Below are 115,343 nucleotides of genomic sequence, written 5' to 3'. Positions count from 1 at the left end.
AGGCCGGCAGCGATCGCATCGCTGCGCGCGTAAAGCTCGGCATAGCTCAAGGTCACATCGTAGGCGGCAAACCCGTTGGCGGCGCGGCGGCCCGGGCAACGGATGGCGATCTGCTCGGGGCGCTCGCGCGCGAGTTCCGGCAGGGTGGCGGCGATATTGCAGAGAGTCGTCGTAGTCATTGCCGCATTATCACCCATGCGCCGACGGTGCCGGCCGCTTGACCGCGCTCAGGTCAGCTGCGCTGGTGCGTGCTCCCAACGCAGCGATGGCTGACGCGGCGATTGCGCGTCGTCGGGCCATAACAACACCGCGCAGTGCTCGCGCGCGAGGTGCCTGCCCGCGCAAGGCGCAGCGCCTTGCACACACGCGCTGCGTCGAGCGACGCAGATGAACCGCTAACCGGCGCGCAGCCGTGCCACTTGTATCGCAGCGTGGTTCGGTCAGAATGCCGCGCTCACCACGTTGTTTCGCCGCGCAAGGCCCGGCATTCCATGGCACATCCCTGCCTCACCTGCGGCGCTTGCTGCGCCTACTTCCGCGTCAGTTTCCACTGGAGCGAAGCCGATCCCGCATTGGGCGGCAGGGTACCGATCGAGCTGACCGATGCGCTGCGCACGCACGAGCGCGTCATGCGCGGCACCTCGCAATCGCAGCCGCGCTGCATCGCGCTGGACGCAGACATCGGCCGCTACAGCCGCTGCAGCATCCACGATCGCCGGCCCTCCGCTTGCGCCGCCGTGCCGGCCTCGCTGGAATTCGGCCAGCGCAGCGCGCAATGCGACAAATCTCGGCTGGCGCACGGCCTGCACGCACTGACCGAGGCCGACTGGCTGGGCGTGGACGAGGCGCAACGCAATCCGCTGCCACCGTTGTAACGGCCATCGCTGCGAGTGACTACGCCATCCGCTCGCAACGGCCAACAGACCGACGGCATGGCCGGTCCCATCCACTAGTACATCCGCGTTCTGCATACCGCAGGCCCTCACCTAGCGAGCGCCTGCGCGGCGATGCCAGCAGCGCTTACAGCGGATTGCGCTCCAGAAACGCACGGATCGCCGGCACCAGCACTTCATGCTTGTCTTCCAGCACGTAGTGATTGGCATCGTCGAACGCGGTGACCTCGGCATTGGGCAATGCCTTGCGGAAGCCGGCCAGGAAGTGTTTGTCGAAGCAGATATCGCGCAGGCCCCAGGTGATGAACGCCGGGCGATCGGCGAACGACGGCAATGCCTGCGCCGAGCGCTCCAGCAGTGACCAGGCCTGGTCGGCGGGCGACAGCGGAATATCCTGCATGAAGCGGATGGTGGAGATGCGGTTGCGCCAATTGTTGTAGGGCGCCACATAGGCGCGACGCACCTCCGCCGGCATCCGCCGCGACACGCCGAACCAGGACGCGCCGGAGGAAAACGCATTGAACGTGCGGATAAACCACTCGCCCGGCCCCCAATGCCGGCCCATCGCGATCTGCCACGGCATCGGTTTTTCCGGCGGCAACGGGAACGCAGCGGTGTTGGTGATCACCAGCCGCTTGACCTGCGCATGATGTGACAACGCCCAGCCGAACCCGATCATGCCGCCCCAGTCGTGCACCGCCAGCGTGACCGGGCCGGTAATGCCCAAATGCCGCAACAGCGTGTCCAGATCATCCACGCGCGACTGCAGCGTGTAGTCGTAACGCGGCCGCGCGTCGGGCGCATCGTCCGGCTTGTCGGACAGCCCCATGCCGATATGGTCCGGTACGATGCAGCGGTAACGATCCGACAGGCCACTGACCAGGTGCCGCCACAGATAGCTCCATGAAGGATTGCCGTGCAGCATCACGACCACCTCGCCATCGCGCGGACCTTCGTCCAGATACGACATCGCAATGCCGGGACGCACCTCAAGGCGCTGGGGAGTGAAGGGATAGCCGGGGTAGTTCATGCCAAACGCATCCGATTCGATTCGAGAGAGCGCACATGGCGCAAGCGTTGGCCTGCCGTGCGTAGAGATTGGACATCATAGTGGTCGCCACGCTGCGACATGCTCAACCCACTGCGCGCAAGACGGCTACCTGGATCAATTACAGGCTTCATCGCGCTTCCGTCGAAGGCATTGGATAAGGCGGTAGTTGATGACCATCGCCGGACAGAAGTTTCAGGAATGCAGGGTGCAGGAACAGTTTTTCCTTGCCCAGCCGCTGCTCTTGCAGCACACCGATGGTCACCAGTTCCTTTAGATGGCGTGCAGCGGTCTGCCGAGTCACGCCCATCACGTCCACGACATTCTGGATGCGGCAATAGGGCTGATTGAAGACCACTTCGACAAGTTCGCGGCTGTAGGCCTTGGGGGCGTGTTCGCGCACATGATCACGCGCCTGCGTCTCCAATCCTCGGATCGCCTGGATCTTCGCCGTCGTCCACGCAGCTGTCTCTGCAACGGCGGCAAGCATGTACTGAATCCACTCGGCCCAGCGACCGTACCGGGTGACATCCAGCAGCAGTCGATAGTAGTCGCTGCGATGGCGAATGATGTAGCGCGACAAGTACAGGACGGGGATATCGAGCAGGCCTTGCTCGATCAGCATCAGCAGATTCAATACACGTCCGGTACGCCCGTTGCCATCGGTGAACGGGTGGATCGCTTCGAATTGATAGTGCGCGACCGCCATCCGGATCAATGGATCGATATCGGTGCATTCATGAATAAAACGCTCCCAATTGGCCAGCTTGTCGCGCAGCAATGTCTCGCCGACGGGCGGGGTATAGATGATCTGCTGGATCTGATCGTTGGCCAGCGCAGTCCCGGGCACGCGACGGATCTGCATTTGCACAGCTTTAATGCGGCTGCACACCACCACGGCGGTGTCTGTACATAGCGGTCGCTGCTGCAGCGACTGGAACCCTTCGTAGAGCGCGCTACGGTAACGCAGGGCTTCCTTGGTTGCCGGATTCTGGGCGCGCTCCTGATCGTCTGCATAACGGAACAAGTCATCCGTGGTGGTGACGATGTTTTCGATCTCCGAACTCGCCTGTGCTTCCAGGATCGGGATCGTATTGATCAGCACTGCCGGATTTGGCAGCAATGCGGTGGCCTGCTTCAGCTCGGCCAACGCAGTGCGCGCCACGATGCAGGCCTTGAGCAAGGCGCGCGTTTCGATATCTCCCGCCGGAGGAAGCGGCGGGAGCGCGTTGTAGGGCTGCTCGGGATTGAACACCAGCGCGTCGTCCATGCCTACACCGGTCATGTTGCAAGAGCGAACATGATGCAATGACGTGTACTAAAAATCCATTTTTCTTAACACGTCACATGTTGCAACTTACCAGACCACTTCCGCCATCGAGCAGTTCAGCCCCGAGCCGATCCCCATCAACGCGATGCGGTCGCCCTTCTTCAAACGGCCGAGTTCCTTGAGCTTGCTCAGCACGATCGGTACCGAAGCCGGGCCGATGTTGCCGTGTTCGCCGAAGATGGTCATGACCTTGGCCGGGTCGATGCCGAACGACTTCACGAACGAAGCGGTATGCGGGCGGCTGACCTGGTGGATGACGAACTGGTCCAGCTCGTCCACCGCCCAGCCCATCGCCTGCTTGGCGGCCAGGAAGGTCTTCTGCGCCAGCTTGATGCCTTCGATCAGCAGCAGGCGGGTGTCGGTAACCATGCGGTCCAGGTTGCCGCGGCACAGCTTGTTCCACTCGGTGGCCGAGCGGGTCACGCCACCCTTGTAGCGCGGGGCGTCGGGCACCAGCTCGGTGCGCGCCATCACCATCGCTGCTGCACCGCAGCCCAGGGTCAGCGCAGCGAGTTCATTGCGGAACTCTTCTTCGGTGACGTCGGGCGAGGTCATGCGCTCGAGGGTCTTTTCGTACACCAGGTTGGCGGTTTCGCCATCGACGACCAACGCATAGTCGATCTCGCCGCGCTCAAGCATGCGGGCGGCGATGTCCATGCCGTTGATGAAGGCAAGGCAGGCGTTGGCGACGTCGAAGGTGACGCAGTGGTCGCCGACCCCGAGGTTGCCGGACACGATGGAGGCCGTGGACGGCTCCAGGTAGTCGCGGCTCACCGAGGTGTTGACCAGCAGGCCGATCTTCTCGATGCCGATGCCGGCGTCGAGCAGTGCCTTGCGCGCAGCCTGGGTGGCAGCGTCCGAAGCCTGGACATCCTGGTCCCACAAGCGCCGTGCATGGATACCGGCAACGTCGCCCAACACGTCGGTCCTGATGCCGAGGCGGTCGTAGGTCGGTTGCAGGCGCTCGTTGATTTCCTTGGAAGTCAGCGTGTGCGGCGCATCAATATGCGCCAGTCCCGCGATGGAGACATTCTGGAAGAGCATCGAAGTAGCGCCATGGCGTCAGGCGAGGGGGCGCTAGTCTAGCCGCTGGCTCGTTTTACCGCATCTTTACAATTGCAGCGGCCGCGCCCCAGCCCAACGGTTCAGCGCGGCGGGCAGCGGAAGGCGTTGAAACGCTGGCTGCCATCGGCCGGCTGACCCTGCGCCTGGACCGTATTGGCGTTGGCGCCCGGCGCCTCGTTGCGTGCCAGCGTTTCCAGCTCTTCCTGCACCCGCAAAGGGTTGCGGTTGTAGAAGCCGACCTTGCTCTTGACCGACACCACCACCTCGCCCTGCTGCTGACAGCCAGCTGGCACAGGGCCTGCGGGCAGCACCTGCACGCCTTTGCCACTTTGCTCGATCGGCACCCAGGTGCAGGCCGCGGTGGTGGCGGCAACCAGAACAGACAGCATCAGCACGCGCATAAGTCTTAGACACCTGAGGACGAAGCCGGATTGTGCCGCAGTTGCCGGCCGGCGATCGGCGTGCGCTGCATGCCCGCACGCCGCGCATTCAGCGCGCTGAACATCGCGCCGCTCGTCGCGTTATTCCGACCCCAGCGGTGTCCGGCGCCCGCATCCGCGTCCGGGTGTCCGGACGCGGACACCGCTGCATCGTATAAATCCCTTTAAAAACAACCGTCTGCGACTGGCACGCCGTTTACTGCATGGCATGGGCAAGCGGTGGGCAGCGACCTCGATCGATGAAAATGACTTCCAGCTGAATAAAGAAGACCGCGCCGCGAAAGTTATTGCACTTAGCGAAACGGTGTACTACCTTACTACCGCACCACTGATCACCCACACCAAGAGACCTCGCCATGAAGACCCAGACCCTGCGCATCGCCCTCTCCGCCGCCCTCTCCGCCGCCCTGTTTGCCGGTACCTCCCTGGCCGGTTTCGCCCAGGCCGCCAGCCTGACCACGCTGGACACCGTGCAGGTCCGCCCGTCGGCCGACCAGATCGCCCAGCAGGCGCTGGAGCGCAGCAGCGACGTCCCTACCCTGGCCGCCGTGCAGGTGCGTCCGTCGGCCGAGCAGTTGGCCGCCCTCGCCGCCGAGCAGGCCGGCCCGCGCATCCTCACCCTCGCTGCGGTGCAGGTGCGTCCGTCCGCCGACCAGCGCGCCGACCTGGTGACCCGCAACGCCGCTGCCAGCGCGCAGAGCACCTCCGGCCAGGCTGCTGCCGCGATCGGCGCGCTGATGGGCCAGGTCATCGTCAACCTGCCGGTGCCGCAGCTGCAGCCGTCGCCGGTCGAACTGGAAGCGCTGGTCAACGCCGCCATCAGCCTTTGAGCACGCGCGCAGCTACACTGCGCGCATGTCAGCCCCCGTCCTCGATGTCATCCTGTTTCAGCCGGAAATTCCGCCCAATACGGGCAATGTGATTCGCCTGTGCGCCAACACCGGCGCGCGCCTGCACCTGATCGAGCCGCTCGGCTTCGACCTCAGCGACAAGCAGCTCAAACGCGCCGGCCTGGACTATCACGAATACGCAAGCCTGCAGGTGCATGCCGACCTGCCCACCGCCCTGGCCGCGATCGCGCCCAAGCGCGTGTTTGCACTGAGTACGCGCAGCACCGTGCGTTACGACACACCGCAATTTGCCGATGGCGATGCCTTTCTGTTTGGTCCGGAAACACGCGGCTTGCCCGCCGAGGTGCTGGAGTCGATCCCGCCAAAGCACCGGCTGCGCCTGCCGATGCGCCCGGACAACCGCAGCCTCAATCTGTCCAACACCGTTGCGGTGATGGTGTTCGAAGCCTGGCGTCAGTGGGACTTCAGCGGCGGCCGATAACCGTGGCGATGCAGACGGCTGCCTGACTGCGGCATCGTCCGCCCCGATCCCGGCCCGCTGCACGGTTCCCGTACCGGTCTGTCACTCAAAGCGTGCTGCGCGCGTATGCCAGTCGCGGGCGCTGCCGTTTACGTGCTGCGCCGCGCCGCTACCATGACCTCATTGCATCGCCTGGGCATCGGTCGCTGCCTGCAACATGCCGCGGCAGCCAGCCCATAGCGCCACCGCCAGCACGGCGATGCCGCCCAGCGCCAGAAACGCGATGCGATAGCCGAAGGCGTGCGCCAGCCAGCCACCCAAGGCTGGGCTCAGCGCAGCGCCCACACCTTGCACCGTCATCACCGCGCCCTGGCCGACATTGACGCGCCCGGTGCCCTGCAGCAATCGCGCCACCAGTGCCGGCACCACCACGGCCTGCAGGCCGGCGCCGAGTCCGTCGAGGATCTGCACCGGAAACACGCCCCAGCCATGGATCAGCGACGCTGCCACCAATGCACGCAGCGGCAAGGCCATGAAGGCCACCAGCAGCACCCACCAATGCCCGTGCACGCGAATCCAGCGCATCGCCAACAATGCCACCACCACCATCGTGGCCTGCGCGACCACGATGGTGGTCGCCGTCAGCGCACTCGCATCGCCCGCATGCGCGGCCACGATGGCCATGCCGTAGAGCGGCAGCATCGCCGCATTGCCCAGGTGGAACAGCCCCAGGGTGATGGCCAGCAAAGCTAGTGGCCGGCAGGTCAGCAACACCCGCCAGCCGCTGAGGGTGTCCGCGCCGTCGGCGTGGCCCAGGCCGCGCGCGGCACGATGGTCGATGGCCGCAGACGGAATCAGCAGCACCGCCGCGATCGCCAGCACACCGAACGCGGCGGTCAGCACGAACACCGCCGCAAACCCGTAGCGCCAGCCCAGCCAGCCGGCCAGCACCGCGGCCAGCATGTTGCCGGCGTGGTTGGAGACCTGATTGCGCGCCAGTTGATGATCGAATCCGCGCGCGTGCACCAGCCCCAGGGTGATGCCGGTGAGTGCCGGGCCGATGCCGGCTGCCGCCAACGCCGAGACGATCTGCGCGGTGACCACACCGGAGGAAGTCGGATGCAGCCAGATCAGCGCCGTGGCCAGCAGGATCGCCAGGCAGCCCGCCGCCACCACGGCGCGCTTGCGCCGGGTGCTATCGACCAGTGCACCGGCCGGGGTGGTGGCGAGCATGCCGGCGATGCCGCCGACGCTCATCACCGTGCCGATCGCCGCCACCGACCAGCCCCTGGATTGCAGGAACACGCTGAGAAATGGCCCCAGCCCGTCCTGCACATCGGCCACGCTGAAATGCAGCGCCTCCAGTGCGCGGCTGCCACGGGGACGCGGTGTGCTCATGCGCATCGGCGCTCTCCACGAAACGATGAAAGGCGACTGCGCGCGCCGGCCTGCATGTGCGACCCGATTGCGATCGCACGGCGCCGACACGGCAGTCGCATTGCAGGCTGCTAGTGCTTCGGCTTCGGCTTCGGCTTATGCGCACCCGGGCCATGCGGATGCTCGATCTGCTTCAGCGACGCGGCCTTGGCGCCCAAGGCATGCGCGTGGACCAGCACCCCGTGCGGGGTCGTCCTGGTATCGCCTTCGGCAACCAGCGTCTTACCGACCACCAACTGCTTGGCGAAGTCCGCTCCGGCATGCGGTGGGAACCGCACCGTGACCTCGTCGTCCAGCAACACGCCATGCACCTGCCCGTGCGGGCCGTGCAGCAGGCGCGCAATGGTGCCGCTGTGCTGGGTGAGCTGCGGCTTGGGCGGCTTGCCGGCGGGCGGCTTGGGCTTGGGCTTGGCGTGCGGCCCGTGCGGGCCTTCATCGACGATGCGCTTGCCACCCTCCGGATCAATCGCCAGGGCCACCAGCATGTCCACATCGCGCGGCTTGAGGCCACGCACACTCAAGGTGCTGCCGGGCTTGAGTGCCTTGAGCAAGGCGGCGGACAGGTGCGGCGGCGTGTGCACCTCGGTGCCGTCGGTCAGCAGCAGGCCGTCGATATCGGCCTTGGGATTGAGCAGAAAGCGCGCCAGCGTGCCGCGGGTTTCGGGAAGGAAATCAGGGTCGACCCAGTGCATGAAAAACTCCAGATGAAGTGAAAACCGGCCAATGCCGGCAAGCCGCACCCGTCGCCACGCATGCGGCGTGGTGAACAGGTGCGTAGAGGGGAACGAAACGATGTGAGCGCCGCCGCGTGGGCGGCGGCACCCTGGATCAACGCGGCGCCGGAGCCGGAGCTGGCGGTGCGGCCGGCGGGACAGGCGGGGCCGGTGGTGCGGGCGGCACCGGGCCGTCGGGTCGCGGTGGGCTGAACAACGCGCGCTGCGAGGCGCGATCGCGGCCCAGTTGCGTGGCTTCGATGGCGCGGCCGTTGGCGGTGGCCACCCCGAACCCGCTCACGCTCAATGGCGCGCCGGCCCGCAGCAGATCGCCGAACTGCAGCGCCAGATGCGGCGGCATCCGCACCAGCGTGCCATCGCTCAGCAACGCGCCATTGGTCTCGCCACCCGGGCCGTAGACCAAGCGCTCGATGCGTCCTTCCGCCTGCAACGGCGTCAACGCGGCAGGTGCTGGCGGCGCCGGCGGCATGGCGCCCGCCGGCGGCTGGTCGACCACTTCACGCCCACCACGATTGGAGCGGATGCTGCTGGCGCGCAGCACCGCCAGGCTGCCCAGGCGGTAGCCCTGCACGCTCACCGTATCGCCACGCCGCACCGCAGCCTGCAACTGTGCGGACAGATGCGGTGCAAATGCCACCTGGGTGCCATCGCGCAACCATAGGCCGTCGACCTCGCCATTGGGATTGAGCATGAAGCGCTCGACCGTGCCGGTGATGCGCACCGGGGTGGCGGCCAACGGCGCAGGCGGTGCGGGCGGCACCGGCGGAGCAGGCGGTGGCGTGCCGACCGGCGCACGCGGCGCCACCGGTGCTGCCGGCGGCGTGGGAGCCTGCGCTGCAGCGGTTGCCACGCTGCAGGCCAATGCGAAAGCAAGTGCGGTCTGACGAATCATGCGATGTCTCCAACGCGGCAGGAGCGCCGCTCGCCCTGGAGATAAAGCAGCAATCGTGCCAACAGCTAATCCGTTGTTTTACAAGGGTTTTGTGTCTGCACGCGCGCGGACAATCGTCTGCGTTTCATACGCCACTGTCCGCTTTGCAGACACTTTGCAGCTCGGGTTGTGTGTCGACCCTGCAAGGCAAGAACGTGCCGGGCACGCTCGACGGTGGCGTGCGCGTGCCGATGTCCGGGCTGGATTTCGAACGCGTGGTGCTGCGCTTTCCGGCTGCACCGCTTGCTGGCGGAAGGCCATAGCCAATGCTGCGAGTGGCAGCGGCGACATGCAACCAAAAGGTGCGTATGACAACAGGTGCACGTGCTGCTGTGCGCGTGCTGCGTCTTGACCGAAGCGGCAGCCTGCAGACATCGCGTCCGGTGATCGCTGCGCCTACTGCAGGCCGTACTCATCGAGCTTGCGGTACAGCAGCTGGCGATGGATGCCGAGCCGGCGCGCGGCTTCGGCGCGGTTGCCGCCGCTGTGCGCCAGCGCGTCCTGGATCATCTGCTTTTCCAGCCGCGCCACTGCTTTGGGCAAGGTGCCTTCCAGCGGCGCTGTGGTCGTGGGTCGCTCGGCACTGTGGTCGAGCGCTTCATCCAGATCCGCGGCGACGATGCTGTGGCCGCGCACCAGCAGCTGGCTGCGTTGCATGACGTTACGCAGCTCGCGCACGTTACCGGGCCACGGGTAGGCCAGCAGCCGCGCTTGCGCGTCCGCCGACAGCGCACGCGCCGCGCCTTCGCCGCTGCGCAGAAAATACTGCGCAAGCAGCACGATGTCCTGCCCGCGTTCGCGCAGCGGCGGCAGTTCGATCGGCACCACATTCAGGCGATAGCGCAGATCGCTGCGGAACTGCCCTGCCGCCACCCACGCCGCCAGATCGCGATGTGTGGCCGCCAGCACGCGCACATCCACCTTTTGCGCGCCGCGCCCGCCCAGCGGCGTCACCTCGCCTTCCTGCAGGAAGCGCAACAACTTGGCCTGCATCGGCAGCGGCATGTCGCCGATCTCGTCCAGGAACAGCGTGCCGCCATCGGCTTCGCGAATCAGGCCTATGCGGTCGCTGGTCGCCCCGGAAAAGGCGCCCTTGCGATGGCCGAACAATTCGCTTTCCATCAACTCCAACGGGATCGCCGCGCAATTGACCGCAACAAATGCCGCCGCCGCGCGCGCGCTGGCGCGATGCAGGGCGCGCGCGACCAGTTCCTTGCCGGTACCGGTTTCGCCGGTGATCAACACCGGCAGATCGGAGGCCGCCGCCAGCCCGATGCGTTTATGCACGTTACGCATCGCCGGGCTGTGGCCGACCAGGCCATCGTCGTCGGTTGATTCGGTCGTTACGGTATCGGCATCGAGATCGGCGCGACTTGCCAATGCACGCTCCACCACCTCGACGATATCGGCACGCCCCACCGGCTTGACCAGGTGATCGAACGCACCCAGCGTCATCGCCTCGATGGTGTTGCCGCTGGACGCGTACGCGGTGAGCATCACCAGCGGCACCTGGCGCGCGCGGGGATCGTCCGCACGCGCACGCAGCACCTGGATCCCGTCCATCCCAGGCATGCGGAAGTCCACGAACGCCAGCGCGATGCCGCCCTCGTTCAGGCGCATCAATCCATCGGCGCCGTTATCGACCGCGATCACCGTGTGGCCGAGCGAGCGCAGCGTTGCCTGCAAGGTGGCCAGGAACGCCGCGTCGTCGTCGATGATCAGGATGCGCGCCATGGCAGCTCCAGGATGAAATGGGTCATGCCGTCGGCGTGTGCGTAACGCACCTGCCCACCATGTGCGCGGGCGATCTCGCGCACCAGCGCAAGCCCCAGGCCATTGCCGTCGCTGCGACCGCTGACGAACGGCTCGAACAATTGCGAAGCGATGGTCTCGGCGATGGCCGCGCCACGATTGCTCACCTGGAGCTGCAGCAACCCATCGCTGGCGCTGGCCTCCAGTGTCACCGTGCTGCCGGCATCAGCGTGCTGCAGCGCGTTGCGCAGCAGATTGTGCACGGCGCGCCCGAGCTGCTGCGGGTCGAGCGTCCACTGCAGCGGCGTGTCCGGGGCGCGCAACCGAGGCGCAGGCGCGCCTGGTGGGAGCAAAGCCGGATCGAGCAAGGTCGCCAGCCAATCCTGCACCGCCACCGTTTCCAGCTGCAGGCGGATCGGCTGCACCATGCCGAGCAGGCTTTCGACCACCCCATCCAGGCGACGGATCTGCCCCAGCATCAGCTCGCCGTGTGCGGCATCGTCGGGTGTGCCCTGGCGCATGGCGATGTCGTTCTCCACCGCCAGGCGCATTGTGGCAATGGGGTTGCGAATCTCATGCGCCACCGTGGCGGTCAGGCGCCCGAGTGCGGCCAGCCGCTCATGCCGTGCCAGCTCGTCGGCCAGCCGCCGCGTCTGCGCCAAGGCCTGCGCATTGCGCTGTGCGTAATCGCTCACCGCAGCGCCCAGCCGGTCCAGTTCGGGGGCACCGGTGACCGGAATCTGCGGGAGTTCGGTATCGGCGGCCAGCGCCTGCTGGATGCGCTGCAGGCGCTGACTCCAGCGCCGCACTACCACGCCCAGCGCGATCGCCGACACCGCCACCATGGCGAAGATCAGCAACATGCCGATCGCTAGTGGCCGCCAGGCATCGGAGGTGCTCGCCGGCACCCGCGACATGGTCCATGCGGCGGTACCGGCGGCCAGTGGGCAGGCGCTGATCAACACCACTTCGCGGCTGCCGTCGCGACGAAACTCCACGGCCTTGTGGCCCACCGCACTCTGCCGTGCGGTACTGACGATCGTGGTCCACTCGGCGGCAGGAATATCGGTCTTGTGATCGCTGCCGTCATAGGTGGGATAGGCGTAGGCAACGAATCCCTTGTCGAGATTCCACACCCCGCCCTCCACACCGGGCGCATCGGCCAGCACCAGCTGCACCACCACCGCGGCCAGCCCGGCGCCGTTGTCGCCGCTACGCGCTGCTTCGCTTGCGCCAGCGTAGCGCTGCACGATGCGTGCGCATTGCGCGGTCAATTGCTGGCGCGCATCGTCCAGTCGCACGCCTTCGGTCTGTCGGTACAGGCCATACAACATCGTGGCCACGCCCACGCAGGCAGCCAGGATCACCACCCAGATCAGCAACAACTGGCGCAACAACGAACGCGGCATGCGAGGGTCCGGTAAAGACGTACAGTTTCAGAACGCGGTCACTGTGTCAGCGCATGTTGGTCTTGACCAGATTGATCACTTCATCGCCGCGCCCGCTCATCACCGCCTTGAGCAGATACAGGCCCATGCCCTTGGCCTGTTCCAGCTTGATTGCCGGCGGCACCGCCAGTTCCTGCGTGGCGATGCGCACATCCACCAGCGCCGGACCGGAATGCGCAAAGGCCTGCCGCAATGCCCGCTCCAGTTGCGAGGACTCATCGACCCGGATGCCCAGAATGCCCATCGCATTGCTCATCGCTGCGAAGTCCGGATTACGCAACTCGGTGCCGGTGTCCAGATAGCCGGCAGCCTTCATCTCCATCGCCACGAAGCCGAGCGAGGCGTTGTTGAACACCACGATCTTCACCGGCAGGCGCAGCTGCGCCAGCGAGATGAAATCGCCCATCAGCATCGCAAAACCGCCATCGCCGGACAGCGCAATCACCTGGCGGCCCGGATACGCCGACTGCGCACCCAGCGCCTGCGGCATCGCATTGGCCATCGAACCGTGGTTGAACGAACCGAGCAAGCGGCGTTGTCCGTTCATGCGCAGGTAGCGCGCGGCCCACACCGTCGGCGTGCCGACATCGCAGGTGAACACCGCATCCTGGTCGGCGATCTGGCTGATCATGCGCGCCACGAATTGCGGATGCAGCGGCTCGCCCGGGTCTGCCGGCACCGCCAGATCGTCCAGCCCCTCGCGCGCCTTGCGATAGTGCGCCAGCGACTTGTCCAGGAAGTCGCGTTTCTCGCGCCGCTGCAGCTGCGGCAGCAAGGCGGCGATGGTTTCGCCCACATCCGCGGCGATGCCCAGCTGCAACGGCGTGCGCCGCCCCAGCGCGCTCGGGTCGCGATCCACCTGCACGATCGTGGCGTCTTTCGGATAGAACTGCCGATACGGGAAATCCGTGCCCAGCATGATCAAGGTGTCGCAGTTGAGCATCGCGTGGTAGCCGGAGCTGAAACCGATCAGGCCGGTCATGCCGACATCGAACGGGTTCTCCCACTCCACATGTTCCTTGCCGCGCAAGGCATGCACGATCGGCGCACCCAGGGTGTCGGCCAGGGCCACCACCGCATCGTGCGCGCCCGCGCAACCACTGCCGCACAGCAGCGTGATCGCTTCGCTCTGCTGCAGCAGCTCGGCCAGCTGCTGCACATCTTCGGCGGCCGGCAGCACGCGCGGCTGGCGCAGTGGCGGCCAGGCCGTGGGGAGGTGCTTGTCCACTTCCAGCAGCGCGATATCGCCGGGGATCACCACCACTGCCACACCTTGCTGCAGGATGGCCGCACGCATCGCGCGGTGCAGCACTTCCGGGAGTTGCGCCGGGTTGGTTACCAACTCCACAAAGTGACTGCACTCGCGGAACAGTTCCTGCGGATGCGTCTCCTGAAAATAGTTCAGCCCGATCTCGGACGAGGGAATATGCGCGGCGATCGCCAGCACCGGCTGGCGGCTGCGATGGCAATCGAACAGCCCATTGATCAGGTGCAGGTTGCCCGGCCCGCAGCTCCCCGCACACACCGCCAGCTTGCCGGTCACCGCCGCCTCGGCGCCGGCAGCGAACGCGGCCACCTCTTCGTGGCGCACATGCATCCATTCGATCGTCTGCATCTCGCGCAAGGCATCGGTCAGGCCGTTGAGGCTGTCGCCGGTCAACCCCCAGATCCGCTCCACCCCCGCGCTCTGCAGCGTCTCGGCCAGAAACCGCGCCAACGTCTTTTTCTTCGCCACAATGCAGCTCCACGCTTGTTCGACAAGCCTGGCATGCTCCCAGCCACGGCGTCAGCACAATGTGCTTGCAGGCCGCAAACGCGGCAAACATCACTGAAAAACAGCTGCTTCTATACACGCGCGTCACATCGACACGACATAACCATTAATGCATCACGCTTTGCGCGTGCGCTACGCGCATTGCATTTTGATGACAAGGAAGCAGAGCTGAACCGGGTGCGATGATTTACGCACCGGTCAGTTCAAAATTCAGGCCGCGTTCCATCGAATAACGGAGAATTTACATCTCGGCAGCGAACGGCATCCGCCTCAGCGCCGGCCCAAACCATAAGTACAGGTATCGATCATGAAGAATTCACTGCTGGCCCTCGGCCTTCTCGCAGCCCTGCCGTTTGCGGCCTCCGCTGCTGAAAACCTCTCCTACAACTTCGTCGAAGGCGACTACGTGCGCACCCCGACCGAAGGCCGCGATGCGGATGGTTGGGGCGTGAAGGCGTCCTACGCCGTCGCTCCGAACTTCCACGTGTTCGGCGATTACAGCAAGCAGAACGCTGACGACAACGACAACGTGTTCGAAAGCTCCAACTCCGACTTCCAGCAGTGGGGCGTCGGCGTGGGTTACAACCAGGAAATCGCCACCAGCACCGACTTCATTGCCCGCGTTGCCTACCGCAAGCTGGACCTGGACACCCCGAACATCAGCTTCGACGGTTACAGCGTTGAAGCCGGCCTGCGTAACGCCTTCGGCGAGCACTTCGAAGTCTACGCCCTGGCTGGCTACGAAGATTTCTCCAAGAAGCGCGGCATCGACATCGGCGACAACTTCTACGGCCGCCTCGGCGCCCAGGTCAAGTTGAACCAGAACTGGGGCATCAACGGCGACATCCGTATGGATGGCGACGGCAACAAGGAATGGTCGGTCGGCCCGCGCTTCAGCTGGTAAGCCGCACGTTTGACTGCAACGCGACTCTCTCTCCCGCGTTGCATTGGAAGCCCGGTCCCCCGACCGGGCTTCTTTCTTTTGGGCGATCGGTTGGCGATACGGTGCGCACATCGCTGCACGGCAGCGGTGTGCGCAGTGCAGGTCCTGCAGACGCGTGGGGCCTCGCACTCAGGCTGTTGCGTCTTCCCGCCGGTCGTTACGATCCGCGCCAACAAAAAGCCCGGCATTGCCGGGCTTTTTGTTGATGTCCGTGCAATGCGCGCCAACGCGCCATGCCGCAATCAGGTGAACAAGGTCTGCGGGTATTCGGGCTTGCGCTCGCGTGCCAGCAATTCCTTCAAGCCTGCTTCCGGGGTGATCTCGCCATGCAATACCGCACGCACGGCATTGGAGATCGGCAGCTCGATGCCGTGATGCTCGGCCTGACGCATGACTTCGTCGGCGGTCTGCACCGATTCCACCACCTGGCCGATCTCGCGGATCGCATCGTTCAGGCTCTGTCCGCGTCCCAGGGCCAGCCCCAGCCGTCGGTTGCGCGACAGATCGCCGGTGCAGGTCAGCACCAGGTCGCCCAGGCCAGCCAGACCCATCAAGGTTTCCGGACGCGCACCGATCGCCGCCGCCAGGCGCAGCATCTCGTTCAAGCCGCGCGTGATCAGGCCGGCACGTGCGTTGAGGCCCAGCTGCATGCCATCGGCCACACCGGTGGCCACCGCCAGCACGTTCTTCATCGCGCCACCGAGCTCGGCGCCCACCATGTCATCGCCGGTGTAAGCGCGGAGGGTGGGGCCATGCATGGCATCGGCCACGACCTGCGCAAACGCCGCATCGTCGCCGTGCACGGTGATGGCGGTCGGCAGGCCGAGCGTGACTTCCTTGGCGAAGGACGGCCCGGTCACCACGGCCAGCGGAACGCTGGGGCCGAGGATGTCGCGCGCCACTTCGTGCAGGAACCGCCCGGACCCAGGTTCGAAGCCCTTGGTCGCCCATGCCACGCCGGCACCGGCCGGACGCAACGGTGCGATCAACCGGATCGTCTCGGTGAACGCATGCGAAGGCACCACGACCAGGATCCAGCCGGCATCGGCAATGGCCAGTTGCAGGTCGGTGGTCGCGCGCAGGCTATCGGGCAATGCGATGCCCGGCAGATAGCGTACGTTTTCGTGGTTGCGGTCGATGGCATCCACCATCGCCGCATCGCGTCCCCAGAGCACGGTCGGGTGACCGTGTCTGGCGAGCAGCGCGGCCAGGGCCGTGCCCCAGGAGCCGGCGCCGAGAACGGCGATCTTCCGTGTCGAATCGCTCATCGGCGCACGCAAGGCTTAGGCGTTGCCAGCCGGCTCGGAATCGGCCAGCGAGGTGCCTTCGCCCTGCGAACGCTGGCGCAGGGTTTCTGCATACAGCGCTTCGAAGTTGATCGGCTGCAGGTAGAACGGCGGGAAACCGCCGGCCTGGATCAGATCGCTGACCAGCGTGCGCACGTACGGGAACAGGATGTTCGGGCACTGGGTACCGAGCAGCACGTCGATCGCCTGCGGCTCCAGGCCGACCAGGCCGAACACGCCGGCCTGCTGCACTTCGGCCACGTAGGCGGTCTTGCCACCGGCGGTGCAGGTCAGGGTCACGGCCAGCACGACTTCGAAGGCGTTGTCGTTGAGGCGCTGCACCTTCTGATTGAGGTTCAGCTGCAGCTCGGGCTGGTTGGCGTCATTGAAGACGGCCGGCGCGTTCGGCGATTCGAAGGAAACGTCCTTGACGTAAATCTTCTCGATGGTGAAAGCGGGGCCAGCAGCGGCGTCGGCCGGCGCAACCGCGCCGTTGATGATTTCGTCGGACATTCCTAACTCCAGAAACGGTTCGGTGGATGCAGCGTTGAATGATGCAAACGTGAAAGTGCGAGTCTCTCACGCCAGCAATGGGGACTTGCCTGGCGCCTCACAAGGTGCGGTCAGGCGCGGCCCTTGACCAGCGGCAGCTCGGCCATCTGCCAGGCGGCCACGCCGCCCTCGAGCCAGTAGACCTGCTCGAAACCGGCTTTCTTCAGCGTCTTGGCCGCGCCCGCGGAGGCATTGCCGTTGCGGCATACCACCACCACGGGCGATGCCTTGGCGTTGGCGAGCAGCTTGCCGGCCGGGTCGAACTTGGCCAGCGCCACGTTGCGGCTACCGGCGATGTGGCCTTTTTCGAAATCGGCAGTCGGCGACAGGTCGATCACCAGCGCGTTCTCGCTGTTGATCAGGCGGGTCAGCTCGGCCGGCTTGAGTGCGCGGTACCCACGGAACAGGCGCGCGACCTCGGTGACGATCAGGGCGATGGTCAGGCCCACCAGGGCCAGCGACAACATGGGGTTGCGGCCGACAAAGGCCTGCAGCTCTTCGAAATTCACGGGGTCAGGGTCAGTCAAGCGGGCGGGAATTGTCGCACAGCTGGCGCGCGCGACGGCCAAGCACACTTGGCAGGGGCTATTGGCCCTGCCACAGATCGGGCAGGCCGCTGGCCAGCCACCAGCGTTTGCGCTCGGCGTCCCAGCGCCACAGCTCGATGCTGCGCACCAGCCGTTCGGCCTGGGTATTGCGGTTGATCACCCGCAGCTCGACCTCGCGGCGCAGGTCGCCGTTGACGTCTTCGCCCACCCGCAGCTCGCGGTAGCCGGAGATCTGCACCTGCTCGTAGCGCGAGCGTTCCAGATCGCTGAGCGGATGCGCCTGGGCATAGGTCGGTTCGACAAAGCCCTGCGCGGCATCGAAATCGCTCCAGCGCACGGCAGCCGTGTAGGCGGCCTGGGTGGTTTCCAGTGCGCGCGCCTGGGCACGGCTGCCGGCAGATACCACCCCGCTGACCATCGTCAGCCCGAGCAACAGCATTGCCCCGATCACTGCACGCATGCGCATTCCCCCAAGTCCAGCGCGCATCCTACCGTTTTGGAAACGCCACGAAGCGCCCGCTCAAGGTGGCCGCCGCCGCGCCGGACCCCAGCGCGATCTGCGCACGCATGCCGATGCGCGCCTTGCCGCGCTGCCGGAAGGTGGCCAGGAACGCCTCCCAGCTGCCGAGTTCGGACGGCTCGGCATTGGCCACCAGGTCTTCGTAGACCGGGGCGACATAGCGCAGCTGGCTGTCGGCCACGTAGACATCGGCGCTGTGCCCGGCCAGTTGCAATTGCAGCGTCAGCCAGCCCCAGCTGGCCAGCGTCATCAACGACGCCAGGCTGCCGCCGAACGCATTGGCCTTGTCGTTGACGTTGGCCTGCAGCGGCGCACGCAAGCGCAACGCGCCGTCATGCAGGCCGTCCACGGCAATGCCCATCGACAGGACCGGCGGCATGGCGATGAACTGTTGCTGCAGCGACTGCAGGGCGGATGCGAGCGTGCACGAAAGAAGTCATCGGCGAAGGCTGAAAGACGGCGAAGGGCGGCATCATGCCGCAATGTTCTGCGAGCGTCTTGTGCACTGAAATACATGCGGTACCGCATGGTAAAACACGTTCAGCGCCGTCTCGTTGCACGCCTTCGCTATCGCGCCGCTCAGGGCGCGAACACGACCTTGCGATAGCCCTGTGCCACCCGCAGCAACGCGGTGGCCTTGGCCTTCCAATGTGCGCTGCGCTGCTTTTGCGCGTGCGTCAACGGCGCATCGATGGTGCTGGTGAACACGATCTGCTCCGGAGCGGCATGGAAGAACTTGTCCTGGATGCACGCGGCCGGCGACAGCTGATAGGTGGACAGTTGCTGCGCGACCGGCGATTCGTTCCAGCCGAACAGAAAAATGTCGGCCATGGTGTGCCAGCGCGTGTCGGCCGCCAGCAGCAGGCGCGCCGCATCGCGGCTGAGGAGCAACGCCCCGGCGCACACCGGCCAGCAGTGTTGATGGGTCGAGGGACGCACCAGGCGCAGCTGCCGCCCACCGACCTCTGCGACCTTGGCGTCGAGCTTGATGCGGTTGTAGGACGGCTCCAGCCGCACGATGCTATTGCCGCCCGGTAGCCACTCGGTGCTGCGCAGCAGCGCCGGCAGCGCGTCGGACAGATGCATGTCGTCTTCGAAGATCGCGGTGTAGGCATCGTCGGATTCCGCTGCAATGCGCCACGCGGCCTGATGGCTCAGGAAGCAACCGATGTTGGAGGCGGTCCACTTGCGCGGGCCGGTGCTGAAGGCATCCCCGGAGCCTTCCAGCGGCCGCTCGCGTGCGAAGTCGGCAATCTGCGCAGGCGTCAGGGTGGCGCCATCGACGGCGGGAATTCGCTCGAAGGGCAGGCCCAGCGCCTGGAACCGCGTCGACATCGCCTGCAGGCGGTCGCCGCTGCGCTGCATGTTGATGAGGTAGGACTTGATCACGGTGCCACTCCAGCTCGATTGTCGTGGCGGAGCGTGGGCGGAAGCGATCAGTGGCACAGACCCGGGCACGAGGTTCTGGCCGCAGAAACGCAGGCATCGCGTCGAGCAGGCACGCAAGGCCAGACAACACGCGAGGATCAATGCGTCGTCAGCGCCACTGCGGCGCGACACCCGCCCCCGATACGTCACGGCTCTCGCATAATCACTGGATGACATCTCCCGCCCCAGCTGCCGACGCCTGGACCCTGATCTCGCTGCGGCCCAGCGGTGAGCACGCGCCGCTGCGGCGCGCCGCCGCGCGGCAGGGCGGGCGGCTGCTGGCGCTGTCGCCGTGGCGGCTGCAGACCAACGACACTCAACAGGCACGGGCCGCATTGCGGCAGGCCTTGCACGCGCCGATCGCGGTGTTCACCAGCCCGGCCGCGGTGCACGCGGCGCATCGCCTGGCGCCGTTGCAGCGGCCGGCGCAGGCGCAATGGGTGAGCGTGGGCGACGGCACCGCACGCGCGCTGCAGGCCTGCGGCATCGACCCGGTGATACGCCCGGCGCGCATGGACAGCGAGGGCCTGCTCGCGTTGCCGCTGTTCCAGCAGCCGTTGCAGGCCGTCGGGCTGATCACCGCCCCCGGGGGGCGCGGCATGCTGGCGCCGGCTCTGGAGCAGCGTGGCGCCCGCATCCTGCGCGCCGATGTCTATCAACGCGTGGCGCTGCGCCTGCGTGCATCGGCAGTCCGGGCCCTGGCGGATGCGCTGCCAGGTTGCGTGTTGGCGCTGAGCAGCGCCGAAGCGCTGACGCTGGTGCTCAAGCAATTGCCCGGATCGCTGATCGACGCCTTGCGGCAACGCCCGGTGGTGGCGTCCAGCGAACGCATGCTGGAATCCGCACAGGCCGCCGGCTTCAACCATGTGCTGCGCGCCGCCGGTCCATTGCCCGAGCAACTGGCTGCGGCCGCCGCCGCGATCGTGACACCATCGCGACCTTGCTGAACTTCGAACTCAAGCACGGCTTGCGGCTGTCTGCCGCTGCACGCCATGCTGTGGCAGATGACTGCGGCACCCGCACCCGTCGTGACCGCGCGAGGATGGACGAATGACCGAAATGCCCGCTTCCACGCGACGCTTTCCCCTGGCATGGCTGCTGCTCGTCGTCGCGCTGGCCGCCGTGGGCGTGGCGCTGTTGTTCGGTTGGCGCGCGTGGCAGGGCTATCAAAGTGCGCAGCTGCAGGCCGCCGAAGCGCAGCAGCAGCGTTGGGATGGCACCCAGCAGATGCTGGAAATGCTGCGCCGCGACCAACGCCTGGCCAACGAGCGCCTGGCGGATGCGGCAGCCACCAACCGCGTTCTGCGCGACGAGATGCTGGGCCTGAGCCAACGAAGCGCCTTGCTCGAAGAAACCGTCCAAAAGCTCGCCGACCCCAACCGCCACGGTGCGCAGGCGCTGCGGCTGGATGAGGTGGAACTGCTGCTGCGGCTGGGCCAGCAGCGGCTGAGCATCGCCGGCGACGCCGACGGTGCGCGCCGGGCCTACGCACTGGCCAATGCCGCGCTCAATGGCATCGACGATCCCGGCTATCTCAACCTGCGCCAGGCGCTGGTGCAGGAACGCGATGCACTGGATCGCCTTGGCGCCGGTCCGCAGGCGCAGGCTGGTCAAAGCCTGGATCAGTTGGCCGGCGAGCTGCAGCGCCTGCCCGAACAGACCGCCGGGGACAGCGAAGCCGCACGACCGTGGTGGCAGAAAGCCCTCGCACCGCTGGTGGACATCCGTCCCAGCCGTGGTGATGCGGTGCTGACCACCGGCGCCGACCGCCACGCCGCACGCGACGCCCTGCAGATCGAAGTCAGCCTGGCCCGCGCTGCGGCCGAGCGCGGCGATGCCGCAGGCTTTGCGCAATCGCTACGGCGCGTGGACACCTGGACCACCCGGCTATGGCCGGATTCACCACAACGTCGCCAGGCCCGTACGCGCCTGCGCGCGCTGCAACAAGCGCCACTGCGTCCGCGCCTGCCGGAACTGGGCACCACCCTGCTGCAACTGCAGGCCATGCGTGAAGGGAGATCCACCCAATGAAAGTGTTGCGTACCGTCTTGATCCTGTTGGTTGCCGTGGCGCTGGGCGTGCTCGGTGCGCAATGGCTGTCGCATCAGACCAGTTACGACCTGGGCAATGTGGTGGTCAGCGTCGGGGGCAACGACTATCGCGCCGCCATGCCGCAGGCGCTGCTGATCCTGGTCATTGCGCTATTGGTGCTGTGGCTGGTGTGGACGCTGGTCAGCCTGCCGTTCCGGGTCTGGGGCAAGTACCGCCGCAGGAAGGGCCGCGCCCGCCTGATCGAGGGCCTGCGCGCAGCCGATCATGGTCAGTGGCAGCGTGCAGAGCGCCTGCTGGTCCACGCCAGCGAGGATGCGGACGTCAGCGGCATCGCCCTGGCCAGTGCGGTGCGGGTTGCCGATGCGCGCGGCGATGAGGCGTCGGCTAACGCGCTGGCCCAGCAATTGGCCGAGCGTGATCCCACCGCGCATGCGCTGCTGCAAGGCGAGCGGCATCTGGCGCGGCAACGCCCGGTCGAGGCGATCAATGCGCTCGATCATGCCAACGCGCAGCCACTGCCGGCGCGCGGCCTGCTGCTGCGCACGCATGCCCTGGCGCAGATCGGTCGTGCCGACGAGGCCTATGGTCAGCTGGGCGCATTGCGTCAGCAGGCGGTGCTGGCACCGGAGGCCTACAGCGCACTGGAAGCCACGCTGGCCGAGCAGACGCTGTTGCAGGCCGGCGATGCCAATGCCCTGGCCGAACGCTGGGAAGCGCTGCCCAAACCGCTGCGTACCTATCCCGCGGTGGTGGGCGCCTACGCACAGCGCGCGGCGGTGATGCACTGGGACGATGCGGCGGTGCATAGCCTGGAGCAGGCGCTGGATACGCAATGGGACGAATCGCTGGTGCGCCTGTATGGCGTGCTGCCATTGGAAAAATACGATTCACGCCGCGCCAGTGCGCAGCGTTGGCTGACCCAGTACCCGGACAGCCCTGGCCTGTTGCTGACCCTGGCACGCCTGGCGCGGCACCAGCAGCAGTGGTCGCAGGCCGAAGAGTTCCTGCATCGCGCGGTGGCCAATGGTGCGGGCAGCGAGGCCTGGGAAGAGCTTGGCCACGGCTTTGCCGCCGCGGGCGATCTGCTGTCCGCGCAGCACTGCTATGCCAATGCCCTGCGCGCCGCACGCGGCGAGCCGGTGCACGAGGGCCTGCCGCAGCAGTCGCTGCGCGGGCCGATCGTATCGGCATACACAACGCCGCCGGCCGACCCGCTCGCACCGGACGATCGCCTGCCTTGATCGCTGGGGTCTGATCGCTGCGGCAACGCTGCGCGGACAAAGCAAAGCCCCGGCCTGTCCGGGGCTTTTGCTTTGTCCGCGTCTACACGCGAGAACCGCCACGCAGGTTTACCGGCTGGCCGGGATATCTGCAGGAGCGCGACGCACAACCGCTCTGAAGGCGTGTGCAGGCGCACCGCCACAAATTACCAATCGCGTGCGCGCCGGGGTGGCGCCGGCAACTCGTGCAAGAACGCATCGCAGGCGCCCAGGAAACGCGACTGCGCGTCGTCGACCGAGTGCGGCGACAAGACACGCGACCCCAGTCTGCCGATCAACAGCATGACCGCCATCACGCCAGCGCCGGCCAGCCAGCCGATCGCGCCATCCAGCACCAGACCACCTGCCAGCAATGGCAAGACCGACGCTCTGGTGATGACGGCATAGCGCACCCGGCGCCGCTCATGCTGCAGGCACAAGGTCACCACATGCGCGCTGCGCTTGCGCAGCACGAGGGCCAGGATCAGATACGGCAGCACCCCCATCAGCAGCGCCAGATAGATCGCCGGGTGATGCCAGTGGAAGATATAGCGGCGCGGCGAAGTGTCGGCCGGCGCATTGCACTTGACGCAACGCGGCGGCAGATCGGCGCCCGGCGTGCACACCAGCACATCGCCCTCGCGCCACACCGCACCGTGCGCCGGAGGCAGGTAGAGCGTGGGGGGTTCGCGTGCATCAACGTTCGACATCCATGCATCCTTGCAGGTTGGGGATTCGGGATTGGGGATTGGGGATTCGTAAAATCAGGAGTCCGCTTCATGCTTTGCGAATCCCCACTCCCAAATGCCAAATCCCACGCTGCCAAGCAGCGTCAGCGCTCGACGATGGCCACCACGCCCATGCCGCCGGCGGTGCAGATCGAAATCAACGCCCGCCCGCCGCCGCGCTCTTCCAGTTGCTTGGCGGCAGTGGCCACCACACGCGCGCCGGTGGCGGCGAAGGGGTGGCCGGTGGCCAGCGACGAGCCCAGCGGGTTGATCTTGTCCGGGTCGATACGCCCAAGCGGCGCTTCCAGCCCCAGGCGATTGCGGCAGTAATCCTCGCTTTCCCAGGCGCGCAGCGTGCACAGCACCTGCGCGGCGAACGCCTCGTGGATTTCGTAGATGTCGAAGTCCTGCAGGGTCAGGCCCTGGCGCGCCAGCATCTGCGGTACCGCAATGGTCGGCGCCATCAACAGGCCTTCGCCATGCACGAAATCCACCGCCGACACCTGCGCGTCGCGCAGATAGGCCATCGGGGTGTGGCCGTGCGCCAGCGCCCAGGCTTCGCTGGACAACAGCACCGCGGCCGCACCGTCAGTGAGCGGGGTGGAGTTGGCCGCGGTCAACGTGCCGCGGCCGGAGGTCTTGTCGAAGGCAGGACGCAGCGTGGCCAGCTTTTCCAGCGAGGTGTCGGCGCGCAGGATGTTGTCGCGCGAGACGCCGCGGAACGGCGCGATCAGCGTGTCGAAGAAGCCGCGCTCATAGGCGGCGGCCAGCTTGTGGTGCGAGGACACCGCCCATTCGTCCTGCGAATCGCGCGAGATGTTCCATTCCTTGGCCATGTCCTCGCAGTGGTCGCCCATGCTCTTGCCGGTGCGCGGCTCAGCCACGCCTGGGAATTCGGGCTTGAGCTCGCCGAACTTGAAGCCACGCAGCAGCGCCTTGAGCTTGTCGCCGGTGGCCTTGGCGCGGTTGGCGGCCATCAGCCGCGCGCGCAGCTTCTTGCCGTAGACGATCGGCACTTCCGAGGTGGTATCCGAGCCGCCGCCGATGCCCGAATCGATCTGGCCCAGCGCGATCTTGTTGGCGATGGTGATCACCGAATCCAGGCTGGTGCCGCAGGCGCGCTGCAGGGTGATGCCCGGCGTCAGCGGCGACAGCCCGGACGACAACGCCGCCTCGCGGGCCAGGTTCCAGTCCGAGGAGTGCTTGATCACCGCCCCCATCGCCACTTCGCCCAGTTGCTGCCCATGCAGCCCGAAGCGCTCGACCAGCGCGCCCAGCGTGCGCACCGACATGCCCAGGTTGCCCACGTCCGCGTAAGCGGTGTTCTGACGACAGAACGGGATACGAACGCCGCCCAGAATGGCGACGGGACGGGCTGCGGGCATCGGTTGACCTGGCATGGAGGACTCGGGGACATGGCCTGCACAGGGCCGGCAGGCATAATGGCCGCAGTGTAGCTTCGACCCCGTGATGGGCCAACCGCGAATCATGAGCAAGACCGAACACGGCGTGACCGCCATGGGTGTGATGGCGCTGGAATTGACGGGCGGCACCGCCCCCGAGCGCGGCGCCCTGGCGCCGGACCAGGCCGGCATGCTGGCCGAACGCATCGGCCGCGACCTGGCGCAATGGATCCCCGAAATCCGCGGGCTCGAGCTCACCGTGGCGATGGCGCATTTCGACCCGGCCGAAGTGCTGCGGCCCGGCTGGCCGCTGCATCGCCGGCTGGACGAGTTGCATGCACGTGCGCCCGGGCGCGACCAGGGCCCGCGCGTGCTGGCGTTCGGCGCCGATGCGCAGGGCGAGATTCCCTTGCCTTTCCAGGCCGACACACAGCTGACCGGCGGCGGCCTGCGCGTGCTGCCGTTCCTGCTGTCCGGCGATCCGCAGATCGTGGCGACGGTAGCCGATGCGATGGAAGAGGTGCTGCTGGCCCAGGGCATGGCGCAGGCCGATACCGCGCTGCTGGCACAGGAAAGCTTCGGCGCACGCATCGAACATGCGCGTTATCTCACCGCACACGATCTGGCGGCGATGATCTCGATGCAGTACGACAACCAGGGCCTGGCCCCGTTGTGGCCGTTGATCGAAGCCGCCCTGCTGGCGCCGCATACCGAAGAGTGGCTGGAACAGCCACCCGAGCCGGTGCTGCGCTATGTCGATGGCGAAGTGCGCATCGCGCTGTTCGACCCGGCTGGCTGGTGCGATTACTACGCGCACGACCGCGAGAATTGCGAGCGCCTGCGCGGCGTGTACGAGCAATATCTCTCGCGTCAGCGGCAGATGGCCGCGGTGCTGGAAGCGCACGGCCTGCCAGTACTGTACGTGCATGTAGAACCGGGCCAGGATCCGCGCCAGGCATTGGCCGCGTGAGCCAGGCGCCGGCTTCCACGGCGCCGGCGTTGCAGGGCGTCCTGGAAACCGGCGTGTATGTGGCGGATTTGCAACGCGCCTGCGCGTTTTATGCCCGCGTACTGGGGTTGGCAGCCATGTATCGCGACGCGCGCATGGCCGCGTACGCAATCGCGCCCGGGCAGGTGTTGCTGTTGTTTCTGCAGGGCAGCACCGCCGCCACGGTCACGCTGCCGGGCGGCACGATTCCGCCGCACGATGGCAGCGGCCGCGCGCATTACGCGCTGGCCATCGCCACCGATGCGCTGGCCGGATGGGAGGTACATCTGCAGGCCTGCGACGTGCCCATCGAGGGCCGCACGCAGTGGCCAGGCGGTGGGCACAGCCTCTATTTCCGCGATCCGGATGCGCATCTGCTGGAGCTGGCGACGCCCGGGCTGTGGCCGAATTATTGAGTCGTTGATGCCGCAGATCTCGTGCCGGCGATCGACGTCGGCCGCCTGCACAGTGCGCCCGGATCGGTCCGTAGCGACACGTCGATGCGCACCGACAGGCCACATGCGACGCTCGATGCGCGGCATGCCGGATGCGCTGCGCGTCCGTACCATGCATGAGCGGATCACTCCCCCACTGCGGCACAAAAACAGCAACGCCGCGGTGATTAATCACCGCGGCGTTTTGCCTAACTGCTGGCCTGTCCTGCTTACTTGGTTGCCGCTGGCGCGTTGTCGGTGGTGATCACACCGCAGGCCAGACGGCCGCCGGCGTTGCCGGTAGGCTGGGTTTTGTAGTCGTCCGCATCGGCATGCACGATCACCGCGTGGCCGGCGATATCGAACTGGTCGGCCTTGCCCAGATTGACGTTGCTCGACACCGGGCCGTCGATGCTGGCATTGCCCTGCGCATCGGCCTTGATGTTGGGCATGTCACCGCCGTGGTGCGGGTCGGCACTGACGGCGCCGTGATTGGATTGGGCCGGGTTGAAGTGGCCACCGGCACTGCTGCCGTCCGGTGCGCTGCAATCGCCCTTCTCGTGGATATGGAAGCCGTGTTCGCTGTCGGGCTTGAGGCCACTGAGCTGGCCGGTGACACGCAGCGCGCCGTCGACGATCTTGAAGCTCACCGTGCCTTTGACCTCACTGCCCTTGGTCGGCTTGAGCTCGGCGGTGGCGGTGGTGGTGGCCGTCGCTTCGGTGACCATGGACGCGGCGTGCTCACCGCCATGCGCCGCTTCGGCCGGTGCGCCGGCCTGCGGTGCGGGTGCAGGATCGGCCGGTGCGGGTTCGTCGCGCTTGCACGCGGTCAGCACCAGCGCGGTGGCCAGGAACAACGTCGTTGGAAGAATGCGCATGAGAAAACTCCTGTAGAAAGGCCGCAGCTGCAGCCAGGGGTGCCCCGACTCAGGGCTGCGAAGGGGGTGTGCGCCACTGGGTGACGCGGATGACGCCGCAGGCCAGACGTGCGCCGGCATTGCCGCTGGGTTGGCTGCGATAGTCGTCGGCGTCGGCATGCACCACCAGCGACTTGCCGACCACGTCGGTGGGCGCGGCATCGCCCAGGGTGATGCCGGCAACGATCATGTCCAGATGCGCGACGCCTTCCGCATCGGCACGCAGGTTATCCATGTCGCCGGCGTGGTGGGGAATGTTGCCGGCACGTCCGTGCGGCGCACCGGCGGGATTAAAGTGCGCACCGGCACTGCTGGCGTCGGCGGCGCTGCAATCGCCGCGTTCGTGCACGTGGAAACCGGCCACGCCGCCGGGGCGCAGGCCACCGACCGTGCCGGTGATGCGAATGCCCTGCAACGCCGGCACCAGCACCACCCGGCCGCTGACCAGGCTGCCTGATGCCGATGCCAATGCCGCTTCGGCCTGCTGGACCGGACGGACCGGCACCACGCGCGCCGCCGGGGGTGGAGGTGGCGGAGGCGGTGGCGTGCTGCTGCAGGCGGCAAGCGCCAGCGCGGTAAGGGCAACGATCGTGGGCGACCGGTAACGCATCGAGCTGTTCTCCTGATCAGGCTGGAAACCTATGCGGGCGCATGTTCACATGTCATGAAATGCACGCGCTGGCAGTACAGGAGTTTACGGGGTTGGTGTGGATGCTCGGGTTGTTGGAGGTGCGGGTCGATGGGATGCGTGTTGTTGGGATGGTGTGCGAGGCGCCGAGTACAAGTGTCGTGAGCTGCTTGGACGATGGCGTCGGCAGATGAAAGGCCGCAGTGGCGTATCGATGGCACGGGACGCAGCGGCGTGTTACTGATCAACGCTTGCCGCGGGTAATGTCGGCAGCCTCAGCTCGATCAAGGCATCGTTGCAATAGATGCGCGTGCAGCAGCGCTTCCATCGCCACAGGGACTCTCACCCCAACCCCTCTCCCGTGGGAGAGGGGCTTAGATTCAGATCAGCGGCGTTTGCGGCCCGGGCCGAGTTTGCGGGTGACGGTGTTGCGGCCCAGACCCAATCGGGCGGCGGCTTCGGCACGGCGGCCCTGGGTGAGTTGCAGGGCGGCTTCGAGCAGGGTCTTGTCCAGGCGTTCGCGGGCTTCGGCATGCAGGCCCTGGGCGCCTTCGCTCAGGCGTTGCGCGGCCCAGCTGGAGAGCATCTCGTCCCATTGCCCGTCGCCGCGGCCGGCACGCTGGCGGCGGCCGCCGCGTGCCAGTGCCGATTCCACGTCGACCACGTCGATGATGTCGGCGGTGGACAACGCGGCCAGGCGCCAGCACACGTTTTCCAGTTCACGCACGTTGCCGGGCCAGTCGTAGTGGCGGAGTTGTTCCAGTGCGGCCGAGGACAGCCGCTTGGGCAGCATGTCGAGCTTGCGCCCGGCCATGGCCAGGAAATTCTCGGCCAGTTGCGCGATATCGCCGCGGCGCTCGCGCAGCGGCGGCAGTTGAAGGCGCACGACGTCCAGGCGATGCAACAGGTCGGCCCGGAAGCGGCCTTGTTCGACCAGCGCCTCCAGGTCCTGGTGGGTGGCGGCAATCACGCGCACATCGACGCGAATCAACTCGCGCCCGCCGACACGGAAGAATTCGTTCTCGGCCAGCACGCGCAGCAGGCGGGTCTGCAGCGGCAGCGGCATGTCGCCGATTTCGTCCAGGAACAGCGTGCCGCCGTCGGCCTGTTCGAAGCGGCCGATGTGGCGTTTGGTGGCGCCGGTGAAGGCGCCGGTTTCGTGGCCGAACAACTCGCTTTCCAGCAGTTCCGCCGGAATGGCGGCGGTGTTGAGCGCGACGAAGGGCTTGCGCGCGCGCGGCGATTCGTTATGCAGCGCGCGCGCCACCAGTTCCTTGCCGGTGCCGGTCTCGCCATTGATCAGCACCGACAGCGGTGCCTGCGCCAGCCGGCCGATCGCGCGGAACAGCGCCTGCATCGCCGGGGTGTCGCCGATCAGCGCCGCCGAGCCTTCCGCCAACGGTGCTCCGATGATCTCCTCGACACCGGCGTCGGCATCCGGCAGCGCGCGTGCGGCCAGTGCCACCGCATCGTCCAGATCGAAGGGCTTGGACAGGAACTCGTGCGCGCCGCCGCGGAAGGCGCCGGCGGTGCTGGCGACATCGGTGTAGGCGGACATCACGATTACCGGCAGTTGCGGGTGCCTGGACTTGAGCTTGTCGAGCAGGCTCAGGCCGTCTTCGCCGGGCATGCGCACGTCGGTGAACAGCAGATCCGGGGTGGGCCGCATGGCCAGTGCCTGCAGTGCGGCGGCGGCACTTTCGAAGCCATCCACGGCGTAGCCGGCATCGCGCAAGGCGGTGGACAGCACGAAGCGGACCGAACGGTCGTCGTCGACCACCCAGATGTGGTGGGATGCGGCGGCGGCCTCAGCCATGCAGATGCTCCTTGTCGTGGTCGCCGGCCAGCTCGGGCAGCAGCAGGGTGAAAACGGTATGCCCCGGCCGCGAGCGGTAGGTCAGCGTGCCGTGGTGCTCGCGCGAGACCTGCTGGGCCAGCGCCAGGCCCAGGCCGCTGCCTTCGGCGCGCCCACTGACCAGTGGCAGGAACAGGTGCTCGGCCAGTTCTTCCGGCACGCCGCCGCCGTCGTCGATGATCTCCAGCCGCAGCGACATCGCATGCACGCGGTCGCGGATGCGCTGGCCGTGCTCGACGCGGGTGCGCAGGGTCACGCGGGTGGCGCCGGCCTGGAACGCATTGCGCACCAGATTCCACACCGCCTGGGTCAGGCGGTCGCCGTCGCCGAGGATGTCGGGAATGCTGGGGTCGTAATCACGCTGCACCTGCACCGACCAGCCGCCTTCGGCTTCGGCCAGGCGCAGCACGCGCTCGAGCACGACGTGGATGTTGAGGCGGTCGTGCGGGCGCGCCGGCGTGGGCGAGAGCAGGCGTTCGAGCAGGGTGTTGAGGCGTTCGATCTCGGTGCCGATCAACTCGATCAGCTCGCGCTCGTCCTCGTCGCGCCCGGCCGAGCGCCGCGCCAGCAACTGCGCCGCGCCCTTGAGCCCGGCCAGCGGATTGCGCAGTTCGTGCGCCAGGCCCTTGAGCGCGGCGCTCAAGGCGTTGGGCAGCGCATGGGTGGGATCCAGCGCGGGGAATTCGTCGACCGGGTGGGTTTCCAGCAGCCAGCCGCCATCGTCCAGCCGCGACAGCCAGCCTTCGGCAAAACGCGGTGCGTCGTTGGGCAGGCCCAATGCCAGCCGGTGCAGGCGCAAGACGTCGCGCTCGTCGTTGAGCAGGAAGCGGGCGAGCGCATCGCCTTGCACCTCCAGCGCGGCCAGCGGTTGATCGACCAGGCGCCGGGCACTGACCCCAAGCCAGCGCGCGAAGGCCGGATTGACGCCCAGCACGCGGCCCTCGCGGTCGGCCCAGGCCACCGGCGTGCCCAGGCTGTCCAGCGACGGGAGTAAGGACGGCATCAGCATTGCACCAATTTAGTGCAAGCACGCTCGGCCTGCGCGTGTGTCGCGCAAAACGAAGCATGCATGGAAGGAATCAGGGCCGGACGGCAGCAGGTCGCACCGATCCAGCGGGCATCCGCGCCGACAGTCACGGGCGTGGGGCTGGTCATGCAGGCACCTCGGCTGTTGGTCCGCGGCCAGCGCGGCAACGGGGAAAAACGGACCCGGCACGGCTCTCCCGGCCGGGTCGTTGCGCCACCCGCGGCAGCGTGGCCGCGGGTGTGCATGCTCAGGACTCGTATGCCGCTTCGCCGTGCGAGGTGATATCCAGGCCCTCGCGCTCGGCTTCTTCGGTGACGCGCAGGCCGAACACCAGCTTGGCGACCAGGAAGCCCACTACCGAGACCACGCCGATCCAGACCAGGGTGATACCCACGCCCAGCGCCTGGATGCCGACCTGATGCAGCATGTCGTAATCGCCGCCCTTCTGGCCGCCCAGTGAAGCGGCCGAGAACACGCCGGTCAGGATCGCGCCGATGATGCCGCCCAGTCCATGCACGCCGAAGACGTCCAGGCTGTCGTCGGCGCCCAGCAGGCGCTTTAGGCCGGTGACGCCCCACACGCACAGCACGCCGGCAGCCAGGCCGATGACGATTGCGCCGAACGGACCCACCGTGCCGCAGGCCGGGGTGATGCCGACCAGACCGGCGACCATGCCCGAGGCCACGCCCAGGGCGGATGACTTGCCCTTGATGATCTTCTCGGTCAGCGACCAGCCCAGGATGGCAGCGGCGGTGGCCAGCAAGGTGTTGAGGAAGGCCAGCGCCGCACCGGCATTGGCTTCCAGGTTGGAGCCGGCGTTGAAGCCGAACCAGCCCACCCACAGCAGCGAGGCACCGACGAAGGTCAGGGTCACGTTGTGCGGCTTGATCGCCTCACGCCCCAGGCCGGCACGCTTGCCGACGAAGTAGGCGCCGACCAGGCCGGCGATACCGGCGTTGATATGCACTACGGTGCCACCGGCAAAATCCAGCGCGCCCAGGCCGAACAGGTAGCCGCCGGTGGCCCAGACCATGTGCGCCAGCGGCAGGTAGCCGAAGGTGAACCAGATCACCGAGAACAGCAGCACCGCGGCGAACTTGGCGCGTTCGGCAAAGGCGCCGACGATCAGCGCGCCGGTGATGCCGGCGAAGGTCGCCTGGAACGCCACGAACACGTATTCCGGCAGGCTGACACCCTTGGTGAAGGTGGCCGCCAGCGTTTCGATGGTCACGCCCTTAAGCAGCGCCTTGTCCAGGTTGCCGATCCATGGGCCTTCGCCGGAGAACGCCAGGCTGTAGCCGTACACCACCCACAGGATGGTCAGCAGCGAGAACACCACGGCGACCTGGATCAGCACCGACAGCACGTTCTTGGCGCGCACCATGCCGCCGTAGAACAACGCCAGGCCCGGCACCACCATCAGCAGCACCAGCAGCGTGGAGGTCAGCATCCAGGCGACATCGCCCTTCTCCACCACCGGCGCGGCCTCGGCGGCGGCCACCGGTGCGGCGGGCGGCTGCGCCGACGGCAGCGGTTCGGTGGTGACCGGCTCGGTCGGCAACGGGGTGACCTGCGGCGTGGACTGCGCGTGCGCGTTGCCCATGCCGCCCACCACCAGCGTGCTGAACAGCATCAGCATGCAGACACTGTAGAACCGGGCCTTCCACCCGGCAAAGAGAGCTGTCTTCATAAGAACTCCGGGGGTGGGGGATTCAGAGCGCATCGGCGCCGATCTCGCCGGTGCGGATGCGCACGACTTGCTCGATCGCGGTCACGAAGATCTTGCCGTCGCCGATCTTGCCGGTGCCGGCGGCGTTCTGGATCGCCTCGACCACTGCGTCCAGCCGGTCGTCGGTCACCACCGTCTCGATCTTGATCTTGGGCAGGAAGTCGACGACGTACTCGGCGCCGCGGTACAGCTCGGTATGGCCCTTCTGGCGTCCGAACCCCTTGACCTCGGTCACGGTGATGCCCGACACGCCTGCTGCGGACAAGGCCTCACGGACCTCGTCGAGCTTGAACGGCCGGATGATGGCGGTGATCAATTTCATGCGCATACCCCGAATGGTGGAAAAGACCGGCCGGCATTGCGCCGCCCGGCGGTGTCATTCACCTGGATGCCAACCCCGGCATCCGCGCGTTCGCGATTACGCAGACCTCGGCCGATGCCGATGCATCCGCCTCGTGGGAGAGGTCAGGCCCGCGCGTCGCGAACTGTGTGCTCTCTCAATCCCCTACGATCCACGGCCGATGCCGTGGACCGATCGAACGTGTGCGGCGATGGCGGAGGTGGGAGGGGGGGCCTCCGCCATCACCGCGGTGGAACTCAGTTGCCGTAGTACAGCTGGTACTCCAACGGGTGGGTCGCAGCACGGAACTTGGTCACTTCCTGCATCTTCAGCGCGATGTAGCCGTCGATGAAGTCGTCGCTCATCACGCCGCCGGCCTTGAGGAACTCGCGGTCCTTGTCCAGCGCTTCCAGTGCCTGGTCCAGGCTGGAGCAGACCTGCGGGATCAGCTTTTCTTCTTCCGGCGGCAGGTCGTACAGGTCCTTGTCGCTCGGCGCGCCCGGGTCGATCTGGTTCTTGATGCCGTCCAGGCCGGCCATCATCAGCGCGGTGAAGGTCAGGTAGCCGGACTGCAACGGATCGGGGAAGCGCATTTCGATACGGCGCGCCTTCGGGTTGGTGACCCACGGAATGCGGCACGAGGCCGAGCGGTTGCGGGCCGAATAGGCCAGCATCACCGGCGCCTCATAACCCGGGACCAGACGCTTGTAGCTGTTGGTGCCGGAGTTGGAGAAGGCGTTGATCGCACGCGCGTGCTTGAAGATGCCGCCGATGTACCACAGCGCCATCTGCGACAGGCCGCCGTAGCCGTCGCCGGAGAACAGGTTGACGCCGCCCTTGGTCAGCGACTGGTGCACGTGCATGCCCGAGCCGTTGTCGCCCACGATGGGCTTGGGCATGAAGGTCGCGGTCTTGCCGTTGCGGTAGGCGACGTTCTTGATGATGTACTTCATCGTCAGCAGTTCGTCGGCCTTCTGTACCAGCGAGCTGAACTTGGTGCCGATCTCGCACTGGCCGGCGGTGGCCACTTCGTGATGGTGCACCTCGGTCTCGATGCCGACCTGCTCCAGCGTCTTGATCATTTCCGCGCGCAGGTCGTGCAGCGTGTCGGTCGGCGGAACCGGAAAGTAGCCGCCCTTCACGCCCGGACGGTAGCCGCTGTTGCCGCCGTCGTACTTGGCGCCGGTGTTCCAGGCAGCCTCTTCCGAGCCGACCTGGAAGAAGGTGTGGCCCATGTCGTTGGCAAAGCGCACCGAATCGAAGATGAAGAATTCCGGCTCCGGGCCGAAGAACGCCTGGTCGGCGGTGCCCGAGGACTTCAGGTAGGCCTCGGCACGCTTGGCGATGCCGCGCGGGTCGCGCTCATAGCTCTGCATGGTGGCCGGATCGAGGATGTCGCAGGTCAGCACGATGGTCGGATCGGCGAAGAACGGATCCAGATACGCAGTGCCGGCGTCCGGGAGCAGGACCATGTCCGACTCGTTGATGCCCTTCCAACCCGCGATCGAGCTGCCGTCGAACATCTTGCCTTCTTCGAACAGCGCCGGCTCGATGATGTTGGCCGGAAAGGTGATGTGCTGCTGTACACCACGCATATCGACGAAGCGCAGGTCGACAAACTCGACCTTGTTGTCCTTGATCAGCTTTTCAACATTTTCCACGGACATCGGAAGAAACCTCTGCAGAGTTAAGTGGCTCGTGGGCGGAGCTACAGCAGGGACCATGCCAAGCGCCGGACCTTCACAAGTCGTTGATTTTGCTTGCTTCGCTTGAGGCCGCTGACGCAGCGATAGCACCCTTAAGGTGCTAACCAATCGCATGTTGCACCGATATGGTGCATGCCGCAATGCACTATCCTGACGCCTCCCCCATCCCCTCTCCAGTCCGATGTCCGATCTGATTTCCGCCCTGCTGTTGGGCATTCTCGAAGGCCTCACCGAATTCCTGCCGATCTCCAGCACCGGCCACCTGCTGATCGCCGAACAATGGCTCGGACGCCGTTCTGACTTCTTCAACATCGTCATCCAGGCCGGCGCGATCCTGGCGATCTGCCTGGCGCTGCGGCAGAAGCTGTGGACCCTGGCCACCGGCCTGGGCCAACGCGACAACCGCGACTACGTGCTCAAGATCGGCGTCGCCTTCATGGTCACTGCGGTGGTTGGCCTGATCGTGCGCAAGGCCGGCTGGCAACTGCCGGAAACCGTGCATCCGGTGGCCTGGGCGCTGCTGATCGGCGGGCTGTGGATGCTGGTGGCCGAGCACTTTGCCGGCAAACTGCCCGAGCGCGATGTGGTGACCTGGAAGGTGGCCATCGCGGTGGGGCTGGCGCAGGTGGTGGCCGGCGTGTTCCCCGGCACCTCGCGCTCGGCCTCGGCGATCTTCCTGGCCATGCTGCTCGGCCTGAGCAAGCGCTCGGCGGCGGCGGATTTCGTGTTCATGGTGGGCATCCCGACCATGTTCGCGGCCAGCGGGTACGCCCTGCTGGAGATGTACAAGGAGGGCGGCTTCGGCAGCGAGAACTGGGCCGATGTGGCGGTGGCCTTCGTGGCGGCGACCGTCACCGGCTTTGTGGTGGTGAAGTGGCTGCTGGGCTACATCAAGAAGCACCGCTTCACGGTATTTGCGGTCTACCGCATCGTGCTGGGCGCCGCCCTGCTGTTGTGGCTGCCGGCGCTGGCCTGAAACGGCCACGCGGTAGCGTGTCGTGCCGGCTGAGCCGGCGCGGCATGCGAGGCACATGGCCGGGCAGTGACTTGCGTCATTGCCCTGGCCGCGCGGTGGCGGTATCACTGACATATCGATCACAGGGAGCCGCCGCATGCGTGCCGTGTTGTTTGCCCCTGCACTGCTGGCAGCGGGCGTGACCGCCTGCGGGTCGGGCGCAGCGCCGGAGCTGCCCGGGTCCGGTGCCGACACTGCTGCCGCCGAGTCGGCAGCGTTGGCCGCAGCGGCGGCCGCCAACGCCCCGCTGCAGGCTGCCCTGCAGGCGCAACACTGGCAGCTGCAGCAGGCCAGCGACGCGCATGGCACCGCCTTGCGCAGCCTGTTCGTCGCCGGCACCGCGCCCTTGCAGCTGGATTTTCGCGATCAACGCATCCAGGTCAGCCAGACCTGCAACGCATTGGGCGCCGATTACAGCCTGGCGCAGGCGCACCTGCAGATCGGCCGGGTGGTGTCGAGCAAACGCCTGTGTGCGCAACCGCGGCGGATGGCCCAGGAACGCGCCGCCAGCGAGCTGCTGTCCGGTCGCTTCGCGGTGGCGCTGAACACCGCGCAGACCACGCCGCAACTGACCCTGACCCGCAGCGACGGCACCCGGCTGGTGTTCGACGGTGTCGCCACCGCCGACACCCGCCATGGCGGCCCCGGCCAGACGCTGCTGATCGAAGTGGCCGCCGACACCGTGCCCTGTCGGTCCGACCCGGCGCGCCACTGCCTGCAACTGCGCGAACAAGGCGCCGATGGACAGCCCGCGACCCGCGCCTGGCAGCCCTTCGACGGCAGCATCGAAGGCTTCGAGCACGAGGCGGGCATCCGTACCCTGCTGCGCGTCACCCGCTACCCGGCCGCCGCGGGCACGGACGGTGCGCCGGTGTATGTACTGGAGCAGATGATCGAGGCGAGTGGGTAGTTTGGGATTTGGGATTTGGGATTTGGGATTTGGGATTTGGGAATTGGGATTTGGGAATTGGGAATTGGGATTTGGGAATTGGGAATTGGGAATTGGGAGCGGGAAGCGGGAAGCGGGAAGCGGGAAGCGGGAAGCGGGAAGCGGCGAAGTGTTGCGTGACCGTTATGCAATTGGCGCTTCGGAAGCGACAGCCTGCTCAGCTTGAGGCGGCCCGAGTGACGCATGCTGATCGCCCTGACAGACACCACAGGTGCGGCGCTTGCAGCTTCCGTATCACCACCACCGCGCGGCCTGGTGGCCGTGCGGTGGTGGTGATCTGCGCTTAGCGCAGCGCCGGATTCAACGTGTAGGTGCCGTGCAGGGCTGCCTCGGCCAGCACGTGGCCCTGGATCGCCGACAGCACATCGGCTGCGGTGAAGGTCTCGGGCAGGCTGAGCTGCGCCACGTCCAGCGCGAACACGCGGAAGAAATAGCGGTGCAGCCGCAGGTCGTTGAACGGCGGGTACGGGCCGTCGTAGCCCAGGTAATTGCCGGCCATGTCGGCATTGCCGGCAAACCACTCGGTATACGAATTGAGGCCCTGGCGCGCCCCGGCCGGGCCGGCCGGCTGCTGCTTGCCCTTGGGCACGAAGCCGTCGCTGCAGCTGCCCGCGGCGATCGCATGCACGTCGGCGGGGATATCGGCCATCGCCCAATGCACAAAATCGGTGCGTGGCTGATCGACCGGAATCTGCACATCGTCGCGGCCCACGGTTTCCGGCACGGTCGGCACATCCGGGTCCAGGCACAGCAGCGCGAACGAGCGCGTGCCGCCCGGCACCTCGCTCCAGGCCAGATGCGGGTTGCGGTTGGGCGCAAAGCCCTCGGGCGTTCCGGCGGCAAATTCCACCGCGATCGGCTTGCCGTTTTCGATGCTGTTGCTGGTCAGGCGCATGCAGGAATCTCCGCGGGATGAGGCCGACCAGGGTGCCTGGGTCCGCGCCGGAGAGGAAGCCATCGCCATGGAACCCTCTGGTGCGCGCGGCCGGGTTTATCGCTGCCGGTGCATCACACCGGCGAGCGTGCGCGTGCGCCAGCAACGCAGATGCTGCGGCGTGCGCGTGCCGCGCCGCGCACCGTCCGCGCGCGCCCTGGACAGGGAGCGCGATATTCGGTCGGTGCCCTGCCCCGTAGGAGCGGACCTGGCCGCGACGGGGCTTTATCGGGACTGCCTCATCGGTGCGGGGGCATCCCCCGTAACGCCCGGTCGCGGCCGGGGCCGCTCGTACGGGTGTTGCGAGCTGTCGCGGGCGCCGCTCAGTCCTGCGGGTAGCCGAAGCGCACCGCGATCAGCGTCAGCAGATCGAATTGCGCGCCCAGTACGTTGCGGTAGTTGCGCCAGCGCCCCGCGGCCAGGCGCACGGGGCCGCGCGGTTCGACCAGCGGAAAGCGCAGGCCGAACGCCTGCTCCAGCGCGGTGGAGATGCCTTGCGGGTCGCTCTCGATACCGTCCAGGCGGATGATCCGGTGCGGATACAGGTCGCGCTCGTGCAGCACGGCGAGCTGTTCCAGCGCAGCCAGTAGCCAGTCGGCGGCCTGCTGCGGTGATTGCACGGCCAGCGGTGCCGGCGCGCCGGCCGACAGCCAGTCCAGCAGCATGTCGCGCGGGTCGCGCAGCGCGATCGCCAGCCGGCCTTCGGGCAGGTGCGGGCGCAACGCGGTCAGCAGGGTGTTGTCCCACCACAGCAGCCAGTCGATGACGTTGCCGTCGTCGATGCCGCGCCGCGGCAGCTGCGCCTTCCAGCCTTCCACCAGCGCCATCGGCGCCAGCTCGCCGGACGCCAGCTGCTCGACCGTGCGGTAGCTCTGCAACGCATCGGACGGCGGCGTGGTGCCATAACGGTCGTCGCGCACCAGCGGGGTAGCCGCGCCCATTACCGCGATCAGGCGTTCGACATGCGAGCCGGGCGTGCCCCAGACGAACAACGGCCGTGCCGTCACGCTCTCGGGAATGGTCCCCAGGTCCGGCCACTGCATCGGCTGTTTGGCGGCCTGCGGCGGCAACGGCAGGCGGTGCTGGGCCTGCTCGCGCTGGAACTGCATCCAGGTGGCCACGGCGGCGTCGGGCTGGCCGGCGCGGTCCTGCACATTGCCCAGCCATGGCCGCAGCACGGTCTGCTGGGGCGCGGGCAGCGAGTCGATCAGCGATTGCACGCAGGCGATCGCCGCCGGCGGGTCCCGCTCCAGCAGGGCTTCGACGATGCGCTGCTCGCCGCTGAGGCGGCCCGGCTCCACCGCCACGATCTGACGCGCCACCATTTCGGCCTGTTCGGCATGGCCCTGCATGTCGTGCACGCGCATCAGCGCTTCCAGCGCCGGCAGATGCTCGGGCATGGCCAGCAGCCAGCGCTCGATCACCGCCTGCGCCTGCGGCCCGCCGACTGGCTCCACCGCCAGCCGCGCCAGCCACAGGTCGTGCGCCGTGGCCGAGGTGGCCAGCGCCGCGTCCAGGGTGTCGCGTGCATCGTCCACCGCGCCCAGCCGCTCCCAGGCGGTCAGCAAGGCGTGCAAGGTGCGCCGGTCGGCCGGCCAATGGGCCAGCGCCAGGCGCAGGTGCGCGGCGGCCTGGTCAGGGCGGCCGGCCTGCAATTCCATCTCGCCGGCGAGCCGGCGCATGGCCGGGAGATCGCCGCCGGGCTGGGCGAACACGCCCTGCATCGCCGCCAGCGCATCGTCCAGGCGGCCCTGGCGCTGGGCCAGCTGGGCAATGAAGGCGCGCAGCGCGGTGCCCGGCGGATTGAGCTCGACCACGCGTTCGAAAGCGCGCTCGGCAAACGCGAAGTGTTCCTTCTGCAGATACGCAAAGCCCAGCGCGAACATCACCCGCGGGTCATCCGGCAGTTGCTCGGCGGCGCGGGTCAGCAGCGACAATGCGCGATCGCCCTGGCCGCGGCGCAGCTCCACCACGCCATCGACGGCCAGCAACTGCGGGTGCTCGGGCGCCAGCCGCGCGGCGGAGCGGCTCAGCCGCTGCGCCTCGTCCAGATCGCCACGCGCCACCGCCAGATGCGCCTGCATCACGTAGGCATTGAACTGGTTGGGGTCGAGCGCGGTGGTACGCGACAGCGCGTCGTCCGCTGCGGACAGCGCGCGCATCGCCAGCAACAACCCGGCGCGCAGCAGATGCAGGTCGGCATCTTCCGGCGTCAGCGTCAGCGCGGTTTCGATGCTGGCCAGCGCCAGCGCCGGTTGACCCTGCTGCTGCAGGGCCAGGCCGAGCCAACGATGCGCGGCGGCGGTCTCGGGCGCGCCGAGGACCCACTCGCGGGCCAGCGCCACCGCATCGTCGGCCGCATTGCGGCGCAGGGCTTGGAGAATGGCGTCTTGCATGGCGGAGGGCGTGTCCAGGACAAACGCCTATTGTAACGATGCGCGGGGTGGCGCCGACTTACGCCTGCGCGGCCAGCCGCTCGGCCACCCAGCGTTCGGCGAATCCATCGCCACGGGCGTTTTCCAGAAAGCCGCAGTGGCCGCCCCAGCGTGCGATTTCCAGCTGTGCGTGCGCCGGCAGTTGCCAGGCGGCGAAATCCTCGAACGGAATGACCGGATCGTCCTCGGCCATCAGGATGTCCACCGGCACCTGCAGGCCGGCCAGGCGCTCGCCGGCGATCGAATAACTGTCGAAATAGGCTTCCAGCGAGCCGTGCCCGGTGTGCTGTTCGGCCAGCCAGGCCATCAGCCCGCGCATGTCCAGCGCCAGGGTGGCGTCGTCATAGCCATGCTGGTCGGGGAACAGCTTGCGCTTGCGCAGCAGCGACTCGCGCCACTTGCGGCGGAAATACCAGTCGTAGAACTGCGGGCCTTTTTCCAGCTGCAGCATCGTCGCTGCCGGGTCCAGCAGCGGGCATACCGCCGCCACGCGCGCCAGCGGCAGGCCGGCCGCCGGTGCACGCAGCGCCAGCCGCAACGCGAAATTGCCGCCCAGCGAATAGCCCGCCGCCAGCAACTGCGGCGCGGGAAACCGCCGCCACAGATCGCCGGCGGCATTGACCACTTCCTCGATGCGATCGGAGTGGAACAGGTCCACGTTGAGGTGGTGCGTGCCGCCGTGGTCGCGGAAATTCAGCCGAAACACCTGATAGCCCAGGCCAAGCAGGCGCGCGGCGGTCAGCCGCATGTAATTGGAATCGGCGCTGCCTTCCCAGCCGTGCAGCAGCAGCACCGTGCCGCGCACCGGCGCGTCGCCGGGCGGGATGCTCATCCAGCCCTGCAGGCGCACGCCGTCGCCGCCGTCGAGAATGTGTTCGCTGGTCACCGCACCGCTGGCGGCCAATAACTGGCGGCTGCGGAACCGGCGCAATGCACTGCTGCCCAGCACCGACTGCACATGCGGATTGCGCAACCAGCGCGGCGGCAGATAGTCGGAGGCGTTCATGCGTTCATGCGCTCATCGGGCCGGACGAGATGGTGCCGGCCGCAGGGAGGATGAGCGCTTGCATCGTCGGCTCAGGACTCCATCGCCGCGATGATGCGTTGCCGCGAGGTATCGGCCAGGCGGCGACGTCCTTCGATATCCAGCGCGCGGATCGGCTCCAGAAAATGCACCTCGGCCAGCCGCGACGGCTCGCCGAGCAGACGCACGATATTGGCGAAGAAACTCTCGCGCTCGCCGAACGCCACCACCGCCTGCGCATTGCCGCGCTGGCCGTAGCGCAGCGCCACCGGCTGCACCGGCACGCCGGCCTCGACCGCTGCCTGGAAGATGCGCGCATGGAACGGGCCGACTTCGGTACCGCCGCGGGTGCGACCTTCGGGAAACACGCCCACCGGCTTGCCGCTTTGCAGACGCAGCAGCATTTCCTGCAGCACGCCGCCTAGCGATTCGGTATTGCCGCGCTGGTGGAAGATGGTCTGGCCCTTGGTCGCCAGCCAGCCCACCAGCGGCCAGCCGGCGATTTCGCGCTTGGCCACGAAGCCCATTACGCGCTGGCTGTGCAGCATCGAGATGTCGACCCAGCTGACGTGATTGGCCACGAACAAGGTGGCGCCCGGCAGCGGGGTGCCGAAGCGCCGCAGACGAAAGCCGAAGATGCGCATCAGGTTGCCCTGCCACCAACGGATCATCCGCTCGTCCAGGGTGTCGTCGCGCCCGGTGCGGATGCGTGCCAGCGGCGGCGCCACCACGCACAGCATGGTGATCGGCAGGCAGATGCCCAGATGCAGCAGCAACAACGGCACCCGATACAGGTACCGGAACCAACGCAGCACGCTGCCAGCGTCGCGCGTGGCGTCCAGGGATGACTCGCTCATTGAAGGAACGGGACCAGTACCAGGGGAAGGAAGCGCAACTATTGTGACAGCAGCGTGGCCTGCGCGCAGTGCCCGCAGCGGGTGGCGCTGTTCCACCCATGCGCTTGCACGGCGTGCTCAGCCATTGCTGCGCGGCACCACGGCCAGGGTCAGCCGCGAGACGCACACGCGCTTGCCGGCCGGATTGTCGATGGTGATGTCCCAGACCTGGGTGCTGCGCCCCACATGCACCGCGCGCGCGGTGCCGGTGACCAGGCCATCGGTGGCGGCGCGCAGGTGATTGGCATTGATCTCCAGCCCGACGCACATCTGGGTGGTCATATCCACGCACAGGTTGCCGGCGCTGCTGCCCAGGGTTTCGGCCAGTACCACCGACGCGCCGCCGTGCAGCAAGCCATACGGCTGCCTGGTGCGCGCATCCACCGGCATGGTGGCGGTCAACCAGTCTTCGCCGGCGGCGGTGAACACGATGCCCAGATGTTCGATCAAGGTGTCACGGCTGGAGGCGTTGAGGGCGGCCAGGTCAACGGGTTCGCGGAAGGTCATAGGCTGGGGATTGGGGATTGGGGATTGGGGATTGGGGATTGGGGATTGGGGGAATCGGGAATCGGGAATCGGGAATCGGGAATCGGGACAGCATCTGCGGCGCCGGGGTCGGATGCAACTGCTTTTGGCTGGCGCTACGAGCCGGGCTGCGACGTTGATTCTCAGGGGTTTGGCAGTGTGCTGCGCCCCATCTACTGCAGCGCACCGCGCCATTGCAGCGGTGCGTCACTCCACGATGCACCGATTGCCCCGCGCCGTCTCGATGCCGACCCCGGGTCGACACGCCGCTTCGATCAGAGAATCGGCACCAATCCGGCACCGAAGGCGGTCAGCATCCGCACCAGCAGCCACTTCGGGCCGACGTTGACCTCGGGGAAATCGCCTACCGCCACATAGCACTGCCGGAACTGCGGGTCCTGGCGCTTGAGCGGGAACGGGCAACCCGGCCCCGGCTGGAACTCGTAGTTGGTGGCGTAGCGCCAGGGCCAGAAATCCAGCACCGGCAAGGCTTCGGACACCTTGCCCACGCTGTAGTTCAATCCGCTCAGCACCGGCGGCTTTTCGCGCGGGGCCACGGTCCAGGCGTTTTCCGGCGCCATGTCGCGCTCGATGCTGGCCGCCAGCGCCTGCGCAAAGCGCGCATCGTCGATCACCACCGCCGCTTCGGTGTTGTAGTTCTCGCTGCGCGGATCGAAGTTGTGCGTGCCGATCACGCCGATGCGGCGGTCCACCACCAACGACTTGGCATGCAGGCCCATGCGCGCACCGGCACGGGTCACCGGCAGCGGCTTGTTGACCGCACGCGTGCCCAGGAACGAAGGCCGTGTCTCGGTACGCAACACGCGCCGATCGACCTCGCTGCCGCCGGGCGCGCGGCCCGCGCCACCCCCGCTGCCGCGGATTGCGCTGCCGGCAGTGCCGGCAGTGCCGCCACCACCACCACCACCGCCACTGCCCCGCATCGCATTGCCGGCCGCACTGCCGCCGATCACCCGATTGACCCGACTATCGTCTTTGGCCGGCTCGGCAGCCTCGGGGTTGAGCGGATCGGGCACCAGGTTGGCGTACTCCACCGGCGCATTCAGCGGAAACGGTTTGAACTCGTACAGGTTGAAGCCCAGCTCGCGCATGTTGCGGCGTTTGAACTTGTACGACAGCGCATACACGATCGGGTTGTCGGTGGCGGCCAGGCTATTGGTCGAAACCACGATCCGCGGCGGCTGCGGGCGCTGACGCAGTGCACGGAAGATCGCCTGGGCCTCGTCGGACAGCACCAGATACGGCGTCTGCAGCAGCACTTCCTGCTGCGCGCCGGCGATCAGGCCGTCCAGCTCGGGCGCGGTGGATACCGCCTTGGCGGCGTGTTCCTTGCGGTGCTTCTGCGGCAGATCGGCCACATACAGCACACGCTGCACCGGCATGGCCGGGGTCACGAACGCATCGCGCACGAATTGCGGATCGCGCGCTTCCTGGTCGACCCGCTCCACCCGCTCGGGGCGGCGGAACGTGGCCGGCGGCATCTTCGGTGCGCCCTGTTCCAGCAGCAGGCGGCCGACATCGTTCAGCCGCTCGGCCGGCACGCTGCGGCGCGCGTGCCAGAAGGCGTCGAAGTTGGCCGCCATCGCACGCACTTCCGGCCCTGCCAGGATCACGTCGCGGTCGCGGAAGTTGTACTCGCTGTCCCAGTCGTAATAGTCGTCCTGGTAATTGCGCCCGCCGACCACGCCGAGCACGTCGTCCACCACCAGCAGCTTGTTGTGCATGCGCTGGTTGAAGCGACGGAAGCAGCACACCACGCTGCCGGCATAGTCGAAGTAATTGAGCTTGACCTTGCCGAAGGTCGGGTTGTAGATGCGCAGCTGCAGGTTTTCGTGGGTACTGGCCAGCGCACCGAGAATCTGCAGATCGGCGATGGCCGAGAGCTGATCGATCAGGATGCGCACCTTGACCCCACGTTGCGCCGCATCGGTCAGCGCATCCAGCACCATCCGCGCGCTGTCGTCCTTGTCGAAGATGTAGGTCTGCAGGTCGATGCTGCGGGTGGCGCTGCGGATCAGGTTGAGCCGCGCCACCAGCGATTCTTCGCCGTGGTCGACAATGGTGGCGTAATGCCGCGGCGCGGCCGGCGTGGAGGCGGTGATCGCCTCGCCACCCAGCGCGCGCAGCGGCGAGAGCTGGGCGCAACGATTGGCCTGCGTGCAGCTGACAACGGTGCTGCGGGCAGCCGCCGCCACCCCGGCGGCACGGTTGCGTTCGATTTGTGACAGGCCGGCGCATCCGGTGCCGAGCAACAGCGTTGCCAGCACAAGCACCCTCAACAAAAAACTCACGGGCGCCGCGCCTCCTGCAGCCGCCCACGCAGAATGAACGTCACCCTGTCGCCCAGGGCCATCTGCCACGCATTCATTCCGTAACGTCCACGCAGGACCGTACCTCGACTGATCACATCGCAATCATAGCCCGGCCGCGCGCATTCAGCCGGCACCACATGCAGGGTCTCGACGTGGGTGATTCCGCGAATGGTCAGGTTGCCGGTGATGTCACCGCCCTTCTTCACCACCTCTTCGGTGTAGGGAAGCGACTCGAACTCCACCACCGGATACTGTGCGACGTCGAAAAAATCCTCGCCGCGCATCCACGCCGTGTAGCGATCCTTGCCGGGAATTTCCACCTGCGTGGCATCCAGACGAAAACGCACCTTCTGGCGTCCGTCGGGCAACTCTGCCAATTCACCGCGAAAGCGCGGAAAAAACCCCTCGATCTTCATGCCGAAGCGCGTCCTGATCTCGAACCCGAAGCGCGATTGCACCGGATCGATGGAATGCAGCTTCTGCTGCGCCACGCAGGGAAGAGCGACCCAGAGCGCGAGCCAGGCAAACCAGCGCAGCGACGATGGCACGGATCAAGGCCACCAGAAGGCGGTCAGGCGGGCGATGCCTGGTTCGATGGCCGCATCCAGCGGCAGTGCCAGCAGGGCGATCGCGGCGGTCGGCATGCCACGGTAGTCGCCGGTCTGGCCGCTGTGCATCAGGGCCGCCAGCCGTTCCAGGCCGGGGTTGTGGCCGACCAGCAGCAGGCGCTCGGCATCGCGGTGTTCGTCCACCAGGCTGGCCAGCGTGCCGGGCGTGGCGTCGTAGATCCGTTCGTCCAGGCGTTGTTCGATATAACCGGTGAGTTCCAGCACCGCCTCCAGCGTCTCGCGCGCACGCCGCGCCGGCGAGCACAGCACACGGTCGGGCACCAGGCGCTGCTCACGCAGCCAGCGACCGGCCGATTCGGCCTCGGCGATGCCGTGCGGGGACAGCGGGCGGTCCAGATCGGCCTGGCCGGTATCGGCCGGCTCGGCGTGGGCGTGTCGCAGCAGTATCAGTTCGCGCATGAAAACACTCCGGTCTAGGATTTCTTGAGCCACTTGAACAGCGGCTCCCAGTCCTGTTGATGGTCGCGCACCTGCGCCGAGCGGTAATCGAACAGGCTACGCCCCAACCCGGCCATGACCACATAGGCCTGGGTGTCGCGCAGCTGGGTCACCAGGGGATAGGGCCAGGCGCCGATCATCTCGGCAGCTTGCTGCGAGGTCTGGGTCCAGGGACGTGCGCGGTTGAGCACCAGGCCCACCGGCAGTTTGCGCTGATGCACGCGCGGCACCTTGGCCAGCGTGTTGAGGAAGCCGACCACCGCTTCGATATCCAGCGCCGAGGACAGCACCGGCACCACGATGGCATCGACGTGGTCGAGGAAGCCGCTCAGGTCATCGGCCATTGCACCGGCCGGGGCATCGATGATCAGCTGGTCGGTGCCGTCGGGCACTGCGGCCTGCCAGTTGCGACGGCGGGTGGCATCGATCGGCAGCACCGCACTTTCCAGGCTGGCGCGACGCTGCGCCCAACGCGTGGACGAGCCTTGCGGATCGGCGTCGGCCAGCACGGTGCGCTGGCCCTGCAGGGCCGCGTGTGCGGCCAGATTGGTGGCGATCGTGGTCTTGCCGACGCCGCCTTTTGAGGCGGCCACCAGGACTGTCTTCATGCACGCCTCGCTTCCGGGAGCAAGCCGGCAGCGTACACCGCGACGAAGTGAGGAAGTAGTCGAAAGGCGTTAAACGTCCCACAGCAGCCGCTATCGCGCTGCAGCATCGGCCCTGGAACGGGACCGATGCGTCGCGCACCGGCCACGCGGATCAGCGGGTCTGGCGGCTCGCGGCGCCCGGCTGCCAGTCCGCCGGCGGTTGCACGGCAAGGCCCTGACGCTGCAGGCGCGCGCGCAACGCCGGCACTTCGCCCTGCGTCAGGATCGCATCCAGTGCGGCGACCTGCGCATCGATTGAGGGTGCGCTGCGCTGCAGTTGCTGCTGCAGCCATTCCAGCTCCCGCATCCGCGCCTGCCAGCGGGTGGCATCGGCGCCGCTGCTCAGTGCGGCCATGCCCTTGGTGCCGATCACCGCCGTGAGCAGGGTGGACTCGTCGTTGGCCACGTTGTTCAGCACGACCATGCACTCGTCGCGTAACGCGGGCGTGGTGGTACCGGGGCCACAGCGCCGCATCAGATCGCCGAGCGCGGGGAGTGCATGTACAGACCATGTGTTTATCACGAACATCGCCGCCATGCCGGCGCCCGTGGACGGAAACCCTTGGGCGTCGAGTCGCTCGCGCAAGCTGACCGAGGCCAGCGATGGCCATTGCACGCCGTCGTAGACGGCATGCAGGGCCTGGCCCAGCTCCAGCGCACCGCTGTCGAAATGATCGGACTGCACGGCCGCCTGCCAGGCGCGTTCGGCGGCCGCCTGGTCGCCGCGGCGCTGTGCAGCCGCATGGGCGCGCAGATGCACGGCGGCATTGCCGGCATCGGTTTGCTCCAGGAACGCCCGCGCGGCGCCTGGGTCGCAGCGCAATCCGGGGGCACAACCGACGGCTTCCATCCGCGCCACCAACCGGTCGCGCGGCCGCGCGTCCAGGGCACGCTGCAGCCAGGCGCGCTGGATGGGTGCATAGCCTCCGTCTGCGGCCGACACTGCCTCGTCCTCGGCATCGATCCACAGCAGACCGGCCAGATACAGCTGCCTGGGCTGGCCGCTGGCCGCCATGCTGCGCAGGCGTGCCTGCATGGTCTGGCCGACCTGGCTTACCCAGTGAGTCATCAGCGGATCATCCGCCGGAACCGGTGGGGTGGCGGGCGATGCCGCCAGGGCGGACTGCGCCGCGAACACGCCGCCAAGCCATAGCAGCGCAGTGGTGATCAAGCGATATCCGTGCATGTGTTGCTCCTATCCGTGTGGGGCGCGCAATGGTGCGCGCCAGCATTTCACACGGGGTGAGCCGCATCAAGCGGCCAGGCGCGCCAACAGCCAGGCCCATGCCGGCAGGGTCAGCAGCGACAGCAGGATGCTGTAGCCGACCATCGCCGCGGCCAGGCGCGGTGCCAGCCGGTGCGAGATGGCCAGCGCGGCGGCGGTGATCATGGTGGGCATGGCCGATTCGAACACGTTGGTCTGCAGCATCGCGCCATGCAGGCCGAGCGCCCAGGACAGCGGCAATGCCAGGATCGGCATCACTGCCAACTTGAAGGCCAGGCCCACAGCCAAGGGTTTGAGTTCGTCCGCAGGCAGGCGCAACTGCAGCGAAAAGCCCACCGCCAGCATCACCAACGGCAGCATCGCGTCGGCCAGGCTCTTCAAGCCCGAGCCGATCCAGGCCGGCGGCTGCTCCGGCATCACGGTCAATGCAAACAGCAATGCCCATAGCGGCGGGAAGCGCAGCACGCGCAACAGGATCAGCTTCGCGGTCGGCGGAGTGTCGCCGCTGTAGCGGGCCAGCACATACAGCCCGAACGTCGATAACAGTACGAAGGTGCCGAACTGGTCGTAGACCACCGCATACGGCAGGGCGTGATCGCCGATCAACGCGCGCACCATCGGAAAGCCGATGAAGCTGGAGTTGGTGAACACCACGCACATCAGCAGCGCGGCGTATTCCTCGCGCTTGAACCGGAACAGGCGGCTGCAGCCCCACAGCAGCGGCACGATGATTGCGGTCAGCAGCCACGGCGTGGCGATCACTCCACCCAGCGAGGCATCCAGGTGCAACCGCGGCACATAGGTCAGCACCGAGGCTGGCAGACAGATGTACAACACGATGCGATTGAGCACGTCGGCGCTGTTGTCCGGCAGCACCCGCAAGCGCGCGAACAACAGGCCGAGCCCCAGCATCGCCAGAATCAACGCAAATGCATCCACCGCCATGGCGTGGTCAGGTCCGTGGGAAAGCGACGCTCAGGATCGCATAGTGGGCGTGTTGCGCCTGGATCAATGCCGAGCTGGATTGGCGACTAGCCAAATCGGCAAGCAGGCCTACGCGTCGCGCAGATCGCTCGATCAACTCCTGGCGAAGGATGCCGAGTCTTGCTGTTACCCGGGTGCCCCCAAAAGCTAGTCGTTTGAGAGGCGCGGTGCCCTCACCGCTCGCGGGACACGCCGTGAATCCGTCCCTGGAGGCTCGGTGGCGGCATCCATGCCGCCACACGGTCCCGCAGCCGGCGAGGGCACCGCAACAGACAGTTGGTCGGTTGTTTGAAAAGCTGGTCCGCTGCTCTGGCTTTCTTGCGGAACGAGCGGACACGTCCTTGCCCGAGCAGGACACCGCTCCTGCTCTTAACCGTGCACACCGACCATCTCGACAGGTCATTACCCGCTCACCGTCGCGGGACCTTACGCGGCATGGATGCCGCGTAAGAGCTTACAAGGACGTACTTGCAGCGTGTCCCGCGATGGTGGGCGGGCAAGGGCCCTGCAGCCAAGTCGCAGCCCATCCGCTCTACAGCTGACCTACCCGCACAGGCCAGTCGCAAGTCGCGTTGGCCTGTGACGGCCGCAAAGCCACGTAAGCGCTGATGCACCGCGGCGCGCTGCAAGGGCTTTCCGCAGCACCCCGCCGCGTTACGGAAACGCCGGCGGGTTCGCCTGCCATGCAGCAAAGACCTCGGCCAGCGTCGCGCGTTCGGCCTCGCGCCAGTCCGGCAGCAGGGTGGCGTAGCCGGCGGTACTGCTCCAGCGATCCGGCCAGGTGCGCACAGCGGCGGCATACCACTCGACCGCCTCCTGCTTCCGCCCGGCGCGCCATAGCGCCAGCGCCGCGGTGGTCGGCAGCCAGGCCGGCGCGGCCGGGCGGCCGTTGGCCAGGGTGGCCCACTGCTGCAAGGCCTTGTCGGCCTGGTCGGCGCGCAACAGATCCCAGCCGTAGTTCCAGGTGATGGCGCGGTACTGCTGGCTACCACTGGAGACTAGCCCCAGGGCGCCCTGATAGAGCTCGTCGCCCAACTGCGTGCGTCCACCGGCATAGGCCAGCGACGCCAGCTGCGCGCGCGGCTCGGCAGCGCGGGCGTCACGCTGCACCATCGCCGCCAAACGGTCGATCACCGCATCGCCCTGCCCCTGCACGGCCACCACCGCCTTGGTGGTGCCGCGATCTTCGTCGAAATAGAACTCCTTGGGCTTGGGCAGGTTCTGCGCCTGCGCCATCGACCACACGCCTCCGAGCAAGGCCAACATCGCGGCCCATGCGTATTTCCTTTTCACTGGCTTTATCCCCTGACAGCAAACGACCCTTCCCGTCCCCATCCTAACCGCAGCGCGACGGCTGCGCATCCGCGTGCAACGGGCGCGTGAAAGGCGACTGTTACACTTTGTGCCGCCGTTTTGGAATCCGTCGGGCGGACCATCTGGTTTCAGATGACACGCACCGGGGTCCCAGCCACCCTTTCCGGGCACGCCATGACCAGTACCGCTGCACTCTCTTCTCCCGACTCTGCCAACACGCCGGAGCTCGGCCAGGTGGATGCGGATTACACGCTGGAGCACAAGTACACGCGCGCCGATGGGCGCATCTACTTGTCCGGCGTGCAGGCGCTGGTGCGGCTGCCGTTGATGCAACGCCTGCGCGATGATGCCGCCGGGCTTGCGACTGCCGGCTTCATCAGCGGCTATCGCGGCAGCCCGCTGGGCGGCTTCGATCTGGAGCTGTGGCGTGCGCGCAAGCATCTGGACGCGGCCAGCGTGACCTTCACCCCCGGCCTCAACGAAGACCTGGCCGCCACCATGGTCTGGGGCACCCAGCAGACCAACCTGTTCCCCGGCGCCAAGGTGCAGGGCGTCTACGGCATGTGGTACGGCAAGGGCCCGGGCGTGGATCGCAGCGGCGATGTGTTCAAGCACGGCAACGCCGCCGGCACCTCACCACATGGCGGCGTGCTGGCGCTGGCCGCCGACGACCATGCCTGCCGCAGCTCGACCCTGCCGCACGGCTCGGAAGAGGAATTCGTCAGCGCGATGATGCCGATCCTCAACCCGGCCGGGGTGCAGGACATCCTGGACATGGGCCTGCTCGGTTGGGCGATGAGCCGCTATACCGGGCGCTGGGTCGGCTTCAAGACCATTGCCGAGACGGTTGAGTCGTCGGCCTCGGTGGATGTGGATCCGTTCGCACGCAGCATCGTGCTGCCGGAGGACTTTGCGCTGCCGCCGGGCGGCCTGAGCATTCGCTGGCCGGATCCGCCGGTGGACCAGGAAATGCGCCTGCACCGCTATGCGATTGCCGCCGCGCAGGCCTTCGCACGCGCCAACCAGATCGACAAGGTGGTGCTTGATTCGCCGCATGCGCGGCTGGGCATCGTCACCACCGGCAAGAGCTATCTGGACGTGTTGCAGGCGCTGGAATACCTGGGCCTGGATGCGCAGGCCTGCGCGCAGATCGGCATCCGCGTGTACAAGGTCGGCATGACCTGGCCGCTGGAGCCGGTGGGCATCAGCGCGTTCGCGCGCGGGCTCGACGACATCGTGGTGGTGGAAGAAAAAAAGGCCTTCATCGAGCGCCAGATGAAGGAGCTGTTCTACAACTGGCCGGCCAGCGCCGGTGCGCGGCCGAGCATCGTCGGCAAGTACGACGAGCAGGGCGAATGGATCCTGCCCTCCACTGGCGAGCTGACCCCGGCCACGATCGCGGCGGTGATCGGCAAGCGCATCCAGCGCTTTGCGCTGCCGTCCAGCGCGATGACCGAGTCGATCGAACAACGGCTGCGCTGGATGGACAGCAAGGAAGCCGAAATGGCCTTGCCGCGCGCGCTGTTCCCGCGTGTGCCGCATTACTGCTCCGGCTGCCCGCACAACACCTCCACGGCGGTGCCGGAAGGCGCGCGTGCGCTGGGCGGCATCGGTTGCCATTACATGGTGACCTGGATGAACCGCTCCACCGACACCTTCACCCATATGGGTGGCGAAGGCGTGACCTGGTCGGGGCAGGCACCGTTCACCGACACGCCGCACGTGTTCCAGAACCTGGGCGACGGCACCTATTTCCACAGCGGTTCCCTGGCAATCCGGCAGTCGGTCGCCACCGGCGTCAACATCACCTACAAGATCCTCTACAACGATGCGGTGGCGATGACCGGCGGCCAGCCGGTGGACGGCACGCTCACCGTGCCGGACATCGCGCACCAGCTGCGCGCCGAAGGCATCCACGAGATCATCGTGGTCAGCGACGACATCGGCAAATGGACGCGCCGGCGCGAACGGTTTCCGAGCGATGTGACGTTCCATGATCGCAGCGAACTGGATGCGGTGCAGCAGCATCTGCGCACGATCAAGGGCGTGTCGATCCTGATCTACGACCAGACCTGCGCCACCGAAAAACGCCGCCGCCGCAAGCGCGGCAAGCTGATCGACCCGCCCAAGCGCGTCATGATCAATTCGCTGGTGTGCGAAGGCTGCGGCGATTGCGGCGAAAAGAGTTTCTGCGTGTCGGTCTTGCCCAAGGACACCGAATTCGGCCGCAAGCGGCAGATCGACCAATCCAACTGCAACAAGGATTATTCCTGCGTGTCGGGCTTTTGCCCGAGCTTTGTCACCGTGCATGGCGGTGCGCCGCGCAAGGGCAAGCAGCGCGATGCCAGCGCATTGCTGGACAACCTGCCCGCGCCGCCGCAACGCACCACGCTGGACCAGCCCTGGAACATCCTGATCACCGGCGTCGGCGGCACCGGCGTGGTGACCATCGGTGCGCTGCTCGGCATGGCCGGGCATCTGGAGGGCAAGGGTGCCACCGTGCTGGACCAGACCGGGCTGGCGCAGAAGGGCGGCGCGGTGACCACGCATATCCGCATCGCGCGCCGGCCGGCCGATATCCACGCGGTACGCATCGCTGCCGGCGAAGCGGATCTGGTGCTGGGCTGCGACATGGTGGTGGTCAACGATTACTGGGCCCTGTCCAAGGTGCGCGACGGCCGCACGCAGGTAGTGCTCAACACCTACGAAGCGATGCCGGGCAACTTCACCACCCAGCCGGATCTGCAGTTCCCCGCCGCCGAGATCATTGCCGGCGTGCGCACCGCTTTGGGCGGCCAGGAACCCTTGTTGCTGGATGCCACGCAACTGGCGACCGCGCTGCTGGGCGATGCGATCGCCAGCAACCTGTTCGTGCTCGGCTATGCCTGGCAACACGGACTGGTGCCGTTGTCGCATGCGGCGTTGATGCGCGCGATCGAGCTCAATGGTGCGGCGGTGGCGATGAACCAGCAGGCGTTTGCGTGGGGGCGGCTGGCGGCGGTGGATCTGCCGGCAGTGCGGCATGCGGCGGGCTTGCGTAATGTCGGCGAGCTTGCGCATGCGCAGGGCGAGACACCGCCAGCGCGCGCACCCGGCAGCTGGGAAGAACACGATCTCGGCGGGCAAACTGCGCCGCGCGCGCTGGCGCAAAGCGACGGCAACACGCTGCATGGCGATGTCGATGCGCCGACGCATCCGCTCGACGACGAGCAGCTGGCGCAGTCGCTGGACGAAGCCATCGCGCGGCGCGTGGCGTTTCTGACCGACTACCAGGATGCCGCCTACGCGCAGCGTTATCGCAGCCTGGTCGAGCGTGTGCGCAGGCACGAGGCGCAACATGCGCCCGGCAGCAGCGTGTTGAGTGAGGCAGTGGCGCGTTACTTCTTCAAGCTGATGGCCTACAAGGACGAATACGAAGTGGCGCGCCTGTACACGCGCGGCGACTTCCAGCGCCGGCTGCAGCAGCAGTTCGACGGCGACTACACGCTGCGCTTCCACCTGGCACCGCCGCTGTTGGTCAGGAGGGATGCGCACGGCCATGCGATCAAGCGCGAATACGGGCCGTGGATGTTCACTGCGTTCAAGCTGCTGGCGCGGCTGAGATTCCTGCGCGGCGGCAAGCTCGATGTGTTCGGCTACAGCGCCGAACGGCGTGGCGAGCGTCAACTGATTGCCGATTACGTGGCGACAGTGGACACGCTGCTGGAACGGCTGGATGCCGACAACGTCGGCCTGGCGGCGCAGATCGCCAGCATCCCCGAACACATCCGCGGCTATGGCCATATCAAACACGCGCACCTGCAGGAAGCCAAGACACGCGAAGCGGCGCTGCTGGCGCAGTGGCGCAATCCCAAGGCATTGCATGTGGTGCAGGCGGCCTAAGACGGCACGGGCGGCCAGGTCAGCGTTGCAGCGCTAAAACGTTGCGCGCTGATCGGTTGGCGCGTCGCCGGTAGTGCTGCAGTGGCAGGCTGGTGTGTTGTGGCTCGGATGTCGCGCAGCGGCCGCTGCTGTAGTACGTGATCGCGTTCGCGCATGACATCGGTCAACGCATGCTGGGTCAATGTGCTGTCGGCGCCATGATCAGCAGCGTCTCCCTGCCTCGCACGAACGGTGATGCGCACGCAAGGCACCGCCCGTCATTCGAAACGCCGACCACGCATCAGACGGACCGGGCCACGTACGGTGCCCAGGTCGACCACGTCACCGCGCTGGGTGATCTGTACCACGTCCCTGCTGGCCAGATCGGCGGCAACGCTGCGTACCTGCGGCATCAGCGCGCGCCAGCGCATTTCGTCCCCGCTGAGTGCGCGGGCAACCTCGGACGGGCAGATCGACTGCTCCGGCAGCCGACGCGCCAGCAGCGCGCGGATGGTCGCGACGATCTGCGCGTCGTCGATCCTTAGCACGCCAGATGCCAGAGGTCAGAGCGGGCGCAACACGCGTAGCCCGAACCAGTCCTTGGCGTCGTTCCAGCCGTGGGTGACCTTCAGCCCGGCGGCGGCGGCGAGTCCGGCAAAGCGCGCGTCGGTGTACTTGTAGCTGTATTCGACCTGCATCGCTTCGCCTTCGGCAAACGCGAATTCCTTCCCGCCCACCTGCACGCGCTGTGCGCGCTGGCTGATCAGGAAGGTTTCGATACGGCCACGTTCGCGCGCGTACACGGCGTGGTGGCGGAAGCCGTCCAGACCGAAGTCGCTGCCGATCTCGCGGTTGAGCCGCGCCAGCAGGTTCAAGGTGAACTCGGCAGTGACGCCGGCCGCATCGTTGTAGGCCGCCTCGATCAGCCCGGCATCCTTGTCCAGGTCGATGCCGATCAAGGCGCAGCCGTCGCTGCCCATGGTCTGGCGCATCGCATCCATCAACTCGACGGCGGCAGCGTCGGTGAAATTGCCCAGCGTCGAGCCGGGGAAGAACACCAGATGCCGGCGCGCCGGGCGCTGCGCATCGGGCAGCTGCAGCGGCTTGGTGAAGTCGGTGCACACCGGCAGCATCTGGATCTGTGGAAACTGCTGCGCCAGCCGCGCGGTGCTGTCGAGCAAGGCGGTGCGGGAGATTTCCAGCGGCGTGTAGGCCACTACATCGCGCAGCCCCTGCAGCAGCAACTCGGTCTTGCGACCGCTGCCGCTGCCGTATTCGACCACGTGCACGCCGGCGCCGATGGCCTGCGCGATCGCCGGCATGCTTGCTTCCAGCAACGCCAGTTCGGTGCCGGTGAGGTAGTACTCCGGCTGCCGGGTGATCGCCTCGAACAACTGCGAGCCGCGTGCATCGTAGAAATATTTCGACGGCAGCGTCTTGGGCGTTTGCGACAGGCCGGCCAGCGCGTCGGCGGTGATGTCGTCCGGTTGCGGGCGCAGGTCGGTCAGCGCGGCGTGCGCGCGTTGCATGGCATGGGCGGCGGCGTTCAAGGCAGATCCTTGGCAAGGCGCACGCCGGCAAACTGCCAACGCGCATCGGAGGGGAAAAAGTTGCGGTAACTGGCGCGGACATGGCTGGCCGGGGTGGCACAACTGCCGCCGCGCAGCACCCATTGCGCATTCATGAATTTGCCGTTGTATTCGCCCAGCGACCCGGGCCACGGCGCAAAGCCGGGATACGGCAGGTAGGCGCTGCCGGTCCATTCCCAGACATCGCCGAACAACTGCTGCAGACCGGTATCCACCGCATCGGCGCCGCGCGGATGCAAGGCGTCGTTATCGACGAAATTGCCCTGCACCGGCACACCGGTGGCGGCCTGTTCCCACTCGGCTTCGGTGGGCAGGCGCGCGCCGGCCCAGCGCGCGAACGCATCGGCTTCGAACAGGCTCAGGTGGCATACCGGCGCATGCGCATCGCGCGGGCGCCAGCCATCCAGGGTGAACTCTCGTCCGTCCGCATCCCAATACAGCGGATGCTGCCAGCCTTGCGCCTGCACCATCGCCCAGCCATCGCTGAGCCAGGCACCGGCACTGCGGTAACCACCGGCGTCGATGAACGCCTGGAACTCGGCGTTGCTGACCACGCGATGCGCCAACGCATGCGCACCGACCAGCACGCGATGACGCGGCGACTCGTTGTCGTAGGCGAAGGTGTCGGCCTGCGGCCATGCCGCTGCGCCGATCTCCACGATCTGTTCGTCGCGTGCCTGCCAGCGCAGCGTGCTGGCGACGGCGGCAGGCGGTGCCGGCGCATCGCGATACGCCGGCTGCAGCGGATTGCTCCACAGCGCGTGCTTGATATCGGTCAACAGCAATTCCTGGTGCTGCTGCTCGTGCTGGATGCCGAGTTGCACGATGGTGCAGGCCTGCGCATCCAACGTCCCATCACCCAGGCGCTGCTGCATGTGCGTATCGACCGCGGCGCGGTAGTCGCGCACCTGCTGCAACGACGGCCGCGACAACACGCCGCGGCGCGCGCGCGCATGCATCGGGCCCACGCTCTGGTAATAGCTGTTGAACAGAAAATCCCAGGCCGGGTCGAACACGCGGTAGGCCGGATCGGTCTGCAGCACGAAGCGTTCGAAAAACCAGGTGGTGTGCGCCAGATGCCATTTGCTGGGGCTGGCGTCCGGCATGCTCTGCACCATCGCGTCTTCGGCGCTCAGGGGTGCGGCGAGGCGATCGCTCAGCGCGCGGGTCTGCGCGTAGCGTTCCAGCAGCGTCAGCTGCTGTTGCTGGTGGTGGCCCAGCAGAGGTGAGAGTGCAGACATTGCCATATGCTTGAGGACCGCACGTGAACGCGCCGTGTCGGCAGCATGGCAGCCAGCGGTAAGCTGTCGCCATGTCCTCTTTTTCTTTGTCCAGCCTGCTCCCCACGCCCATCGCATGGGAACAACGTCAGCAGGCATTTGCGTTGCCTGCCGACATCACCTATCTGGATGCCGCCTCGCGCGGCCCGCTGCTGCGCGCAGTGCAAACGGTTGCGCATCAGGCGGTGGATGCACTGGCCACGCCATGGCGGTTGCCGTTCGATGCGTGGCTGCAGGACATCGAGCGTTTGCGCGCGCTCGCTGCAGGCCTGTTCGACGACGATGCCGACGGCGTGGCGATGCTGCCTTCGGCCGCGCATGGGCTAGCCACCGCCGCACGCAATCTGCCGTTGCAACGCGGCGAGGCGGTGTTGCTGCTGGAAGGCCAGTTCCCCTCCAACCTGCTGATCTGGCAACGCCGCTGCGACGAGGTGGGTGCGCATATCGTGGCGGTGTCCACGGCCGGTGGCGAGGGCTTGACCGAGGCGGTGCTGCAGGCCATCGCCGACACCGCGGCACTGCGCATCGTGACGTTGCCGCATGCGTACTGGCTCGATGGGCGACAGCTCGATCTGGACCGCATCAGCGCCGCGGTGCACGCACGCGGTGCGGCGCTGGTGCTGGACCTGAGCCAGAGCCTGGGCGTGCTGCCGACCGACCTGCCGCGCTGGCGGCCGGATTTTGTGGTCAGCGTCGGCCACAAATGGCTGCTGGGGCCGATGGGACTGGCCTGGCTGTGGGTGGCACCGCCATGGCGGGCGCAGGGCGTGCCGATCGAGGAACACTGGATCGGCCGCGATGCCGGCAGCAGCTGGGAATTTCCGGCCGCCAAGGCGCCGTCCTATCGCAGCGGGGCACGACGCTTCGATGCGGGCGGGGTTGCCGATCCGCTGCGGATTGCAATGGCGACGGTGGCATTGCAGCAGGTCGCTACCTGGCGCCCGGCGCGCATCGGGCAGGCGCTGGGCGCGCTCACCGCGCGCTGCGATGCGGCGCTGCGGGCACGCGGTCTAGGCAGTTGGTGCACGCCCACACACGCGCCGCATCTGACCGCCCTGCAGCCACCAGCGAACCAGCTGGAGGCCGTGGCGACAACGTTCGGCGAACATGGGGCGATCTGCACACGGCGGCACGGACGTCTACGGATCGCACCGCACCTGAGTGTCACCGGTGATGCGCTGTCAGGTCTGATCGCAGCGCTGCCAGAGCCATGACGCAGCGCCAGTAGGAGCGGACCCGGCCGCGACAGGGCGTTACCGAGTATTGTCAGGCGTTACCGGGATGACGCCATGTCCCGGTAACGCCCCGTCTCGGCAGGGTCCGCTCCTACGTGTTCAACCGCGTTGGCTGATGCGCAAGCCACGCGGCGTGACCCAGCGCTCCAGGCCTTCGAACACCGCCTGCACGATCAGCGCAAGCACCGCCGCGGGAATCGCGCCTTCCAGAATCAGGCCGATGTCGTCCAGGCGGATGCCGGTAAGGATCGGTTGGCCGTAGCCGCCTGCGCCGATCAAGGCGCCCAGCGTGGCGGTGCCCACGTTGATCACCGCAGCGGTCTGGATGCCGGCCACGATGGTGCGACGTGCCAGCGCCAGTTCCACCCGCCACAGGCGCGTCCATGCCGGCAGCCCAATCGCCTGGGCGGTCTGGCGCAACTCGCGCGGGATCGAGGTCAGCCCGGCATGCGTGTTGCGCACGATCGGCAGCAGGCTGTAGAGAAACAATGCGGCAATTGCCGGTCTGGCGCCGATGCCGAACAGAGGAATCATGAAGACGAACACCGCCAGCGACGGCAGCGTCTGCAATACACCGGTCAACGACAGCACCACCTGCCCGAGCCGCGGCCGCCGGGCCGCCAGCACGCCCAGCGGCAACGCGATCAGCAAGGCAAAGCCCAGCGAGATGCCGACCAGGGCCAGATGCTCGCGCGTATGCCGCAGCAGACGCGCCACACGCGAGTCGGCTGCCGATGCCGGCGCAACGCCCAGCCACTGCGCAGCCACCGCCGCCTCGGACTGACGCTCCAGCTTCACCTGCGCGTTGAGCCGCTGCATGGTCGCCTCGTCGATGCGCCCCTGCAGCCCCTGCAATGCCTTGAGCATCGCCGGTGAGCGCTGCGCCAGGTCCTTGCGATACAGGAACACCGCCTGGTAATCGGGAAAGTAATGGCGGTCGTCGCGCAGCACCTGCAACCGGTAATACGGAATTTCCGCATCGGTGCTGTACAGATCGGTGACCTCGATCGCCCCGCTCTGCAACGCGCGATAGGCCAGATCGTGATCCAGCCCGGTCGCGGTCTGCGGCAGTGCATACGCGGCGCGCACGCCGGGCCAGCCGTCGGCGCGCTGCATGAATTCGTTGCTCAGGCCGATGGTGAGCGATGGATGCCGCGCCAGATCCGACATCGAGGCGATGCCGAGCGCCTGCGCGCGCTCGACGCGCATGCCGAAGGCATAGGTGTTCTGGAAGCCGAGCGAATCGGTCATCGCCAGCCCGCGCGCGTCCAGTGCGGCGCGCAGTTTGGCCTGGCTGGCCTTGGGCAGCTGCAGCAGTTCCTGCGCCAGCGTGCCGGTGTATTCGGCGTACGCATCGATCTGCCCGGTCTCCAGCGCGCGCCACAGGATGCGCGTGCCACCGAGCTGCGCACGGTGTTGCACATCCACGCCGTCGCGCTGCCCGGCGGCGGTGGCGATCTCACCCAGCAGCACGGCCTCGGTGAAGTTCTTCGAGCCGATCGTCACCCGCGCGGCCTGCGCACCGACGCTTGCGATCAGCAGTGCAACGGCGAACAGCACGCGCGCGATCATGCGGCGTCGCCGATGCTGCGCTGCGCAGTGAGAAAGCGCTGCACGAACGGATCGGCCGGCTGTTCCAGCAGGCTGCGCGCACTGCCCTGCTGCACCACCTGGCCGGCGCGCATCAGTACCAGGGTGTCGGCCAGGTAGGCGGCTTCGGCCACGTCATGGGTCACCAGCACCACGGTCTTGCCGAGCTGGGCGAACAGCGCGCGCATCTGGGCCTGCAGGTCGTAACGCACGATCGGGTCGAGCGCGCCCAGCGGCTCGTCCAGCAGCAAGGCCGGTGGGTCCAGCATCAGCGCCCGGATCAATCCCACGCGCTGGCGCTGACCACCGGAGAGCTCGGCCGGATAGCGCGCCAGCAGCTCCGGCGGCAACTGGCATAGCGCGCACAAGGTCTGCAGGCGTTGATCGATGCGTTGCCGGGTCCAGCCCAGCGTCTGCGCCAGCAACACCACGTTGCTGCGTGCATCCAGATGCGGAAACAGCCCGCCTTCCTGGATCACATAGCCGATGCGCTGGCGCTGCGCCTGCAGGCTGGCGCGTTGCAACGGCGCACCATCGAAGGCGACCGTGCCGCTGTCCGGCCATTCCAGCCCGACCAGCATCCGCAGCACAGTGGACTTGCCGGCGCCGCTGGGGCCGATCAAGGCGGTGGTGATGCCGCTGGCGAAATGCAGCGAGACCGCGTCGAGGGCAATGGCCTGGCCGTAGCGCCGGCTGACCTGGTCGAGAGTGAACATGCGCTCGAGCTTGCCGAACGCAGCGTCAGACGCGCGCGAAGGTACGCATCAGCGCGGCGGCGCCAGCAATTCGCGTGCGCTCAGGTAGCCGTCGCCATTGGCGTCCTGCCGCGCGAAACGCTCTATCAGCGTGGCGCGATGCGCGGCACGGGTGATCGGCTTGCCGCGTCGGCCAGGCAGTTCACCGCCCTGCAACACGCCGTCGTGGTCCAGGTCGCGCTGATCGAAGGCGTAGCTCATCCACGCCAGGTATTCATCGCGACCGACGCGGCCATCGCCATCGGTATCCATGCGCTGCAGATACTGCTGGCTGTCCTGCACCTGGGCCTGCGCTTGCGCGAACACGGCCGGCCCGCACACACCACAGGCCATCACCAAACCGCGCATAACCGAACCATGCGCTCCGCGCGCACGCACATCAGCCCGCGTGCCGCCATGCTCACGACCCACTCAGCGCATAACCCTTCAACCGCGCCGCATAGGCCTGCAAGGCGGCGTTGCCGCTGGCTTCGGCTTCGTGGCACCACTGCTGCAGGTGCTTGAGCCGTTCGGACGCATCGTGGCTGCGCGCCTCCAGCACGGCGGTCAGGCGTGCGCGGTACTCCACCAGCGTGCGCATGCGCGGGCGCTCGGCCACCCAGTGCTGCAATTGCGCACGCGCATCGGGCTTGAGCCAACGCCCGTCATCGACCAGGCCCTTGCGCAGGCGCCGCGGCAGCAACTGCCGCAGCTTGGCGCCGGTAGCCGCGGCCTCTTCGCGCAGCGCCGGGGTGAACACATTGCGCTGGTAGTCGGTCATGGCCTGGAAGCGATGCGAGAGCAAGGCCTTGAGCGTGTCGGCATCGGGCACCGCGATGTTGGGGCGGATGTCCAGCGACGGCGCCACGCGCAACACCTTGGCCAGACCGATCGCCTGCAGCCCGCGAATGGCGACCCAGCCGATATCCAGCTCCCAGCGCCGCATCGAGAACCGCGCCGAACTCGGGAACGCATGATGGTTGTTGTGCAGCTCTTCGCCACCGATCCACAGCGCCCACGGCGTGAGGTTGGTGGAGGTGTCGGCCGATTCGAAATTGCGATAGCCCCACCAGTGGCCCAGGCCGTTGACCACGCCGGCGGCCCAGAACGGAATCCATGCCATCTGGATCGCCCATAGCGCGATGCCGGGCAAACCGAACAGCACCGCGTTGATCACCAGCAGCGCGATCGGGCCGGCATTGGCATGCGGGGTGTAAAGGTGCCGCTCGATCCAGTCGGTGGGCGCGCCCTTGCCGTACTGCTCGATGTCGGCACGCTGCGCGCGTGCTTCGCGGTACAGCTCCACGCCACGCCAGAACACCTGGCCGATGCCCTTGGTCTGCGGGCTGTGCGGGTCTTCCTCGGTCTCGACCTTGGCGTGATGCTTGCGATGGATCGCCACCCACTCGCGGGTGATCATCGAGGTGGTCAGCCAGGTCCAGAAGCGGAAGAAATGCGCCACCACCGGATGGAAGTCCACACCGCGATGGGCCTGGCTGCGATGCAGGTACAGGGTCACCGCGAAGATGGTGAGCTGGGTGAACACCAGCAGCACTGCCAGCATGCCCCACACGCCCAGCCCGGCCACGCCGGAGGTCAGCACGTCGATGATCGGGTCGGACAACATCGGCATCTCCACAGCGGCGCCATTGGGTTGGGTCGATGCAGACATGATGGGGGCGATGGCGGCAAACTTCACCCTTCGGATGCGTAGGGTGCGCCCTACATTCCTAAAGCGGTTCACACGCCACCTTTCCCCACTGCGCCTGATGTCACCCCTATGACGGTTACTGCCCAGATGTCCACCGATCCTGCTGCTGTTGCGAACGCCACCCCGTTGATCGAGCTCGACCAGGCCAGCGTGATGCGCGGCCAGGTGCGCGTGCTGCATGCGCTCAGCCTGCGCATCGCGCTGGGGCAGCACACCGCCATCCTCGGCCCCAATGGCTGCGGCAAATCCTCCTTCATCAAACTGATCACCCGCGAGCTGTATCCGCTGGTGCGCGCCGATGGCCAGGCAGCGGTGAAAGTACTCGGGCAGACGCGCTGGCAGGTGGATCGCCTGCGCTCGCAGCTGGGTATCGTCACCGGCGATCTCAGCGTCAACCTGGCCGACATGCCGGGGCTGGACGTGGAGAGCGCGGTGCTGTCCGGCTTCTTTGCCAGCTATGTGGTGCCGCCGCATCGCGAGATCAGCGACGCCATGCGCGCGCGGGCACGTGAGGCATTGGCCCTGGCGCGCGCCCTGCCGTTGCTGGACCGGCAGTTTGCCGAACTGTCGGCCGGCGAAACCCGCCGCGTGCTGATCGCGCGCGCACTGGTCAACCGCCCGCAGGCGTTGCTGCTGGACGAGCCGTCCACCGGCCTGGACCTGGTGGCGCGCCAGCACCTGCTCGACACCATGCGCCACCTGGCCCGGCAAGGCATCACGCTGATCCTGGTGACCCATCACATCGAGGAAATCGTGCCGGAGATCGCGCGGGTGATCCTGCTGCGTGCCGGCACCGTGGTGGCCGACGGTCCGCGCGACGCGCTGCTCACCGATGCCAGCCTGTCGGACGTGTTCGCCGGCCCGGTGCGGGTGCAGCGCGACGGCGAACGCTATTGGGCGACGGTCGGGGAATAAGCGCGAGGCCAATGCGGCGGTCAGCGTGACGGCGTTGTCGGAGGCAGGCGCCAACCACGCTCCGGCCCACTTCAACGCGATTGCCTGCTCACGACCGCCCTGGCGGCATGCAGGCCTGAGCGGCACGTGTGGGATATCTGCCCGGTGGCAACCACACCTGACCGCCCTCCCGGCATGACCTTGGACACGGGACGCGATCGCGGCGGCTGCGCTTAGACTCGGCGCACGCACAGACAGGAGGCGTCCCGATGGCCCAGTGGTATTTCCATGTTCCCGGACAGGCCGATCGCATCGGCCCACTCGACGACGCCAGCGCCCGCGCGCATGCCCAGCGCCAGCCCGACGCGCTGGCCTGGCGCGACGGACTCGATGGCTGGACGCCGGCCCGCCAGCTGGCCGAGCTGCAGGGTAGCGGCAGCCTGCCGCCACCGCTGACCGGCGCGGCCGGGCGTGCCGACGAGATCGACTACCGCATCGTCGGCAACGACATGCAGTTCGTCGAGGTCGAGCTGGACCCGGGCGAAAGCGCCATCGCCGAGGCCGGCGCATTGATGTACAAGGACGCCGCAGTGCAGATGGACACCGTGTTCGGCGACGGCTCGCATGCCGGCCAGAGCGGCGGCGGCGGGCTGATGGGCAAGCTGCTGTCGGCGGGCAAGCGCGTGGTCACTGGCGAGAGCATGTTCACCACGGTGTTCACCCATGCCGGCAACGGCAAGGCCAGGGTCGCATTCGCCGCGCCCTATCCGGGCACGGTGCTGGCGCTGCGCCTGTCCGAGCATGGCGGGCAACTGATCTGCCAGAAGGACAGCTTCCTGGCCGGCGCGCGCGGGGTGTCGTTGGGCATCGCGTTTCAACGCAAGATCCTCACCGGCCTGTTCGGCGGCGAGGGCTTCATCATGCAGAAGCTCGAAGGCGACGGCTGGGTCTTCGTGCATGCCGGCGGCACCGTGGTGGAACGCGAGCTCGGCCCCGGCGAACGCATCGATGTGGACACCGGCTGCGTGGTCGCCTATCACGCCGGCGTGGACATGGACGTGCGCCGCGTCGCCGGCCTGAAGAGCATGTTTTTCGGCGGCGAAGGCGTGTTCCTGGCCACCCTCACCGGCCCCGGCAAGGTCTGGCTGCAATCGCTGCCGTTCTCGCGCATGGCCGGGCGCATGCTGCAGGCCGCCCCGCAGGCCGGCGGCCAGCAACGCGGCGAAGGCTCGGTGCTGGGCGGGCTGGGGCGGTTGCTGGATGGGGATAACCGGTTCTGATGGTTGGGGTGAGGGTGTGGAGCGAAGCGGCGCCTGGATCGGGATGACACAAGGCTTCGCACGTACCCTCATCCGGCGCTGCGCGCCACCTTCTCCCGGTGGGAGAAGGGACGGCCGTTGCCTGCTACATCTGCGCTCTGCGCACGTTCCCGTCACCTCGCGCGCCGACCAGGCAGCGCAGCCACGGTGACGGCACGCGTGTATTCTCCCTCGCCTTCCATCCAACAGTCCGTCGCCATGACCGCGCTCCGCCGCCCCCGCTTTCTCGCCTTGATGTCCTTGCTCGGTCTGCTCTGCGCCTGCGGCGGCGAGCCGCGTCCGGCGGCACCGGCGCCGGTGGTGCAGGCGCCTTCTGCCGGCGCGCCCAAGCCGGTGAAGATCGGCGTGGCGCTCGGTGGCGGCGCGGCCAAGGGTTTTGCGCATATCGGCGTGATCAAGATGCTCGAAGCCAACGGCTTTGCGCCGGTGGTGGTGTCTGGCACCAGCGCCGGCAGCGTGGTCGGGGCGTTGTATGCCAGCGGCATGGATGCGTTCCAGATGCAGGAAAAAGCCGTTGCGCTCGACCAGACCAGCATCCGCGACGTGCGGATCTTTTCCGGCGGCCTGGTGCAGGGCCAGAAGCTGCAGGACTATGTCAATGAGCAACTGGGCGGCAAGCCGATCGACAAATTGCGCAAGCCGTTCGCGGCGGTTGCCACGCGGCTGGAAGACGGCGAACGCACCGTGTTCGTGCGCGGCAATGCCGGCCAGGCGGTGCGCGCGTCCAGCAGCATTCCCGGCGTGTTCGAACCGGTGACCATCGGCCAATACCACTATGTGGACGGCGGCGTGGTCAGCCCGGTGCCGGTGGATGCCGCGCGCCAGCTCGGCGCCGAATTCGTGGTGGCGGTGGACATCTCCAGCAAGGCCAGCGGCAAGAATCCCGGCGACCTGCTCGGCACCGTCAACCAGTCGATCTCGATCATGGGCCAGCGCCTGGGCGAGGCCGAACTCAAGCGTGCCGACGTGGTGATCCGCCCCAAGGTCAGCGACATCGGCTCGGCCGATTTCAACCAGCGTGGTGCGGCCATCCTGGAAGGCGAACGGGCCGCGATGGCGGCGATGCCGCAAATCCGCGCCAAGATCGCGCAGTTGCAGGCGCAGCGCAGCAGTGCCCCGCGTACTGCCGCCGAGCAGGCGGCCGCCGCCAAGGCGGATGCGTATCGGCGCTGTCTGGAAGAGCGCTCGCGCTGGCAGAAACTGCGCGGCAAGGACGAGGCCTGCGTGGCGCCGTGAGGCGGATGCAGTGCGAGGAAATGCGGAGGTGATGCGGGTACCGCGCAAGGCCATACGGAGCTGAGCGGGTGCGGCGCGCCTGTTGCGAGACGCACGCTTTTAGAGCCGATGCGTCGGGCAACTGCGTTGTTCATGCCTGGTGTCGATGCACCGAGCGTGTGCCGGGCGGGGTCGCGGCCTGGGGCGCGCTGACGACGTGTCGGAACTGGGTCGCGGCCGGGTCCGCTCCTACGGTGACGGGGCGGTCTTTGGTGTATTGGGTAACGTCGGCACGGCCAGTACCGCTCCTGTAGGAGCTGCCCTGGCCACGATGCCTTACCGGTAACGCATCCGCATCATCGGCAACGCGTCAATAGCGCCAACGCAACGACACGCTGACAAAACGCGGTTCGCCATAATTCTGGTAATCCAGGTTGGCCCAGTAGGTCTTGTCGAAGGCGTTGCGTACCGCCAGCGTGGCGGTCCATTGATCGCTGATGCGGTAGTTGGCGTTGAAGTGCACCAGTGCGTACGCGTTCTGCACCACGGTCACCGGCGTGGTGGCGCCGCTGCCGTCGCCGGTGGGGCGCTCGATGTTGAAGCCGCGCACCGCGCTCTGCCAGCTGACGCCGCCGCCGATGCTCAGGCGCTCCCAGGCACCGGGCAGGCGCAGCTGCGTGGACAGCTGCAGGTAATCCTCGGGCAGGTTGGCGTAGATCGCATCGGTGGGCGGGCGCGTCACCTTGACGTGGGTAAAGCCGGCATTGACGGTCCAGCCGGGCAGGATCTCGCCGTTGACATCCATTTCCCAGCCACGGCTCTTGGTGCCGTTGATGCCGATGTAGGCCGAGTTGCCGTCCGGCAGCGAGGATTCCGGCTGGGTCATGTCGCGCACGGCGAAGTTGTCCTGCTTGGCCTCGAACACAGCGGCGGTGGCCATCGCATGGCCGTCGAGCAACTGCGCCTTGATGCCGGCTTCCAGGTTGGAGCCTTCCACCGGGGCGAGCAGGTTGTTGTCCTTGTCGCGGTAGTTCTGCGGATTGAAGATTTCGGTGTAGCTGGCGTAGAGCGACACCTCCGGCACGATGTCGTAGACCACTCCCACGTACGGGGTGACTTCGTCGCTCACTTCATAGCGGCCGCTGGTGCCGGTATAGGCGCCACTGGTGTCGAAGGCCTGAGTACGGGTTTCCCAGGAGCTCAGGCGGGCACCGGCGATCAGCGACAGCGGGTCGGCCAGACGCAAGCGGGTCGAGGCATACACGCCACGCTGCGTGGTGCGCGCTTCGCTGCGGCGGCCGCTGCGCGCATAGGTCACCTCGGACGCATTGCCATCCCAGTTGCGGATGTTGGGGATGAAATAGCAACGTTCGCCATCGCAGGTGGCCCAGTCATCGGGATAGGTCTGCGCGACGCCGTAGGAGGTCGACTGCAGATCCTGCCAGCTGCCGCCGATCACCACATCGTGCTGGCGGCCGAACAACGAGAAACCGCCGGATAGATACACATCGACGCCATCGCGGGTATCGCTGGTTTCGCCAACGCCGGTGCGCAGGAACATGCCGCTGCCGTCAGCGGCCGGATAGCCGGTGCCATAGACGCGCAGGCTCTGCACATCGCCCTTGGTGTGCGCGTAGTTGACGCGCAGCAACCAGTCCTCGCCGAAGCGCTGCTCAAGATTGGCGAAGGCGGTGCTGGTTTCGCGCTGCCAGCGGGTCCACTCCGGCGCCAGGTTGGTGGAGCGCGACAGGTTGGCCAGCGAACCATCGGCGGCGAAGAACGGCACCGTGCCCCAGGTCGAGCCGACCGGGCTGTTGTCCTGGCGCTGATACCCGACGGTGAGCGTGGTGCTGTCGGTCAGGTCGCCTTCCAGCACCGCCATGCCCGACATCTTGTTGTCGTGGTAACGGTCGTAGTAGTAATCGCGATCCTGCCAGGCCGCCACCACGCGGCTGCGCCAGCGCCCGTCTTCTGTCAGCGGCGCATTGACGTCGGCCTGCATGCGGCGGAAATCCCAGGTGCCCGCACTCACCGCGAACGAGGCGTCGAAGTCCTTGCCCGGGCGCTTGCGCAGCAGGTTGACTGTTGCCGAGGGAATGCCGGCGCCGGTGAGCAGGCCGTTGGCGCCGCGGATCACCTCGATGCGATCGTAGAAGACCGTGTCGTATTCCTGATTGGTCGCGCCGCTGTAGGTGGGCAGGCCATCGACCTGGAAGTCGGTGATCTGAAAGCCGCGCGCGAAATATAGCGGGCGCTGGGTGTCGTAGAACGACACGTTGACGCCGGTGACGTTGCGCATCACATCGTCGATGCTGAACAGCGATTGCTCTTCCAGCCGCTGCAACCCGATCACGCTCACCGATTGCGGCGTTTCCTGCAGGGTCAGCGGCAGGCGCGTGGTGGTGGCCGGCTGTGCGCGGCTCACCGCGCCGTTGACATTGACCTGGTCCAGCGTCTTGGCATCGCTTGCATCGGCGGCGGCACTGTCGGCACGGGCAGCGCAGGGCGTCAGCGCCAACGCGCACAGCAAGGCAGCGGACAACGTGGCCAGGGGAGCGGAAATCGCGGGCATTGGAGGGTTTCTCATCGATCGGTGCGGGACGCGTGGCGTCACGGGGCAGGAAAGCGCAGGCATGCGCGGCGCGTCCCACTCGGGCGACGAGCTGGCTGGCCCTGCCGGGCTGGCGGATCGACGAGGAGACATGCCGGACGCGGCCGGATGTTAGGTAAATGTAAATCGTTATCGTTTGAGAGGCAAGTCACAGTGCGTGCTTGTCCTGCAGCCCGCCGGATCAGCCCAGATGCGAGAGCGGCAAGCCTTCCGGCGCTTTCACCGTGCGCAGGACGAAGCTGGAATTGACGTCGGACACACCGGTCGCGTTGAGCAGGCGGTCGAGCAGGAAGCGCGAGAAATGCTCCAGGTCGCGTACCTGCACCTGCAGCAGGTAATCCATGTCGCCGGTGAGCGCCCAGCAGGCCACCACCTCGTCCCAGCCGCGCACGCCGTCAGCGAAATGTTCGATATCGGCCTGGCCGTGCTGCTCCAGCTGCACCCGCACGAAGGCCTGCAGCCCCAGCCCCAGTGCCTTGGCATCCAGGCGCGCGCCATAGCCGGCGATGATGCCGGCCGCCTCCAGCCGCTGGGTGCGGCGCAGGCAGGCCGAGGCCGACAGGTTGACCTGCACCGCCAACTCCGCATTGCTGCTGCGCCCCTGCGTCTGCAGCAGGGCGAGCAGGCGCAGATCGGTGCGGTCCAGGGCGATTGGCTGGTCCATATGTTGCGCAGCAGCAGCGAGTGACGCACGAATCTTGCGCCCTGAAGCATCGGACACGCAAGATTCGCAATCCCGTTGCGCGGCCATCCGGCTAAGGTGAGCGCTGATCATCGGGAACCGCCGCCGCATGAACATCGCACCGCAACGCGTCGAGAATCAGCTCACCGACAAGGGCTATGTGCCGGTCTACACCACCGCCGTGGTCGAGCAGCCGTGGGACGGCTACAGTGCCGACGACCACGCCACCTGGGGCACCCTGTATCGCCGCCAGCGCGCGCTGCTGGTCGACCGCGCCTGCGACGAGTTCCTGCAGGCGCAGGATGCGATGGGCATGGGCGAGACCCACATTCCGCGTTTCGATGCGCTCAATGCAGTGCTGCAGGCGGCCACCGGCTGGACCCTGGTCGGCGTGCAGGGCCTGCTGCCGGAGCTGGATTTCTTCGAGCATCTGGCCAACAAGCGCTTCCCGGTGACGTGGTGGATCCGCCGCCCCGATCAGATCGACTACATCGCCGAACCGGACCTGTTCCATGACCTGTTCGGGCACGTGCCGCTGCTGATGAATCCGCTGTTTGCCGACTTCATGCAGGCCTATGGCCGTGGCGGGGTCAAGGCGCACGGCATCGGCGCGGACGCGCTGCAGAACCTCACCCGCCTGTATTGGTACACGGTGGAATTCGGCCTGATCGCCACGCCGCAGGGGCTGCGCATCTTTGGTGCCGGCATCGTGTCGTCCAAGGGCGAATCGCTGCATGCGCTGGAATCACCGGCGCCCAACCGGATCGGCTTCGACCTGCAACGGATCATGCGCACGCGCTACCGCATCGACAGCTTCCAGAAGACCTACTTTGTCATCGACAGCTTTGCGCAGTTGATGAGTGCCACCGCGCCGGATTTCACCCCGATCTATGCCGATCTTGCGCAGCAGGCGCAGGTGCCGGCCGGCGCGGTGCTGGAGACCGATCGGGTCATCCAGCGCGGCAGCGGCGAAGGCTGGAGTACAGACGGCGACGTGTGAGGCTGCACCGACTCGACACCACCGCCGAGCCGGACTATGGTCAAACCTCCCCACACCGCCTTCGCTCAATGGACCTGACGCAGCTTCGCATCCGGCGCTTGGAGCTGGACGACACCCGCCTGCTGTTCACCCTGGCCAACGGCATCCGCATCGACGAGCCGATCCAGGCGCATCGGCTGTTGTTCAAGGCAGCGCCGCCGCAGCGCGCGCAATGGCAGCTCACCGACGACGGCTTCGGAGTGAACTGGCCGGCAGTGGCGCCGCCCACGGCAGACGGGCTACTCAACATGCCCGAGCTGTTGTGGCGCCGCCGCAGCGCACGCGCGCAAACCAAGCTGAGCGCGCTGCGCGGGCGCATGGAAGCCTTGTCGCCGGGCGAGCGCGAGCTGGTGGCCTTGGCACGGCTGGATGCGGACATGAGCGAGAGCGGCTATGCACGCTATTTCGACCGCTGGGATGCCGCCACCCGACGTGACGCATTGCAGGGGCTGGGCGCGATGGGCGCGGCGCAGGCGCGCCAGGCGATCGAAGGCCTGGGCACGGTGTTCGAACGCCTGGAAGAAGATCCCAACCTGCTCAGCATCGAAGACATCCTCGATGCCATGAGCGAGACCGACCGCCAGCGCGTGGATGGCTGGGAAGAGGTCTACTACCGCCGCTGCGGCGAACTGGCCCGGCTGGGGCTGACCCACTACGGGGTCGACAAGGCCTAAGCACGCGGGCGCTCGCCGCCTGGCGCTATGCGGTGATGCCGCGCATCGACGATGCAAGCGCTGTCAGGTGCGCGCACCGACTGTCCGTCGTCGACTTGCGAACACCGCTGCGCACCCGGGCAGGCTCACTGGCTGCGCGGCAGCCGTTGGCCACGCGGACGCCGGCCCAACGGCAATGACAGGGTGAACGTGCAGCCCTTGCCGATCCCGTCACTGCTGGCGGTGACGCTGCCGCCGTGCGCCTGGACGATCTGCCGCACTACCGCCAGGCCGATACCCAATCCTGCACCGTTGAATCCGATCGCATGCGTGTCCTGCATGAACGGCTCGAAGATGCGCTGCAGCGCATCGTTGTCGATGCCGATGCCGTTGTCGCTGACCACGATGATGGCGCGGCGCCCGTGCAGGCTCAGCTGCAGGCCGATGCTGCCGCCTTCGGGAGTGTATTTGGAGGCGTTGTCCAACAGGTTGCGCAGCACTTGCGACAGGCGGACACCGTCGCCGTGCAGCAGGATCGGCTGCGGCGGCAATTGCAGCGCAAACGACTGCTGACGTGCGGTGATCAGTGGCGCACACGCTGCCGCCGCGGCCTCGACAACCGCGTGCAGATCGATGGATTCCTTGAGGATGCGCAGTTTCCCGGTGCGCACGCGCGACAGGTCGAGCAGATCGCCGATCAGGCGGGTCATGTGCTGCACCTCGTGCTCGATGATGTGCCGCATCGGAAGCGACTCCACGTTGGGCAAGCTGTTGAGCATCGAACTGGCAGCCAGGATCGGCGTCAGCGGATTGCGCAATTCATGCGCGACGAATGCGAGCATCTCGTTCTGTCGTTGCACCCCTTGCTCGGCTGCCGCATGCAACTGCTGGGCATTCAGCGCAGCCAGAATCAAGGCGCTGTTGGCCTGCCGCAACGCGTCGTGCGGATCGTCCGGCAGCGGCTGCGGATCTGCAGCGGCCGGCACTGGACCGGAGTGCTCCAGGTCTAACGCCATGCAATCGCGGTAGAACATGAAACGCGCCGCGACATTGCGCTTGGCGCAGTACATCGCATCGTCTGCATGCTGCAGCAGCGTCATTCCGGTCTCGCCATCGTCCGGATACATGCTGATGCCGATACTCGCACCCAGGTGCAGCTCGTGCTTGCCGACCAGGCAGGGCGCATCCAGGCTCTGTACCAGCTCGCTGGTAATCGCCGCAGCCGCGTCGTGGCTGTCGACACCATCCAGCAACACCACGAATTCGTCGCCGCCATAGCGCGCGACGATGCCCGAGGGCGCCGCTGCCGCTGTCAGCCGTTGCGCGGCCAGACGCAGGAATTCATCGCCGGTGCTGTGCCCGAACAGATCGTTGATGCGCTTGAAATCGTTCAAGTCCACAAATAGCAGGGCAATCCGCGTGCTCTGGTGCTGCGCGGCGACGATGGACTGTTCCAGCCGTTCGAACAGCAGCGCGCGGTTTGGCAACTGGGTCAACGGATCACGGTTGGCGTTATGCGCCGCTTCGCGCAATGCGTGCGCGTGATCGTCCAGCTTGGTGTGCGCCAGCAACGAGGACAGCACCAGCTGTTCGTTGGCGGCCTGCAGGTCGCTGTGCAGCGCAGACGGCAACTGGCTCTTTAGACGCGCCAGGTCCTGATGCAGATGCCGCAGTTGCAGCCTGACGCTGCGTGCCTGCCGCCGCAGCTCCGACAGCTCGCGCCTGGCGAGGTCCGTCTCGGCGTTGCGGGGCGGCTGCTCCATGCTCATCCGCCGTCGGCGGCAGCCGGCTTGCGGGTGGACCGGCCGCTGAGCAGGCCTTCCTGCTGCAGCAACGGCGCACCGAGATGCAGACCGGCCTGATCGATATGGAATTCGCGCAGCTCGTCCGAATGCGCGCTGGCCCGTACCTTGACCACCGCCAGGATGCGCCGCAGCCGGCTATCCACTTCGACGTAGCGTTGCACGATGATCGCGTCGGTCATGAACGCCGTCCCGTAGGGGCTGAAGCGCAGATCGGTGTAGCGGTCCTCCAGTTCGGAGGTCATCAACACGGTCACGCCGGTGCCGGCCAGGGCCACCACCAGGCGCGACAGGGACTCGCGGAAGTCTTCGCGAAACGTGGGCGCCAGCGCCAGCTCGAATGCGGACAGCGAATCGATCACCACGCGTGTGGCACCGAGTCGAGCGATTTGCTGCAACAGCAGTGCCAGGATCTCGTCGATCGACAGGTCCGGCGCGCGGCTGTCCACCACACCGACCTGACCGCTGGCGATCAACGCCGACAGCGCCGGCACGCGCGAACGCGGGCCATGCTGTTCGAAGCGCGCCAGCACACCGGTTTCGCCATTGCGGGCACCTTCGGCCAGAAAGGCCGCTGCCAGCAGGCTCTTGCCCGACCCGGACGGCCCGGCCACCAGCAGCGAATAGCCTTGCGGCAATCCGCCGCCAAGCATGGCATCGAGACCGTCGATTCCCATGCCCAGACGTGGTGCCAGGCGCGCCGGCCGTTCGTCCTGGCGGCCACCGGCACTGGGGATCGGCGCGAACACGCGCAGGCCCGCGCTGTCGATGCGGAAGCTGTGCAAGCCCGGCAGGGACGGCCTGCCGCGCATCTTCATGACCTCCAGCTTGCGCACCATCGAATTGCGCTGCACGCTATGGCGCAACCAGATCAGTCCGTCGGCAACCGTGAACACCGGGTTGGCATCGGTCTCCACGAAGTACTCGCCGATCAGGAAGGTGGTGGATTGCCAGCTGGTCATCAGCATGCCCAGCTGCTGCACGAAACGCTGCAGGTTGTTGTGCACGTTGCCGTCGGCATTGCTGGCCAGCACCACCGAACGGAACGAATCCACGAACACCATCGCCGGCCGATGCGCCTGCACTTCGGCCACGATGCGCAGCAGCACCTGGTCCAGATCGCCGGCCAGGGTTTCTTCGGACAGATTGATGAAATGGATCGCGCTATTGATCGCCTCGGCATCGAAGAAGTCGAACTGCTGCTGGTAGCGCAGCATCTTCAACGGCGGCTCGCCCAGTACGGTGAAATACAGTGCAGGACGCTCGGGCGTTGCCAGTGCAAACATCAGCTGATGCGCCAGCGTGGTCTTGCCGCACCCGGGTGGGCCGGCGATGAGATTGAACGAAAACTCGGGCAATCCTCCACCCAGCACCTCGTCGAGCCCGGGCACTCCGGTCTGCAGACAGTGGATGGCGACTTTGCTGCTCATGGAATGTCCTGCGCGGAAAATCCGCTGGAAAAAGTGACCCAGACCGAGCGCAACAACCGCTCGGTCAAGGTTGGGCCGATCATGCTGACCAGCACCGCATGGAAGGTGTGCACGAAGGCAGCGCCGCCAGCAGCGGCCATCTCCGTACTCTGTTGACTCAGCACAACGCCGACGGTCTCGACAGCATTGCGGTCATCGGATGCCTCGACCGCAGCGAAGGCCTCGTCCAACCATGGAAAATCGTCCTTGGTCAGAAACAACGCACGCTTGAACAGCGCCGCGACACCGCGCGGCCCAAGGATGGGCGCCAGCACCTTTTCGATTTGCTGCAACATCGCCACGACGGTGGACGCGATCGTCGATGCTTCAGCACCCGCAGCGGCCTGTCGTTCAAGAATCGCTACGGCTGCGGCAAGTGCAGGATGATCCATGCCTATGCGCGCGCCTGCGTGAGTGTCGGTCCACTGTATACCTTTCTCGCAGTCGCAGACCGATCGCGAATGAGGCACCTGCATGAGGCTGCTCGCCGACGCGCTGCGCACGCAGCACGCGAAAGCGAACCCATGCCGTCTGCTCGGCAACGTGCCTCAGCCGGGCTGATGCGCAGTATCCGCACGCCACGATGCAGCGCATTGGCTTGCTGGTGCCAGCCGTGCTTTGTGATCTGATCACGGTAAGAACGATGCTGCGTGCGCGATCACTTGCGAGGCTTTAGTTGACTCGCCGCCTACGCTGCAATGCAGATACCCCGCAGCCACTGACGACATGTCTGACGCACTGTCACCGCACTGCGTCGACGATGACGCTGCAACGCTTGTGCATGCCTCGCGCACCGTGGTCACGCGCTGGCAAACGATGACGCGCGCCGCTCACAGCCGGCATTGCGCATCATCCACGCCCGGGACGCGCTCCCATTGCCAGGTGTCCACTTGCTCGCCACGTGGCAGATAGTCCAGATCGAACTCCTTGCCGTCGCGGCGCAGGCGCAGCATCAGGTGCTGGGTCTGATTGCCCTGGATGCCGTCCTGCGGCACCGGCCGCACGATCTCGTCGCCATTGCGTACTCCCGCCTGCGCGGCCGCCGACTCCGCCATCAGGCCGCGCACGATGCGCCTGGGTTCGGCCAGCACCGCCGGCTCGAATCCCAGCACATAGCGCCGCAGTGGCTTGCTGGTCCTGCGAAAGCACGGCCCGAACGCATCCGATGCCGGCAGCGGCGCAGTTCCGGCCAGGAAGGCATGAAAGTCCTGCACCGCCGCCTCGCCCAGCTCTGCCTTCAGCAGGGCCTCCCAATCCGCCTGCGTCGCCTCGCGCTGCTGCCCGATCGCCAGCAGCGCACGCAGCAGGTCATCCAGCGAACGCTTGCCCTGCGATCGCTTGCGTAGCGCGTCGTTGACCGTGGCCAGATACAACATGCCGCGGTCGTAGGCGAGCGTGCGGATGCGGGTGTCCTTCCAGAATCCCTCATCGATGCGTGCGTTCGGCAGGTTTCCCAGCGCATTGGTGTAGTAACGCGCTGCGGTCATGTTGAGCGTCTCCAGAAACTGCTGCGGGGTAAGCAAGCCGAATCGCAGCGGCAGAAGCGCCTCGTAAAACACCGCCGAGCCCTCGCTGAACCAGGTCGTGGACTCGGGCCCGTGCCGGGACAGGTGCGGCTGGTAGGTATGGAACATCTCATGCGACAAGGTGATCTTGATCAGATCCAGATCGGCACCATCCCCTTCGCCATAGGTAGTGACGAAGGACTGGTTCAATGCGGTCCCGCCGCCGGCGTTGACCGGGTTGTAGCGCAGGAAGATCGTGTAGGGCCTGGATTCGGGCTGCGGAAACAGCAGCTCGAACTGGTCGTGCAGCTTGCCCACCCAGGCGGACAACGCGGTCGCATCGAAGGGCGGTTGCCCCTGCCAGGCGACCGAAAACCCGTCCGCCCGCGGCACGCTCGGCCAGCGTCCAACCTCGCCGGCCATGAAGAACACGCCGGACAAGCTGTCGTTGTCGATCTGCGCGACCTGCACGGTCCCCTCGCCGAACGAGCTCACTCCCTTGGCGCCATCGGGCAGCTGCGACAGATCCCAGCGAATGGTCAGCGCGTAGGCCTGCTCCTGCGACGGCAGCGCCAGGAACATGCTCGACAGCGCAGAAAAGGCATGGGCATCGTTGCGGAACGAAATTGGCGGTGCCGGGCCGCGCGGTGGCCGGGTTGCATTGGCCGGGACGCGGTAGTGCAGGCTGAGCGGGCCGCTGAGCGCACGTGGCGCGATCCAGACGCGCAGCGGGCCCTGGTCACCGCTCTCCTGCGCCGTGGCTGCGCGTCCGGCAAGCTGCACCGTCCCCTGCGCATCGGTGGCTTCGATCGCGGCAATGTGCTCGGCAGCGGTGTCCCCGTTTTCCACCTGCATCGGCAACTGCACCACGATGCCGCCGCGCGCAACGCGAAGCGTCGCCAGGCGCAGACGCACCTCCAGCGTGCTCACTTCGCCCTTGACCGCATGCGGTGCCAGCTCCAGGTCCAGCGCAAGCGGAGCAGGCGCCGCTGGCACCGGGCTGGCCAGTACGCCGGTTGCCAGCGTGAGGAGTACACACAGCAGCGACCAGGGAGTTTTCATGCGCGTCGGGCGGTTGGGGATGGCCGATCATGCCGCCGGTCGGGGCCGCCTGCCAGCATGTCGAAGGTCATGCGGCGCACCGCGCGGCGCTGGCTGCAGGCCTGGACCGGGTGACACCGGGGTCACTGCGATGGATCGCCGGGCATCAACTGGGCGGCGCATCTGCAGTGCCGACATGTGCGATGCGCCGAGACGAGGGTTCACCCTGCCGGCTTGGAGAGATAGGCCAACAGCAGCACGAGTGGTTCTTCGCCGGTTTGCTGCAACGCATGGGTGCTGCCCGGGCGCGTCAGCAGCGCATCGCCTGCGGTGACTTCGTATTGCTTGCCATCCAGCGCATACAGCCCACGCCCGCTGATGATGTAATAGATCTCGTCCTTGTCGTGCAGGTGCAGGCCGATGCCGGCGCCTTTGTGCAGCACGCGTTTGCGCAGCACGAACTGCAGCTGCGGTGCGTCGGCAAAGAACGGATAGGCCGTGGTGGGGCCGGCGCCGCCGTGCGGACCGGGTTGTGGGCGTGCCAGCTCGCGTTCGTGCACCACCAGCGAGGGGTGCGCCTGCGCCGCGCGTTGGGCGGCGGTGTCGGGAGCTGCGCCGCAATCGGCATCGCGGCGCAGCTGTTGTTTGAGATCGGGTTGCAGCTGCACCCAGCCCTGCACGACCAGGCAGGCCACGGCCGTGGCGCCGGCGCGGCTGAAGTGGGTGCCGTCGGCTTTGCCTTGTGCGGGAACGAAGAGGAAATAGGGTCTGGCCGCCTGTTCGCCGAGGGCGCGGATCCAGGCGCTGGAACTGGCGTCGAGATCGATCAGGCCGACGTGTTCCTGCGCGGCGAGTTGCTGCATGGCCAGGGTGTAGCGGCCGTGGGTGTCGAGCAGCGCACCGAAGTCATAGAGCAGGCGGGCCGCGGGCGTGATCAGGATCGGCGTGGCGCCCTTGTCGCGCGCAGCGGCAATGTAGCGGCGCAGGAACTGTACGTAGTCGCCTTGCGCGTCGGTATAGCGGGTGGGATCTTCGCGTTTGGCGTCGTTGTGGCCGAACTGGATCAGCAGGATGTCGCCACGTTGCAGCTCCGTTGCGATCGTGTCGAGGCGCCCTTCGGCGATGAAACTGCGGGTGCTGCGGCCACCCTTGGCATGGTTGCGCACCTGCCATTGCGCCGGGTCGAACCATTCCTGCAGCATCTGGCCCCAGCCGGCTTGCGGCGCGCGCTCCGGGCCGTATTCGGCGGCGGTGGAATCGCCGGCGATGAAGATGCGATGTGGATCGGCACGTGCGTTATTTGCGCAGAGCAGCAGCAATGCGAACAGCAGCAGACGCATGGTGGGCTCCGGGAACAATGCTAAGTACACGACGCTGTTCCTTCTCCCATTGGGAGAAGGTGCCCGAAGGGCGGATGAGGGCGCGGCGGCACAGGAAATGTTGGACGGCCGTACTGTCGTCTCAAGCCTTTCAAGCCTTCCCGTTCAGGCCAGCTGTCCTCCGCCGCGGCCTCACCCCAACCCCCGCTCCGCGCGCCGGCCCGCGCCGGCAGCGCGGGCTCCAAGGCACGCGCGCCAGTGGCGCGCGAACAGTGTCCTCTCACCCCGCGGGAGGAGGGCTTTAGGCGTTACGCTGCTGCGGCGGCGGCTTCGGGCTTGCCCACTACGCCAGCGACGAAGGCGCGGATCTCGGCGTCCTGTGCGTTGTCGAAGAAGCATTGCTGGAAACGCTCGCCGCCCACGGCCTGCTTGATCAGCTCCGGGTCGATCGCGCGCAGGCCGTCCAGGTAGGACTTGGCGGTGGCCTGCTTGAGCTGGGTCAGGATGCCGGCATTGGCCGCCTGCGATTCGCGACGCTCGGCCGGGTAGCCCAGACCACGCTCGCCGCTAAAGGCCTTTTCGAAGATGTAGCGCACGTTGATTTCCGCGCCCCAGCCGTAGCCCTTGGCGAATGCCAGCGACAGCGCATTGCCGTTGTTGACCTGGGCGAACAGGTAGGCGTCGGTCGGCTCGATGCAATAGCCGCAGAACACGCCCGGATGCGCATTGAGCGACATCATCGCGCCCTGCCCGGTACCGCAGCCGGCGACGACGAAGTCCACGGCCTTGGAGTTCAGCAGCAGGCTGGCGACGATGCCCAGGTGGATGTAGGTCAGGCGGTGGTCGTTGTCACCGTCCATGCCGACGTTGAAGACGGTGTGGCCCTGCTCGCCGGCGACGTCGTTGAGCTGCTGCAGGATCACCGGGTTCTTGCCGGCCTGACTGAACTCATTCATAAGTGCGATTTTCATGGGAATGCTCCGATTGGGTTTGGGGACGTTGTTTCGAATGTGGGATGTGGAATGTGGCGGGTGTGTGCGCTTGGGTGCTGTCTTGATCCGCTTTTCCAGTGCCTTGTCCGGGAGGGATCAAGACGCTGATCGACAACGGACGAAACGTTGCGGGGCCTGCAGCGCGCGTTTGCTCGATGTACGTGCCTGCCGACCCTCATCCGCCCTTCGGGCACCTTCTCCCGGAGGGAGAAGGAAAGACGCAATGCCTGAAGGAAAGCGCGTTTGACTCAGCGTGCCAGCCAGCCGCCGTCCACCGGGATGATGGCGCCGTTGACGTAGTCCGAGGCGCTGCTGGCCAGGAACACCGCAGTGCCGCCGAGGTCGGCCGGTACGCCCCAGCGTGCGGCCGGGATGCGGTCCAGGATGGCCTTGTTGCGGTCCTGGTCGGCACGCAGCTGGGCGGTGTTGTCGGTGGCCATGTAGCCGGGCGCGATGGCATTGGTGGTCACGCCCTTGCTGCCCCACTCGTTGGCCAGCAGGCGGGTGATGCCGGCGATGCCGGACTTGCTGGCGGTGTAGGACGGCACGCGGATGCCGCCCTGGAACGACAGCATCGAGGCAATATTGATGATTTTGCCGCTGCCCTGGGCGATGAAATGGCGGCCGGCGGCCTGCGCCATGAAGAACGCCGACTTGAGGTTGACGTTCATCACGTCGTCCCAATCCTGCTCGCTGAAATCCACCGCGTCGGTGCGGCGGATCAGGCCGGCGTTGTTGACCAGGATGTCCAGGCGACCCAGGCCGTCCAGCGTTTCCTTGAGGATGCGCTCGACCGGCTCGACGCTGATCAGGTTGGCCTGGATGGCAATGAAGCGGCGGCCCAGGCCCTTGACCAGTTCTTCGGTCTCGGTCGGCGCCTGGATGCCGGCGGCGGCGATGTCGGCGCCCGCCTGTGCCAGTGCCAGCGCGATGCCCTGGCCCAAGCCCGTGTTGGCACCGGTGACCAGTGCGACCTTGCCTTCGAGACTGAACGGATTGCTCATTACCTTATTGCTCCTGCTGGATGTGCCACGTTGTGATGAGTGAGCCGCGCGGCGCGCGGCAGAATGCGTTGATGTCGTTTGGACTGCTGCGTCGCCAACGCCTGAGGTAGAGCGCGCTGCCGTTGCCGGTGCCGACCTGGATCGCAGGCGTACCGACCCGAACGATGGCGAGAAACGGGCTTACTTGAGCTGGCAGATGTCCAGCACGTGCATGTCGGTGTAATCCAGGTTCTCGCCGCCCATCGCCCAGATGAAGGCGTAGTTGCTGGTGCCGGCGCCCATGTGGATGGACCACGGCGGCGACACCACCGCTTCGTTGTTCTGGATCACGATGTGGCGCTGCGCCTCGGGCTCGCCCATGAAGTGGTAGACGCGGTCGTTGGCGCCGAGATCGAAGTAGAAGTACACCTCGCTGCGGCGGTCGTGCAGATGCGGCGGCATGGTGTTCCAGACGCTGCCCGGCTTGAGCACGGTCAGGCCCAGCAGCAGCTGCGAGGACTGGCAGGTGGCCGGCACGATGTATTGGTAGATGGTGCGCTCGTTGCTGGTTTCCAGCGCGCCGCGCTCCAGGGCCACGGCATCCTTGATCGAGAGTTGCTTGGTCTCGAAGCGCGCATGCGCCGGCGTCGACGCCAGATAGAACTTGGCCGGGTTGGCGGCGTCTTCGGAAGCGAACGTGACCTCGGTGCTGCCCATCGCCACGTACAGGCCGTCCTTCGGCCCGAGCGTGTAGACGGTGCCGTCCACGGTCACGGTGCCGGTCCCGGCCCCGACGTTGAGGATGCCGAGCTCGCGGCGCTCCAGGAACGGATGGCCGGCGGCGGAAGCGGGTTCGCTCTGCCTGGGCAGTTCCAGCGGCGTGCCGACCGGCGCTGCGCCACCGAGCACGAAGCGCTCGTAGTGGGTGTACTTGAGTGTGACCGCATCGCCGACGAACAGGCCATCGAGCAGATAGAGCTCGCGCAGGTCGTCGTTGCTGGCGCCCTTGATGGCGTCGGGATGGGTGGCGTAGTGGGTCTTGCAGTACAGGGACATGCGCGATCTCCGGTGCCAAGCGCGGGGGGATTGGCTTGCACCAGGCCATTCTACCGACTCTGGTTAACCGGTGTCATTGCGCAGTGCACGATAGCCGCATGGCAGCGTGGCACCGTGGAAATTCCTTCTCCCCTCTGGAGAAGGTGGCGCGTAGCGCCGGATGAGGGGACGAGGCTGCGCGTGGTGTTGGGTGCGGGGCTTGATTGGTCGGGTGGAGGCTTATGTGCCCTCAGCTCATGGCTGAGCTTTCTCAGATGGCTGTCTGCCGCCCCAACCCCGCCCCGCCCCGGCCCGCGCTGGCGGCGCGGGCGCTCCAAGGCACGCGCGCCCATGGCGCGCAAGCCGTGCCTTCTCGCCCCGACGGGAGAGGGGCTTTGTCCCTTGCCTGGCGTCTCCTCGCCTGGGCGTTGACCTGCCTCAATCCTCCGGCGGTTGGCAGGAGTCGCGCACGATCAGGTGCGGGCGCACGCTGGCGGTGGGCAGTTGCGGGGCGTTGTCGGGCTGGATCAGCATCGCCGCGGCGGTGCGGCCGGTGTCGCGGGTGTGGCGGCGCACCGAGGTCAGCGGCGGCCACAGGCGGGAGGCCAGCGAGCTGTCGTCGTAGCCGATCACCGACAGCTGGCGCGGGATGTTGATCCCCGCCCGCAGCGCAACCTTGTAGATACCTGCGGCCATTTCGTCGTTGCCGGTGAAGATGGCAGTGGGGCGTTTCTTGCCCAGCAGCAGCTTTTCGGCCGCGGCCACGCCCGATTCGAAGGTGTAGCCGGCTTCGACGATGCGCTCGGGCGGCAGTTCGATGCCGCGCCGGGTCAGCGCGTCGGCAAAGCCGGAGGTGCGCTCGATCGAGGACCGGTAGGCGCTGGGGCCGGTGACCAGCGCGATGTCGCGGTGGCCGAGCGAGAGCAGGTAATCGGCCGCCTCGGCGGCGCCGTCGCGGTCGTGGGTGATCACCGTCTGCGAGGTGGCGTCCAGCGCGACCGAGGCGATGCGGGTGTAGCGGCAGCCGATCTCGGCCAGCATGTCGGCCAGCGCCTGGTCCTCGGAGGCGCGCGGCACCAGGATCACGCCGTGCAGCTTCTGCGCCTGGGCGAAGCGGCGCACGCCTTCGATGTAGCCGGGGCTGCGGCTGTCGCAGGGGTGCACCACCAGCTCGAAGCTGGAGCCGCGCAGCGCGTCCAGCGCGCCGTACTGCATGTCCACGATGTACTGCGCGGTGGGGTTGTCGTAGACCATGCCGATCAGGAACGAGCGCCGGAACGCCAGCCCGCGCGCGAGCGGATCGGGCGCGTAGCCGACCTCGCGCATCAGTGCCTCGACCTTCTCGCGGGTGTCCTGCCGCACCAGCGGCGAGTTGTTGATGATCCGCGACACGGTCTTCTTGGACACGCCCGACATCCGCGCGATGTCGTTGATCGTGGCTACCTTGCCCTTCGGCAGGCCGGGCATTCCCTCTTCGGGCATCTTGCGGGCGGGCATAGCGGTCAACCAGTGAAGTTGATTGGATTCTACCGGCCAGACGGCCGGCAGACCTGAGCGAAGCCTGCCGCCACCCCGGACCCGCCGTGCAGGACGCGCCGCAGCCGGCAGCGCGGCGGCATGCCCGGCGATGCAGAACGGTCAGTCCAGGGCGCGGTAGCGGAAGTTGCGGAACTCCACCTGGCCCTGCCCGGCGGCATACAGCGCCGGTTTCAGTGCCAGGAACTTGCCGGCCACGTTGTGGTGGTAGCCGGACACTTCCATCTGCACCGGGTACTTGGTCCAGGTGGTGCCGTCGGTGCTGCTGTGAATGGTGACGATGTGGCGGTTGTTGGTGACGCGCAGCCACAGATCGCCGCCCTTGCTGCTGGGCGCCAGCTTGGCCGGGCGCTCCTCACCGTAGCGGTGCATGACGAACTGCTCGCCATTGCTGCCGACGCCGGCGTAGAGCTTGTCGCTGTAGAACAGCAGCGCCCCGCCCTGCCCGCCCGGTGCCACGGTCATCTGCACCTCGAACTGGTAGGCCTGGTCGGTGGCGATCACCGTCAGCGGCGAGGCGTTGCGCGGGGCGCTGCCCTTGCCCTGCAGGCGCAATACGCCATTGCCCACCTGCAGCCGCTTGGCCTCGTCGGCGGCCGGGTTGAAGAAGGACCACTGCGGGCCCAGCGTGCTGGCGCGGAAGTCGTCCGACAATGCCAGCCCATGCGGCAAGGCCTGACCGCTGGGCTTTTTCAGCGGCGTGCCCAGGTCGCCGCCCTTGGCGACGAACCAGCCATCCGGAGTCCACTCGATCGGGTCGAGCAGTGCCTGCCGGCCCAGCGTCCAGTAGCCGTGTTCGTAGCCGTGATAGAGCATCCACCAGCGCTGGTCGGTGCCTTCCACCAGGGTGGCGTGGCCGCGCGACCACCACGGCTCGTCGGCGCTCCTGGTGCGGGTGATCGGGTTGTTGGGCGCGTTCTGCCAGGGGCCGTGGATCGAGCGCGAACGCGCGGTGATCACCATGTGCCCGGTCGGCGGGCCGGCGGTGCCGCCGACGGCGGTGGTCATGTAGTACCAGCCGTTGTGGCGGGTGATCTTGGGGCCTTCCTGCGCGTAGCCTTCCACGTCCCAGCTTTCCGGATATTTCCAGCCGTCGTAGACGTGCTTGGGCGTGCCGACCACCTTCAGGCCGTCGTCGGAGAGCTGCACGTAATCGCCGCCACTCAGGAACAGGTAGCGCTTGCCGTCTTCGCCCACCGCATGGCCGGGGTCGATGTACTTGCCCAGGCCGATATCAATCGGCTTGCTCCACGGGCCGGTGATGTTGTCGGCCCAGACCACGAAGTTGCTGCGCTCGCCCTGGTCGCCACGGCGCGCCGGGAAGTAGATGTAGTAACGCTTGCCGTGCTTGATCAGGTCCGGCGCCCAGATCGCACCGACGTTCTGGGTGATGGCGTGGCCCAGCGGCTGCCAGTTGACCAGGTCGCGCGAATGCCAGATCGGCAAGCCCGGATAGGCATCGAAGGAGGACAGCGTGAGGTAGTAATCCTGCCCGTCCTTGAGCACCGACGGATCGGGGTGATCGCCGGCCAGTACCGGGTTGAGGAAGGTGCCGTTGCCCTGATCGGCAATGCGCTGATGTTCGATGCCGCGCTTCCAGTCGGCCGCGGCACTGAGCCCGGCGCACAGCAGCAGACCGCTGGCCAGCAGCCAACGCAGACGGGGTGAAGCGATACGCACACGCATGCTTGCTCCTTGTCCCCGCACGACGGGGCGATGCAGCGGCCGACGCCTGGAGCGTCGGCCGCATGGATGACGGCGAACCACCTGCCAGCAGCGGCGCTGCGAACAGCGTCTGCCGCGTCGCCGGGCGGTTGTCAGGCGACGGTCGGCGCGCGGACATCGCGCTGCACGCACTGTGCAGGCCAATGCCACGCACCGACGACGCCCGCCTGACGGACGCCTTCGGGATCGCGGTCGTTTACGCGCGCAATGCGCGTGGCAACCAAAGCGACAGTTCGGGGAAGAACGCCACGATCAGCAGCACGCACAAGGCCGCCAGCCAGAACGGCCAGATGGTGCGCATGCTCTGGGCGATGGTGATCTGCCCGATCGAGGTGCCGATGAACAACACCGAGCCGATCGGCGGGGTGATCAGGCCGATGCCGCCGGCCAGCACCATCACCAGGCCGAAGTGGATCGGGTCGATGCCGTAGGCCTTGACCACCGGCAGGAAGATCGGCGTGCAGATCAGGATCTTCGGTGCCAGGTCCATGAACATGCCCAGCAGCAACAGCATCACCACGATCATCAGCAGCACGGTGTTCTTGCTGTCGGCGATGGCCTGCAGGAACTTCACCGCCGCCGCCGGCACCTGCAGGTAGGCCAGCAACCAGCCGAACACCGCCGCAGTGGCGATCACGAACAGGATCACGCCGGTGGTGCGTGCCGCATGCGTGACGGCGGCGAAGAACTCGGCCCAACGCAGCTGGCGATACAGCAACGCAGTGACGATCAAGGCGTACACCACCGCGATCGCCGCGCTCTCCACCGCGGTGAAGATGCCGGCGCGGATACCGATGAAGATCAACGCGACCAGGCCCAGGCCCGGCAACGCGCCGAACAGGCGCAGCGCCACCGCGCGCCAGCCGGGGAACGGCTCGGTGCCGTAGCCGCGATGGCGTGCCACCGCATAGCCGGTGACCATCATTGCTGCGGTCATCAGCAGCGCGGGGAAGATACCGGCGGCGAACAGGTCCGCGATCGACAGCCCGCCACCGGCCGCGGCCGAGAACAGGATCAGGTTGTGCGAGGGCGGTACCAGCAAGGCCACCAGCGCGGCGGTCATGCTCACGTTGACCGCGTAATCGCGGTCGTACCCGCGCTTGATCATCTGCGGGATCATCGTGCCGCCGACCGCCGAGACGTCGGCAATCGCCGAGCCGGACACGCCGCCGAAGAACAGCGACGACAGCACGCTGACCTGGCCCAGGCCACCACGCACGCGCCCCACCAGCGAGGAGGCCAGCGCGATCAGGCGTTCGGAGATGCCACCACGCAACATCAACTCGCCGGCAAAGATGAACAACGGGATGGCGATCAACGACGCCGAGCCGCTGCCGGCGGAAATCTGCTGCACCAGCACCACCGTGGGCAGGTCCAGATACAGCAGCGTGGCCAGTGCGGCCGCGCCCAAGGCGTAGGCCACCGGCACGCCGATCAGCAGCAGCACCACGAAGGTTCCCAACAACATCGCGATGCCCATCAGCGCACTCCTCCGGCCTGGATCGGGCGCAGCACACGCCACAGCTTGTACAAGGCAAAGATCACCATCAGCGCACCGCCGATCGATAGCGGCAGGTAGTTGATGCTCTGCGGCATCTGCGCGCCGGCCATCTTGATGTCCAGGCCATCAAGCAGCAGCGCCGCACTCCACCACGCCAGCACCGCACCGATGGACATGATCATCAACGGGCGGATCAGGTCAAACACGCGGCGCACCAGCGGCGGCACGTGCTCGCCCAGCAGATAGAAGCCGAAGTGACGGTTGGTATGCACGCCGGCGGCCGCGCCCAGGCTCAGCGCGGTGCTCAGCAGCAGCAGCGTCACCGGCTCGGTCCAGCTGGGCGAATCGTTGAGCACGTAGCGGGTGAACACCTGCCAGCCCTGCACGACCACCAGGCCCAGCAGCGCGATGGAGGCCACGCCAACGGCGGTATCGGAAACGCGGTCCAGCGCGCGCTGCAACGGCGCGACCGGGACGGCGACGGTCTCAGGTTCGGTCATCGGGTCACCTCTATGCAAAATCGCGGATGCGGCGGTACAGCGCTTCGATCTCCGGCTGCTTGCGGTATTCGGCCAGCAGTGGCGCGGCGGCGGCACGGAACGCCGGCATGTCGACCTGATTGAGCTTGACGCCGTAATCGATCACCTGCTTGCGCGCGACGGTCTCCGAGGCATCCCACAAGTTGCGCATCACCGGGACCGAGGCGCGTGCCAGTTCCACCACCAAGGCGCGATCGTCCGGGCGCAGCGATTCGAAACTCTGCCGCGACATCACCAGGATGTCCGGCGCATAGGAATGCTCGCTCTGCGACCAGTAATGCGCGGCTTCGAAATGCCGGCTGGACTGGAAGCTGCGCATGTTGTTTTCCGCACCGTCGATCATGTGCGTTTCCATCGCAGAGAACGTCTCGCCCAGCGACATCGGGGTGGGATTGGCACCCAGCATGCGCATCAGCTTGAGGAAGATGTCCGACGAGGCCACGCGCAGTTTCAGGCCCTTGAGATCTTCCGGGCGGTGCAGCGGGTGCTTGGTGTTGTAGAAGCAACGCGCGCCGGAATCGTAGATTGCCAGGCCCACCAGATCGCGCTGCTCGAAGCTGCGCAGCACGCTGTCGCCGACATGGCCGTCGATGGCGCGGCGCAGATGCGGCACCGAGTCGAACACGTACGGCAGGCACAGCGCCTGGGTCAGCGGAAAGGTGTTGTTCAATGCGCCCGAGTACACGCGGGTGATGTCGATGGCGCCAAAGCGCGCCATGTCGATCGCCTCCGACTCGCGGCCGAGCTGGCCAGAGTGGTATTGGCGCAGCTTGAGCCGGCCATTGCTGCGTTGTTCCAGCTGCTTGCCGAACCACCGCACCGCTTCCACGGTGGGGTAGTCGCCGACATGCACGTCGGTGGCGGTCAGCAACTGCCCGCCGGGGATCGGCGTGGTGGCACCCGCGCCCAGCCAGGGGCTGGCCGCGGCGGCACCGAGCCCGGCACCGAGGAAATGTCTGCGTGTGATCATTGGCGCCCTCCCAAGCGTCTGGTCACTGGGTCCGGCGTTACTTGGCGGACACAGCCGTACAGGAAATGTCGCCGATGCCGGCGAAGCGAATCAGGGCATGCTGTCCCACTTCGATGTCATGGATACCGGTGGCATTGCCCGTGGCAATGAGATCACCGCGCTTGAGCGGACGCCCGCGCCGGGCCGAACGGCTGAGCGCAAACGCGTAGGCGGCGCGCAGTCCGCCCGGCAACGTGGTGGCCCCACCGGTGCCGACCACCTGATCGTCGATCAGGGTTTCGGCGGTCAGCGCGGACTCGTCGCGCGCCAGCCAGTCGGTCACTTCCGGGCCCAGAATCAGGCCATTGTTGTTGCCGAAGTCGGAGATCACCACGCGCGGGCCCAGCTTGTTGATGGTGGCCAACGGGCTGCTGGCAATCTCCACGCCGATGAACAAGGTGGCCGGCAGCTGCGCCGCCTGCTCCGGGGTGAAATGGGTCTGCTCGGCCGGCGCGTCCGCGTCCAGGCGCAGCACGTACTCGGCCTCGACCGCGCCGAAGCCGCCTTCGTAGATCGGGAACTCGGTTGTTCCACCGGTAGCATTCCAGAGCTTGTGCGAGAAGATCGGGCCGAGCAGGCGCTCGTCGCCGGAATGGTCGCGGCGCTCGGCAGCGATATAGCCCACCTTCCAGCCAACCACCTGGTCGTCCCACTGGCTGATGGCGATATCCTGCACTTGGTAGGCAGTGACCAGATCATCGGGGATTTGCCCGGGAAAGTCCGGCAGCGATGCCCCTGCACGGCGTGCCTCCACAAAGCGCTGGGCGATCTGCGACAGCGAGGATGTGGATGTTGGTGGGGTGGCGGCGTCGTTGCTCAAGGGTGTCTCCCTGATAGGTGTTTTTGTTGCACTGCCAATCGACAGTGGCACGGTGTGCTGTATATGGTAAACCGGTGTCATTGGCAATGTGCAGTGCGGCAAAACTGGCCGCAGTAACGAAGCAACCCTGGGAGGGGTGGATGGAACAGACAAGCCCGACGCGGTTTTTTGCCGCGTTTTCGAGCCTCATGCGCCGGTGCATGACGGGAGTGGTGGTGATGGGATCGCTGCTGGCAGGGCCGGTGCTGGCCGCCGAGGCACCCGGCGCCGAGACCGCAGCCGAGCAGGCCAGCCGGATCCTGCTGTGGCCCAAGGGGATGGCACCGGGAGACAAGGCACTGCCGCAGCCACAGCGCATCGTCCAACGCAGCAGCGACCCTGCGCTGCCCGATCGCTACATCCAGCAGATCAGCACGCCTTACCTGGTGGTCTACCGGCCCAGGCAGCCGAACGGCACCGCCCTGCTGGTCACCCCCGGCGGCGGCTACCAGCGCATCGTGCTCGACAACGAAGGCAGCGCGCTGGTGCCCAGCTTTGTCGACCAGGCCGGCATCACCTTGTTCGTGCTGCGCTACCGGCTGCCCGGCGAAGGCCACCCGAACGGCGCCGACGTGCCGCTGGCCGATGCACAGCGTGCGCTGCGGCTGATCCGCGCCAATGCCGCCCGCTACGGCATCGACACGCAGCGGGTCGGGGTGATGGGCTTCTCGGCCGGCGGTCATGTCGCCGCCAGCCTGGGCACCCGCTACGCCGCGCAGGTGTACCCGCAGGTGGATGCAGCCGATGCGCTGAGCGCGCGGCCGGATTTTGAACTGCTGATCTATCCGGTCATCGACATGGACAGTGCCAACGCGCACCCGGGCTCGCGCGAGCGCCTGCTCGGCAGCAGTCCAGGCGCGGCGCAGGTGCGCGCCTATTCGCCGCAACTGCATGTGGATGCCCGCACGCCGCCCAGCTTCCTGCTGCATGCGCAGGACGACACCGTGGTGCCGGTGCGCAACAGCCTGCTGATGCACGAGGCGCTGCTGCGCGCCGGCGTGGCGAGCGAGCTGCATGTGTTCCCGCAGGGCGGCCATGGCTTCGGCACCGCCAGCGGCACCGGCCTGACCGTGGCCGCCTGGCCGCAGCTGGCGCAGGCCTGGATCGCGCATGTCACCATGGCGCAGACGCCTGCATCTGCATCTGCATCTGCATCTGCACCGACACCGGCAGGTCTACCGGCGCAGGACCTGGCGCGATGACAGCGCCTTCCACGCCCGACGCGCGCCGACGCACGCTGCTGCGTGGCGGGTTGCTTGCCACTGCCGCAGCAGCGCTGCCCGGCGTCGCCGGCGCGGCCGCACCGCCGCCGCCACGCGAGGACAGCGCGCCGCTGGCACGCGTGCGTGGCGGCGCGCTGCGCGGCTATCGCGACCAGGGCATCTGCGTGTTCAAGGGCATCCCGTACGGCGGCGACACCGCCGCGCGGCGCTTTCAGGCACCTGTGGTGGAAACGCCTTGGCAGGACGTGCGCGATGCCGGCGCCTACGGTGCAGCCGCACCGCAACTCAAGGCCAGCGAACCCACCAGCGAGGAGTGCCTGTTTCTCAACGTGTGGACGCCGGGCCTGCGCGATGGCGGCAAGCGGCCGATCCTGTTCTATATCCACGGCGGCGGCTACACCACCGGCTCCGGCAGCGACCCGCTGTACGACGGGGTGCGCCTGTGCAAGCGCGGCGACGTGGTGGTGGTCACCGTCAATCACCGGCTCAACCTGTTCGGCTATCTGTCGCTGGCGCAGCTGGGCGATGTCGGCTTTGCCGACTCCGGCAATGCCGGGCAGCTGGACCTGATCCAGGCGCTGCAGTGGGTGCGCCAGCACGCGGGCGAATTCGGCGGAGATGCCGGCAACGTCACCGTGTTCGGCCAGTCCGGTGGCGGCGCCAAGATCGCCACGCTCATGGCGATGCCGGCCGCGCGCGGCCTGTTCCATCGCGCCTGGACCATGAGCGGGCAACAGGTCACCGTGGCAGGGCCGCGCGCGGCCACGCAGCGTGCGCAGCTGCTGCTGGATGCGTTGAAACTTGCGCCAGGGGAGCTTGCGCGCATCCGCACGCTGCCGGTTGCGCAGCTGCTGGCTGCCGCGCAGCTGCGCGACCCCTCGCGGGTGGAAAACAGCGCGCTGTACTTCGGCCCGGTGCTGGATGCGCGCAATGTGCCGGTGCACCCGTTCTGGCCGACCGCGCCACTGCAATCTGCCAGGATTCCGCTCGTGATCGGCAATACCCGCGACGAGACGCGCGCGTTTCTCGGCAACGACGCGAAGAACTTCGCGTTGAGCTGGGACGAGCTGCCGGCCAGGCTGGAAAGCCAGCAATACGTCGACCTGTTGCCGCAGGTGGTGATTGCCGAATATCGCCGTCTGTATCCGCAGTACTCGCCTTCGGATGTGTTCTTTGCCGCGACCACGGCGGGCCGCTCGTGGCGCGGCGCGGTCGAGGAGGCCGAAGCGCGTGCACGCCAGGGCGCACCGACCTGGGTGTATCAGCTGGACTGGGGCTCGCCGTTGGATGGCGGCAAGTTCGGCGCCTTCCACACGCTGGATATTCCGCTGGTCTTCGACACCATTGCGCAGCCCGGCGCGCGCACCGGCGACAGCGCCGATGCGCAGCGCATGGCCGCGCAGATGAGCCAGGCACTGCTGGCGTTCGCGCGCAGTGGCGACCCGAATCATCGCGGCCTGCCGCATTGGACGCCGTATTCGCTGCAACGGCGCGAGACGCTGCTGTTCGATACGCCGAGCCGGCTGGAGCACGACCCGCGCGGTGGCGAGCGCAAGCTGTATCAGCAAGCGCCTTTTATTCAACGCGGCACGTTTTGAGTGCTGCGTGGTGGAGCGCGACCTCGCGCGGGCTGGTGGCCGTCTGCAGCGGCAGGGTTTTTGCCGCTACATGGTGGCGCCAATCAAGGCGTGGCCCCGGTGATCGTCTTGCGGCTTTTTGGCGGCTTTGGTCTTCCAACTCGATTTCGGCGTCTGCCTGGCTTTCATCTTCCGACTGACATCCGTTCCTTGATCGCTTCTTCGTCTCAGGTGACTCATGCGCTTCCTGTCTCTCGTACCGCTGGTTCTGCTGGCAGCAACCGCTACACCTGCTGCACACGCTTTTGAGGCGCCGCCTGCCGGGGCGTCACCTGCACCCATGCCCGCTTCCGACGTGCCCGCGACCGGCACGCAGCTTGCCGCCAGCAAGATCGTGCTGGTCGGCGATTCCACTACCGCCGTGCAAGGTGGCTGGGGGCCGAGCTTCTGCGCGCAGCATGTGACCTCGTTCCTGAGCTGCCTCAATCTGGCGCGCGGCGGCCGCAGCACCTCCAACTACCGTGCCGAAGGGTCGTGGGAGATCGCGATGAAGGAGCTGCGCAGTGGCGGTTATCGACAGGTCTATGTGCTGATCCAGTTCGGTCACAACGACCAACCCGGCAAACCGGGGCGTTCCACCGACCTGACGACCGAATTCCCCGCCAATCTGCGCCGTTATGTGGCCGAGGCGCGCGCCGCCGGTGCGATTCCGGTGCTGGTCACGCCATTGACGCGGCGGCAGTTCGAGCGCGGCCAATTAGTGGATGACCTGGGCCCGTGGGCGGAGGCCACGCGCAAGGTTGCGCAAGAATTGCAGGTGCCGTTGATCGACCTGCATACGCGCAGTCGTGCGCTGGTGCAGGGCATGGGCCCGGTGTTGGCGATGCGGCTGGCGCAGCGGCCTGCCGATCCCGAGCAGGTGCTTGCCGCGCAATCGGGCACCACCATCGGCAAGACCCCGGCGCAAACCGCATCGACGCCACCCACGTTTGCTGTTGCCGCTGCGCGTGCACAGGACAACGCCAGCGCCGAGCCGATGGGCCAGGCCAAGCTGGCATTCGATTACACCCATCTGGGTGCGGACGGCGCCGATCTGTTCGCGGCGATTGTCGCCGACGAACTGGCCAGGCAAGTGCCTGTGTTGCGGCCGCTGTTGATTCCGTGATGGGTGAGGTGATGCCTGCAGTGTGACGTGATGCATCGCAAGCGCAAGCGTTTGCGATGGCACTCTCACCACGCGTAAGGCTCAGCCCAGCACAGGCACCGGCGCATCCGCTTCGATCACCTGCTCGCGCTTGAGCTCTTCCCATACCGCTGCCGGAATCGCCACGCGCATCGAGGCCGCATTCGCATGCGCCTGCTCGGGGGTGCGCGCACCCGGAATCACCGCGGACACCACCTTGGGTGCGGCGGCAAACTGCAGCGAGACCGTGCGCAGATCCACGCCGTGGCGCTCGCAGATGGCGAGTGCTTTCTGGCGCTTGGCTGGCGCCCACTCTGGCACGGTGCCGTCGTAGAGATACCGCTCGCGGCCGGCCAGATAGCCCGCCAACAACGGCGCACCGACCACCACCGACGCGCCGTGCTTTGCGATCTTCGGGAAGGTGTCGTGCAGCGCCTGCGCGTGGTCGAGCAACGAATACTGGCAGGCCAGCAGGAAGATATCCGGATCGGCCTCCTCGATCGCACGCAAGGCCGGCTCGGGGCGATTGACGCCAAAGCCCCAGGCCTTGATCAGGCCCTCCTTGCGCATCTTGGTCAACTCGGGCATCGCGCCTTTCACCGCCTCGGCAAAGCGCTGTTCCCACGGCATGCCGAGGTCTTTCTCGTTCTCCGGCGACAGGTCATGGATGTAGGCGATATCGATCTGCGACACGCCCAGCCGCTGCAGGCTGTCTTCGATGGACCGACGCACGCCGGAGGCGCTGTAGTCGTAGCGATAGTCGAAGGGCGACGGCTGCTGCCACATCGTCTTCGGCGGTTTGTCGGTGGCGGTGAGCAGGCGCCCGACCTTGGTCGACAGCACGTAGTCGTCTGCGGCGTGATTGTGCAGATGGTGGCCGGTACGGCGCTCGGACAGGCCCAGGCCGTACCACGGCGAGGTATCGAAGTACCGCACGCCCGAGGCCCACGCCGGCGCCAGGGTCGCTTCGCTTTGCGCATCGCTGGTGGGCGCAAACCCGTTGCCGATCGCCACGCCACCAAAGCCCAGGCGACTCGACGGCCGATAGCGCGCGCCCTTGGCTGCGGGATTGGTCGGCAACGCGGAAGCGGCGGCCTTGCCGCGCGTAGGCATCACGCTACCCGGTGCGGAGGTCTGTGCCAACAACGGGGCGGCGGCCAATGCCGCGGTGCCGGCAGCGGCGGCGGAAAGGAACTGGCGACGGGTATTCATGGGGGAAATCCTTGCAGCGACTCGATGCACAAGGATGGTCCCGCCTGCGTGCAGACAAGGTCAGCGCAGGGACCGCGGGCCTACACATACAGGCAACGAACGGCCCGCGTGCAGGTTTAGACAAGCAGGCACGTCAGCACAGGTTGTCAGCGGTCGCTGCTGGTGGTCATCGCATGCACCGCATGCTCAGGGCATGCGGAAGTGGCCTGCGTGCCGGGCCGATGCATTTCATCGCACGGCATTGTCTAAAAGCGACCAACAAAACGTAGCGGTCTTCAGGTGGGTGCGGACGGCGCGCTCAGAAGCGCAGTGCACGCATGGCACATGCCGATTCCGAGCACCGACCGCGCCTGCCTGACGGCTGTGCAGTCGTTTTGCTAGCCACTCCAGATCCCTGCACAAGTTCTTATTGCGTGGATCCAACGTCCATCAGCGTATTTCCAGCAGTTGCACCCGTGCCCGCGGTGGGCCATCGCCCAGCCACAGCGTGCCCACACTGATCGGCAAGCTGAAGCGACGCGGGCCGGCGCTGCCCGGATTGACGTACAGCACCCCGTCGCGCGTCTGGACCGCTGGCTTGTGCGAATGTCCGCTGATGATCACATCTGCGGCGACATCCGCTGCCAACGTTTTCAGATCGTGCAGCACATGGATGCGCACGCCTGCGATCAGCAGGTCCAGCGTTTCCGGAAGCTGCGCTGCCCACGGCGTGTTGTCGATATTGCCGGCGATCGCATGCAACGGTGCCAGCGCGCCCAGCGCGGTGAGGATCTCCGGCTTGCCCACATCGCCGGCATGGATGATCGCCGCGCAGCCCTGCAACGCGGCCAAGGCCTCAGGCCGCAGCAGGCCGTGCGTGTCGGAGATCAGGCCAATGCGTAAGGCTGCAGCCGTCATCGGGTGTGGGTGAAGGTGGCGGGCAATGAGGATGCACTGCCGGGTGATGCCGTTGCGTCAACGTGGCGCCTTTTCGCGTCGGCAGCATGTTCAGCAGCCAACCTCGCCACGGCAGCTGTTGCCTGGCGCACCGTGGCGTGCCGGGTATCAATCAACTCGGTGCATCGACTCACTGGGTTGTACGCGCTTTCCAGGCCCAGACGCTGTTGGGATCGCCCTGCAGTCCGCGCCGTTTGCTTGCACGCGCCAGTTGCCAGTACGCCCATGCCAACACCAGCGCAATCAGGTCCACGCCGAGTACCGTTGCGTCCTGCCAGGGCAGCACCACGCCATGTGCCGAAACACAGCTGGCCAGCGGAATCAGCGCCGTGAGTCCAGCGCAGGCCAGCAACACCTCGTACGCCCCACGTGCGGTGGGGCGGATCAGCGCCCACACCAGCACGGCCGCGAAGACCGCGTAATAGACATGACGCTCCTGTCCTTGCGGCAGCAGGCGCGCGGCGATGAACAGCGCCGAGACGCCGGCCACGCTGCCCAGGCACACGCCGACGGTGAGGCGCGCCATCGCGTGGGTGCGGCGCGGTTGATCGACCAGCCGACGCTTGCGGCGTGTTTCGATCCACAACAGGTTGCCGCTGTAGAACAGGAACGCGCCGCCCAACCCGAGCAGGAAATACAGCCACTGCACCGGCGCCTGCCCGAAGTTGCCGAAGTGCAGCCCTTGCAGCCCGCGCAAGGCGGCGGTGCCTGGTGACATCGTTCTTGGTTCGAGTACGCGCAGGACCTGGCCGGTTGCCGCGTCCAGCGCCACGCCACCGAGGGTGTTGAGCCGGCGCTGCGCGTGATGGCCATACACCTCCGCGCGCGCGTTGGCATCGCCTGCATTGTGAAACCCGATGCTTTCCGGTACGAAGCCCGGGCTGGCCGTGCGCGCCTTGTCCAGCAGCACCGCCAGCGGCAACACCGGCGCCGCACGCCTGGCCGGTTGCACATGCGGGGTGAGCTCGAAGTCCGGCTCCAGGATCTGCATCAGCTTGCCGTCGAACACCAGGAACTGGAACGGCGCCAGCAGCAGCACGCCCAGGCACAACACCGCACCGGACCAGGCAAAGATCACATGGAACGGCAGCGACAGCATGCCGACCACGTTGTGCGCGTCCTGCCACAGGCGCTTGACGTTGGCGCCGATGCGCAGCGCGAACAGGTCCTTGAAGAACACCGGCGCATACAGCACCACGCCGCTGACCAGGGCCAGCCCGTACAGCACGCTCACCACCCCGAACAGGTAAGTGCCGAACACGCGCGGCAGCCCGGCGGTGAAGTGCAGGTCATAGAGAAAGTCGGCAAAGCCCACGCGCTGCGGCAGCTCCAGCAGGCTGCCATCGGCGGCTTGTTGATACTGCCGCATGCCACCGCTGGCCTCGGCCTGCGGCCCGTACCAGTACAGCCGCGCCAGTGGCCCGTGCTCGCCGGGCAGCAGCACCAGGAAGGAGTCGGCCACCTGCGGATGCCGGGCGATCACCGCATCCAGCAGGCGCTGCGCGGCGGCGACAGGATCTGCCGGCGCCGGCTGCGTGGCAGGCGGGGTGGTCTGCCAGCCGCTCAATTGGTGAGTAAACACGGTGATGGCACCGGCATAGAAGGCAATGAACAAGGCCATGCCGGCCAACAGGCCCATCCAGCTGTGGACCGACAGAAACGCACGCAAGGTCGCTGCTTTCATGCACCCAGCTCCGTCCAGCCCACGGCCTTGATGCCTGCAAGCGCGAGATAGCACAGCAGCGTCAGCCCGCCGAGCACAACCCAGGCGCGTAATGCACGACGGAACACGAACGGCAAGGCCATCGCACCGATCCATGCCGGAAACATCAGCAGCAACCACGCCAGCGTGTAGCTCCGCTGCGGCCCCGGCAGCAACAAGGCGCACAGGCCGACCACGCCCACCGCAAGCGGCAGCCCCAGCACCACGGCGGCCAGCCACCTAGCCCACATGGCGCATCTGCCTGCGTTGTACGCGCGCCTGCTGCCAGGCATCCAGGTACGGCAGCGCCACCGCCACCAGCATCAACGCCGTCACTGCGGCGAAGATGCCGGCCCAGGTCCCCAATGCAGCGATGGCGCAGCCCAGCGACAGCAACAGCAACGCACTGGCGCCGAGGCGTAGCGCACGCGCGGACAGCCGGCGCTGCGGCCACAGGCGTTGATGCCTGGTTGCCAGGTAGAACGCCAGCGCCGAGACCGCAGCGGCGAGCAGATAGCACGCCGTCATCAGGCCGCTCATGCCTGCACCTGCGTCGAAGCGGAGAACGACAAACTGCCCGAGAGCACAGGCCGCTTGCCGCCGCCCTGCGCCCCAACACACCCCGAATACGCAGTGCGCACCGGTGAATCTGCGCGCCCGACGCTGCGCACTGCAGGGACACGCCACTCAAGCATCGAAGAAGCGACAGCACTCAAAACGCCCACGCACAACGCTCCCGTAAAGAGATCGACGGAAGGCATGGCGGCGGCTGTGCCCGGCAGCCCTCCCCGGGCCGCCTGATCAGTGGTCGACACTCAGCTGCGCCACCCGACGGGCGCACGCAACACGGTCTCAACCACTCTATGGCGCGCAATCTAACAGGTGCCACCGCGCCGGACCAGCGGTCCGGCGCTGTGTGCTGCATCAGCCCTGCGGCGTCAGCACGATGACGCCCAGCGGCGGCAACAACAACGGCAGGGATTGCGCATGGCCATGCATCGACTGCTGCTCGGCGCTCACCACACCGCCATTGCCCAGATTCGCGCCGCCGTAGATGCCGGCATCGCTATTGAACACCTCGCGCCACTGGCCGCCTTGTGGCACGCCGATGCGGTAGCCGTGCTGCACGATCGGGGTGAAGTTGATCACCACCAGCACCGGCGCATCGCCGCGCTTTGCCTTGCGCAGGAACGCGACCACGCTGTTGGCCGCGTCATCACCCACCACCCACGCAAACCCGGCCGGGTCGTCATCCTGCGCGTGCAGCGCGGGGTATTCGACATACAGCCGGTTCAAGTCACGCACCAGGGTCTGCACGCCGCGATGGCGCGGGTCGTCCAGCAGATGCCAGGGAATGCCGCCGTCGTGGTTCCACTCGGTGGGCTGGCCGAACTCGCAACCCATGAACAGCAACTTGCGCCCCGGGTGGGTGAACATGTAGCCCAGGTAGGCGCGCAGGTTGGCAAAACGCTGCCAGTCGTCGCCCGGCATGCGGCCCAGCAACGAGCCCTTGCCGTGCACCACTTCGTCGTGCGAGATCGGCAGCACGAAGCGCTCCGAATACGCATAGACCATGCTGAAAGTCAGCTCGCCATGGTGGTAACGGCGGTAGATCGAATCCAGCGCGGCGTAATGCAGGGTGTCGTGCATCCAGCCCATGTTCCACTTGTAGTGGAAGCCCAGGCCGCCGTGCGCCACGTCGGCGGTGACGCCGGGGAACGCGGTGGATTCCTCGGCAATCATCACCGCCCCCGGGGTGTGCTCGCGCACCACCTCGTTGAGCCGGCGCAGGAAGGCGATGGTCTCGTAGTTCTCGCGCCCGCCGTGGATGTTGGGCACCCACTCGCCGGCATTGCGGCTGTAGTCGCGGTACAGCATCGAGGCCACCGCATCCACGCGCAGGCCATCGACGTGGAAGCGCTGCAGGAACTCCAGCGCACTGGCAATCAGGAACCCGGACACCTCGCGCCGCCCGTGGTTGTAGATCAGCGTATTCCAGTCGCGATGAAAGCCTTCGCGCGGGTCGGCATGTTCGTACAGCGCGGTGCCGTCGAAATGCGCCAGGCCGTGGGCGTCGGTGGGGAAATGCGCCGGCACCCAGTCGACGATCACGCCGATGCCTTCGCGGTGGCAGCGATCGACGAAGCGGGCAAAGCCATCCGGCGAGCCGAAGCGCGCGGTCGGCGCGAACAGGCCCAGCGGCTGGTAGCCCCACGAGCCGCCGAACGGATGCTCGGTCACCGGCATCAGCTCGACATGGGTGAAGCCCATGTCCGCCACGTACGGAATCAGGCGGTCGGCCAGGCCATCCCAGTCCAGATCCACGCCTTCCTCGCGCAACCAGGAGCCGGCATGGATCTCGTAGATGCTCATCGGTGCGTCGTGCGCCTGACGGCGCGCGCGCGTGGCCATCCAGCCGTCATCGCTCCACTGGTGCGGGGTGGGGTCGGCGACGATCGAGGCGGTGCCCGGTGCCAACTCGGCACGCCGCGCCACCGGGTCGGCCTTGGCCGGCAATTCGTTCCCATGCGGGCCGCGCAGCTGGTACTTGTAGTGCGCCCCCGGGCCGACGTCGGGTACGAACAGCTCCCACACGCCGGATTGATGACGTAGCCGCATCGGATGCCGGCGCGCGTCCCAGCTGTTGAAGTCGCCCACCACCGCCACGCGCGTGGCATTGGGCGCCCATACCGCAAAGCGCGTGCCGCGTACGCCATCGACCTCGATCACGTTGGCGCCGAGTGCATCGGCCAGCTGCAGGTGATGGCCTTCGCTGATCAGATGCAGGTCGAAGTCACTGAGCTGCGGGCCGAACGCATACGGGTCGGCAGTGTCCTGCTCGCCGCCGGGCCAGCCAATGCGCAGGCGATACCCGCCTTGCGCCGGTAACGCGCCGGCAAACAGGCCCGGCTCCGGGCCCGCGTCCAGCGCGATGACCTGGCCATCGTCGAGCACGGCATTGACGTAGTCGGCACCCGGTTGATAGGTGCGCAGCACCCGACCGCTATCGGTCGGGTGCGCGCCAAGAATGGCGAATGCATCGCCATGGCGTGCCTCGGCCAGGGCGCGGGTTGCGCCGGGATCCCATCGATTGGTCACTGCTGTCATCACTCCACTCATCATGTGTCTCCCACACCAGCGCGCGCGCGGTGCAGGATGCGTCGCAAGCCCTCGATCGGCACCATCAACCAGCCAGGGCGGTTGGCGGCCTCGTAACGCACCTCGTAACAGGCCTTCTCCACCAGGAACAGCAAGGTGGCCGCATTGAACGCCGCCGGCGCGATCCACGGGTGCGTGCTGGCATCGAGCACGGCATGGTACGCATCCAGAAACGCCTGTGTGGAGCGGCGGCGGAACTGCACCAGGAACTCGTCCAGATGCGTGTCCACGCCCACGCCCGCGCGTGCGGCGGTGCCTTCCTCGCCACGTGCCGACACTTCGCTGGCGTAGTCGAGCGAGCGCAGGAAGCCGGCCACATCGCGTAGCGGGCTGGCCTTGGCGCGCCGTTCGGACAGCGGCTTGGCCGGCTCGCCTTCGAAGTCGATCAGGATCACATCGTCGAACGCCACAAGGATCTGGCCCAGATGGAAGTCGCCGTGCACGCGGGTCAACAACGACTCGGCGAGCACGCCCGGTGCCTTGGCCAGCAAGGCCTCCAGCTGCGAGCGTTCGGCCAGCAACGCTTCCAGTGCGTCGCGTTCGATTGCGTCGTCGCTGCTGGCCAGGCGTGCGTTGACCGTCTCCCACATCTGTTCGACCTGGCGCGCGACGCCGGCCACCACATCATTGGCGGTCGGCAGGTCGATGCGCTGCGGGGCGAAGTCGGCATCGTCGGTATCGCGCGACAAGGCTTCGTGCAGCTCGGCAAGACGCTTGCCGACCACGGCAGCGAACGCGTCGTAACCGGCCACGGCTTCGGCGCGCGACTCGTCGGTCTGCGCGGTCGCGTACTCGTCGAAGCTGCGTGCCAGATGGTCCAGCGTCCAGCGCCAGGCATCGCCCTGATTGCGGATGAAGCCCTGCAACAACGCAATGGTGGTGATGGTGCCCTGCGCGTCGATGCGGCTGACGCTGCCCAGCAGGGGCGCGGCGTTGGCATAGCCCATCTCGGTCAGGCGACGGCCGATCTCGATCTCCGGATTGGCGCCGTTGGCCACATGCCGCAGCAGCTTGAACACCGCCTTGTCGGCAACCACCAGCGAGCTGTTGCTCTGCTCGGCCGACAGCCAGCGGATCTCCGGATCCTGCGGAATATCCAGCGTGGCCAGCGCCGGGGTCGCCTCGAAGCGCACCTGGCCCTGCTGCGAGGCATCGTCGCCATCGCGGAACTCCAGCGTGGAATTCTCGCGCAGCGCATCGATCACTCCGCGCACCATCGGCTTGAGGGCGAACGCGTCGGTGAGATACCCCACCTCGCGGCCCTGACGCACACGCGCCAGTGCCAACTGCTCGGCCAGCGTGCTGGGATGGTCGCGCTCCCACACGATGCCGATCGGCAACATGTAGCTCTCGTGGCGGCCGTCTTCCAGCTCCGCGTTCAGCTCCAGCAAGCTCATCGGCTCATTGCCCGGCAGCGGTGTGCGCCGCGAGATACGGACGTTTTTCAGCGCCTGATCCTTGGCCGAGAACCAGCGCCGTGCCGACAACCAGGCCGGCAGAATCTCGCTTTCCAACGTGGCCAGATGCGGCAGCAATGCGTTGCTCTCGTCGGTATCGCTGCGCAACACCAGCGTGCGGTAATCCGGCAGCGGCACCGGGGTGGGCACATGCCAATCCGGCAAGGTGCCTTCGCTGACCAGCTGGAACGCGTAGAAGCCGAATGGCGGCACCGTGAGCAGGTAGGTCAGCCGGCCGACCGGCGGGAAGCTGCCGCCGCCGATGATGTCCACGGGCACGCGGCCCTCGAACTCGGACAGATCCAGTTCCACCGCCTGCAGCGTGTGCGACAGGTTGGCCACGCACAGCACCGTCTCGTCCTGGAAGCAACGCAGGTAGGCCAGCATGCGGCGGTTGCCCGGGTACAGGAAGCGCAGGGTGCCGCGGCCGAAGGCCTGGTAGCGCTTGCGCACGCTGAGCACGCGGCGGGTCCAGGTCAGCAGCGAATGCTGGTCGCGGATCTGCGCTTCCACGTTCACGGCCTGGAAGCCGTACAGCGGGTCCATCACCGGCGGCAGCACCAGCTGCGCCGGGTCGGCGCGCGAGAAGCCGCCATTGCGGTCGATCGACCATTGCATCGGCGTGCGTACGCCATCGCGGTCGCCCAGATGGATGTTGTCGCCCATGCCGATCTCGTCGCCGTAATACAGCACCGGCGTGCCGGGCATGGTCAGCAACAGGGAGGTCATCAATTCGATGCGGCGGCGGTCGCGCTCCAGCAGCGGCGCCAGCCGGCGCCGGATGCCCAGGTTGATGCGCGCACGGCGATCGGCGGCATAGGTCTGCCACAGGTAATCGCGCTCCGAGTCGGTGACCATTTCCAGCGTCAACTCGTCATGGTTGCGCAGGAAGATCGCCCACTGGCAGCTCTCCGGAATCTCCGGGGTCTGGCGCATGATGTCGGTGATCGGGAAGCGGTCTTCGCGCGCGATCGCCATGTACATGCGCGGCATTAGCGGGAAATGGAACGCCATATGGCATTCGTCGGCGTTCTGGCCGAAGTATTGCTGGGTGTCTTCCGGCCACATGTTGGCCTCGGCCAGCAGCATGCGGTCCGGATATTCGGCATCCAGCGTGGCGCGGATCTTGCGCAGGATCGCGTGGGTTTCCGGCAGGTTCTCGTTGGAGGTGCCGGAGCGCTCGATCAGGTAGGGCACCGCATCCAGGCGCAGGCCGTCCACGCCGCGGTCCAGCCAGAAGCGCATCACTTCCAGCACCGCTTCCAGCACCGCGGGGTTGTCGAAGTTCAGGTCCGGCTGGTGCGAATAGAACCGGTGCCAGAAGTACTGCCCGGCCACCGGGTCCCAGGTCCAGTTGGACTTTTCGGTATCGCAGAAAATGATGCGCGTGCCTTCGTATTCCTGGTCGGTGTCCGACCACACATAGAAGTCACGCTCCGGCGAGCCGGCCGGCGCATTGCGTGCGCGCTGGAACCAGGAGTGCTGATCGGAAGTGTGATTGATCACCAGCTCGGTGACGATGCGGATGCCGCGTGCATGCGCCTGCGCCACCAGCTGCTCGAAATCTTCGATGCTGCCGTAGTCCGGATGCACCGCCATGTATTCGGCAATGTCGTAGCCGTCATCGCGGCGCGGGCTGGGGTAGAACGGCAGCAGCCAGATGGTGTCCACGCCCAGTTCGGCGATGTAATCCAGCTTGGAAATCAGGCCCGGGAAATCGCCGATGCCATCGTCGTTGGAGTCGAAGAACGACTTGACGTGCACCTGGTAAATGATCGCGTCTTTGTACCAAAGCTGATCTGCCACCACCGCGGACTGTTCCGCGTCGGCTTGTAACGATGGGACTGCATTCATGCGACCTCTCCTGCGCGGATGCGCCATAACGCGAACGGCCGCGTCGCCTCTAACCGGATGTGTTGCTGTTTTCCTTGCCATGTGAAGCGATGGCCGTCCCACAGATCGTCCACCGCGACACTGGCGTGATCGGTCAGGCCCAACTCCCACAACGGAATTTCGATGTCCGCGTCCTGGCCCGCCTGCGGGTCCAGGTTGATCGCCACCAGCACCATGCTGCGGCTGCGCGACAGGTAGCCGGCATCCAGGAACTTGCCGAAGTACAGCACCTGGTCGTTGTGCGCTTGATAAAAGCGCGTCCCCAGGTGCGACTGCAGTTCCGGATGCATGCGGCGCAGCTGGTTGAAGCGGGTGATCTCATCGACGATGTCGCCGGGCGCACGCTCGGGCCAGGCACGCAGCTGGAATTTCTCCGAGTCCAGATACTCTTCCTTGCCCGGCGCCAGCGGCGTGGCCTCGCACAGCTCGAAGCCCTGGTACATGCCCCATAGCCCCGACAGCGTGGTCGCCAACGCGGCGCGGATCAGGTGGCCGTTACGCCCGCTGGTCTGCAGGAACAGCGGATTGATGTCCGGCGTATTGACGAAGAAATGCGGGCGGAAGCATTCGCGCGGCACGCCCTGGTTCAACTCTTCCACATATTCCTGCAGCTCGTGCTTGTGGTTGCGCCAGGTGAAGTAGGTGTAGGACTGCGAGAAGCCGCACTTGGCCAGCCGGTACATCATCTTCGGCCGGGTGAAGGCCTCCGACAGGAACACCACGTCCGGCCGGCGCCCGCGGATGTCGGCAATCAACCACTCCCAGAACGGAAACGGCTTGGTATGCGGGTTGTCGACGCGGAACAGCGTCACGCCCTCGTTGACCCAGAACAGCACCGCATCGCGCAGCGTGTTCCACAGGTCCGGCACCGCACCGCTGGCGTAGAAGTCGACGTTGACGATGTCCTGGTACTTCTTCGGCGGATTCTCCGCATACGGAATCGAGCCATCCGCGCGCCAGGTGAACCAGTCCTTGTGATCCTTCAACCATGGGTGATCCGGCGCGCACTGGATGGCAAAATCCAGCGCCACTTCCAGCCCATGCGCACGCGCGGCCTGGATCAGGCGGCGGAAGCCATCGAGTCCGCCGAGCTCGGCATGCACCTCGGTATGCCCGCCATCGCTGGCACCGATCGCGTACGGGCTACCCGGCTCGCCGTCGACCGCAGTGACCGAGTTGTTGCGGCCCTTGCGGTTGTTCAACCCGATCGGGTGGATCGGCGGCATGTACAGCACGTCGAAGTGCATCGCGCGGATATGCGCCAGCCGCTTGATCACGTCGTCGAAGGTCCCGTGCCGCTGCGGATCGCCGCTTTGCGAGCGCGGGAACAATTCGTACCAGCTGGCAAAATGCGCCGCACGCCGCTCCGATTCCACCCGGAAGGTCACCGGGGTTTCGGAGCGGAACGGCTTGTCGTCGGCTGCTGCCATCGCCTGCGCGGTGTCCGGCTCCAGCACGATCGCCAGCTGCTGCAGCGGCTCGCTCTGCGCACCGATGCGGGTCAGGATGGCCTGCAGGCGCTCGGCCAACGCACCGGTGCTGCGTGCGTGCGCGGCCTGCACTACGGCCACCGCTTCCTGCACATCCACCGGCAACACCGTGTTGGCGGCGCGCTTCTTTTCCAGATCCGCATGCAAGGTGGCAAACACATCGCGCCAGCCTTCGACGCGGAATTCATAGGTGCCGATGCGCTCCAGCGGGAACTCCGCGCGCCAGCGATCGTTGCCCAGCGCACGCATCGGTGCACTGGCCCAGGTCTTGGCATCGGCCGGACGCCACAGCACCGCCACCGCGATACGGTCGTGCCCATCGCAGAACGCGTCGGCTTCCACACAGATGCGGTCGCCCACGGTGCGCTTGACCGGGAAGCGGCCGTTATCGACCGACGGCGTCACCGACTCGATGCACACACGCGGCCAGGCGGCCGCGGTCTGCGCACGCGGGCGCATGCGCGGCACCGCCAGCACATGCCGCGCCGGCACGCTGCGGTACACCCGCACCTCGCCCGGCTCCAGCGCTTCCAGCGTCGCACCGGAAAGCGTGCTGCCGTCTTCGCCCACCAGCGCTTCGGCATCGCCAAGCAGGCGCAGCAGATCCGGCGCCGGCACCGGCACCACATGATCGGTATTGCCATTGATCAGCAGCAGCGACGGCAAGCCGCCCAATGGCTCGATGGCCACCGCCGTCAGGCCGGTACCCTCGCGCAGCAGCGGGCGCAGCCGCAGGCCGGCATTGCTGGGCGGCACGCCATCGCGCGCCCTGATCGACAATGGCAATGTCTCCAGCTGCGTCTCATCCAGCAGCCACGCCCCGCCCAATGCCTGGGCCAGTTGCCAGTGCTGCCCGGCAGTGGCCGCAGGCTTGCCATCGGGCGCACCCACCACCGCAACGATCTGCGACGCCAATGCGCGCAATGCGGTGTCTTCGTCGAAGAACCAGCTACCGCGGCCGTCCCACCACGCGAGCGAGGAGAACGCCGCATCGAAACCGGCACCGGCCAGCTGCTGCAAGGCCTCGATGCCCAGGCCCGGTGTCCACGCCGCAAACACCACCTCGGGTGCCTGCGCATGCACGCGCGCGATCAACTCGCGCCAGCGCTGCGCCGGCACCTGCTGCGGCTGCAACAGCCGGAAACCGGCCACGCCTTGCGCTGCCCACTCCAGCAAGCGCGCACTCCACCACTCCACCAGCGCCGCACCTTCCTGCGCATAGGTGAAACGTGCCTCGGCCACTTCGGGCGTGGCACGCGGCTGGCGCGGGTCCGGCACCGCCGTGCTGCGCGCACGGAACCACTGCGGGTTGTCGCGTACCACCGCGCTGTCGCCGCCCACTTCGTCCAGGCGCACGTCGAGCAGCAGCTTCACGCCGGCGCGATGCGCGGCCTGCACCACCTCGCGCAGGCGCTGTGCGTCTGCCTCGCTGGCACCGGCAACCTCACTCAGCCGGCCCTGGGCGTCGCGCGCAAACGGCGGCGCGAGCACCACATGATCAAAGCCCGCCTCGCGCGCCGACCTGCAGCGCTGCTCCAGCCCGGCCTGCTCGCCGGTTGCTTCATTGAGAACACAGATCCGCATGGCGCCCCCTCAGCAGACCACGGCGCGCGTACGCACCGTGACAAAGGAGACTACGCGGGCCGACCCACCCCGCAGATCCACCGGCGCTCGGTCACGACGCACCAGTCCAACTCCCGTCCGGATCGACCCCTGCCTACTCAAGGCCTGGTCGACCCTTCCTACCGTGACTGCACTCATGCGCAACTCCGCAACGATTCTTGACCCATGCAGTCAAGCACCCCGCCTGCGAATTTCATGTGTCGGTGGAATTGACGAAAATCAAACAAGCGCGGCTGTGGTGAGGGCTCAGGCAGCACTGGCCAACGCCCAAGCGTTGTAGGCTAGGGCCTCAACCTGCAAGGAAAGCAAGGATGCGGAGCTACGTCATGGCGGCACTGCTAGCCATCGCCACGGTTGCAACGGCAAAGGATCAAAGGCTGAGCCCGAGCCGTGCCGGAGAGCAGGATGCGACGCTTGAGTTAAGCCCACCCGCCAAGTGCAAGCTGCCTGGACGAATTGTCAGGCACCCGTGGACCGGGAGAAAGGAATGTGCAGCTGATGTTCGCTAAGTACTGAGGTGTAATGGGCCAGCAGACTGAGCAGCTTGCTGTGTACAGCTTGTAGCTCATCAGAAGCATCGGGACCACCGGCTAGCGCGTCGGCGACCTAGGGATACAGCGCATGGAGTCTATCTCCTTGCAGCAAAACTCCTGGAGACTTTCGCCCAGGATGACGAAGCACAGCCATGTTAGGTCTATCGGAATAGATCTCAACGCTTTCAATATGCACGTCTGACTCCTGAGGGCCTCTGACGTTGAGCCGAACGTACGGCACGCCGTTGTCCCATCGCGCGACGGATAAACACCTGCATCATCCATTGCACGTTCTGTGACTGCGCCTCAGCGAAGCCGAGTTGCTTAAGGCAGCGACCGCGTAAGCACAGCGTGGGGACGCATTGATTGTTGCGGGTAGTGGCCATCGCTGATTTTGCTGGGTGGTGGCACCGCAGCGCGTTTGACGTCATTGCAACGTTGCGATGACACTGGTACTGAAGCAATCACGTTCAATGGATGCGTAAGAGGAGATCGCATTGGTAAGGCACCCAGCTGTGGCAACATTCCAGATTGTAGCGATGTGAAGATATGAGCATTCAAACAAGAACCACCAATGCATTTGCGCTCCGCTCTTTCCTGTCGCTTGTTGGTGGAGTGGTCTTGTTTCAAGTCGGAAACACGCTGGGCAAGGGCTCCTCCTATCAGATCAACTGGTACTTCATTGCCCTTTGTGCGGTCTATGCATTAATTCCGATCGCCATTCTTCGGGCCATTCAGCGCCGCCCCAATTTTTCCAGGCGTCTGTATTCGATAATTCTTAGCGTGCTGGCGCTGTTGGCAGTTGTGGGAGGAATCGCTGTTTCCCTGATTCCCTTTTCGGGTCCCTGAAGCTCGAAAACGGCGACGTCGCGCTCACTCGCCGCTTGCAGACCAGGCGTGGCAGACCAGCGATCTGCCACGCCCACGCTCACATCGCCTTCTTGATGGCTTCCGCCTTCGCCAGGTGCTGCTCGACGTGCGTCTTGGTCTCGGTCAGGTGCTGCTTGACCGGCTCGGTCGACGCTACCGTCATCATCTGCGTCTGGATCAGCTGCAGCGCGTCCTTGTGCCCGGCGATCATTGCATCGATGTAGGCCGCCGCGTAGTCCTTGCCGGACTTCTGCCCCAGCGTGGACAGGTCCTGCTCGCCCTTGCTCTCCAGCTTCTTGACGTCCGGGGTTTCGGCCAGCGTCCCCAGCGCCTTGGTCTTTTCCAGGTTCTCGGTGTGCTCCTTCTCCATCATCTTCGCGTACTCGAGCACCGCGCCGGTGACCTTCTTGTCCTGCGCCTGCTTCGCTGCGGCGATCTCGTGGTTGTTCACCGCCCCGAGCAGGCCCAGGGCGATGTCGTCTCCGGAGCTCGCGCGCGCCGCGCCTTCCGGCGCCGGGCTGGCTTCGCCCACAGGCGGCGTGGTCGGGGTCGCCGCGCCACCGGTCGGCGTCGGCTCGGTGGACGCGGCAGGCGCTGCAGCCTCCTTGTCGGCATCAGGCTTGCAGCCAGCGAGCGCCAGCGCCGCGACCATGGACAGGACCAACAGTGATTGTTTCATGCTCCACTCCCTTTCGATTGAAGACAGCAGCATCTGCCTGCCCAGGTGAAGAGGGCTCATACACGTCCACTGAGTGAATCAGACACAAGCATGGGCTGCGGGGCGAAGACACAACGCCGCACCCTGCACGCACTGCACGCGGCGGCACGCGGCGGCACGCGCTTGCGCGCGGGCGTGAAACTGCACGTGGGTCGGCGCGGCTGTGGCATGCGTGGCGTGTGGTGACACTTTTCTGCTGAAAGACGGCCCGGTTTGCCGCACACTACCGCGCCACATTTGGAGTGATTGCCATGCTTAAGGCCTGGATGCTTGCCCTGTTGGGCGTTTCGCCATTGGTCCACGCCGCGCCTGCGGCCGACGATGCCACCTGCCGCAATGGGTTGTTCACCAGTGCGCCGGTGGCGTTCTCACTCGGCAAGGTCATCCCGCCGCGCCTGTACCTGCTCAAGGACACCGATGGTTGCCCGGACACGGGCGGGGCCGCATGCCAGGGGCGCGCCTACGTGGTCAAGAACGATATCGTCCTGACGGCGCAGCGCCGCAATGCCTACGTCTGCGTGCTCTATCCCAACAAGGGAGGCGGCAATGCTGGTTGGGTCGCACAGTCGAGCCTGCAGATGCAGCCAAGCGCGGCCACGCCCACACCGCAGGCGTGGAACGGCCACTGGCACTATGGCGACAACACGCTGCAATTGACCACCAACGCAGACGGCAGCATCACCGTCAACGGCGATGCGTACTGGCCCAGCGCCTATCCCGACCCGGAGCAGACGCCGGGCGGTCCGCACACCGGTTCGGTCACCGCGCGCGGCTATCCAGAAGGCAACCGCGTCGAGGTCAACGAGGACACGTGCAAGGTGCGCCTGCAATTGCTGGGCGACATGCTGCTGGCCGACGACAACCTGGAATGCGGCGGAATGAACGTGTCCTTCGGTGGGGTGTATCGAAAGAAGCCATAGCAAGCGCAGGCAGACTGTGCGCCGCACTCCCGCAGAGGAAGGCGCACAGCGACCTCCAACCACCGGCCCATCCCAACGCAGCCCCAAGCGCCCCCGCCCAACGGAAGCAGGCACGCCATCGCTATCACCGCGGCATAAAAGCCGATGCGAGGTGGCGCAGTGCGGTTTCCGTTGGCCTGCACCGGCCAGAACGGATGCGGCTCGCTCGACCTCGCAATAGGGCCAATGCACGGCAGCAGCAGGACGCGCCAGATCACCTGGCCAGCGGTGGCGCAGCACGTGGACCGGCGTCATCTATCATTGCCGATTGCTGTTTTGAAGGAATTGCGTTGAGACGTCCCGCCCCACGCCCGCTGCGCGCACTCCTGTTTCTTTCCGTGGCGTTGCTTGCCGCTTGCAGCACGAACACCACCACCAACACGCCGCCGCCATCGGTGAACACTACCGCCAACGCAAATTACTGCATCGGGCGGCTTGCCGTGACGTCCAATGTGCCCCTGCACTTTCTGGGAAGTTCCGCGCAGTTTTACTGGGGCGACATCGACAGCTACCGCGAAGACGCAGCCAGCTATGCGCAGCGCCTGCTGGACGCGCAAGCACCGGCCAGCGATGGCCGGGTGCGCCAACTGATCAAGCCCGTGGAAACGCTGGCGCAGGACGATGGCAGGGTCATCGTCGCACACGCGGAAGACGCGCTGCCGCTCGACCCGAATGTCGTAGAGGTCACCGGCTTCGCCCATCGCGACGGCACCACCTTTCGTTTCCAGAAGACGGCGATAAGCCGCCTGCAGGACATCACCGAACGGCGCACCAAGGAAATCCTGGCCTCGATCAGTAGCAGCGCATCCCCCTTCCCGCCAGCGGCACAGTCGCAGCAGGGGTTTTGTGTCATGCACGGCACCGTCAATCTGGCACCCGGACACGACTGGCACGAAGCCTCCAGGGTCGAGGGAGAATTCACCCTGCAGGAAACGCGCTACCGTTTCAGTCTGCGTTCGCGCTACCTGCGCTCGCTGTCGTTGAACGAACAGGAAGTGGCAAACCAGCGCGATATGCTGCTGGCACTGGCGGGCGCCGTCCCGGACTCCGGCCTGGCGCAGATCAGTGAACTATCGGGCGCCGACGGCAATCCATCGCAAGGCAGTGCCCGCCTGCTCGAGATGACGACAGCCGACGGCAAGCAACAGGTCTACGAGTGGCACATGCCGGCAGTCAGCACGGCACCCAATACGCCAGCAACGTTTCTCTACATCTGGCCAGCGTCCGGGCAAGCGTCAGCCCCGGACCAGGCCAATTTCATGCGCTGGGTCGTGGCCCATCCGCAGCAGACGACACCGCTGTTACAGATACAGCAAATGGCCAGCAGCGTTATACGGCAGCAGGCGACGCCAGGAGTAGAAGAGAGCAGGCTGGTGTACCGGATGCAGCTGAATTACCACGGCGACCAGGCTGCCGGCGGGCGCTATTACGTGATCTACAAGGATGGCCAGAAAGTCGACGATGGGCGCAGTGATGCCAACGGATTCACCAAGGCACACAATGCCGATTACGACCAGGTGTGGACAACCAAAGTGCTCAACAAATGAGTGCCTGCTTCGGTGCGGCGCACCCTGATTTATAACCAATCACGCTGGAGAAGACCGGTAACCATCCGGTCAACCCATCCTCCTGAGACCGGCGCTGAAGACAGGCATTCAGGCAAGACGTCTCGATTTAGAAAGTCTAGGCGTTCGAGCAGCATATCCGGGCTTTCAAGCGCACTATGGTTACCAGCCTTTCCGAATCCGCTACGCTCAGCCCCAATACGTGGACACGAGACAGGCAATGAAGCTGACAGCTGCGCAAATCCTTTCAACGCCTGGCGAAATAGAAGAGAACATCAGTAAGCACCTCGATGTCATTCGCCTGGCTGCGAGCAAGGGTGCCGATGTGCTGGTCTTTCCCGAGCTGTCCCTCACCGGTTACGAACCCGGATTGGCGCAGGCGCTGGCGGTGCAGCCGGCTGATCAACGCTTTGATCGATTTCAGCTGGCAAGTGACCGGTACGGCATGCTCATCACTGTTGGCGTACCCACGGAGGGGGCGAAAGGCACCGAAATCAGCATGATCTGCTTCCAACCAGGGTTGGCGCGCACCACCTACTCCAAACAGCAGCTACATCCCGACGAGTTACCGTTCTTTACCGCCGGTGATGAGCAGCTTGTTCTCAGACACGCAGATCAGGTGCTGGCGCCTGCCATTTGCTACGAGTCACTGCAGGCAAGCCATGCAGAACAAGCTGCAGCGTCAGGTGCTGGCGTGTACCTGGCAAGCGTGGCCAAATCGGAGAGGGGCGTGGCATCGGCCTACAGTCATTATCGGACGATTGCAAAAACGCATTCCATGACTGTCTTGATGGCGAATTGTGTAGGCCCCGCCGATACCTTCATAGGAGCGGGTCGGTCTGCCATCTGGAGCAGTAACGGCGACCTCGTTTGCAGCGCTGATGCCTTCCAGGAGGCATTGGTGGCGTACGACACGGGGACCGGAAAAGCGAGCGTCTTCAGCTTAGCTTGAGATCACGCCAAGGGCGGTAACAGGCAGCCCTGTCTATGCGGTGACACTCGGCAATCCCGCTTGCCCGCTGCGTCCGCAGCTGCGCGAGGACATCTGCGGCGGCGGGTTTGGCTTGAACGTGTTGTCAGGAATCAACGACCTGGGGATATAAGCTCTTCGCGCTGTTGAGTGCATCAGCCAACGTCCCTACCTTGGACAGTAGCCTGCCGATATCCTGCTCGGTATCGGCGTAGAAATAATCGACGCAAAAGCGAAGCGACGCACCAAACTGCTCGCCGATGGGTGGAAGCGCAACACTCCTGATCTGCATCGGCTCGCCTGCTCGTGCCAAATCGCGTACCCACCAGGAAAGGAACTCGAGTGCCTTGAGGCCTTTCGGATCGCGCGTGATACCAAAGTTGACGGAGATGACAAGCTCATTGGCCAAGCCTCCCTTTGTGCGCTTCAACGCGCCGAGCGGCAGGTCGGCATACGGAAGAAGACCGAAGTCGCTTTCCGTGACATCAGAAAGATCCACCTTGTCCACCGCTGCATCGGTAATGCCGGGAATCGACGCAATGGCGTCTTGCAGTTCTTGTACTTCGGGTGGCATTGCAGCTCCAGACAGATTGGACTGAACGTTCGCCGTCGATGCACCGTTTGCCGTCTGGTAGCGTTGCTTACGGATAACGGGGTCAGGTTGGGCCTCAAGTAAACCCCGACCCCGTTTTCATTGGCTGGTGGATAATCGTGCAATGTGCCTACCGCGCTCATCGTGAATGCGACCACCTAAGCAAGTAAAACACAGAGTGCAGCTTTTCTGCGGGCGACCATACGAGGGTAACGGACGCACTTGCTACTAGCCGAGGCGTAGGAGTCCGATTGCATAGAGAAGCATTGCGATGCCCACGGCGAACACGGCGTGTCGGCATACACGCAACGTCTCAGGAGTAAGTTCCTGAGCTAGTGGTCGAATCCCGTCAAGGTGTGTAGCCCCACTGCCCGATGATAGCTTCCAAGGTGGCCTGATTCACTGGGACCACGCCTGGGCATGTCATCAGATATGCCCGGCGTGCCGCCGCCGTGGCTGAAGGGTTGAAGGCGGGGCTCCATATCTGAATGGAATGGAAGACGGCGATCGGCGCTGCACAAGCAGGACCTCCTGGCTTGCTTGGGGCGGTCATGCTGGCCATGCAAAGAAAGACCGAGCAAGGATCTCCCGCCTGGGCGCGCGCTGGAGCGCTCAAGCCAAGGCTTAAAGCTGCAGCCAATGCGAAAGTGGTGGCAATGCTACGTAGCTTCATGATGAATACGTCCCTGGTAGTGATTGAAATGACGTGCTTGTCTCTGGGCGACCTGCGTTAAGCGTGGCTCAGCGAGAAGCCCCTGACACCGCTTGCAATGGTGTCGGCTGGGTCACCTGATGTTCCGTCTCCGCCAGTCTCCGCCAGAATGGCGGTGCCAGAATGGCGGTGGTTAGGGTAGCATGTCGACCGCGCGCGGTGTGAGGGTTTGGCACGGCCGGCTAGCCGCCAAACGAAGGTACGCTGGGCGCTAGCCCAGTCCAGTGGGGCGGAGGATAAATGCTTGCTCATCCATCGCACATTCTTTGAATGCGCTGCCGCCACAGCGGCCATTCCCATCAATGACACACCGTAGCGTTGCAGGTGGTCTGCCGTGGCGACGGTCTGTCACCGCCATGGCGACTGTTTCAGATTTGAGTGCTGGAACTGCCATGGATTGCATGCGTGATTTTGCACGTCACCACGACGTCTACGAGCACCTTTCAACACCAACTCAGCGCCACTGCGAAACAAGGTCAGCTTAGCCTTATAAGTGAAGCTGACACCGTTCTTGGTCGCCCGGTATCGATGAAGTGTCAGCCAGCATCTGCGAACTCCCCACGAGCTGCCACGAACCGCGACCAGACCTCTGGCGTGCCGCTTTCCCAGGCGCCATGGAGCATCTTGCGAAAGACGGGATCGGTGCCTGCCTGCGCCTCGATGCGCTCAATGAATACCGCACCGGAGCCATCGAGCAAGTCTTCGACCAGCCCGGCGGCGACCATACCAAGCACACGCTCTGTTGGCCGGCGCCGAACTACCTCAAGAATGCCGGCCCAACATTGCTCTGCATTTTCACCGACCAGCTCCACCATGAACTCATAGGCAGCCAGATAGTCCGGGTGCGAATCATCCAGTGAAGCCTCGGCCTCATGAACGCGGATGTACGCATGCGCCCACTCTTCAATGCTGGACCATGCATGCATTCTGACCACACCATGTTTCGAAGTGCGCCGTGCACCGAAATGGTGCCGACTTGAATGAATTGCTGTACGCCGCCGGATTGCGGGACACAGACTAGCCGCTAGGCAGCATGCTCAGACTCCCAACGACGGTAGGCAATATGGGCCAACGCCGAAAGCTTGTGTGGATATGCCACGGAAACATGCTGATCATCTAAATTCCACGGCGCCGGGAAGTCAGCAATCACTTCCGTTGCAGCGCATGAGCCGCTGTCGAGCGCAGCCTTGGAAGGCTCTCCATCGTACTCAAATCGCAAACGAACAACGCTTGTCCCGGGATCAGCCTCAATCGACGCTTGTCTAAGCTGTGGATGGGTCTCACCAAGCAAAGCACGCTGGAGAGACAACAGAAGAGCAGCGCCGCAAGGCGGCGTCGACACGGATGAATTATTGAGCCTCACAACGCAGGCCCGCGAGACTCCACGGCTGCTAGTAATTGCTGCATTCGGTGCGTGGCCTGATCCAAAGGGCCGCCACCGTAGCCCAGCTTCCGTGCTTGGCACAATAGCGAGTGCCCCTCATCGGAAGCGCCACGGGCGGCAGCTGCGGCAGCTGCGGCAGCCAAGTTGGCATACGGAACCGGGTACAGATGATCTAGCGCCAATGCATGTTTCCAGGCAGCTTGTGCCTGCTCAAGCTCACCCCGCGCCGCATAAGCGACTCCGAGGTTGTTGGTCACCATGGCAGCGAGGCTTGGAGTATAAGTAGACCAGCCTAGCCAGAGTGCGAGACGCCGCCATAGCTGTGCTTGGAGCTGAGTGAGCTGGTGATGGAACTGGACGGCCGCCTCCTCAGGCTTGCCTTCAGCAAGTGCGCGCTGTCCTCGAAACAGAGGCCGCAGCAGCAAGCCCTGAAGTCTGCCAGGCACGAGGAGCAGGAAGCCGACCGTAAGTAATGCAGCGCTGGAGCCGCCTGCAGCGCGGACCACGGTATACGTCAGCGCGCTTAGCGCGCCAAGTACAAGCAAATAACCCGTTCTGTATCTAGCGATGCGAGACATGCTGGTGAGCCTAACGCCTAAGTTGAGCTGCGCCGTGGATCGGCTTCGGCTTGAATGATTGGACTAAGCTTCAAGAACCTTGGCCGCATTCTTTCACTACGATTGGCTCAAGGTACTCCGGCAATGTTCCTGCAGCATTCATCTGAGTTAGCTCGTCTAGTCTCGGGATCCGGGCCGCCGGATTCGCCACAAGAAACGCTCTATAAGCCTTGAGCATGCTGCGCATCCCAGCGAGTTGTCCGGGCACGACCTTCCCCTTGTCGCTTGGGTTGCCAATTTGATGCGCGGCGCTTCCAAAAATGAACTGTACCAATAGCTCTGCGGAGTTGGGAACATCGGTCGCTAGAATTGGTGTAAGTACGCCTGGGCAAACGTAATCGACTACATCCTTGCTCTTCTTTTCCCAATCTATGAGGAGCGAGCGAATGGCCGGCGCGCTTTCGTCAAGCGGCGTCTCCTCAAGGAATCGTGTCAGGTCTACGACTTGATCTGTCTTAACCCTGAGCTTGCCGCTATGCGCTAGCGGAGCCGCAAGCAAGGTGCTCGCTAGAGCAATGGCCAGGAGTGCTGCAAGTTTCATCGGAGTGCCCCGCTTAGGCCTAACGTTTGATCAAGCCTTCCCGTGAAGCGGGTACAGCTTGAGTGGATTGATAGGCTCCACTCTACAACGCCTCTGGATGCAGAGGGCGAAGATGTGGAATGGGAAACAGGGCTAGGTTGACTTTTAAGTAAATCTCACCCCTTCTGCACTAAATCTATGAAATCCCCAGCCTCAGCATCGTAGAACCGCGCACCAAGCAGGTTGCACAGCCTCTGCAACATTGCAGCCTCTCTTTAACCCCAGGCGCCTGATACGGATATGGTCCGCGGCTCCTCGCTATCCTCAGGTTCCTCGACTCGGAAATTTAGTGCCAAACTGGCATCCTTAGCGGGCACGCAACTTCCGATTGCAGCCAGGACATCTGCCCTTGGACCAAGTGGCTCTGGAGCCCAGTCCTCAGGTAACTCACCCAGATCATCATTTGCGCGCAAGATAACTCCGGTGTTTGCCCTGCAACTTCATGGGCAAAGCCCTTGATGGCTGCGCCAGCCTGATACCCTTGCATAGATCAGCGAGAAGCCTCGTAGATTGCTGTACTTACGATCATCCCGGCGATGCCGGCGGCCGCCATGAAAAATCCCCTCCGGTCCCAAGTCGAACGAAACGGCCGCTTCTCGGGCGCGACAAGAAACGCGCCCCAGCGTATCAATCCACCGGCGCCGAGCAAGAAACCGGCAATCAGCATGCAAAAAATGTAGACGAATTTCATGGCGAGCAGGCCGAGTGGAGTAATGGATCAGGTTTATATGTCGACTCCCCGTAAAATTGGTCCATCCATAGTTAGAGGTCCCCGGGCACACTAGCCACCAAGGAGACCAACGATG

General features: G+C 66.3%; 102 protein-coding genes and 1 other RNA gene (1 of these 103 running past the window's edge). 27 read left to right on the top strand and 76 right to left on the bottom strand.

The window, feature by feature from the left end:
• Window positions 1–179, bottom strand: partial view of an olefin beta-lactone synthetase gene (oleC, locus tag LL972_RS03465; protein WP_228326404.1) — the 5' portion only. The gene continues 1,480 nt to the left of window position 1, outside the view; the window shows 179 of its 1,659 coding nt (coding positions 1–179); its start codon is at window positions 177–179; the stop codon falls past the left edge of the window.
• 312 nt (window positions 180–491) lie between these two features.
• Here oleC and LL972_RS03460 point away from each other — a divergent pair, with 312 nt between their 5' ends.
• Window positions 492–875, top strand: a complete 384-nt coding sequence (locus LL972_RS03460) for a YkgJ family cysteine cluster protein (RefSeq protein WP_047127812.1) — start codon at window positions 492–494, stop codon at window positions 873–875.
• Window positions 876–1,020: 145 nt separating this feature from the next.
• Here the strand turns inward: LL972_RS03460 and LL972_RS03455 are convergent, their stop codons facing one another.
• The 4 genes from LL972_RS03455 to LL972_RS03440 all read right to left on the bottom strand — a co-directional run bounded on the left by LL972_RS03455 (window position 1,021) and on the right by LL972_RS03440 (window position 4,737).
• Entirely contained in the window at window positions 1,021–1,923 is a 903-nt protein-coding gene (locus tag LL972_RS03455) for an alpha/beta fold hydrolase (protein ID WP_228326403.1), read from the bottom strand.
• A 148-nt stretch (window positions 1,924–2,071) separates the two neighbouring features.
• Entirely contained in the window at window positions 2,072–3,211 is a 1,140-nt protein-coding gene (gene fic, locus LL972_RS03450; RefSeq protein ID WP_167704989.1) for a protein adenylyltransferase Fic, read from the bottom strand.
• An 87-nt stretch (window positions 3,212–3,298) separates the two neighbouring features.
• Window positions 3,299–4,315 carry a 3-oxoacyl-ACP synthase III gene (locus tag LL972_RS03445; protein WP_016903994.1) on the bottom strand — a complete coding sequence of 339 codons (1,017 nt, stop codon included), beginning with the start codon at window positions 4,313–4,315 and terminating at the stop codon, window positions 3,299–3,301.
• Window positions 4,316–4,416: 101 nt separating this feature from the next.
• Window positions 4,417–4,737 carry a DUF4156 domain-containing protein gene (locus LL972_RS03440; RefSeq protein WP_023902137.1) on the bottom strand — a complete coding sequence of 107 codons (321 nt, stop codon included), beginning with the start codon at window positions 4,735–4,737 and terminating at the stop codon, window positions 4,417–4,419.
• 395 nt (window positions 4,738–5,132) lie between these two features.
• Between LL972_RS03440 and LL972_RS03435 the strand changes: the two genes are divergently transcribed.
• Both LL972_RS03435 and LL972_RS03430 read left to right on the top strand, forming a co-directional pair.
• Complete coding sequence (locus LL972_RS03435) at window positions 5,133–5,606, top strand: hypothetical protein (protein ID WP_228326402.1); 474 nt, start codon at window positions 5,133–5,135, stop codon at window positions 5,604–5,606.
• A gap of 25 nt (window positions 5,607–5,631) precedes the next feature.
• Window positions 5,632–6,108, top strand: a complete 477-nt coding sequence (locus tag LL972_RS03430; RefSeq protein ID WP_228326400.1) for a tRNA (cytidine(34)-2'-O)-methyltransferase — start codon at window positions 5,632–5,634, stop codon at window positions 6,106–6,108.
• A 159-nt stretch (window positions 6,109–6,267) separates the two neighbouring features.
• Here LL972_RS03430 and LL972_RS03425 read toward each other — a convergent pair whose 3' ends face one another.
• The 3 genes from LL972_RS03425 to LL972_RS03415 form a co-directional block, all read right to left on the bottom strand.
• Window positions 6,268–7,491 carry an MFS transporter gene (locus tag LL972_RS03425; RefSeq protein WP_228326398.1) on the bottom strand — a complete coding sequence of 408 codons (1,224 nt, stop codon included), beginning with the start codon at window positions 7,489–7,491 and terminating at the stop codon, window positions 6,268–6,270.
• A gap of 104 nt (window positions 7,492–7,595) precedes the next feature.
• Entirely contained in the window at window positions 7,596–8,216 is a 621-nt protein-coding gene (locus LL972_RS03420; protein ID WP_016903989.1) for a hypothetical protein, read from the bottom strand.
• Between the two features lie 136 nt (window positions 8,217–8,352).
• The gene (locus tag LL972_RS03415; RefSeq protein ID WP_228326396.1) at window positions 8,353–9,150 is read right to left on the bottom strand and encodes a hypothetical protein; all 798 of its coding nucleotides are present in this window, start codon (window positions 9,148–9,150) and stop codon (window positions 8,353–8,355) included.
• Between the two features lie 170 nt (window positions 9,151–9,320).
• Here LL972_RS03415 and LL972_RS21600 point away from each other — a divergent pair, with 170 nt between their 5' ends.
• Window positions 9,321–9,452: a hypothetical protein gene (locus tag LL972_RS21600; RefSeq protein WP_266104465.1), complete on the top strand. Its 132-nt coding sequence runs from the start codon at window positions 9,321–9,323 to the stop codon at window positions 9,450–9,452.
• Between the two features lie 133 nt (window positions 9,453–9,585).
• Here the strand turns inward: LL972_RS21600 and LL972_RS03410 are convergent, their stop codons facing one another.
• From LL972_RS03410 to poxB, 3 genes are read right to left on the bottom strand one after another with little or no spacing between them, the layout of a single operon-like run.
• Complete coding sequence (locus tag LL972_RS03410; RefSeq protein WP_228326394.1) at window positions 9,586–10,923, bottom strand: sigma-54-dependent transcriptional regulator; 1,338 nt, start codon at window positions 10,921–10,923, stop codon at window positions 9,586–9,588.
• Window positions 10,908–12,350, bottom strand: coding sequence for a sensor histidine kinase (locus LL972_RS03405; protein ID WP_228326392.1), 1,443 nt, complete (start codon window positions 12,348–12,350; stop codon window positions 10,908–10,910). Before LL972_RS03405 ends, LL972_RS03410 begins: the two co-directional genes overlap by 16 nt.
• A 46-nt stretch (window positions 12,351–12,396) precedes the next feature.
• On the bottom strand, window positions 12,397–14,106 hold the full coding sequence (gene poxB, locus LL972_RS03400) for a ubiquinone-dependent pyruvate dehydrogenase (protein WP_228326459.1): 1,710 nt from the start codon (window positions 14,104–14,106) through the stop codon (window positions 12,397–12,399).
• Between the two features lie 364 nt (window positions 14,107–14,470).
• On the opposite strand from poxB, the gene LL972_RS03395 reads away from it, so the two are divergent.
• Entirely contained in the window at window positions 14,471–15,067 is a 597-nt protein-coding gene (locus tag LL972_RS03395; RefSeq protein ID WP_104585418.1) for a diffusible signal factor-reguated Ax21 faimly virulence factor, read from the top strand.
• A 281-nt stretch (window positions 15,068–15,348) separates the two neighbouring features.
• Here LL972_RS03395 and LL972_RS03390 read toward each other — a convergent pair whose 3' ends face one another.
• From LL972_RS03390 to LL972_RS03365, 6 genes are all read right to left on the bottom strand, one after another.
• On the bottom strand, window positions 15,349–16,374 hold the full coding sequence (locus LL972_RS03390) for an NAD(P)H-dependent glycerol-3-phosphate dehydrogenase (protein ID WP_228326390.1): 1,026 nt from the start codon (window positions 16,372–16,374) through the stop codon (window positions 15,349–15,351).
• Window positions 16,375–16,389: 15 nt separating this feature from the next.
• On the bottom strand, window positions 16,390–16,905 hold the full coding sequence (gene secB, locus LL972_RS03385) for a protein-export chaperone SecB (protein WP_006451124.1): 516 nt from the start codon (window positions 16,903–16,905) through the stop codon (window positions 16,390–16,392).
• Window positions 16,906–17,015: 110 nt separating this feature from the next.
• Entirely contained in the window at window positions 17,016–17,453 is a 438-nt protein-coding gene (locus LL972_RS03380; protein WP_228326458.1) for a rhodanese-like domain-containing protein, read from the bottom strand.
• Window positions 17,454–17,529: 76 nt separating this feature from the next.
• The gene (locus LL972_RS03375; RefSeq protein WP_104649651.1) at window positions 17,530–17,952 is read right to left on the bottom strand and encodes a hypothetical protein; all 423 of its coding nucleotides are present in this window, start codon (window positions 17,950–17,952) and stop codon (window positions 17,530–17,532) included.
• A gap of 28 nt (window positions 17,953–17,980) precedes the next feature.
• Window positions 17,981–18,391 carry a YiiD C-terminal domain-containing protein gene (locus LL972_RS03370; RefSeq protein ID WP_266104464.1) on the bottom strand — a complete coding sequence of 137 codons (411 nt, stop codon included), beginning with the start codon at window positions 18,389–18,391 and terminating at the stop codon, window positions 17,981–17,983.
• Window positions 18,392–18,591: 200 nt separating this feature from the next.
• Window positions 18,592–19,401 carry a glycosyltransferase family 25 protein gene (locus tag LL972_RS03365; RefSeq protein ID WP_228326389.1) on the bottom strand — a complete coding sequence of 270 codons (810 nt, stop codon included), beginning with the start codon at window positions 19,399–19,401 and terminating at the stop codon, window positions 18,592–18,594.
• Between the two features lie 140 nt (window positions 19,402–19,541).
• Between LL972_RS03365 and LL972_RS03360 the strand changes: the two genes are divergently transcribed.
• The 3 genes from LL972_RS03360 to LL972_RS03350 all read left to right on the top strand — a co-directional run bounded on the left by LL972_RS03360 (window position 19,542) and on the right by LL972_RS03350 (window position 22,733).
• On the top strand, window positions 19,542–20,387 hold the full coding sequence (locus tag LL972_RS03360; protein WP_228326386.1) for a uroporphyrinogen-III synthase: 846 nt from the start codon (window positions 19,542–19,544) through the stop codon (window positions 20,385–20,387).
• Between the two features lie 103 nt (window positions 20,388–20,490).
• Complete coding sequence (locus LL972_RS03355; RefSeq protein ID WP_228326385.1) at window positions 20,491–21,471, top strand: uroporphyrinogen-III C-methyltransferase; 981 nt, start codon at window positions 20,491–20,493, stop codon at window positions 21,469–21,471.
• Window positions 21,468–22,733: a heme biosynthesis protein HemY gene (locus LL972_RS03350; RefSeq protein WP_228326383.1), complete on the top strand. Its 1,266-nt coding sequence runs from the start codon at window positions 21,468–21,470 to the stop codon at window positions 22,731–22,733. The genes LL972_RS03355 and LL972_RS03350 overlap by 4 nt, the downstream gene beginning before the upstream one ends.
• A gap of 185 nt (window positions 22,734–22,918) precedes the next feature.
• On the opposite strand, the gene LL972_RS03345 is transcribed toward LL972_RS03350, so the two are convergent.
• Window positions 22,919–23,461, bottom strand: a complete 543-nt coding sequence (locus LL972_RS03345) for a hypothetical protein (protein WP_115675627.1) — start codon at window positions 23,459–23,461, stop codon at window positions 22,919–22,921.
• A gap of 122 nt (window positions 23,462–23,583) precedes the next feature.
• Complete coding sequence (locus LL972_RS03340) at window positions 23,584–24,879, bottom strand: acetyl-CoA C-acetyltransferase (RefSeq protein ID WP_104649631.1); 1,296 nt, start codon at window positions 24,877–24,879, stop codon at window positions 23,584–23,586.
• An 88-nt stretch (window positions 24,880–24,967) separates the two neighbouring features.
• On the opposite strand from LL972_RS03340, the gene LL972_RS03335 reads away from it, so the two are divergent.
• Both LL972_RS03335 and LL972_RS03330 read left to right on the top strand, forming a co-directional pair.
• Window positions 24,968–25,852 (top strand): hypothetical protein, encoded by an 885-nt coding sequence (locus LL972_RS03335; protein ID WP_228326382.1) that lies wholly within the window; start codon window positions 24,968–24,970, stop codon window positions 25,850–25,852.
• Window positions 25,849–26,286, top strand: a complete 438-nt coding sequence (locus LL972_RS03330; RefSeq protein WP_228326380.1) for a VOC family protein — start codon at window positions 25,849–25,851, stop codon at window positions 26,284–26,286. The genes LL972_RS03335 and LL972_RS03330 overlap by 4 nt, the downstream gene beginning before the upstream one ends.
• A 248-nt stretch (window positions 26,287–26,534) precedes the next feature.
• On the opposite strand, the gene LL972_RS03325 is transcribed toward LL972_RS03330, so the two are convergent.
• From LL972_RS03325 to glnA, 7 genes are all read right to left on the bottom strand, one after another.
• On the bottom strand, window positions 26,535–27,182 hold the full coding sequence (locus tag LL972_RS03325; RefSeq protein ID WP_228326379.1) for a superoxide dismutase family protein: 648 nt from the start codon (window positions 27,180–27,182) through the stop codon (window positions 26,535–26,537).
• A gap of 49 nt (window positions 27,183–27,231) precedes the next feature.
• Window positions 27,232–27,831 (bottom strand): superoxide dismutase family protein, encoded by a 600-nt coding sequence (locus tag LL972_RS03320; RefSeq protein ID WP_228326378.1) that lies wholly within the window; start codon window positions 27,829–27,831, stop codon window positions 27,232–27,234.
• 403 nt (window positions 27,832–28,234) lie between these two features.
• A complete protein-coding gene (gene ntrC, locus LL972_RS03315; protein ID WP_228326377.1) occupies window positions 28,235–29,665 on the bottom strand; it encodes a nitrogen regulation protein NR(I) in 1,431 nt (476 codons plus the stop codon).
• A complete protein-coding gene (locus LL972_RS03310) occupies window positions 29,658–30,713 on the bottom strand; it encodes a two-component system sensor histidine kinase NtrB (RefSeq protein ID WP_164739297.1) in 1,056 nt (351 codons plus the stop codon). Before LL972_RS03310 ends, ntrC begins: the two co-directional genes overlap by 8 nt.
• Before the next feature lie 265 nt (window positions 30,714–30,978).
• Window positions 30,979–32,421: an ammonium transporter gene (locus tag LL972_RS03305; RefSeq protein WP_228326376.1), complete on the bottom strand. Its 1,443-nt coding sequence runs from the start codon at window positions 32,419–32,421 to the stop codon at window positions 30,979–30,981.
• A gap of 22 nt (window positions 32,422–32,443) precedes the next feature.
• Window positions 32,444–32,782, bottom strand: coding sequence for a P-II family nitrogen regulator (locus LL972_RS03300; protein ID WP_002808480.1), 339 nt, complete (start codon window positions 32,780–32,782; stop codon window positions 32,444–32,446).
• Window positions 32,783–33,057: 275 nt separating this feature from the next.
• Window positions 33,058–34,467 carry a type I glutamate--ammonia ligase gene (glnA, locus tag LL972_RS03295; RefSeq protein ID WP_006449210.1) on the bottom strand — a complete coding sequence of 470 codons (1,410 nt, stop codon included), beginning with the start codon at window positions 34,465–34,467 and terminating at the stop codon, window positions 33,058–33,060.
• A 220-nt stretch (window positions 34,468–34,687) separates the two neighbouring features.
• Between glnA and LL972_RS03290 the strand changes: the two genes are divergently transcribed.
• A complete protein-coding gene (locus LL972_RS03290; protein ID WP_228326374.1) occupies window positions 34,688–35,482 on the top strand; it encodes an undecaprenyl-diphosphate phosphatase in 795 nt (264 codons plus the stop codon).
• Window positions 35,483–35,618: 136 nt separating this feature from the next.
• Window positions 35,619–36,431: an META domain-containing protein gene (locus LL972_RS03285; RefSeq protein ID WP_228326373.1), complete on the top strand. Its 813-nt coding sequence runs from the start codon at window positions 35,619–35,621 to the stop codon at window positions 36,429–36,431.
• A 322-nt stretch (window positions 36,432–36,753) separates the two neighbouring features.
• Here LL972_RS03285 and LL972_RS03280 read toward each other — a convergent pair whose 3' ends face one another.
• The 12 genes from LL972_RS03280 to LL972_RS03225 all read right to left on the bottom strand — a co-directional run bounded on the left by LL972_RS03280 (window position 36,754) and on the right by LL972_RS03225 (window position 49,833).
• Entirely contained in the window at window positions 36,754–37,365 is a 612-nt protein-coding gene (locus LL972_RS03280) for a YbhB/YbcL family Raf kinase inhibitor-like protein (RefSeq protein WP_228326372.1), read from the bottom strand.
• A 362-nt stretch (window positions 37,366–37,727) separates the two neighbouring features.
• Complete coding sequence (locus LL972_RS03275; protein ID WP_228326371.1) at window positions 37,728–39,800, bottom strand: tetratricopeptide repeat protein; 2,073 nt, start codon at window positions 39,798–39,800, stop codon at window positions 37,728–37,730.
• A gap of 58 nt (window positions 39,801–39,858) precedes the next feature.
• Window positions 39,859–40,845, bottom strand: coding sequence for a YheT family hydrolase (locus tag LL972_RS03270; protein ID WP_228326370.1), 987 nt, complete (start codon window positions 40,843–40,845; stop codon window positions 39,859–39,861).
• A gap of 71 nt (window positions 40,846–40,916) precedes the next feature.
• Window positions 40,917–41,816, bottom strand: coding sequence for a lysophospholipid acyltransferase family protein (locus tag LL972_RS03265; protein WP_228326368.1), 900 nt, complete (start codon window positions 41,814–41,816; stop codon window positions 40,917–40,919).
• A gap of 21 nt (window positions 41,817–41,837) precedes the next feature.
• Window positions 41,838–42,266, bottom strand: coding sequence for a hotdog fold thioesterase (locus LL972_RS03260; protein ID WP_228326366.1), 429 nt, complete (start codon window positions 42,264–42,266; stop codon window positions 41,838–41,840).
• Window positions 42,267–42,559: 293 nt separating this feature from the next.
• A complete protein-coding gene (locus tag LL972_RS03255) occupies window positions 42,560–44,596 on the bottom strand; it encodes a phospholipase D family protein (protein WP_228326365.1) in 2,037 nt (678 codons plus the stop codon).
• Window positions 44,593–45,165 carry a YceI family protein gene (locus LL972_RS03250; RefSeq protein WP_228326363.1) on the bottom strand — a complete coding sequence of 191 codons (573 nt, stop codon included), beginning with the start codon at window positions 45,163–45,165 and terminating at the stop codon, window positions 44,593–44,595. Before LL972_RS03250 ends, LL972_RS03255 begins: the two co-directional genes overlap by 4 nt.
• A gap of 3 nt (window positions 45,166–45,168) precedes the next feature.
• The gene (locus tag LL972_RS03245) at window positions 45,169–45,645 is read right to left on the bottom strand and encodes a SixA phosphatase family protein (protein ID WP_016904234.1); all 477 of its coding nucleotides are present in this window, start codon (window positions 45,643–45,645) and stop codon (window positions 45,169–45,171) included.
• 14 nt (window positions 45,646–45,659) lie between these two features.
• Entirely contained in the window at window positions 45,660–46,292 is a 633-nt protein-coding gene (locus LL972_RS03240; protein ID WP_228326362.1) for a ParA family protein, read from the bottom strand.
• 151 nt (window positions 46,293–46,443) lie between these two features.
• On the bottom strand, window positions 46,444–47,517 hold the full coding sequence (locus tag LL972_RS03235) for a hypothetical protein (RefSeq protein ID WP_228326361.1): 1,074 nt from the start codon (window positions 47,515–47,517) through the stop codon (window positions 46,444–46,446).
• A gap of 66 nt (window positions 47,518–47,583) precedes the next feature.
• On the bottom strand, window positions 47,584–48,501 hold the full coding sequence (locus LL972_RS03230; RefSeq protein WP_228326360.1) for an AEC family transporter: 918 nt from the start codon (window positions 48,499–48,501) through the stop codon (window positions 47,584–47,586).
• Window positions 48,502–49,194: 693 nt separating this feature from the next.
• Window positions 49,195–49,833, bottom strand: a complete 639-nt coding sequence (locus LL972_RS03225) for a tetratricopeptide repeat protein (RefSeq protein WP_228326359.1) — start codon at window positions 49,831–49,833, stop codon at window positions 49,195–49,197.
• Between the two features lie 195 nt (window positions 49,834–50,028).
• Here LL972_RS03225 and LL972_RS03220 point away from each other — a divergent pair, with 195 nt between their 5' ends.
• Complete coding sequence (locus LL972_RS03220) at window positions 50,029–53,736, top strand: indolepyruvate ferredoxin oxidoreductase family protein (RefSeq protein WP_228326358.1); 3,708 nt, start codon at window positions 50,029–50,031, stop codon at window positions 53,734–53,736.
• A 257-nt stretch (window positions 53,737–53,993) separates the two neighbouring features.
• On the opposite strand, the gene LL972_RS03215 is transcribed toward LL972_RS03220, so the two are convergent.
• The 3 genes from LL972_RS03215 to egtB are packed head-to-tail and all read right to left on the bottom strand — an operon-like array spanning window position 53,994 to window position 56,551.
• The gene (locus tag LL972_RS03215; RefSeq protein ID WP_228326357.1) at window positions 53,994–54,263 is read right to left on the bottom strand and encodes a DUF3253 domain-containing protein; all 270 of its coding nucleotides are present in this window, start codon (window positions 54,261–54,263) and stop codon (window positions 53,994–53,996) included.
• Between the two features lie 15 nt (window positions 54,264–54,278).
• Window positions 54,279–55,265 (bottom strand): L-histidine N(alpha)-methyltransferase, encoded by a 987-nt coding sequence (egtD, locus tag LL972_RS03210; protein WP_228326356.1) that lies wholly within the window; start codon window positions 55,263–55,265, stop codon window positions 54,279–54,281.
• On the bottom strand, window positions 55,262–56,551 hold the full coding sequence (gene egtB, locus LL972_RS03205; RefSeq protein WP_228326355.1) for an ergothioneine biosynthesis protein EgtB: 1,290 nt from the start codon (window positions 56,549–56,551) through the stop codon (window positions 55,262–55,264). The genes egtD and egtB overlap by 4 nt, the downstream gene beginning before the upstream one ends.
• 65 nt (window positions 56,552–56,616) lie before the next feature.
• Here egtB and LL972_RS03200 point away from each other — a divergent pair, with 65 nt between their 5' ends.
• The gene (locus LL972_RS03200; protein WP_228326354.1) at window positions 56,617–57,798 is read left to right on the top strand and encodes an aminotransferase class V-fold PLP-dependent enzyme; all 1,182 of its coding nucleotides are present in this window, start codon (window positions 56,617–56,619) and stop codon (window positions 57,796–57,798) included.
• A 120-nt stretch (window positions 57,799–57,918) separates the two neighbouring features.
• Here the strand turns inward: LL972_RS03200 and LL972_RS03195 are convergent, their stop codons facing one another.
• The 4 genes from LL972_RS03195 to LL972_RS03180 are packed head-to-tail and all read right to left on the bottom strand — an operon-like array spanning window position 57,919 to window position 61,770.
• Window positions 57,919–59,391 (bottom strand): glycine betaine ABC transporter substrate-binding protein, encoded by a 1,473-nt coding sequence (locus LL972_RS03195; RefSeq protein ID WP_228326353.1) that lies wholly within the window; start codon window positions 59,389–59,391, stop codon window positions 57,919–57,921.
• Complete coding sequence (locus LL972_RS03190) at window positions 59,388–60,125, bottom strand: ATP-binding cassette domain-containing protein (protein WP_119130112.1); 738 nt, start codon at window positions 60,123–60,125, stop codon at window positions 59,388–59,390. The genes LL972_RS03195 and LL972_RS03190 overlap by 4 nt, the downstream gene beginning before the upstream one ends.
• Window positions 60,126–60,173: 48 nt before the next feature.
• Window positions 60,174–60,512 (bottom strand): calcium-dependent protein kinase 21, encoded by a 339-nt coding sequence (locus LL972_RS03185; protein ID WP_228326352.1) that lies wholly within the window; start codon window positions 60,510–60,512, stop codon window positions 60,174–60,176.
• 52 nt (window positions 60,513–60,564) lie between these two features.
• Window positions 60,565–61,770 (bottom strand): DesA family fatty acid desaturase, encoded by a 1,206-nt coding sequence (locus LL972_RS03180; protein WP_104650437.1) that lies wholly within the window; start codon window positions 61,768–61,770, stop codon window positions 60,565–60,567.
• Window positions 61,771–61,923: 153 nt separating this feature from the next.
• Here LL972_RS03180 and LL972_RS03175 point away from each other — a divergent pair, with 153 nt between their 5' ends.
• From LL972_RS03175 to LL972_RS03165, 3 genes are all read left to right on the top strand, one after another.
• Window positions 61,924–62,769 carry an ABC transporter ATP-binding protein gene (locus LL972_RS03175; protein ID WP_119130111.1) on the top strand — a complete coding sequence of 282 codons (846 nt, stop codon included), beginning with the start codon at window positions 61,924–61,926 and terminating at the stop codon, window positions 62,767–62,769.
• 248 nt (window positions 62,770–63,017) lie between these two features.
• The gene (locus tag LL972_RS03170) at window positions 63,018–64,028 is read left to right on the top strand and encodes a TIGR00266 family protein (RefSeq protein WP_228326351.1); all 1,011 of its coding nucleotides are present in this window, start codon (window positions 63,018–63,020) and stop codon (window positions 64,026–64,028) included.
• 237 nt (window positions 64,029–64,265) lie between these two features.
• A complete protein-coding gene (locus tag LL972_RS03165; RefSeq protein ID WP_228326350.1) occupies window positions 64,266–65,303 on the top strand; it encodes a patatin-like phospholipase family protein in 1,038 nt (345 codons plus the stop codon).
• 349 nt (window positions 65,304–65,652) lie between these two features.
• Here LL972_RS03165 and LL972_RS03160 read toward each other — a convergent pair whose 3' ends face one another.
• On the bottom strand, window positions 65,653–67,854 hold the full coding sequence (locus LL972_RS03160; RefSeq protein WP_228326349.1) for a TonB-dependent siderophore receptor: 2,202 nt from the start codon (window positions 67,852–67,854) through the stop codon (window positions 65,653–65,655).
• Window positions 67,855–68,074: 220 nt separating this feature from the next.
• On the bottom strand, window positions 68,075–68,557 hold the full coding sequence (locus tag LL972_RS03155; RefSeq protein WP_016901223.1) for an Lrp/AsnC family transcriptional regulator: 483 nt from the start codon (window positions 68,555–68,557) through the stop codon (window positions 68,075–68,077).
• Between the two features lie 127 nt (window positions 68,558–68,684).
• Here LL972_RS03155 and phhA point away from each other — a divergent pair, with 127 nt between their 5' ends.
• Entirely contained in the window at window positions 68,685–69,575 is an 891-nt protein-coding gene (gene phhA, locus LL972_RS03150) for a phenylalanine 4-monooxygenase (protein WP_228326348.1), read from the top strand.
• A gap of 68 nt (window positions 69,576–69,643) precedes the next feature.
• Complete coding sequence (locus tag LL972_RS03145) at window positions 69,644–70,288, top strand: DMP19 family protein (protein ID WP_228326347.1); 645 nt, start codon at window positions 69,644–69,646, stop codon at window positions 70,286–70,288.
• Window positions 70,289–70,413: 125 nt separating this feature from the next.
• Here LL972_RS03145 and LL972_RS03140 read toward each other — a convergent pair whose 3' ends face one another.
• From LL972_RS03140 to LL972_RS03075, 14 genes are all read right to left on the bottom strand, one after another.
• Window positions 70,414–72,030 (bottom strand): diguanylate cyclase domain-containing protein, encoded by a 1,617-nt coding sequence (locus LL972_RS03140; protein ID WP_228326346.1) that lies wholly within the window; start codon window positions 72,028–72,030, stop codon window positions 70,414–70,416.
• Window positions 72,031–72,032: 2 nt separating this feature from the next.
• Window positions 72,033–73,499, bottom strand: coding sequence for an ATPase domain-containing protein (locus tag LL972_RS03135; RefSeq protein WP_228326345.1), 1,467 nt, complete (start codon window positions 73,497–73,499; stop codon window positions 72,033–72,035).
• Window positions 73,496–73,930 (bottom strand): hypothetical protein, encoded by a 435-nt coding sequence (locus tag LL972_RS03130; RefSeq protein WP_228326344.1) that lies wholly within the window; start codon window positions 73,928–73,930, stop codon window positions 73,496–73,498. The genes LL972_RS03135 and LL972_RS03130 overlap by 4 nt, the downstream gene beginning before the upstream one ends.
• Window positions 73,931–74,368: 438 nt before the next feature.
• Window positions 74,369–76,105 (bottom strand): peptidase M61, encoded by a 1,737-nt coding sequence (locus tag LL972_RS03125; RefSeq protein ID WP_228326343.1) that lies wholly within the window; start codon window positions 76,103–76,105, stop codon window positions 74,369–74,371.
• 200 nt (window positions 76,106–76,305) lie between these two features.
• Complete coding sequence (locus LL972_RS03120; protein WP_228326342.1) at window positions 76,306–77,424, bottom strand: GDSL-type esterase/lipase family protein; 1,119 nt, start codon at window positions 77,422–77,424, stop codon at window positions 76,306–76,308.
• Between the two features lie 287 nt (window positions 77,425–77,711).
• On the bottom strand, window positions 77,712–78,374 hold the full coding sequence (locus tag LL972_RS03115) for an RpiB/LacA/LacB family sugar-phosphate isomerase (protein WP_228326341.1): 663 nt from the start codon (window positions 78,372–78,374) through the stop codon (window positions 77,712–77,714).
• A gap of 269 nt (window positions 78,375–78,643) precedes the next feature.
• A complete protein-coding gene (gene kduD, locus LL972_RS03110; RefSeq protein ID WP_228326340.1) occupies window positions 78,644–79,399 on the bottom strand; it encodes a 2-dehydro-3-deoxy-D-gluconate 5-dehydrogenase KduD in 756 nt (251 codons plus the stop codon).
• A 180-nt stretch (window positions 79,400–79,579) separates the two neighbouring features.
• Entirely contained in the window at window positions 79,580–80,434 is an 855-nt protein-coding gene (gene kduI / locus LL972_RS03105; protein ID WP_228326339.1) for a 5-dehydro-4-deoxy-D-glucuronate isomerase, read from the bottom strand.
• Window positions 80,435–80,851: 417 nt separating this feature from the next.
• The gene (locus LL972_RS03100) at window positions 80,852–81,910 is read right to left on the bottom strand and encodes a LacI family DNA-binding transcriptional regulator (protein ID WP_172453409.1); all 1,059 of its coding nucleotides are present in this window, start codon (window positions 81,908–81,910) and stop codon (window positions 80,852–80,854) included.
• A gap of 141 nt (window positions 81,911–82,051) precedes the next feature.
• Window positions 82,052–83,635, bottom strand: coding sequence for a family 43 glycosylhydrolase (locus tag LL972_RS03095; protein ID WP_228326338.1), 1,584 nt, complete (start codon window positions 83,633–83,635; stop codon window positions 82,052–82,054).
• Window positions 83,636–83,870: 235 nt separating this feature from the next.
• On the bottom strand, window positions 83,871–85,154 hold the full coding sequence (locus tag LL972_RS03090; protein WP_104586363.1) for a TRAP transporter large permease: 1,284 nt from the start codon (window positions 85,152–85,154) through the stop codon (window positions 83,871–83,873).
• A complete protein-coding gene (locus LL972_RS03085) occupies window positions 85,154–85,675 on the bottom strand; it encodes a TRAP transporter small permease (protein ID WP_016901233.1) in 522 nt (173 codons plus the stop codon). Before LL972_RS03085 ends, LL972_RS03090 begins: the two co-directional genes overlap by 1 nt.
• A 10-nt stretch (window positions 85,676–85,685) precedes the next feature.
• A complete protein-coding gene (locus LL972_RS03080) occupies window positions 85,686–86,684 on the bottom strand; it encodes a TRAP transporter substrate-binding protein (RefSeq protein WP_228326337.1) in 999 nt (332 codons plus the stop codon).
• A gap of 37 nt (window positions 86,685–86,721) precedes the next feature.
• Window positions 86,722–87,543 (bottom strand): 2-keto-4-pentenoate hydratase, encoded by an 822-nt coding sequence (locus tag LL972_RS03075; RefSeq protein WP_228326336.1) that lies wholly within the window; start codon window positions 87,541–87,543, stop codon window positions 86,722–86,724.
• 140 nt (window positions 87,544–87,683) lie between these two features.
• On the opposite strand from LL972_RS03075, the gene LL972_RS03070 reads away from it, so the two are divergent.
• The 3 genes from LL972_RS03070 to LL972_RS03060 all read left to right on the top strand — a co-directional run bounded on the left by LL972_RS03070 (window position 87,684) and on the right by LL972_RS03060 (window position 91,547).
• Window positions 87,684–88,784 (top strand): alpha/beta hydrolase, encoded by a 1,101-nt coding sequence (locus LL972_RS03070; protein ID WP_429002108.1) that lies wholly within the window; start codon window positions 87,684–87,686, stop codon window positions 88,782–88,784.
• Window positions 88,781–90,403, top strand: a complete 1,623-nt coding sequence (locus LL972_RS03065; protein ID WP_228326334.1) for a carboxylesterase/lipase family protein — start codon at window positions 88,781–88,783, stop codon at window positions 90,401–90,403. The genes LL972_RS03070 and LL972_RS03065 overlap by 4 nt, the downstream gene beginning before the upstream one ends.
• 319 nt (window positions 90,404–90,722) lie before the next feature.
• Complete coding sequence (locus LL972_RS03060; RefSeq protein WP_228326333.1) at window positions 90,723–91,547, top strand: rhamnogalacturonan acetylesterase; 825 nt, start codon at window positions 90,723–90,725, stop codon at window positions 91,545–91,547.
• 81 nt (window positions 91,548–91,628) lie between these two features.
• Here the strand turns inward: LL972_RS03060 and LL972_RS03055 are convergent, their stop codons facing one another.
• The 10 genes from LL972_RS03055 to LL972_RS21740 form a co-directional block, all read right to left on the bottom strand.
• A complete protein-coding gene (locus LL972_RS03055; protein WP_228326332.1) occupies window positions 91,629–92,777 on the bottom strand; it encodes an aldo/keto reductase in 1,149 nt (382 codons plus the stop codon).
• Between the two features lie 253 nt (window positions 92,778–93,030).
• Window positions 93,031–93,103: non-coding RNA, sX9 sRNA (locus LL972_RS03050), on the bottom strand.
• Window positions 93,104–93,206: 103 nt separating this feature from the next.
• Window positions 93,207–93,674: a metallophosphoesterase family protein gene (locus LL972_RS03045; protein WP_228326331.1), complete on the bottom strand. Its 468-nt coding sequence runs from the start codon at window positions 93,672–93,674 to the stop codon at window positions 93,207–93,209.
• A gap of 169 nt (window positions 93,675–93,843) precedes the next feature.
• Window positions 93,844–95,397, bottom strand: a complete 1,554-nt coding sequence (locus tag LL972_RS03040; protein WP_228326330.1) for a PepSY-associated TM helix domain-containing protein — start codon at window positions 95,395–95,397, stop codon at window positions 93,844–93,846.
• Window positions 95,394–95,666, bottom strand: a complete 273-nt coding sequence (locus tag LL972_RS03035) for a hypothetical protein (protein WP_228326329.1) — start codon at window positions 95,664–95,666, stop codon at window positions 95,394–95,396. Before LL972_RS03035 ends, LL972_RS03040 begins: the two co-directional genes overlap by 4 nt.
• On the bottom strand, window positions 95,656–95,955 hold the full coding sequence (locus LL972_RS03030; protein WP_228326328.1) for a hypothetical protein: 300 nt from the start codon (window positions 95,953–95,955) through the stop codon (window positions 95,656–95,658). The genes LL972_RS03035 and LL972_RS03030 overlap by 11 nt, the downstream gene beginning before the upstream one ends.
• 384 nt (window positions 95,956–96,339) lie before the next feature.
• Complete coding sequence (gene glgB / locus LL972_RS03025) at window positions 96,340–98,523, bottom strand: 1,4-alpha-glucan branching protein GlgB (RefSeq protein ID WP_228326327.1); 2,184 nt, start codon at window positions 98,521–98,523, stop codon at window positions 96,340–96,342.
• A gap of 11 nt (window positions 98,524–98,534) precedes the next feature.
• Entirely contained in the window at window positions 98,535–101,885 is a 3,351-nt protein-coding gene (treS, locus tag LL972_RS03020) for a maltose alpha-D-glucosyltransferase (RefSeq protein ID WP_228326326.1), read from the bottom strand.
• Window positions 101,882–104,998, bottom strand: coding sequence for a maltotransferase domain-containing protein (locus tag LL972_RS03015; RefSeq protein WP_228326325.1), 3,117 nt, complete (start codon window positions 104,996–104,998; stop codon window positions 101,882–101,884). The genes treS and LL972_RS03015 overlap by 4 nt, the downstream gene beginning before the upstream one ends.
• A 645-nt stretch (window positions 104,999–105,643) precedes the next feature.
• Window positions 105,644–105,766: a DUF6959 family protein gene (locus tag LL972_RS21740; RefSeq protein WP_429002107.1), complete on the bottom strand. Its 123-nt coding sequence runs from the start codon at window positions 105,764–105,766 to the stop codon at window positions 105,644–105,646.
• A gap of 353 nt (window positions 105,767–106,119) precedes the next feature.
• Here LL972_RS21740 and LL972_RS03010 point away from each other — a divergent pair, with 353 nt between their 5' ends.
• Complete coding sequence (locus LL972_RS03010; RefSeq protein ID WP_228326324.1) at window positions 106,120–106,419, top strand: hypothetical protein; 300 nt, start codon at window positions 106,120–106,122, stop codon at window positions 106,417–106,419.
• Window positions 106,420–106,498: 79 nt separating this feature from the next.
• Here the strand turns inward: LL972_RS03010 and LL972_RS03005 are convergent, their stop codons facing one another.
• Complete coding sequence (locus LL972_RS03005) at window positions 106,499–107,152, bottom strand: DUF4142 domain-containing protein (RefSeq protein ID WP_228326323.1); 654 nt, start codon at window positions 107,150–107,152, stop codon at window positions 106,499–106,501.
• A gap of 257 nt (window positions 107,153–107,409) precedes the next feature.
• Between LL972_RS03005 and LL972_RS03000 the strand changes: the two genes are divergently transcribed.
• The 3 genes from LL972_RS03000 (at window position 107,410) to LL972_RS02990 (ending at window position 110,634) form a co-directional block, all read left to right on the top strand.
• Window positions 107,410–108,078 (top strand): hypothetical protein, encoded by a 669-nt coding sequence (locus tag LL972_RS03000; RefSeq protein ID WP_228326322.1) that lies wholly within the window; start codon window positions 107,410–107,412, stop codon window positions 108,076–108,078.
• Window positions 108,079–108,272: 194 nt separating this feature from the next.
• Window positions 108,273–109,664 carry a hypothetical protein gene (locus LL972_RS02995; protein ID WP_228326321.1) on the top strand — a complete coding sequence of 464 codons (1,392 nt, stop codon included), beginning with the start codon at window positions 108,273–108,275 and terminating at the stop codon, window positions 109,662–109,664.
• A 238-nt stretch (window positions 109,665–109,902) separates the two neighbouring features.
• The gene (locus LL972_RS02990) at window positions 109,903–110,634 is read left to right on the top strand and encodes a carbon-nitrogen hydrolase family protein (protein WP_228326320.1); all 732 of its coding nucleotides are present in this window, start codon (window positions 109,903–109,905) and stop codon (window positions 110,632–110,634) included.
• Window positions 110,635–110,758: 124 nt separating this feature from the next.
• Here LL972_RS02990 and LL972_RS02985 read toward each other — a convergent pair whose 3' ends face one another.
• A complete protein-coding gene (locus tag LL972_RS02985) occupies window positions 110,759–111,226 on the bottom strand; it encodes a hypothetical protein (protein WP_228326319.1) in 468 nt (155 codons plus the stop codon).
• Between the two features lie 506 nt (window positions 111,227–111,732).
• Here LL972_RS02985 and LL972_RS02980 point away from each other — a divergent pair.
• Window positions 111,733–111,978, top strand: a complete 246-nt coding sequence (locus LL972_RS02980; RefSeq protein ID WP_172454355.1) for a hypothetical protein — start codon at window positions 111,733–111,735, stop codon at window positions 111,976–111,978.
• 514 nt (window positions 111,979–112,492) lie between these two features.
• Here LL972_RS02980 and LL972_RS02975 read toward each other — a convergent pair.
• The 3 genes from LL972_RS02975 to LL972_RS02965 form a co-directional block, all read right to left on the bottom strand.
• Window positions 112,493–112,882: a DUF6869 domain-containing protein gene (locus LL972_RS02975; protein WP_184380725.1), complete on the bottom strand. Its 390-nt coding sequence runs from the start codon at window positions 112,880–112,882 to the stop codon at window positions 112,493–112,495.
• Window positions 112,883–113,988: 1,106 nt separating this feature from the next.
• Entirely contained in the window at window positions 113,989–114,498 is a 510-nt protein-coding gene (locus tag LL972_RS02970; RefSeq protein WP_228326318.1) for a hypothetical protein, read from the bottom strand.
• 529 nt (window positions 114,499–115,027) lie between these two features.
• Complete coding sequence (locus LL972_RS02965; protein WP_057679210.1) at window positions 115,028–115,228, bottom strand: hypothetical protein; 201 nt, start codon at window positions 115,226–115,228, stop codon at window positions 115,028–115,030.
• Between the last annotated feature and the right edge of the window lie 115 nt (window positions 115,229–115,343).

The sequence above is a fragment of the Xanthomonas campestris pv. asclepiadis genome (assembly GCF_020784175.1).
Classification (GTDB): Bacteria; Pseudomonadota; Gammaproteobacteria; order Xanthomonadales; family Xanthomonadaceae; genus Xanthomonas; species Xanthomonas campestris_D.
This window is presented reverse-complemented; position numbering and strand designations above follow the sequence as displayed.

Coding starts and splice junctions, on each gene's coding strand:
- LL972_RS03460 (WP_047127812.1), top strand. CDS start 492: ATGGCACATCCCTGCCTCACCTGCGGCGCTTGCTGCGCCTACTTCCGC.
- LL972_RS03455 (WP_228326403.1), bottom strand. CDS start 1,923: ATGAACTACCCCGGCTATCCCTTCACTCCCCAGCGCCTTGAGGTGCGT.
- fic (WP_167704989.1), bottom strand. CDS start 3,211: ATGGACGACGCGCTGGTGTTCAATCCCGAGCAGCCCTACAACGCGCTC.
- LL972_RS03445 (WP_016903994.1), bottom strand. CDS start 4,315: ATGCTCTTCCAGAATGTCTCCATCGCGGGACTGGCGCATATTGATGCG.
- LL972_RS03440 (WP_023902137.1), bottom strand. CDS start 4,737: ATGCGCGTGCTGATGCTGTCTGTTCTGGTTGCCGCCACCACCGCGGCC.
- LL972_RS03435 (WP_228326402.1), top strand. CDS start 5,133: ATGAAGACCCAGACCCTGCGCATCGCCCTCTCCGCCGCCCTCTCCGCC.
- LL972_RS03430 (WP_228326400.1), top strand. CDS start 5,632: ATGTCAGCCCCCGTCCTCGATGTCATCCTGTTTCAGCCGGAAATTCCG.
- LL972_RS03425 (WP_228326398.1), bottom strand. CDS start 7,491: ATGCGCATGAGCACACCGCGTCCCCGTGGCAGCCGCGCACTGGAGGCG.
- LL972_RS03420 (WP_016903989.1), bottom strand. CDS start 8,216: ATGCACTGGGTCGACCCTGATTTCCTTCCCGAAACCCGCGGCACGCTG.
- LL972_RS03415 (WP_228326396.1), bottom strand. CDS start 9,150: ATGATTCGTCAGACCGCACTTGCTTTCGCATTGGCCTGCAGCGTGGCA.
- LL972_RS03410 (WP_228326394.1), bottom strand. CDS start 10,923: ATGGCGCGCATCCTGATCATCGACGACGACGCGGCGTTCCTGGCCACC.
- LL972_RS03405 (WP_228326392.1), bottom strand. CDS start 12,350: ATGCCGCGTTCGTTGTTGCGCCAGTTGTTGCTGATCTGGGTGGTGATC.
- LL972_RS03395 (WP_104585418.1), top strand. CDS start 14,471: ATGAAGAATTCACTGCTGGCCCTCGGCCTTCTCGCAGCCCTGCCGTTT.
- LL972_RS03390 (WP_228326390.1), bottom strand. CDS start 16,374: ATGAGCGATTCGACACGGAAGATCGCCGTTCTCGGCGCCGGCTCCTGG.
- secB (WP_006451124.1), bottom strand. CDS start 16,905: ATGTCCGACGAAATCATCAACGGCGCGGTTGCGCCGGCCGACGCCGCT.
- LL972_RS03375 (WP_104649651.1), bottom strand. CDS start 17,952: ATGCGTGCAGTGATCGGGGCAATGCTGTTGCTCGGGCTGACGATGGTC.
- LL972_RS03370 (WP_266104464.1), bottom strand. CDS start 18,391: ATGCCGCCGGTCCTGTCGATGGGCATTGCCGTGGACGGCCTGCATGAC.
- LL972_RS03360 (WP_228326386.1), top strand. CDS start 19,542: ATGCGTCGTCAGCGCCACTGCGGCGCGACACCCGCCCCCGATACGTCA.
- LL972_RS03355 (WP_228326385.1), top strand. CDS start 20,491: ATGACCGAAATGCCCGCTTCCACGCGACGCTTTCCCCTGGCATGGCTG.
- LL972_RS03350 (WP_228326383.1), top strand. CDS start 21,468: ATGAAAGTGTTGCGTACCGTCTTGATCCTGTTGGTTGCCGTGGCGCTG.
- LL972_RS03345 (WP_115675627.1), bottom strand. CDS start 23,461: ATGTCGAACGTTGATGCACGCGAACCCCCCACGCTCTACCTGCCTCCG.
- LL972_RS03340 (WP_104649631.1), bottom strand. CDS start 24,879: ATGCCAGGTCAACCGATGCCCGCAGCCCGTCCCGTCGCCATTCTGGGC.
- LL972_RS03335 (WP_228326382.1), top strand. CDS start 24,968: ATGAGCAAGACCGAACACGGCGTGACCGCCATGGGTGTGATGGCGCTG.
- LL972_RS03325 (WP_228326379.1), bottom strand. CDS start 27,182: ATGCGCATTCTTCCAACGACGTTGTTCCTGGCCACCGCGCTGGTGCTG.
- LL972_RS03320 (WP_228326378.1), bottom strand. CDS start 27,831: ATGCGTTACCGGTCGCCCACGATCGTTGCCCTTACCGCGCTGGCGCTT.
- ntrC (WP_228326377.1), bottom strand. CDS start 29,665: ATGGCTGAGGCCGCCGCCGCATCCCACCACATCTGGGTGGTCGACGAC.
- LL972_RS03310 (WP_164739297.1), bottom strand. CDS start 30,713: ATGCTGATGCCGTCCTTACTCCCGTCGCTGGACAGCCTGGGCACGCCG.
- LL972_RS03305 (WP_228326376.1), bottom strand. CDS start 32,421: ATGAAGACAGCTCTCTTTGCCGGGTGGAAGGCCCGGTTCTACAGTGTC.
- LL972_RS03300 (WP_002808480.1), bottom strand. CDS start 32,782: ATGAAATTGATCACCGCCATCATCCGGCCGTTCAAGCTCGACGAGGTC.
- glnA (WP_006449210.1), bottom strand. CDS start 34,467: ATGTCCGTGGAAAATGTTGAAAAGCTGATCAAGGACAACAAGGTCGAG.
- LL972_RS03290 (WP_228326374.1), top strand. CDS start 34,688: ATGTCCGATCTGATTTCCGCCCTGCTGTTGGGCATTCTCGAAGGCCTC.
- LL972_RS03285 (WP_228326373.1), top strand. CDS start 35,619: ATGCGTGCCGTGTTGTTTGCCCCTGCACTGCTGGCAGCGGGCGTGACC.
- LL972_RS03280 (WP_228326372.1), bottom strand. CDS start 37,365: ATGCGCCTGACCAGCAACAGCATCGAAAACGGCAAGCCGATCGCGGTG.
- LL972_RS03275 (WP_228326371.1), bottom strand. CDS start 39,800: ATGCAAGACGCCATTCTCCAAGCCCTGCGCCGCAATGCGGCCGACGAT.
- LL972_RS03270 (WP_228326370.1), bottom strand. CDS start 40,845: ATGAACGCCTCCGACTATCTGCCGCCGCGCTGGTTGCGCAATCCGCAT.
- LL972_RS03260 (WP_228326366.1), bottom strand. CDS start 42,266: ATGACCTTCCGCGAACCCGTTGACCTGGCCGCCCTCAACGCCTCCAGC.
- LL972_RS03245 (WP_016904234.1), bottom strand. CDS start 45,645: ATGCGCGAACTGATACTGCTGCGACACGCCCACGCCGAGCCGGCCGAT.
- LL972_RS03240 (WP_228326362.1), bottom strand. CDS start 46,292: ATGAAGACAGTCCTGGTGGCCGCCTCAAAAGGCGGCGTCGGCAAGACC.
- LL972_RS03235 (WP_228326361.1), bottom strand. CDS start 47,517: ATGCACGGATATCGCTTGATCACCACTGCGCTGCTATGGCTTGGCGGC.
- LL972_RS03230 (WP_228326360.1), bottom strand. CDS start 48,501: ATGGCGGTGGATGCATTTGCGTTGATTCTGGCGATGCTGGGGCTCGGC.
- LL972_RS03220 (WP_228326358.1), top strand. CDS start 50,029: ATGACCAGTACCGCTGCACTCTCTTCTCCCGACTCTGCCAACACGCCG.
- egtB (WP_228326355.1), bottom strand. CDS start 56,551: ATGGCAATGTCTGCACTCTCACCTCTGCTGGGCCACCACCAGCAACAG.
- LL972_RS03200 (WP_228326354.1), top strand. CDS start 56,617: ATGTCCTCTTTTTCTTTGTCCAGCCTGCTCCCCACGCCCATCGCATGG.
- LL972_RS03195 (WP_228326353.1), bottom strand. CDS start 59,391: ATGATCGCGCGCGTGCTGTTCGCCGTTGCACTGCTGATCGCAAGCGTC.
- LL972_RS03190 (WP_119130112.1), bottom strand. CDS start 60,125: ATGTTCACTCTCGACCAGGTCAGCCGGCGCTACGGCCAGGCCATTGCC.
- LL972_RS03185 (WP_228326352.1), bottom strand. CDS start 60,512: ATGCGCGGTTTGGTGATGGCCTGTGGTGTGTGCGGGCCGGCCGTGTTC.
- LL972_RS03180 (WP_104650437.1), bottom strand. CDS start 61,770: ATGTTGTCCGACCCGATCATCGACGTGCTGACCTCCGGCGTGGCCGGG.
- LL972_RS03175 (WP_119130111.1), top strand. CDS start 61,924: ATGACGGTTACTGCCCAGATGTCCACCGATCCTGCTGCTGTTGCGAAC.
- LL972_RS03170 (WP_228326351.1), top strand. CDS start 63,018: ATGGCCCAGTGGTATTTCCATGTTCCCGGACAGGCCGATCGCATCGGC.
- LL972_RS03165 (WP_228326350.1), top strand. CDS start 64,266: ATGACCGCGCTCCGCCGCCCCCGCTTTCTCGCCTTGATGTCCTTGCTC.
- LL972_RS03160 (WP_228326349.1), bottom strand. CDS start 67,854: ATGCCCGCGATTTCCGCTCCCCTGGCCACGTTGTCCGCTGCCTTGCTG.
- LL972_RS03155 (WP_016901223.1), bottom strand. CDS start 68,557: ATGGACCAGCCAATCGCCCTGGACCGCACCGATCTGCGCCTGCTCGCC.
- phhA (WP_228326348.1), top strand. CDS start 68,685: ATGAACATCGCACCGCAACGCGTCGAGAATCAGCTCACCGACAAGGGC.
- LL972_RS03145 (WP_228326347.1), top strand. CDS start 69,644: ATGGACCTGACGCAGCTTCGCATCCGGCGCTTGGAGCTGGACGACACC.
- LL972_RS03140 (WP_228326346.1), bottom strand. CDS start 72,030: ATGGAGCAGCCGCCCCGCAACGCCGAGACGGACCTCGCCAGGCGCGAG.
- LL972_RS03135 (WP_228326345.1), bottom strand. CDS start 73,499: ATGAGCAGCAAAGTCGCCATCCACTGTCTGCAGACCGGAGTGCCCGGG.
- LL972_RS03130 (WP_228326344.1), bottom strand. CDS start 73,930: ATGGATCATCCTGCACTTGCCGCAGCCGTAGCGATTCTTGAACGACAG.
- LL972_RS03125 (WP_228326343.1), bottom strand. CDS start 76,105: ATGAAAACTCCCTGGTCGCTGCTGTGTGTACTCCTCACGCTGGCAACC.
- LL972_RS03120 (WP_228326342.1), bottom strand. CDS start 77,424: ATGCGTCTGCTGCTGTTCGCATTGCTGCTGCTCTGCGCAAATAACGCA.
- LL972_RS03115 (WP_228326341.1), bottom strand. CDS start 78,374: ATGAAAATCGCACTTATGAATGAGTTCAGTCAGGCCGGCAAGAACCCG.
- kduD (WP_228326340.1), bottom strand. CDS start 79,399: ATGAGCAATCCGTTCAGTCTCGAAGGCAAGGTCGCACTGGTCACCGGT.
- kduI (WP_228326339.1), bottom strand. CDS start 80,434: ATGTCCCTGTACTGCAAGACCCACTACGCCACCCATCCCGACGCCATC.
- LL972_RS03100 (WP_172453409.1), bottom strand. CDS start 81,910: ATGCCCGCCCGCAAGATGCCCGAAGAGGGAATGCCCGGCCTGCCGAAG.
- LL972_RS03095 (WP_228326338.1), bottom strand. CDS start 83,635: ATGCGTGTGCGTATCGCTTCACCCCGTCTGCGTTGGCTGCTGGCCAGC.
- LL972_RS03090 (WP_104586363.1), bottom strand. CDS start 85,154: ATGGGCATCGCGATGTTGTTGGGAACCTTCGTGGTGCTGCTGCTGATC.
- LL972_RS03085 (WP_016901233.1), bottom strand. CDS start 85,675: ATGACCGAACCTGAGACCGTCGCCGTCCCGGTCGCGCCGTTGCAGCGC.
- LL972_RS03080 (WP_228326337.1), bottom strand. CDS start 86,684: ATGATCACACGCAGACATTTCCTCGGTGCCGGGCTCGGTGCCGCCGCG.
- LL972_RS03070 (WP_429002108.1), top strand. CDS start 87,684: ATGGAACAGACAAGCCCGACGCGGTTTTTTGCCGCGTTTTCGAGCCTC.
- LL972_RS03065 (WP_228326334.1), top strand. CDS start 88,781: ATGACAGCGCCTTCCACGCCCGACGCGCGCCGACGCACGCTGCTGCGT.
- LL972_RS03060 (WP_228326333.1), top strand. CDS start 90,723: ATGCCCGCTTCCGACGTGCCCGCGACCGGCACGCAGCTTGCCGCCAGC.
- LL972_RS03055 (WP_228326332.1), bottom strand. CDS start 92,777: ATGAATACCCGTCGCCAGTTCCTTTCCGCCGCCGCTGCCGGCACCGCG.
- LL972_RS03045 (WP_228326331.1), bottom strand. CDS start 93,674: ATGACGGCTGCAGCCTTACGCATTGGCCTGATCTCCGACACGCACGGC.
- LL972_RS03040 (WP_228326330.1), bottom strand. CDS start 95,397: ATGAAAGCAGCGACCTTGCGTGCGTTTCTGTCGGTCCACAGCTGGATG.
- LL972_RS03035 (WP_228326329.1), bottom strand. CDS start 95,666: ATGTGGGCTAGGTGGCTGGCCGCCGTGGTGCTGGGGCTGCCGCTTGCG.
- LL972_RS03030 (WP_228326328.1), bottom strand. CDS start 95,955: ATGAGCGGCCTGATGACGGCGTGCTATCTGCTCGCCGCTGCGGTCTCG.
- glgB (WP_228326327.1), bottom strand. CDS start 98,523: ATGACAGCAGTGACCAATCGATGGGATCCCGGCGCAACCCGCGCCCTG.
- treS (WP_228326326.1), bottom strand. CDS start 101,885: ATGAATGCAGTCCCATCGTTACAAGCCGACGCGGAACAGTCCGCGGTG.
- LL972_RS03015 (WP_228326325.1), bottom strand. CDS start 104,998: ATGCGGATCTGTGTTCTCAATGAAGCAACCGGCGAGCAGGCCGGGCTG.
- LL972_RS03010 (WP_228326324.1), top strand. CDS start 106,120: ATGAGCATTCAAACAAGAACCACCAATGCATTTGCGCTCCGCTCTTTC.
- LL972_RS03005 (WP_228326323.1), bottom strand. CDS start 107,152: ATGCTGCTGTCTTCAATCGAAAGGGAGTGGAGCATGAAACAATCACTG.
- LL972_RS03000 (WP_228326322.1), top strand. CDS start 107,410: ATGCTTAAGGCCTGGATGCTTGCCCTGTTGGGCGTTTCGCCATTGGTC.
- LL972_RS02995 (WP_228326321.1), top strand. CDS start 108,273: ATGCGGCTCGCTCGACCTCGCAATAGGGCCAATGCACGGCAGCAGCAG.
- LL972_RS02990 (WP_228326320.1), top strand. CDS start 109,903: ATGAAGCTGACAGCTGCGCAAATCCTTTCAACGCCTGGCGAAATAGAA.
- LL972_RS02985 (WP_228326319.1), bottom strand. CDS start 111,226: ATGCCACCCGAAGTACAAGAACTGCAAGACGCCATTGCGTCGATTCCC.
- LL972_RS02980 (WP_172454355.1), top strand. CDS start 111,733: ATGGAATGGAAGACGGCGATCGGCGCTGCACAAGCAGGACCTCCTGGC.
- LL972_RS02975 (WP_184380725.1), bottom strand. CDS start 112,882: ATGCATGCATGGTCCAGCATTGAAGAGTGGGCGCATGCGTACATCCGC.
- LL972_RS02970 (WP_228326318.1), bottom strand. CDS start 114,498: ATGAAACTTGCAGCACTCCTGGCCATTGCTCTAGCGAGCACCTTGCTT.
- LL972_RS02965 (WP_057679210.1), bottom strand. CDS start 115,228: ATGAAATTCGTCTACATTTTTTGCATGCTGATTGCCGGTTTCTTGCTC.